At 69.7% G+C, this 108,371-nt stretch carries 122 protein-coding genes, 4 tRNA genes and 1 pseudogene (2 of these 127 running past the window's edge); 41 read left to right on the top strand and 86 right to left on the bottom strand.

The features are described from left to right. Nucleotides 1–131, top strand: partial view of an MOSC domain-containing protein gene (locus tag ACFY8U_RS11745; protein WP_389568794.1) — the end only. It extends 547 nt beyond the left edge of the window; only the last 131 of its 678 coding nucleotides appear in the window; its start codon lies beyond the left edge, outside the window; its stop codon occupies nucleotides 129–131. 38 nt (nucleotides 132–169) lie between these two features. After that, nucleotides 170–943 (top strand): SDR family oxidoreductase, encoded by a 774-nt coding sequence (locus tag ACFY8U_RS11740; protein WP_361442562.1) that lies wholly within the window; start codon nucleotides 170–172, stop codon nucleotides 941–943. A gap of 13 nt (nucleotides 944–956) precedes the next feature. Here the strand turns inward: ACFY8U_RS11740 and ACFY8U_RS11735 are convergent, their stop codons facing one another. Further along, nucleotides 957–2,873 (bottom strand): DUF2264 domain-containing protein, encoded by a 1,917-nt coding sequence (locus ACFY8U_RS11735; protein ID WP_389568791.1) that lies wholly within the window; start codon nucleotides 2,871–2,873, stop codon nucleotides 957–959. Between the two features lie 170 nt (nucleotides 2,874–3,043). On the opposite strand from ACFY8U_RS11735, the gene ACFY8U_RS11730 reads away from it, so the two are divergent. Continuing rightward, on the top strand, nucleotides 3,044–4,171 hold the full coding sequence (locus ACFY8U_RS11730) for a substrate-binding domain-containing protein (RefSeq protein ID WP_389568789.1): 1,128 nt from the start codon (nucleotides 3,044–3,046) through the stop codon (nucleotides 4,169–4,171). A gap of 164 nt (nucleotides 4,172–4,335) precedes the next feature. After that, entirely contained in the window at nucleotides 4,336–5,040 is a 705-nt protein-coding gene (locus tag ACFY8U_RS11725; protein ID WP_361442553.1) for an ester cyclase, read from the top strand. Nucleotides 5,041–5,156: 116 nt separating this feature from the next. Here the strand turns inward: ACFY8U_RS11725 and groL are convergent, their stop codons facing one another. The 4 genes and pseudogenes from groL to ACFY8U_RS11705 form a co-directional block, all read right to left on the bottom strand. Further along, on the bottom strand, nucleotides 5,157–6,785 hold the full coding sequence (gene groL, locus ACFY8U_RS11720; protein ID WP_361596338.1) for a chaperonin GroEL: 1,629 nt from the start codon (nucleotides 6,783–6,785) through the stop codon (nucleotides 5,157–5,159). A 117-nt stretch (nucleotides 6,786–6,902) separates the two neighbouring features. Further along, entirely contained in the window at nucleotides 6,903–7,211 is a 309-nt protein-coding gene (gene groES, locus ACFY8U_RS11715; protein ID WP_057584642.1) for a co-chaperone GroES, read from the bottom strand. Nucleotides 7,212–7,596: 385 nt separating this feature from the next. Then, nucleotides 7,597–7,719: pseudogene (locus ACFY8U_RS11710) on the bottom strand (polysaccharide deacetylase family protein); the annotation flags it as partial. Next, complete coding sequence (locus tag ACFY8U_RS11705; RefSeq protein ID WP_389568784.1) at nucleotides 7,716–8,633, bottom strand: polysaccharide deacetylase family protein; 918 nt, start codon at nucleotides 8,631–8,633, stop codon at nucleotides 7,716–7,718. The pseudogene ACFY8U_RS11710 and the gene ACFY8U_RS11705, both read right to left, overlap by 4 nt. A gap of 109 nt (nucleotides 8,634–8,742) precedes the next feature. On the opposite strand from ACFY8U_RS11705, the gene ACFY8U_RS11700 reads away from it, so the two are divergent. Continuing rightward, the gene (locus ACFY8U_RS11700; protein ID WP_389569706.1) at nucleotides 8,743–9,921 is read left to right on the top strand and encodes an SAM-dependent methyltransferase; all 1,179 of its coding nucleotides are present in this window, start codon (nucleotides 8,743–8,745) and stop codon (nucleotides 9,919–9,921) included. 20 nt (nucleotides 9,922–9,941) lie between these two features. Here the strand turns inward: ACFY8U_RS11700 and ACFY8U_RS11695 are convergent, their stop codons facing one another. The 8 genes from ACFY8U_RS11695 to tsaB form a co-directional block, all read right to left on the bottom strand. Next, nucleotides 9,942–10,559 carry a hypothetical protein gene (locus ACFY8U_RS11695; RefSeq protein WP_389568781.1) on the bottom strand — a complete coding sequence of 206 codons (618 nt, stop codon included), beginning with the start codon at nucleotides 10,557–10,559 and terminating at the stop codon, nucleotides 9,942–9,944. A gap of 10 nt (nucleotides 10,560–10,569) precedes the next feature. Further along, nucleotides 10,570–11,943 (bottom strand): RNA polymerase sigma factor, encoded by a 1,374-nt coding sequence (locus ACFY8U_RS11690; RefSeq protein ID WP_389568778.1) that lies wholly within the window; start codon nucleotides 11,941–11,943, stop codon nucleotides 10,570–10,572. 35 nt (nucleotides 11,944–11,978) lie between these two features. Further along, a complete protein-coding gene (locus ACFY8U_RS11685; protein ID WP_389568776.1) occupies nucleotides 11,979–12,335 on the bottom strand; it encodes a YciI family protein in 357 nt (118 codons plus the stop codon). Nucleotides 12,336–12,432: 97 nt separating this feature from the next. After that, nucleotides 12,433–13,308, bottom strand: coding sequence for a polysaccharide deacetylase family protein (locus ACFY8U_RS11680; protein WP_389568773.1), 876 nt, complete (start codon nucleotides 13,306–13,308; stop codon nucleotides 12,433–12,435). A 36-nt stretch (nucleotides 13,309–13,344) separates the two neighbouring features. After that, nucleotides 13,345–13,599 (bottom strand): hypothetical protein, encoded by a 255-nt coding sequence (locus ACFY8U_RS11675; RefSeq protein WP_352188417.1) that lies wholly within the window; start codon nucleotides 13,597–13,599, stop codon nucleotides 13,345–13,347. Next, a complete protein-coding gene (gene tsaD, locus ACFY8U_RS11670; RefSeq protein ID WP_389568770.1) occupies nucleotides 13,596–14,717 on the bottom strand; it encodes a tRNA (adenosine(37)-N6)-threonylcarbamoyltransferase complex transferase subunit TsaD in 1,122 nt (373 codons plus the stop codon). Before tsaD ends, ACFY8U_RS11675 begins: the two co-directional genes overlap by 4 nt. Further along, nucleotides 14,707–15,174, bottom strand: a complete 468-nt coding sequence (gene rimI, locus ACFY8U_RS11665; RefSeq protein WP_361597269.1) for a ribosomal protein S18-alanine N-acetyltransferase — start codon at nucleotides 15,172–15,174, stop codon at nucleotides 14,707–14,709. The genes tsaD and rimI overlap by 11 nt, the downstream gene beginning before the upstream one ends. Before the next feature lie 29 nt (nucleotides 15,175–15,203). After that, complete coding sequence (gene tsaB, locus ACFY8U_RS11660; RefSeq protein ID WP_389568767.1) at nucleotides 15,204–15,857, bottom strand: tRNA (adenosine(37)-N6)-threonylcarbamoyltransferase complex dimerization subunit type 1 TsaB; 654 nt, start codon at nucleotides 15,855–15,857, stop codon at nucleotides 15,204–15,206. Nucleotides 15,858–15,991: 134 nt separating this feature from the next. On the opposite strand from tsaB, the gene ACFY8U_RS11655 reads away from it, so the two are divergent. Then, nucleotides 15,992–16,552, top strand: coding sequence for a hypothetical protein (locus ACFY8U_RS11655; RefSeq protein WP_389568764.1), 561 nt, complete (start codon nucleotides 15,992–15,994; stop codon nucleotides 16,550–16,552). A gap of 253 nt (nucleotides 16,553–16,805) precedes the next feature. Here ACFY8U_RS11655 and ACFY8U_RS11650 read toward each other — a convergent pair whose 3' ends face one another. From ACFY8U_RS11650 to ACFY8U_RS11610, 9 genes are all read right to left on the bottom strand, one after another. Beyond that, nucleotides 16,806–16,973 (bottom strand): hypothetical protein, encoded by a 168-nt coding sequence (locus ACFY8U_RS11650; RefSeq protein WP_361442523.1) that lies wholly within the window; start codon nucleotides 16,971–16,973, stop codon nucleotides 16,806–16,808. A gap of 110 nt (nucleotides 16,974–17,083) precedes the next feature. Continuing rightward, nucleotides 17,084–17,575, bottom strand: a complete 492-nt coding sequence (tsaE, locus tag ACFY8U_RS11645) for a tRNA (adenosine(37)-N6)-threonylcarbamoyltransferase complex ATPase subunit type 1 TsaE (protein ID WP_389568760.1) — start codon at nucleotides 17,573–17,575, stop codon at nucleotides 17,084–17,086. A 10-nt stretch (nucleotides 17,576–17,585) separates the two neighbouring features. Continuing rightward, complete coding sequence (locus ACFY8U_RS11640; RefSeq protein ID WP_389568758.1) at nucleotides 17,586–18,758, bottom strand: alpha/beta fold hydrolase; 1,173 nt, start codon at nucleotides 18,756–18,758, stop codon at nucleotides 17,586–17,588. A 37-nt stretch (nucleotides 18,759–18,795) separates the two neighbouring features. Next, nucleotides 18,796–19,944, bottom strand: a complete 1,149-nt coding sequence (alr, locus tag ACFY8U_RS11635; RefSeq protein ID WP_389568755.1) for an alanine racemase — start codon at nucleotides 19,942–19,944, stop codon at nucleotides 18,796–18,798. Between the two features lie 361 nt (nucleotides 19,945–20,305). Next, nucleotides 20,306–21,733, bottom strand: coding sequence for an NAD(P)H-hydrate dehydratase (locus ACFY8U_RS11630; protein ID WP_361761289.1), 1,428 nt, complete (start codon nucleotides 21,731–21,733; stop codon nucleotides 20,306–20,308). A gap of 344 nt (nucleotides 21,734–22,077) precedes the next feature. After that, nucleotides 22,078–22,446 carry a holo-ACP synthase gene (locus ACFY8U_RS11625; protein WP_361442509.1) on the bottom strand — a complete coding sequence of 123 codons (369 nt, stop codon included), beginning with the start codon at nucleotides 22,444–22,446 and terminating at the stop codon, nucleotides 22,078–22,080. A gap of 4 nt (nucleotides 22,447–22,450) precedes the next feature. Next, the gene (gene glmS / locus ACFY8U_RS11620) at nucleotides 22,451–24,298 is read right to left on the bottom strand and encodes a glutamine--fructose-6-phosphate transaminase (isomerizing) (RefSeq protein ID WP_389568751.1); all 1,848 of its coding nucleotides are present in this window, start codon (nucleotides 24,296–24,298) and stop codon (nucleotides 22,451–22,453) included. Between the two features lie 39 nt (nucleotides 24,299–24,337). Beyond that, nucleotides 24,338–25,057: a hypothetical protein gene (locus ACFY8U_RS11615; protein ID WP_389568748.1), complete on the bottom strand. Its 720-nt coding sequence runs from the start codon at nucleotides 25,055–25,057 to the stop codon at nucleotides 24,338–24,340. 106 nt (nucleotides 25,058–25,163) lie between these two features. Continuing rightward, nucleotides 25,164–25,925, bottom strand: coding sequence for a hypothetical protein (locus ACFY8U_RS11610; RefSeq protein ID WP_389568746.1), 762 nt, complete (start codon nucleotides 25,923–25,925; stop codon nucleotides 25,164–25,166). Between the two features lie 688 nt (nucleotides 25,926–26,613). On the opposite strand from ACFY8U_RS11610, the gene ACFY8U_RS11605 reads away from it, so the two are divergent. The 4 genes from ACFY8U_RS11605 to ACFY8U_RS11590 all read left to right on the top strand — a co-directional run bounded on the left by ACFY8U_RS11605 (nucleotide 26,614) and on the right by ACFY8U_RS11590 (nucleotide 31,130). After that, nucleotides 26,614–28,599, top strand: a complete 1,986-nt coding sequence (locus ACFY8U_RS11605) for a polymorphic toxin-type HINT domain-containing protein (protein WP_389568743.1) — start codon at nucleotides 26,614–26,616, stop codon at nucleotides 28,597–28,599. Then, nucleotides 28,593–29,051, top strand: coding sequence for an SUKH-3 domain-containing protein (locus ACFY8U_RS11600; protein ID WP_389568740.1), 459 nt, complete (start codon nucleotides 28,593–28,595; stop codon nucleotides 29,049–29,051). The genes ACFY8U_RS11605 and ACFY8U_RS11600 overlap by 7 nt, the downstream gene beginning before the upstream one ends. A gap of 142 nt (nucleotides 29,052–29,193) precedes the next feature. Next, nucleotides 29,194–30,168, top strand: a complete 975-nt coding sequence (gene coaA, locus ACFY8U_RS11595; RefSeq protein ID WP_389568737.1) for a type I pantothenate kinase — start codon at nucleotides 29,194–29,196, stop codon at nucleotides 30,166–30,168. A gap of 2 nt (nucleotides 30,169–30,170) precedes the next feature. Next, the gene (locus tag ACFY8U_RS11590; protein ID WP_389568735.1) at nucleotides 30,171–31,130 is read left to right on the top strand and encodes a DUF389 domain-containing protein; all 960 of its coding nucleotides are present in this window, start codon (nucleotides 30,171–30,173) and stop codon (nucleotides 31,128–31,130) included. A 12-nt stretch (nucleotides 31,131–31,142) separates the two neighbouring features. Here the strand turns inward: ACFY8U_RS11590 and glmM are convergent, their stop codons facing one another. From glmM to ACFY8U_RS11570, 4 genes are all read right to left on the bottom strand, one after another. Further along, a complete protein-coding gene (gene glmM, locus ACFY8U_RS11585) occupies nucleotides 31,143–32,501 on the bottom strand; it encodes a phosphoglucosamine mutase (RefSeq protein ID WP_389568732.1) in 1,359 nt (452 codons plus the stop codon). A gap of 164 nt (nucleotides 32,502–32,665) precedes the next feature. Further along, on the bottom strand, nucleotides 32,666–33,184 hold the full coding sequence (gene rpsI / locus ACFY8U_RS11580; RefSeq protein ID WP_352188402.1) for a 30S ribosomal protein S9: 519 nt from the start codon (nucleotides 33,182–33,184) through the stop codon (nucleotides 32,666–32,668). Nucleotides 33,185–33,228: 44 nt separating this feature from the next. Further along, entirely contained in the window at nucleotides 33,229–33,672 is a 444-nt protein-coding gene (gene rplM, locus ACFY8U_RS11575; RefSeq protein WP_015035600.1) for a 50S ribosomal protein L13, read from the bottom strand. A gap of 227 nt (nucleotides 33,673–33,899) precedes the next feature. Then, nucleotides 33,900–35,522: an ABC-F family ATP-binding cassette domain-containing protein gene (locus ACFY8U_RS11570; RefSeq protein ID WP_389568728.1), complete on the bottom strand. Its 1,623-nt coding sequence runs from the start codon at nucleotides 35,520–35,522 to the stop codon at nucleotides 33,900–33,902. A 56-nt stretch (nucleotides 35,523–35,578) separates the two neighbouring features. Between ACFY8U_RS11570 and ACFY8U_RS11565 the strand changes: the two genes are divergently transcribed. Next, on the top strand, nucleotides 35,579–36,604 hold the full coding sequence (locus tag ACFY8U_RS11565; RefSeq protein ID WP_389568726.1) for a hypothetical protein: 1,026 nt from the start codon (nucleotides 35,579–35,581) through the stop codon (nucleotides 36,602–36,604). A gap of 131 nt (nucleotides 36,605–36,735) precedes the next feature. On the opposite strand, the gene truA is transcribed toward ACFY8U_RS11565, so the two are convergent. The 31 genes from truA to rpsJ all read right to left on the bottom strand — a co-directional run bounded on the left by truA (nucleotide 36,736) and on the right by rpsJ (nucleotide 54,050). After that, nucleotides 36,736–37,590 (bottom strand): tRNA pseudouridine(38-40) synthase TruA, encoded by an 855-nt coding sequence (gene truA, locus ACFY8U_RS11560; RefSeq protein ID WP_389568723.1) that lies wholly within the window; start codon nucleotides 37,588–37,590, stop codon nucleotides 36,736–36,738. Between the two features lie 79 nt (nucleotides 37,591–37,669). Next, entirely contained in the window at nucleotides 37,670–38,167 is a 498-nt protein-coding gene (gene rplQ, locus ACFY8U_RS11555) for a 50S ribosomal protein L17 (protein ID WP_361442477.1), read from the bottom strand. A 178-nt stretch (nucleotides 38,168–38,345) separates the two neighbouring features. After that, nucleotides 38,346–39,368: a DNA-directed RNA polymerase subunit alpha gene (locus ACFY8U_RS11550; protein ID WP_003966937.1), complete on the bottom strand. Its 1,023-nt coding sequence runs from the start codon at nucleotides 39,366–39,368 to the stop codon at nucleotides 38,346–38,348. 149 nt (nucleotides 39,369–39,517) lie between these two features. After that, nucleotides 39,518–39,922 carry a 30S ribosomal protein S11 gene (gene rpsK, locus ACFY8U_RS11545; RefSeq protein WP_003956432.1) on the bottom strand — a complete coding sequence of 135 codons (405 nt, stop codon included), beginning with the start codon at nucleotides 39,920–39,922 and terminating at the stop codon, nucleotides 39,518–39,520. A gap of 66 nt (nucleotides 39,923–39,988) precedes the next feature. Continuing rightward, nucleotides 39,989–40,369 (bottom strand): 30S ribosomal protein S13, encoded by a 381-nt coding sequence (rpsM, locus tag ACFY8U_RS11540; protein WP_005313488.1) that lies wholly within the window; start codon nucleotides 40,367–40,369, stop codon nucleotides 39,989–39,991. A gap of 185 nt (nucleotides 40,370–40,554) precedes the next feature. Beyond that, the gene (gene rpmJ, locus ACFY8U_RS11535) at nucleotides 40,555–40,668 is read right to left on the bottom strand and encodes a 50S ribosomal protein L36 (RefSeq protein WP_003956441.1); all 114 of its coding nucleotides are present in this window, start codon (nucleotides 40,666–40,668) and stop codon (nucleotides 40,555–40,557) included. Between the two features lie 62 nt (nucleotides 40,669–40,730). Then, nucleotides 40,731–40,952, bottom strand: coding sequence for a translation initiation factor IF-1 (infA, locus tag ACFY8U_RS11530; protein WP_003956442.1), 222 nt, complete (start codon nucleotides 40,950–40,952; stop codon nucleotides 40,731–40,733). Nucleotides 40,953–41,294: 342 nt separating this feature from the next. Continuing rightward, nucleotides 41,295–42,131: a type I methionyl aminopeptidase gene (gene map / locus ACFY8U_RS11525; RefSeq protein WP_361606829.1), complete on the bottom strand. Its 837-nt coding sequence runs from the start codon at nucleotides 42,129–42,131 to the stop codon at nucleotides 41,295–41,297. Between the two features lie 96 nt (nucleotides 42,132–42,227). After that, complete coding sequence (locus ACFY8U_RS11520; RefSeq protein WP_361606832.1) at nucleotides 42,228–42,875, bottom strand: adenylate kinase; 648 nt, start codon at nucleotides 42,873–42,875, stop codon at nucleotides 42,228–42,230. Beyond that, on the bottom strand, nucleotides 42,875–44,194 hold the full coding sequence (gene secY / locus ACFY8U_RS11515; RefSeq protein ID WP_361445403.1) for a preprotein translocase subunit SecY: 1,320 nt from the start codon (nucleotides 44,192–44,194) through the stop codon (nucleotides 42,875–42,877). Before secY ends, ACFY8U_RS11520 begins: the two co-directional genes overlap by 1 nt. Before the next feature lie 213 nt (nucleotides 44,195–44,407). Continuing rightward, nucleotides 44,408–44,863, bottom strand: coding sequence for a 50S ribosomal protein L15 (gene rplO, locus ACFY8U_RS11510; RefSeq protein ID WP_361445400.1), 456 nt, complete (start codon nucleotides 44,861–44,863; stop codon nucleotides 44,408–44,410). 1 nt (nucleotide 44,864) lies between these two features. Further along, complete coding sequence (gene rpmD / locus ACFY8U_RS11505) at nucleotides 44,865–45,047, bottom strand: 50S ribosomal protein L30 (protein WP_005313525.1); 183 nt, start codon at nucleotides 45,045–45,047, stop codon at nucleotides 44,865–44,867. After that, nucleotides 45,047–45,649: a 30S ribosomal protein S5 gene (gene rpsE, locus ACFY8U_RS11500; protein ID WP_015035588.1), complete on the bottom strand. Its 603-nt coding sequence runs from the start codon at nucleotides 45,647–45,649 to the stop codon at nucleotides 45,047–45,049. Before rpsE ends, rpmD begins: the two co-directional genes overlap by 1 nt. 46 nt (nucleotides 45,650–45,695) lie before the next feature. Continuing rightward, nucleotides 45,696–46,079: a 50S ribosomal protein L18 gene (gene rplR / locus ACFY8U_RS11495; RefSeq protein ID WP_352188391.1), complete on the bottom strand. Its 384-nt coding sequence runs from the start codon at nucleotides 46,077–46,079 to the stop codon at nucleotides 45,696–45,698. 3 nt (nucleotides 46,080–46,082) lie between these two features. Beyond that, nucleotides 46,083–46,622 (bottom strand): 50S ribosomal protein L6, encoded by a 540-nt coding sequence (gene rplF, locus ACFY8U_RS11490; RefSeq protein WP_361445395.1) that lies wholly within the window; start codon nucleotides 46,620–46,622, stop codon nucleotides 46,083–46,085. Between the two features lie 21 nt (nucleotides 46,623–46,643). Next, nucleotides 46,644–47,042: a 30S ribosomal protein S8 gene (rpsH, locus tag ACFY8U_RS11485; RefSeq protein ID WP_158989430.1), complete on the bottom strand. Its 399-nt coding sequence runs from the start codon at nucleotides 47,040–47,042 to the stop codon at nucleotides 46,644–46,646. Between the two features lie 209 nt (nucleotides 47,043–47,251). After that, the gene (locus tag ACFY8U_RS11480; protein ID WP_003948630.1) at nucleotides 47,252–47,437 is read right to left on the bottom strand and encodes a type Z 30S ribosomal protein S14; all 186 of its coding nucleotides are present in this window, start codon (nucleotides 47,435–47,437) and stop codon (nucleotides 47,252–47,254) included. 5 nt (nucleotides 47,438–47,442) lie between these two features. Then, complete coding sequence (rplE, locus tag ACFY8U_RS11475) at nucleotides 47,443–48,000, bottom strand: 50S ribosomal protein L5 (RefSeq protein WP_260229393.1); 558 nt, start codon at nucleotides 47,998–48,000, stop codon at nucleotides 47,443–47,445. Further along, entirely contained in the window at nucleotides 48,000–48,311 is a 312-nt protein-coding gene (rplX, locus tag ACFY8U_RS11470; protein ID WP_015035583.1) for a 50S ribosomal protein L24, read from the bottom strand. Before rplX ends, rplE begins: the two co-directional genes overlap by 1 nt. Nucleotides 48,312–48,313: 2 nt before the next feature. Continuing rightward, nucleotides 48,314–48,682 (bottom strand): 50S ribosomal protein L14, encoded by a 369-nt coding sequence (rplN, locus tag ACFY8U_RS11465; RefSeq protein WP_003956455.1) that lies wholly within the window; start codon nucleotides 48,680–48,682, stop codon nucleotides 48,314–48,316. Nucleotides 48,683–48,779: 97 nt separating this feature from the next. Beyond that, the gene (gene rpsQ / locus ACFY8U_RS11460; protein ID WP_260229394.1) at nucleotides 48,780–49,061 is read right to left on the bottom strand and encodes a 30S ribosomal protein S17; all 282 of its coding nucleotides are present in this window, start codon (nucleotides 49,059–49,061) and stop codon (nucleotides 48,780–48,782) included. Next, nucleotides 49,061–49,285, bottom strand: a complete 225-nt coding sequence (rpmC, locus tag ACFY8U_RS11455) for a 50S ribosomal protein L29 (protein ID WP_361445390.1) — start codon at nucleotides 49,283–49,285, stop codon at nucleotides 49,061–49,063. The genes rpsQ and rpmC overlap by 1 nt, the downstream gene beginning before the upstream one ends. Continuing rightward, nucleotides 49,285–49,704, bottom strand: a complete 420-nt coding sequence (gene rplP, locus ACFY8U_RS11450; RefSeq protein ID WP_015035580.1) for a 50S ribosomal protein L16 — start codon at nucleotides 49,702–49,704, stop codon at nucleotides 49,285–49,287. Before rplP ends, rpmC begins: the two co-directional genes overlap by 1 nt. A gap of 5 nt (nucleotides 49,705–49,709) precedes the next feature. Next, nucleotides 49,710–50,546 (bottom strand): 30S ribosomal protein S3, encoded by an 837-nt coding sequence (rpsC, locus tag ACFY8U_RS11445; RefSeq protein ID WP_260229395.1) that lies wholly within the window; start codon nucleotides 50,544–50,546, stop codon nucleotides 49,710–49,712. Continuing rightward, nucleotides 50,546–50,893: a 50S ribosomal protein L22 gene (gene rplV, locus ACFY8U_RS11440; RefSeq protein WP_041662774.1), complete on the bottom strand. Its 348-nt coding sequence runs from the start codon at nucleotides 50,891–50,893 to the stop codon at nucleotides 50,546–50,548. The genes rpsC and rplV overlap by 1 nt, the downstream gene beginning before the upstream one ends. A gap of 42 nt (nucleotides 50,894–50,935) precedes the next feature. Continuing rightward, on the bottom strand, nucleotides 50,936–51,217 hold the full coding sequence (gene rpsS, locus ACFY8U_RS11435) for a 30S ribosomal protein S19 (RefSeq protein ID WP_019888752.1): 282 nt from the start codon (nucleotides 51,215–51,217) through the stop codon (nucleotides 50,936–50,938). A gap of 12 nt (nucleotides 51,218–51,229) precedes the next feature. Next, nucleotides 51,230–52,066, bottom strand: a complete 837-nt coding sequence (gene rplB / locus ACFY8U_RS11430; protein WP_361445385.1) for a 50S ribosomal protein L2 — start codon at nucleotides 52,064–52,066, stop codon at nucleotides 51,230–51,232. A gap of 39 nt (nucleotides 52,067–52,105) precedes the next feature. Next, on the bottom strand, nucleotides 52,106–52,429 hold the full coding sequence (rplW, locus tag ACFY8U_RS11425) for a 50S ribosomal protein L23 (protein WP_352188385.1): 324 nt from the start codon (nucleotides 52,427–52,429) through the stop codon (nucleotides 52,106–52,108). Beyond that, entirely contained in the window at nucleotides 52,429–53,079 is a 651-nt protein-coding gene (gene rplD / locus ACFY8U_RS11420) for a 50S ribosomal protein L4 (protein WP_361667568.1), read from the bottom strand. The genes rplW and rplD overlap by 1 nt, the downstream gene beginning before the upstream one ends. 4 nt (nucleotides 53,080–53,083) lie before the next feature. After that, complete coding sequence (rplC, locus tag ACFY8U_RS11415; RefSeq protein ID WP_260229398.1) at nucleotides 53,084–53,728, bottom strand: 50S ribosomal protein L3; 645 nt, start codon at nucleotides 53,726–53,728, stop codon at nucleotides 53,084–53,086. A gap of 13 nt (nucleotides 53,729–53,741) precedes the next feature. Continuing rightward, nucleotides 53,742–54,050 (bottom strand): 30S ribosomal protein S10, encoded by a 309-nt coding sequence (gene rpsJ, locus ACFY8U_RS11410; protein WP_003948644.1) that lies wholly within the window; start codon nucleotides 54,048–54,050, stop codon nucleotides 53,742–53,744. An 814-nt stretch (nucleotides 54,051–54,864) separates the two neighbouring features. Here rpsJ and ACFY8U_RS11405 point away from each other — a divergent pair. Together ACFY8U_RS11405 and ACFY8U_RS11400 are read left to right on the top strand one after the other, a co-directional pair. After that, nucleotides 54,865–55,698, top strand: a complete 834-nt coding sequence (locus tag ACFY8U_RS11405; protein ID WP_389568712.1) for an RNA repair domain-containing protein — start codon at nucleotides 54,865–54,867, stop codon at nucleotides 55,696–55,698. Between the two features lie 252 nt (nucleotides 55,699–55,950). Next, nucleotides 55,951–57,972: a PIG-L family deacetylase gene (locus ACFY8U_RS11400; protein ID WP_389569702.1), complete on the top strand. Its 2,022-nt coding sequence runs from the start codon at nucleotides 55,951–55,953 to the stop codon at nucleotides 57,970–57,972. Between the two features lie 129 nt (nucleotides 57,973–58,101). On the opposite strand, the gene tuf is transcribed toward ACFY8U_RS11400, so the two are convergent. The 5 genes from tuf to ACFY8U_RS11375 form a co-directional block, all read right to left on the bottom strand. Next, nucleotides 58,102–59,295, bottom strand: coding sequence for an elongation factor Tu (tuf, locus tag ACFY8U_RS11395; RefSeq protein ID WP_361445373.1), 1,194 nt, complete (start codon nucleotides 59,293–59,295; stop codon nucleotides 58,102–58,104). A gap of 149 nt (nucleotides 59,296–59,444) precedes the next feature. Further along, complete coding sequence (fusA, locus tag ACFY8U_RS11390; protein ID WP_355105089.1) at nucleotides 59,445–61,574, bottom strand: elongation factor G; 2,130 nt, start codon at nucleotides 61,572–61,574, stop codon at nucleotides 59,445–59,447. Nucleotides 61,575–61,613: 39 nt separating this feature from the next. Next, on the bottom strand, nucleotides 61,614–62,084 hold the full coding sequence (rpsG, locus tag ACFY8U_RS11385; RefSeq protein WP_003966970.1) for a 30S ribosomal protein S7: 471 nt from the start codon (nucleotides 62,082–62,084) through the stop codon (nucleotides 61,614–61,616). 2 nt (nucleotides 62,085–62,086) lie between these two features. Further along, nucleotides 62,087–62,458 carry a 30S ribosomal protein S12 gene (gene rpsL, locus ACFY8U_RS11380; protein ID WP_003948652.1) on the bottom strand — a complete coding sequence of 124 codons (372 nt, stop codon included), beginning with the start codon at nucleotides 62,456–62,458 and terminating at the stop codon, nucleotides 62,087–62,089. 466 nt (nucleotides 62,459–62,924) lie between these two features. Next, nucleotides 62,925–63,374, bottom strand: coding sequence for a helix-turn-helix transcriptional regulator (locus ACFY8U_RS11375; RefSeq protein WP_361667559.1), 450 nt, complete (start codon nucleotides 63,372–63,374; stop codon nucleotides 62,925–62,927). A 238-nt stretch (nucleotides 63,375–63,612) separates the two neighbouring features. Here ACFY8U_RS11375 and ACFY8U_RS11370 point away from each other — a divergent pair, with 238 nt between their 5' ends. From ACFY8U_RS11370 to ACFY8U_RS11335, 8 genes are all read left to right on the top strand, one after another. Continuing rightward, a complete protein-coding gene (locus tag ACFY8U_RS11370; RefSeq protein ID WP_389568707.1) occupies nucleotides 63,613–63,891 on the top strand; it encodes a WhiB family transcriptional regulator in 279 nt (92 codons plus the stop codon). Further along, nucleotides 63,884–64,669 (top strand): hypothetical protein, encoded by a 786-nt coding sequence (locus ACFY8U_RS11365; protein ID WP_389568704.1) that lies wholly within the window; start codon nucleotides 63,884–63,886, stop codon nucleotides 64,667–64,669. Before ACFY8U_RS11370 ends, ACFY8U_RS11365 begins: the two co-directional genes overlap by 8 nt. Continuing rightward, entirely contained in the window at nucleotides 64,663–64,866 is a 204-nt protein-coding gene (locus ACFY8U_RS11360) for a hypothetical protein (protein WP_361667550.1), read from the top strand. The genes ACFY8U_RS11365 and ACFY8U_RS11360 overlap by 7 nt, the downstream gene beginning before the upstream one ends. A gap of 157 nt (nucleotides 64,867–65,023) precedes the next feature. Next, nucleotides 65,024–65,368: a hypothetical protein gene (locus ACFY8U_RS11355; RefSeq protein ID WP_389568701.1), complete on the top strand. Its 345-nt coding sequence runs from the start codon at nucleotides 65,024–65,026 to the stop codon at nucleotides 65,366–65,368. Between the two features lie 300 nt (nucleotides 65,369–65,668). Further along, nucleotides 65,669–66,076, top strand: coding sequence for a hypothetical protein (locus ACFY8U_RS11350; protein ID WP_389568698.1), 408 nt, complete (start codon nucleotides 65,669–65,671; stop codon nucleotides 66,074–66,076). 127 nt (nucleotides 66,077–66,203) lie between these two features. After that, nucleotides 66,204–66,815, top strand: a complete 612-nt coding sequence (locus ACFY8U_RS11345) for a phage tail protein (RefSeq protein ID WP_361667542.1) — start codon at nucleotides 66,204–66,206, stop codon at nucleotides 66,813–66,815. A gap of 89 nt (nucleotides 66,816–66,904) precedes the next feature. Continuing rightward, complete coding sequence (locus ACFY8U_RS11340) at nucleotides 66,905–67,195, top strand: hypothetical protein (protein WP_361667539.1); 291 nt, start codon at nucleotides 66,905–66,907, stop codon at nucleotides 67,193–67,195. A gap of 113 nt (nucleotides 67,196–67,308) precedes the next feature. After that, nucleotides 67,309–67,605 carry a hypothetical protein gene (locus tag ACFY8U_RS11335; RefSeq protein WP_389568695.1) on the top strand — a complete coding sequence of 99 codons (297 nt, stop codon included), beginning with the start codon at nucleotides 67,309–67,311 and terminating at the stop codon, nucleotides 67,603–67,605. A 34-nt stretch (nucleotides 67,606–67,639) separates the two neighbouring features. Here the strand turns inward: ACFY8U_RS11335 and ACFY8U_RS11330 are convergent, their stop codons facing one another. Next, nucleotides 67,640–68,458 (bottom strand): hypothetical protein, encoded by an 819-nt coding sequence (locus ACFY8U_RS11330; RefSeq protein ID WP_389568692.1) that lies wholly within the window; start codon nucleotides 68,456–68,458, stop codon nucleotides 67,640–67,642. A gap of 298 nt (nucleotides 68,459–68,756) precedes the next feature. Here ACFY8U_RS11330 and ACFY8U_RS11325 point away from each other — a divergent pair, with 298 nt between their 5' ends. From ACFY8U_RS11325 to ACFY8U_RS11260, 14 genes are all read left to right on the top strand, one after another. Next, nucleotides 68,757–68,969, top strand: coding sequence for a hypothetical protein (locus tag ACFY8U_RS11325; protein WP_361667532.1), 213 nt, complete (start codon nucleotides 68,757–68,759; stop codon nucleotides 68,967–68,969). A 98-nt stretch (nucleotides 68,970–69,067) separates the two neighbouring features. Beyond that, nucleotides 69,068–70,138 carry a hypothetical protein gene (locus ACFY8U_RS11320; protein WP_389568687.1) on the top strand — a complete coding sequence of 357 codons (1,071 nt, stop codon included), beginning with the start codon at nucleotides 69,068–69,070 and terminating at the stop codon, nucleotides 70,136–70,138. Nucleotides 70,139–70,167: 29 nt separating this feature from the next. Beyond that, nucleotides 70,168–71,370 (top strand): phage tail protein, encoded by a 1,203-nt coding sequence (locus ACFY8U_RS11315; protein ID WP_389568684.1) that lies wholly within the window; start codon nucleotides 70,168–70,170, stop codon nucleotides 71,368–71,370. Beyond that, nucleotides 71,367–72,620 carry a tape-measure protein gene (locus ACFY8U_RS11310; protein ID WP_389568681.1) on the top strand — a complete coding sequence of 418 codons (1,254 nt, stop codon included), beginning with the start codon at nucleotides 71,367–71,369 and terminating at the stop codon, nucleotides 72,618–72,620. Before ACFY8U_RS11315 ends, ACFY8U_RS11310 begins: the two co-directional genes overlap by 4 nt. A 56-nt stretch (nucleotides 72,621–72,676) precedes the next feature. Next, complete coding sequence (locus ACFY8U_RS11305) at nucleotides 72,677–73,603, top strand: phage distal tail protein (RefSeq protein ID WP_361667524.1); 927 nt, start codon at nucleotides 72,677–72,679, stop codon at nucleotides 73,601–73,603. Nucleotides 73,604–73,659: 56 nt separating this feature from the next. Then, entirely contained in the window at nucleotides 73,660–74,859 is a 1,200-nt protein-coding gene (locus ACFY8U_RS11300) for a hypothetical protein (protein ID WP_389568678.1), read from the top strand. Between the two features lie 61 nt (nucleotides 74,860–74,920). Beyond that, nucleotides 74,921–76,108 (top strand): hypothetical protein, encoded by a 1,188-nt coding sequence (locus tag ACFY8U_RS11295; protein ID WP_389568675.1) that lies wholly within the window; start codon nucleotides 74,921–74,923, stop codon nucleotides 76,106–76,108. Nucleotides 76,109–76,158: 50 nt separating this feature from the next. Continuing rightward, entirely contained in the window at nucleotides 76,159–77,298 is a 1,140-nt protein-coding gene (locus ACFY8U_RS11290; RefSeq protein ID WP_389568672.1) for a hypothetical protein, read from the top strand. Between the two features lie 10 nt (nucleotides 77,299–77,308). Next, entirely contained in the window at nucleotides 77,309–78,439 is a 1,131-nt protein-coding gene (locus ACFY8U_RS11285) for a hypothetical protein (protein ID WP_389568669.1), read from the top strand. Then, the gene (locus tag ACFY8U_RS11280) at nucleotides 78,439–79,011 is read left to right on the top strand and encodes a hypothetical protein (protein ID WP_361667513.1); all 573 of its coding nucleotides are present in this window, start codon (nucleotides 78,439–78,441) and stop codon (nucleotides 79,009–79,011) included. The genes ACFY8U_RS11285 and ACFY8U_RS11280 overlap by 1 nt, the downstream gene beginning before the upstream one ends. Nucleotides 79,012–79,042: 31 nt before the next feature. Beyond that, nucleotides 79,043–79,426, top strand: coding sequence for an ATP-binding protein (locus ACFY8U_RS11275; RefSeq protein ID WP_389568666.1), 384 nt, complete (start codon nucleotides 79,043–79,045; stop codon nucleotides 79,424–79,426). Nucleotides 79,427–79,546: 120 nt separating this feature from the next. Then, on the top strand, nucleotides 79,547–80,458 hold the full coding sequence (locus ACFY8U_RS11270) for a peptidoglycan-binding protein (RefSeq protein WP_389568664.1): 912 nt from the start codon (nucleotides 79,547–79,549) through the stop codon (nucleotides 80,456–80,458). 63 nt (nucleotides 80,459–80,521) lie between these two features. Further along, nucleotides 80,522–80,755 carry a hypothetical protein gene (locus ACFY8U_RS11265; RefSeq protein WP_361761385.1) on the top strand — a complete coding sequence of 78 codons (234 nt, stop codon included), beginning with the start codon at nucleotides 80,522–80,524 and terminating at the stop codon, nucleotides 80,753–80,755. Further along, entirely contained in the window at nucleotides 80,742–81,005 is a 264-nt protein-coding gene (locus tag ACFY8U_RS11260; protein WP_361445304.1) for a hypothetical protein, read from the top strand. The genes ACFY8U_RS11265 and ACFY8U_RS11260 overlap by 14 nt, the downstream gene beginning before the upstream one ends. A gap of 73 nt (nucleotides 81,006–81,078) precedes the next feature. Here ACFY8U_RS11260 and ACFY8U_RS11255 read toward each other — a convergent pair whose 3' ends face one another. The 10 genes from ACFY8U_RS11255 to ACFY8U_RS11210 all read right to left on the bottom strand — a co-directional run bounded on the left by ACFY8U_RS11255 (nucleotide 81,079) and on the right by ACFY8U_RS11210 (nucleotide 94,306). Then, a complete protein-coding gene (locus ACFY8U_RS11255) occupies nucleotides 81,079–84,978 on the bottom strand; it encodes a DNA-directed RNA polymerase subunit beta' (protein ID WP_361761388.1) in 3,900 nt (1,299 codons plus the stop codon). 107 nt (nucleotides 84,979–85,085) lie between these two features. After that, a complete protein-coding gene (rpoB, locus tag ACFY8U_RS11250) occupies nucleotides 85,086–88,568 on the bottom strand; it encodes a DNA-directed RNA polymerase subunit beta (RefSeq protein WP_361606912.1) in 3,483 nt (1,160 codons plus the stop codon). 543 nt (nucleotides 88,569–89,111) lie between these two features. Then, nucleotides 89,112–89,495 (bottom strand): 50S ribosomal protein L7/L12, encoded by a 384-nt coding sequence (gene rplL / locus ACFY8U_RS11245; RefSeq protein ID WP_093874561.1) that lies wholly within the window; start codon nucleotides 89,493–89,495, stop codon nucleotides 89,112–89,114. 111 nt (nucleotides 89,496–89,606) lie between these two features. Next, nucleotides 89,607–90,137: a 50S ribosomal protein L10 gene (rplJ, locus tag ACFY8U_RS11240; RefSeq protein ID WP_137993973.1), complete on the bottom strand. Its 531-nt coding sequence runs from the start codon at nucleotides 90,135–90,137 to the stop codon at nucleotides 89,607–89,609. A gap of 268 nt (nucleotides 90,138–90,405) precedes the next feature. Then, nucleotides 90,406–91,320 carry a hypothetical protein gene (locus ACFY8U_RS11235; RefSeq protein ID WP_389568659.1) on the bottom strand — a complete coding sequence of 305 codons (915 nt, stop codon included), beginning with the start codon at nucleotides 91,318–91,320 and terminating at the stop codon, nucleotides 90,406–90,408. 143 nt (nucleotides 91,321–91,463) lie between these two features. After that, nucleotides 91,464–92,192, bottom strand: coding sequence for a 50S ribosomal protein L1 (rplA, locus tag ACFY8U_RS11230; RefSeq protein WP_361445285.1), 729 nt, complete (start codon nucleotides 92,190–92,192; stop codon nucleotides 91,464–91,466). Nucleotides 92,193–92,273: 81 nt separating this feature from the next. Next, a complete protein-coding gene (gene rplK / locus ACFY8U_RS11225; RefSeq protein WP_030318720.1) occupies nucleotides 92,274–92,708 on the bottom strand; it encodes a 50S ribosomal protein L11 in 435 nt (144 codons plus the stop codon). A 185-nt stretch (nucleotides 92,709–92,893) separates the two neighbouring features. After that, entirely contained in the window at nucleotides 92,894–93,799 is a 906-nt protein-coding gene (gene nusG / locus ACFY8U_RS11220; protein WP_389568656.1) for a transcription termination/antitermination protein NusG, read from the bottom strand. Nucleotides 93,800–93,842: 43 nt separating this feature from the next. Continuing rightward, nucleotides 93,843–94,130, bottom strand: a complete 288-nt coding sequence (secE, locus tag ACFY8U_RS11215) for a preprotein translocase subunit SecE (RefSeq protein ID WP_137993978.1) — start codon at nucleotides 94,128–94,130, stop codon at nucleotides 93,843–93,845. A 103-nt stretch (nucleotides 94,131–94,233) separates the two neighbouring features. Then, nucleotides 94,234–94,306, bottom strand: a tRNA-Trp gene (locus ACFY8U_RS11210). A 202-nt stretch (nucleotides 94,307–94,508) separates the two neighbouring features. Here ACFY8U_RS11210 and ACFY8U_RS11205 point away from each other — a divergent pair. Beyond that, a complete protein-coding gene (locus ACFY8U_RS11205; protein WP_361606923.1) occupies nucleotides 94,509–95,735 on the top strand; it encodes a pyridoxal phosphate-dependent aminotransferase in 1,227 nt (408 codons plus the stop codon). A gap of 121 nt (nucleotides 95,736–95,856) precedes the next feature. Further along, nucleotides 95,857–96,912, top strand: a complete 1,056-nt coding sequence (locus ACFY8U_RS11200; protein WP_389568652.1) for an adenosine deaminase — start codon at nucleotides 95,857–95,859, stop codon at nucleotides 96,910–96,912. On the opposite strand, the gene ACFY8U_RS11195 is transcribed toward ACFY8U_RS11200, so the two are convergent. Next, nucleotides 96,857–97,576 (bottom strand): hypothetical protein, encoded by a 720-nt coding sequence (locus tag ACFY8U_RS11195; protein WP_389568649.1) that lies wholly within the window; start codon nucleotides 97,574–97,576, stop codon nucleotides 96,857–96,859. The two genes, ACFY8U_RS11200 and ACFY8U_RS11195, sit on opposite strands and share 56 nt — an antisense overlap. A 42-nt stretch (nucleotides 97,577–97,618) precedes the next feature. Beyond that, nucleotides 97,619–98,221 (bottom strand): TetR/AcrR family transcriptional regulator, encoded by a 603-nt coding sequence (locus tag ACFY8U_RS11190; protein ID WP_389568646.1) that lies wholly within the window; start codon nucleotides 98,219–98,221, stop codon nucleotides 97,619–97,621. A gap of 87 nt (nucleotides 98,222–98,308) precedes the next feature. Here ACFY8U_RS11190 and ACFY8U_RS11185 point away from each other — a divergent pair, with 87 nt between their 5' ends. Further along, entirely contained in the window at nucleotides 98,309–98,941 is a 633-nt protein-coding gene (locus ACFY8U_RS11185; protein WP_389568644.1) for an NAD(P)-dependent oxidoreductase, read from the top strand. Here the strand turns inward: ACFY8U_RS11185 and ACFY8U_RS11180 are convergent. From ACFY8U_RS11180 to ACFY8U_RS11135, 10 genes are all read right to left on the bottom strand, one after another. Continuing rightward, on the bottom strand, nucleotides 98,935–99,942 hold the full coding sequence (locus tag ACFY8U_RS11180; RefSeq protein ID WP_389568641.1) for a hypothetical protein: 1,008 nt from the start codon (nucleotides 99,940–99,942) through the stop codon (nucleotides 98,935–98,937). The genes ACFY8U_RS11185 and ACFY8U_RS11180 overlap by 7 nt on opposite strands. Continuing rightward, complete coding sequence (locus ACFY8U_RS11175) at nucleotides 99,942–100,460, bottom strand: SigE family RNA polymerase sigma factor (protein WP_361445261.1); 519 nt, start codon at nucleotides 100,458–100,460, stop codon at nucleotides 99,942–99,944. Before ACFY8U_RS11175 ends, ACFY8U_RS11180 begins: the two co-directional genes overlap by 1 nt. Before the next feature lie 91 nt (nucleotides 100,461–100,551). Continuing rightward, the gene (locus tag ACFY8U_RS11170; RefSeq protein WP_389568637.1) at nucleotides 100,552–101,610 is read right to left on the bottom strand and encodes a UDP-N-acetylmuramate dehydrogenase; all 1,059 of its coding nucleotides are present in this window, start codon (nucleotides 101,608–101,610) and stop codon (nucleotides 100,552–100,554) included. Between the two features lie 382 nt (nucleotides 101,611–101,992). Then, nucleotides 101,993–103,432 carry an MFS transporter gene (locus tag ACFY8U_RS11165; protein WP_389568634.1) on the bottom strand — a complete coding sequence of 480 codons (1,440 nt, stop codon included), beginning with the start codon at nucleotides 103,430–103,432 and terminating at the stop codon, nucleotides 101,993–101,995. A 117-nt stretch (nucleotides 103,433–103,549) separates the two neighbouring features. Then, nucleotides 103,550–104,119, bottom strand: a complete 570-nt coding sequence (locus ACFY8U_RS11160) for a helix-turn-helix domain-containing protein (protein WP_361606949.1) — start codon at nucleotides 104,117–104,119, stop codon at nucleotides 103,550–103,552. 117 nt (nucleotides 104,120–104,236) lie between these two features. Continuing rightward, complete coding sequence (locus ACFY8U_RS11155) at nucleotides 104,237–104,665, bottom strand: MaoC family dehydratase (RefSeq protein ID WP_389568631.1); 429 nt, start codon at nucleotides 104,663–104,665, stop codon at nucleotides 104,237–104,239. 3 nt (nucleotides 104,666–104,668) lie between these two features. Next, a complete protein-coding gene (locus tag ACFY8U_RS11150) occupies nucleotides 104,669–105,121 on the bottom strand; it encodes a MaoC family dehydratase N-terminal domain-containing protein (RefSeq protein WP_361606955.1) in 453 nt (150 codons plus the stop codon). Nucleotides 105,122–105,203: 82 nt separating this feature from the next. Further along, the gene (gene rpmG, locus ACFY8U_RS11145) at nucleotides 105,204–105,368 is read right to left on the bottom strand and encodes a 50S ribosomal protein L33 (protein ID WP_007265873.1); all 165 of its coding nucleotides are present in this window, start codon (nucleotides 105,366–105,368) and stop codon (nucleotides 105,204–105,206) included. Nucleotides 105,369–105,457: 89 nt separating this feature from the next. Beyond that, nucleotides 105,458–105,530: transfer RNA gene (locus ACFY8U_RS11140), tRNA-Met, on the bottom strand. Between the two features lie 44 nt (nucleotides 105,531–105,574). Continuing rightward, nucleotides 105,575–105,647: transfer RNA gene (locus ACFY8U_RS11135), tRNA-Thr, on the bottom strand. A 252-nt stretch (nucleotides 105,648–105,899) separates the two neighbouring features. Between ACFY8U_RS11135 and ACFY8U_RS11130 the strand changes: the two genes are divergently transcribed. Both ACFY8U_RS11130 and ACFY8U_RS11125 read left to right on the top strand, forming a co-directional pair. After that, nucleotides 105,900–107,177 (top strand): amidohydrolase family protein, encoded by a 1,278-nt coding sequence (locus ACFY8U_RS11130; RefSeq protein ID WP_389568628.1) that lies wholly within the window; start codon nucleotides 105,900–105,902, stop codon nucleotides 107,175–107,177. A 2-nt stretch (nucleotides 107,178–107,179) separates the two neighbouring features. Beyond that, nucleotides 107,180–107,836, top strand: coding sequence for an NAD(P)H-binding protein (locus ACFY8U_RS11125; protein WP_389568625.1), 657 nt, complete (start codon nucleotides 107,180–107,182; stop codon nucleotides 107,834–107,836). Between the two features lie 61 nt (nucleotides 107,837–107,897). On the opposite strand, the gene ACFY8U_RS11120 is transcribed toward ACFY8U_RS11125, so the two are convergent. Then, nucleotides 107,898–107,979, bottom strand: a tRNA-Tyr gene (locus ACFY8U_RS11120). A gap of 181 nt (nucleotides 107,980–108,160) precedes the next feature. On the opposite strand from ACFY8U_RS11120, the gene ACFY8U_RS11115 reads away from it, so the two are divergent. After that, nucleotides 108,161–108,371, top strand: the 5' end (the start) of a protein-coding gene (locus tag ACFY8U_RS11115) for a YajQ family cyclic di-GMP-binding protein (protein WP_362016956.1). Its footprint extends 281 nt past the window's final position; the window shows 211 of its 492 coding nt (coding positions 1–211); it begins with the start codon at nucleotides 108,161–108,163; its stop codon lies off the right edge, out of view.

Here is a 108,371-nt window from a genome sequence, read left to right as displayed (position 1 = left end):
CGCTGCTGCACCGGGCCGTGACCACCGAGCGCTCGCTGCTGCCGAGCACCCTGGCCGCCGCCGCGTGGATGGACGCCGAACTGCTCGAACTGGCCCGTACCCACACGGAGAAGTACGGCAGCGGCTCCTGATCGCCGGGGCCGCGGCCCGGGGCACTAACGTGCCGCGTATGACGACTGCACTGATTACGGGCGCGACGGCGGGTATCGGGGCCGCCTTCGCGCGGAAGCTGGCGGCGGACGGACACGATGTCGTGCTCGTGGCCCGCGATGTGACGCGGCTGCGGGAGCAGGCGACCGAACTGCACGACCGGCACGGCGTCGAGGCCGAGGTCCTGGCGGCGGACCTGTCCGAGGAGAAGGGGATCGCGGCCGTGGAGGCCCGGCTCTCCGACCCGAAGCAGCCGGTGGACCTGCTGGTGAACAACGCGGGCTTCGGCAACAAGGGCCGGTTCCTGGAAGTGTCCATGGCCGACGAGTTGAAGATGCTGACGGTGCACTGCGAGGCGGTGCTCCGGCTGACGTCGGCGGCGGCGGAGTCCATGCGTGCCCGCGGCCGGGGCGGGGTCGTCAACGTGGCCTCGGTGGCGGCGTTCGTGCCGCGGGGCACGTACGGGGCGTCGAAGGCGTGGGTCGTGCAGTTCACCCAGGGCGCGGCGCGCGACCTGGCGGACAGCGGCGTACGGCTCATGGCGCTCTGCCCGGGCTTCGTACGGACGGAGTTCCACGAGCGGGCCGGGATGGGGACGGACAACATCCCGGGCTGGATGTGGCTCGACGCGGACAAGCTGGTGGCCACGGCGCTGACCGATCTGTCGCGCGGGAAGACGCTGTCCATCCCCGACCCCCGGTACAAGGCGCTGATGGGCGTGGTGAAGCTGACGCCGCGCGGCCTGCTCGGCGGGGTCTCCTCCAGGGCGGGGCGCACGTACGGCCCCAAGTAGGGCGCTTCAGGCGCTACTCGACCGTACGCGCCGCCGGTTCGAGAGAGTCGAGCGCGAGTCGTGCGGTGGTGCCGTTCTGCCAGGTCACGTGGATCGTGCGGCCGGTGACCCGGACGGCCGCGAGGGTGGAGACGGGGGCCGGGTCCGGTTCGGCGGTGAGGGACGCGAGGGCGACGAAGAGGGACTCGGGTCCGCCCGTGGTGCCGTGCAGGGCGGCGGTGCGGGTGTGCGGGCCGCCCTGGGGTGCGGCGCTGGGGTGCGGGCCGCCCTGGGGCGTGACGCCGGGGTGCGTGGCGCTCTGGAGCGTGGCGCCGGTGGCGAGTTCGACGGTTCCGGCGGCGCGCGGGTAGCCGTGGACGGCGTGGAGCTGCGCCGTCGGTCCGTCCGGAGTGGTGGCCCAGCCGGTCTGGCGGACGGGGGTTCCGTCGGGGGCGCCGAGGACGAGATGGGCGCGGACCTCGGCACGGCCGTGGGCCAGGGTCGCGGAGAGGACCCGGACCCCGGGGAGCGGGGTGTGGAGCGAGGCGGCCCAACCGGGGCCGGTGCCGGCCGGGGTCGCCGGGCCGCGCCGGGTGACCCGGCCGTCGACGACCAGGGCGAAGTGGTTGTCGGCGTGGTCGGTCGGGGCCGTGGGGCCGGTGCGGGTGGAGTACGCGAAGCGGGCGTAGCCGGAGTCGTCCTCGCCGGCCGGATCACTGGCGACGTGATTGCTGCCGTGGTTGTGCAGGCGTACGAGTCCGTCGGCGGCGGTGGTCTGGATGAGCAGCGCCGCCGGGGCGACGGGGCGCACGGTGTCGGTGTGCTCGGCGGGCAGGGGCTCTTCGGGGTCGGTCCACGCCGGGTGGTCGGCGGGCAGCAGGAGGCCGAGGAACCCCTTGGAAGCCCAGTAGGGCGAGGCGGGTCCCGAGTAGCTCTGGACGATCGGCGCGTACGGGCCGTGCCAGCCGAGCGTGAGCAGCCCGCGCTCGTCGCACGCGCCCCGGTCGAGGAAGTACCGCAGCGTGCCGGAGGCGAGGCGGCGGGTGGCGCCGGGGGTGAGCGGGGTGTGCCCGGTGAGGGCGCCGAGCCAGGGGGCGGCGGCCGCGGCGAAGCGGTAGGTGAGGGAGCGTCCGTACGGGACGGGGGCGCCGTTCGCGTCGAAGAGGTGGACGTAGTCGTCGAGATGGGCGCGCAGGCGGGGGCCGTAGCGGGCGAGGAGGTCCTGGTCGCCGGAGAGGTGGGCGTGCAGGACGGGGTAGAGGTGCAGGGCCCAGGCGTTGTAGTGGTCGAAGGCGCGGTTGTCGCCGTCGCTGTACCAGCCGTCGCCGACGTACCACGGCTCGATGCGGTCGAGGGAGCGGTGGACGGCGGCGGATGCGCGCTCGATCGTCCCGGCCGCGCGGTCCGTCTCGATGCCGGCGTCCTGGAGGAAGCCGGCGACGGTGAGGCCGAAGAGCCACCAGTTGTTGTCGACCGGGGAGGGTTCCAGGGCGGGAAGCAGCCAGTCGACGACCTGTTGGCGGGTGCGGTCGTCGAGGGTGTCCCAGAGCCAGGGACGGGTCAGCCGCAGCGAGAGGGCGACGGAGGCGGATTCGACGACGGCCTGGCGCACGTCGGTGACGAGCGGCCAGGATTCGGGCTCCTCCCCGCCGGGTGCCTCCGTACCGGCCGCGAGGCCCTCGGCGTAGCGGGCCAGGTGGCCGTGCGGGTCCGCGCCCCGGGCACCCGCGACGCGGAGGGCGGCGAGCAGGAACGTACGGGCATGCCCTTCGAGGCCGTCGGAGCGGGCGCCGGACCAGCTGGGGCGGGGTCCCGGCAGGTCGACGAGGCCGTGGCGGGGTGAGGCGTACGGCCGTACGGCGAGGAGGAGGCGGTCGGCGGCGTCCTCCCAGTGAGCACGGGTCCAGCCGGTGAACGGACTGAGCTCCCGGTTCTCGGGTGGCGTGGGCATGATGCTCCCTGAGGCGGACGTCGTCGTCGCCGGAATCATGGACAGGCTTCGATCGAACGTCAATGAGATCGGAGCGAATGATCGAAACTCCTGCCGTTCGATCATTCTGGCGTAGGCTCCGATACGGGTCCGACGGCCCGCCGGACCAACCGACCGCGAGGGGATGCACCGTGCGCGAGAGTGCCGCCGAACGACACGACCGACTCCTGGCCCTGGTGCGCGAGAGCGGCGCCGCCCGGGTCGCCGAACTCGCCGACCGGCTCGGCGTCTCCCCGGTGACCGCCCGCCGCGACGTCGAGGCGCTGGCCGCCAAGGGGCTGCTGGACCGGGTGCACGGGCAGGTCTCCTGGCCCGAGCGGCACGCGGCCCCGGGCGGCGCGGGTGCCCGGCGTCCGGGCGAGGGCCTGGTCCTGGGGCTGCTCGCGCCCTCGGCCACGTACTACTTCGCCGAGGTCATCCGGGGTGCGCACGAGGCGGCGGCGAAGGCCGGGGCCCGGCTGATCCTGCGGATCTCCGACTACCGCCCCGAGGAGGACCGCGCACGCGCCGAAGGCCTGCTCGCGGCCGGCGCCGAGGGCGTGCTGGTCGCGCCGGGCTGGCGGGTGCCGGAGGACCGGTCGGCGTACGGGAACTGGCTCACCGAACTCCCCGTGCCCGCCGTGCTCCTGGAGCGCCGGGCCGACCCCGGCAGCCCCCTGGACGCCCTGGACCGGGTGGTGTCCGACCACGGCCACGGCGTCCTGCTCGCCCTGCGCCATCTGCTCGGCCTCGGCCACGGCACCCCGCTGCTCGTCGCCCGCGGCGACAGCCCGACCGCGCTCGCGGTGCGCGCCGGTTACACGGAGGCGCTGGCCACGCTGGGCCTGCCGGCGCCCGGCCCGGTGATCGACTCCGTACCGGCCGACCAGGATCCGGCCGGTTTCGAGCGCGCGGTGCGGGCCCTGTACGAGGCGGTGAGCTCGGGCCGGGTCAGCGCTGCCCTGGTCCACAACGACGTGGACGCGATCGAGATCGTCCAGCGCCTGGCGGAGCTGGGCGTGAAGGTGCCGGAGGACCTGGCCCTGATCGCGTACGACGACGAGGTCGCGGCTCTCGCCGACACCCCGCTCACGGCGGTCGCCCCGCCCAAGCGCCAGGTGGGCAGGCACGCCACGGAGCTGCTGGTGGAGCGGCTGACGGAGGGGCGGGGGGCCCCGGAGGGCCCGGCCGAGGAGCCCGCGCGACGCCATCTGAGCCTGCTGCCGCGACTGCGGGTGCGCTCCTCCTGCGGGGCGGCACCGGAGGCCCGCACCTACTGATCGATCCGATCTTTTTTCGATCAATCGATCTTCCGGTACGGCCGACAGACCTCCGGCGCTCGGCGCAGCCGCTCCGGGCCTGACCGGAGGTACCTCGGCGCGGTCCCGTGCTGCCCGGGTCCCGGACCTAGACTGGACGTGTCCCACCCGGTCCGGGAGGTGTCATGACTTTCGTACAGATCATCGATTGCAAGACCAGCCGGTTCGACGATCTGAACCGGCTCATGGACAAGTGGGTCGAACAGACCCAGGGCAAGCGGACGGCCAGTCACAGCGTCATCGGCAAGGACCGCTCCGACTCGGAGCACCTCGTGGAGATCGTGGAGTTCCCCTCCTACGAGGTGGCGATGACCAACTCGCAACTCCCCGAGACGGACCGCATCTTCCGGGAGATGGTGGCGCTCTGCGACGAGATGCCGACGTTCACGGACCTCGACATCGTGCGGGACGTCCAGCTGTACAAGTCCAACGCCCGCCGGTTCTTCGAGCTCGTCTCCACCGAGGGCGAGCTTCCGCCGCTCGACGAGGTCCTCGCGGAAGGCTGCCACGATCACGATCCGACCAATGTCCAGGACACCATCGGGATGGACGCGATCCGCCACCAGGTGGAGATGTGGCGGGGCGGGTTCGACTTCGACTTCACCGTGAACGACCAGATCGCCGAGGGCGACCGGGTGTGCACCCGGTGGACCTGGGTGGGGACGCACACGGGCGAGTTCCTGGGGCTCAAGCCCGCCGGCCCCGGCATGAAGGTCTCCATGACCGGCACGACCATCCACCAGTTCCGGCCGGACGGGAAGATCGCCGAGACCTGGTGGCAGTACGACCTGCTCGGGCTGATGGGGCAGCTCGGCGCCGTGGAGGGCTAGGGCCCGCCGTCGGAAGACCGTCCGACTCCCGCCGTCGCCGGAGAACACCGCGGAAAACACCGAGGCCCGGTGCCCCCTCCTCAGGGGCACCGGACCTCAGTGATCAGTTACGCGCGTCAGTGCGAGTGGCCGTGACCGTGGCCGTGGCCCGCGTCCGCCGGCTCCTCTTCCTTCTTCTCCACCACGAGCGTCTCGGTGGTGAGGAGGAGGGAGGCGATCGAGGCGGCGTTCTCCAGCGCGGAGCGCGTCACCTTCACCGGGTCGATGACGCCGGCCTTGACCAGGTCGCCGTACTCACCGGTCGCGGCGTTGAAGCCCTGACCCTTGTCGAGCTCCGCCACCTTCGAGGTGATGACGTAGCCCTCGAGGCCGGCGTTCTCGGCGATCCAGCGCAGCGGCTCGACGGCGGCGCGGCGGACGACCGCGACACCCGTGGCCTCGTCGCCGGTCTTGCCGAGGTTGCCCTCGAGGACCTTGACGGCGTGGACCAGAGCGGAGCCACCACCGGAGACGATGCCCTCCTCGACCGCGGCGCGGGTCGCGGAGATGGCGTCCTCCAGACGGTGCTTCTTCTCCTTCAGCTCCACCTCGGTGGCGGCGCCGACCTTGATCACGCACACGCCGCCGGCCAGCTTCGCGAGGCGCTCCTGGAGCTTCTCGCGGTCCCAGTCGGAGTCGGTGGACTCGATCTCGGCCTTGATCTGGTTGACGCGGCCCGCGACGTCCTCGGAGTTGCCGCCACCGTCGACGATGGTGGTGTCGTCCTTGGTGATGGTCACGCGGCGGGCGGTGCCCAGCACGTCCAGACCGGCCTGGTCGAGCTTGAGGCCGACCTCCTCGGCGATGACGGTGGCACCGGTGAGGGTGGCCATGTCGCCGAGCATCGCCTTGCGGCGGTCGCCGAAGCCCGGGGCCTTGACGGCCACGGCGTTGAACGTGCCACGGATCTTGTTGACGACCAGGGTCGACAGGGCCTCGCCCTCGACGTCCTCGGCGATGATCAGCAGCGGCTTGGAGGAGCCGGCCTGGATGACCTTCTCGAGGAGCGGCAGGAGGTCCTGGATCGAGGAGATCTTGCCCTGGTGGATCAGGATGTACGGGTCGTCGAGGACGGCCTCCATACGCTCCTGGTCGGTGACCATGTACGGGGACAGGTAGCCCTTGTCGAAGGCCATGCCCTCGGTGAAGTCGAGCTCCAGACCGAAGGTGTTGGACTCCTCGACGGTGATGACACCGTCCTTGCCGACCTTGTCCATGGCCTCGGCGATGAGCTCGCCGACCTGCTGGTCCTGCGCGGAGAGCGCGGCGACGGCGGCGATGTCCGACTTGTCCTCGATCGGACGGGCGGTCGCGAGCAGCTCGTCGGAGACGGCCTTGACCGCGGCGTCGATGCCCTTCTTCAGGGCGGCCGGGGAAGCACCGGCGGCGACGTTCTTCAGGCCCTCGCGGACCAGCGCCTGGGCGAGCACGGTGGCGGTGGTGGTGCCGTCACCCGCGATGTCGTTGGTCTTGGTCGCCACCTCCTTCACCAGCTGGGCGCCGAGGTTCTCGTACGGGTCCTCGATCTCGACCTCACGGGCGATCGTGACACCGTCGTTGGTGATGGTGGGAGCGCCGAACTTCTTGTCGATGACGACGTTGCGACCCTTCGGGCCGATCGTCACCTTCACCGTGTCGGCAAGCTTGTTGACGCCGCGCTCAAGGGCGCGACGGGCGTCCTCGTCGAACTTCAGGATCTTCGCCATGGGAGCGATTCAGCCCTCTCGGATGTCGAAAAACTGGTGAAACCGAACTGCGCCCCGGACGCCCGGTGCGGGGTCAGGGGCGCAGCTCAAAGCATGTGCTTCAGGTACTTCGGTGAATTACTTCTCGATGATCGCGAGCACGTCGCGAGCCGAGAGGACGAGGAACTCCTCGCCGTTGTACTTCACCTCGGTGCCGCCGTACTTGCTGTACAGCACGACATCGCCGACCTTGACGTCGAGCGGCAGGCGCTCGCCGTTCTCGAAGCGGCCCGGACCGACGGCGAGGACAGCACCCTCCTGGGGCTTCTCCTTCGCGGTGTCCGGGATGACCAGGCCAGAGGCGGTGGTCTGCTCGGCGTCGAGCGGCTGGACCACAATGCGGTCCTCGAGCGGCTTGATGGCAACCTTGGAGCTGGTGGTCGTCACGATCCGACCTCCCCCTTCGGAGATCTCACGGGGCTAACTGTCTGAGGTGGCGACCAGGTGGATCCGTCGTCGCGGGTGCCGGACCTGCCCGTCGCTGTGTTGGCACTCTCCAGTGGGGAGTGCCAGAGCCGAGACTATGACTGCGGTTAGCACTCGGTCAAGCGGAGTGCCAATACAGTGCGCGTGGCGATTCGGTCTCGGTACCGGCAACGGCGCGACGGAGCCGATGGTTCCGCACAAAGGTGCGGTTATGGCGGCATCGAGGCCCTCAGGGCCCTGGCCCCCCTCAGCCGGTGAGCCGGCCCCCGTCGTCGAGCCCGGCCAGCGTGTGGAAGACGCGGACCGCCGTCTGCGAGAGCGTCCCGTCCCCCGCCCCCACCTCCCCCACCCGCACGGCCGCCTTGCGGCCCAGGCGCTCGATCGGGTCCACGGACGAGGCGCACCCCGTCACCCCCAGGAGCGCGCCGGCCAGCACGAGGGCGGCCACCGGCCGGCGCGCGCGCCTCACACGTAGTCCTCGAGCTTCGCGACCGCGTACCCCTTGGCCGTGATCGTCTTCATCACCCGGCGGATCATGTCGGGCATCGAGCCCTTCCAGTCCGCCTTGCCCCGGAAGTGCGTGAGCACGATGTCACCGGGGTGCAGGTCCCGGTCCCACTCGCGCCACTCCATCCGGTCCGGGAACGCCTCCGAGGCCCAGAGCGGGACCGCCTTCACCCCGCACGTCTGCGCCGCGCGCAGCGTGTCCTCGTTGTAGTTGCCGTAGGGCGGGCGGAAGAGCGGCGGCCGTGTGCCGAACTGCTTCTCGATGACGTCCTGCATCCCGCAGATCTCCCGCTTCTGCGCCTTGTACGAAAGCCCGGGCAGATAGCGGTGGTTGAGGGTGTGGTTGTGCAGCGCGACACCGGAGTCCCGCATCTTCCTGAAGTACCCGTAGTCGTCCTTGACGACGTAGTCGCTGAGGAAGGCGCTGTAAGGGATCTGCAGCTCGCTCATCATCCGCAGCAGCTCGGGATCCTTCTCCGCGCCGTCGTCGATCGTCAGGAAGACGACCTTCTGCTTGGTCGGCACGGTGGTGAAGACCGGCGGCAAACCCTCGCCGTCGGTCTCGAAGCCCTTGCGCGTGGTGATCTTCGGCTTCACCGCGGGCGGCGCCGGGGCCTCCAGGGGCGGCCGTTCGAGGCCCCACTTCTTGGCTGCGAGCACCCTGGCGGCGCGCCGCTCGCGGACCTTCTCGACGTACGAGTCGAGTGCCGCGGCCGCACCCTCGGGCTGCTGCTGACCGGCGGCGGGGCGCGGGGGCGCCTTGCGTCCGCTGTCGGAGCTCTCGCCCGCGGGGCCCGCGCAGGCCGATCCGAGCGCGGCGACGACCAGCGCCGCACCCACCGACCGGCGAAGACGCAGGGATCGCTTTGCTCGCATCTGTTCTTTTTGTCTTACTAGCTGCATGGCGCCGCATCCTGTCAGCGCCGAGACCGCCAGGGCCGCCGACACCGCCGCCCGGCGCCCACCATCCCCCGGCTGGCCCACAATGGGACGGGTGACCGACCTCGCCGCCTTCACCGCACTGCTCTCCCCCGAGGGCCAGACGCTGCTCTCCGCCCTGCGCGACTACGACCCCGCCCAGGAACTGGCCGTCGCCTCCCGGCTGCGCCGCGAGCACCCCGCCGAGCTGGTCTCGGCCGCGCTGGGTCAGGCCCGGCTCCGTCAGCGCGCGGTGGCGAAGTTCGGCGCCGAGGACGCGTACCGGATGTACTTCACGCCCCACGGCGTCGAGCAGTCCACGCGGGCGACCGTCGGGGCGTACCGCGCGAAGCGGCTCCACGGGCTCGGGGTGCGCGGCGTGGCCGATCTGTGCGGCGGGATCGGCGGGGACGCCCTCGCGTTCGCCCGGGCCGGGATCGCGGTCCTGGCCGTGGACCGCGACCCGCTGACGGCCGAGGTCGCCCGCGCCAACGCAGCCGCGCTCGGTCTCGCCGACCTGATCGAGGTGCGGTGCGCGGACGTGACCGAGATCGACACGAGCCCGTACGACGCCGTCTTCGTGGACCCCGCACGGCGCGGCGGAAGGGGCCGGATCTTCGACCCCGAGGCGTACTCACCGCCCCTCTCCTGGGCGGTCGAGGCCGCCCGTACGGCCCCGCACGCCGCGCTGAAGATCGCGCCCGGCATCCCGCACGAGGCGGTGCCGGAGGAGGCCGAGGCCGAGTGGATCTCTGACGGCGGGGACGTGAAGGAGGCCGTCCTGTGGTTCGGCACCTCCCCCGGCACCCGCCGCGCCACCCTCCTGCCCTCCGGCGCGAGCCTGACCGGCCGCGGCCTGCCCGATCCGGCGGTCCGCCCGGTCGGCCGCTACCTCTACGAGCCGGACGGCGCGGTCATCCGCGCGCATCTGGTCGCCGAGGTGGCCGAGGAGCTGGACGGGGGGCTGATCGACGAGACGATCGCGTACGTCACCGCCGACGCCCTCACCCCCACCCCGTACGCCACGGCGTACGAGATCACCGACGAACTGCCCTTCAACCTCAAGAAGTTGAAGGCGCTGCTGCGCGAGCGGGAGGTCGGCACGCTCACGGTGAAGAAGCGCGGCTCGGCGGTCGAACCCGAGGAGATCCGCCGCCGCGTCAAGCCGAAGGGCCCCAACGCCGCCACGGTCGTCCTGACCCGGGTCGCGGGAGCCCCGACGATGCTGATCGGCCACCCAGCGTAAGCCTGAGGCCACGCCCAGGGCTAGGCCACCAGCCGTACCGCCAGCCGGTAGTGGTCGATCGCCTTCGTCGCGCCGATCAGGCCGTTGATCCACAGGCCGAGCGCCGCCCCCATGAGGTAGGTCACCGTCCCGTATCCGCCGCGCCCCGGGCCGACCGCCTCCGCGGGCGCGGCCAGGGAGAGCCAGAGGCCGACGGCGCACATCGCGAGCGAGACCAGCATCCAGACCACGCTCAGCACGGGCTCGCGCAGCCGCGCGTCGGCCGCGCGGTCGCCGTCGAGGGCGGCCCACAGGACCAGCCGCTCCCGCGCCTGGCGGTCCCGGCGGACGCCCCGGGCGAGGAAGAAGACGGCGGGGACCACGGCAGGAAGCCCCAAGGCCACGAAGAAGCAGGCGAACAGGGCCGAGAACGGGTCGCTGGACTGGTCCAGCATGATGAACCCGGTGCCGCAGATCCCCCAGCCGAGCTGAAGGGTGGCCGCCCACGCCAGGAAGACCGCCAGCCGCGCTCCGCCCAGCAGAAGGCGGTTGAGCTCGGCCATCGCCCGCGCCCGGTCGGCCAGTCGGGCCTCACGATCGGGCCAGCTCCGTATCTCGGCGGGCGGCGGAGGCGGAGGCAGGGGTGCGCGTGAGGACATGCCGCCGACCCTACCGAGCCTCCGACGCGCCCCGCCCGTCCGCCCGTTCGACCCGATCCGCCGGCCTCTCCGGATCCGCCTGTTCGACCCGATCCGCCGACCTCTTCGCATCCGCCCGTGCGACCCGATCCGCCGGACCCTGCGGCTCCGCCCGTTCCGCCCGCTCCCGCAGCAGCTCCCGCTCCCGTTCGTTTCGGGTCAGCGAGGCCGCCCGCTCGAACTCCGCACGCGCTTCCTCCGGCCGCCCCAGCCGCTCCAGCAGATCCCCGCGGACGCTCGGCAGCAAGTGGTACCCCACCAAGGCGCGTTCCTCCGCCAGCGCGTCGACGAGGGCGAGGCCGGCCTCCGGGCCCTCGGCCATCGAAACGGCGACCGCGCGGTTCAACTCGACCACCGGCGAGGGAGCGACGGCCGTGAGCCGCTCGTACAGCGCGGCGATCGTCCGCCAGTCCGTCTCCTCGTACGCCGGCGCCTTCGCGTGGCAGGCGGCGATCGCGGCCTGGAGGGCGTACGGACCGTACGTACCGCCCTCGCCCGCCCGCCCGAGCGCCTCGAAGCCGCGCAGGATCAGCCGCCGGTCCCAGCGGCTCCGGTTCTGGTCGGCGAGGAGGACCGGCCGTCCGTCCGGCCCGGTCCTGGCCGCGGTCCGTGATGCCTGGATCTCCAACAGGGCTGCCAGGCCATGGACTTCGCCCTCCTTCGGCATCAGCCCCGCGAGGACCCTGGCCAGCCGCAGCGCGTCCTCGCAGAGCGCCGGCCGCAGCAGGTCGTCGCCGGCGGTCGCCGCGTAACCCTCGTTGAAGATGAGGTAGATGACGTCCAGGACGGAGCCGAGCCGGGCCGCCCGCTCCTCCCCGTACGGCACCTCGAACTCCACGCCCGCCGTCGCCAGCGTCCGTTTCGCCCGCACGATCCGCTGCGCGACCGTCGCCTCCGGTACGAGGAAGGCACGGGCGATCTCGTCCGTGCGCAGTCCGCCGACCAGCCGCAGGGTCAGCGCGGTCCGCGCCTCGGCGGAGAGCACCGGGTGGCAGGCGGTGAAGATCAGCCGCAGCAGGTCGTCGTCGATGTCGCCGGGCCCGGACGGCTCGGGGTCGTACGACTCCTCGGTCAGCTCCCGCCCGACCTCGGCCAGCTTGCGCGCGTACGTCTCCCGGCGGCGTACGAGATCGACGGCGCGGTTCTTGGCGGCGGCCGTCAGCCACGCCGCCGGCCGCTCGGGGACGCCCGTCCGCGGCCACTGCTCCAGGGCGGCGACCAGCGCGTCCTGGGCGATCTCCTCGGCGATGCCGACGTCGCGCACGATCCGCGCCACGGCGGCGATGATCCGCGGCGACTCCATCCGGAAGACCGTCTCGACGGCGGCGGGGGCGGGTGCGGTCATGGGTCCACCATGACAGCACCCGCCCCGGTGGTCGCCTACATCTCCTCGATCTCGCGGACCTCGCAGGTCACCTTCCACTGCGGCGGGTGAATCTCCAGGAACCGCCTGGACCACTCGATGGCCTCGGCCTTGTCCCGGCACTGGCTGATCGAGTAGCCGCCGACGACCTCCTTGGTCTCGGTGAACGGGCCGTCGGTCGTGCCGATCTTCCCGTTCTCCCAGATGACGCGGGTGGCCTCGGAGGTCGGCTTGAGCCCGGCCGTCTCCAGCATCACGCCCGCCTTCGTGATCTCCTCGAACAGCGCGGACATGCGCTCGTCGAAGCCGGGGTCGGCGTCCTCCATCTGGAACGCGCCCTCTTCGATACGGATCATGGTCAGATAGCGGGGCATGGTCTGTCTCCTTGCGTGGCGGGCGGGGCCGTTCCCCGCCTTCCACTCATACGTCGAACGGGCCGGGCCCGCATCGACACCGGGAGCCGGAAACTTTCTAGACGTAATCCTCCAGGCGGGCCACCGTGAAGCCCTGCTCCTGGATGTGGCGGAGCATGTTGGCCGTCATCCGGGTCATCGTCGTGCCCTTGAGCTCGGCCGGACCGCGGAAGTGGGCCAGGATGATGTCGCCCGGGTGGAGCTTCCTGTCCGCGCGCTGGTACTGCATGTTCTTGATCTGCATGGACTCGCGCCACAGCACGATCGCGTCCACGCCGCACTCCCCCGCCGCCGCGCGGGTGTCCTCGTTCCAGTTGCCGAACGGCGGGCGGAAGAGCCGCGGCTTCGTGCCGTACTCCTTCTCCAGCTTCGTCTGCTGGCCGCATATCTCCCGGCTCTGGGCGGCCCGGCCGAGGGTGCGCAGGTTCGGATGGGTGAGGGTGTGGTTGGCGAAGCCGTTGCCGAGGGCGCCCAGCCGGGCGAAGTACGAGTAGTCGGTGCGTATCGCGGAGTCGGTGAGGAACATCGTCACCGGGACCTTGAGCTCCTCCATCATCGTCACGAACTCCGGGTCCTTCTCGGCCCCGTCGTCGATCGTGATGAAGACGATCCTGTCCTTCGTCGGTATCTCGCTGATGACGGGGACGGGACCGCCCGCCCGCCGCTGCACCGGCTTGACCTTCGGCGGCGCGGGCGGGGCGGCGAAGGGCTTCAGACCCCACTTCCGGTACGCGGCCGAGGCCTCGGCGGCCCGGTCGGGAGCCTTGGCCCCGCCCTCGGCGGGCCCCTTGTCCCCGGCGGAGGCCGTCGCCGGCGCGGACGGTCTCGCGGCGGAGGGCTCCGCCCCCGCCGAGCCGCCGCAGCCCGACACGAGCAGCGCGGCGGCGGTCAGCGCCGCCCAGGTCACGATCTTCTTGTCCACGCCGTGAGTCACGCCGTGGATGATGTCGAAACCGTGCGGGAGGTTGCCTCAGTCCACGGACTCGAAGCGCCAGCGGTGCACCGGCCGGGTGATCAGATCGGCCGCCGGCTCCGGCAGCTCGGGCAGCTCGGCGTCCGGCGCCGGGGCGTCCCACCAGGTCAGCACGAGCACACGGTCCTGCGGGGCCCGGAAGGTCTCGCGCCGGAGCGGCTCGTACGGAAGCTCCCGCGACCGCGCCCATTCCAGGAGTTCGGCGCCCCGGCCCTGGACCGCCCGGGCCTCCCACATGAGCGTGAGGATCACGAGTAGAGGTTCTCCTTGCTGATCTCGTGCACATGGTCGTGGTCGTGGGTGTGACCGTGACCGTGGCCGTCGGCGCCCGGCACGTGCGGGTCCGTCACCGGGAGCGACGAGTCCGCCGACAGCTCCAGGTCTGAGGACGGCCGGTTCCTGGCGACCATCTCCGCGCCCAGGGCGGCCACCATCGCGCCGTTGTCCGTGCACAGCCCGGGCCGCGGCACCCGCAGCCGGACCCCGGCCCGCTCGCACCGCTCCTGGGCCAGCGCCCGCAGCCGCGAGTTGGCCGCGACTCCGCCGCCGATCATCAGGTGGTCGACACCCTCGTCCTTGCAGGCGCGTACGGCCTTCCGGGTCAGCACGTCGACGACGGCCTCCTGGAAGGACGCCGCCACGTCCCGTACCGGCACCTCCTCGCCGGCGGCCCGCTTGGCCTCGATCCAGCGGGCCACGGCGGTCTTGAGACCGGAGAAGGAGAAGTCGTACGCGGGGTCCTTCGAGCCCGTCAGTCCGCGCGGGAACGCGATCGCGTTCGGGTCGCCCTCCCTCGCGAGCCGGTCGATGACCGGGCCGCCGGGGAAGCCGAGGTCGAGGACGCGCGCGATCTTGTCGAAGGCCTCACCCGCCGCGTCGTCGATGGTGGCACCCATCGGCCGGACGTCGGCGGTGATGTCGGGGGCGAGCAGCAGCGAGGAGTGCCCGCCGGAGACGAGAAGGGCCATCGTGGGCTCGGGCAGCGGGCCGTGCTCCAGCTGGTCGACACAGATGTGCGAGGCCAGGTGGTTCACGCCGTACAGCGGCTTGCCCAGCGCGTAGGCGTACGCCTTGGCCGCCGAGACGCCGACGAGCAGCGCTCCGGCGAGGCCGGGGCCCGCCGTCACGGCGATGCCGTCGAGGTCGCGGGCGGAGACCCCGGCGTCCTTCAGGGCGCGCTCGATGGTCGGGACCATCGCCTCCAGGTGCGCGCGGGAGGCGATCTCGGGCACGACGCCGCCGAAGCGGGCGTGGGTGTCGACGCTGGAGGCGATTGCGTCGGCGAGGAGCGTCGTGCCCCGGACGATGCCGACGCCGGTCTCGTCGCAGGAGGTCTCGATGCCGAGTACGAGGGGTTCGTCAGCAGCCATCAGAATCAGTCTCTGTTCCTTGAACGGTCAGTCGCATCACGAGCGCGTCGACATTGCCCGGCTGGTAGTAGCCGCGCCGGAAGCCGATGGGCTCGAAGCCGAAGCGCTCGTACAGCTTCTGGGCCCGGGTGTTGTCCACCCGCACCTCCAGCAGCACCTCTTCGCACTCGAAGGCGGTGGCGTGGTGGAGCAGATCGGTGAGCAGCCGGGCGCCGAGCCCGGTCCCCCACTGGTCGCGGGCGACGGCGATCGTCTGGACGTCGCCGAGGCCGCCGGCGGCGGCGAGCCCGGCATAGCCGACGATCTTCCCCTCGGCCTCCGCGACGAGGTAGCGGCGGGTCGCCCGCGGCCCGCGGGCGTGGGCCAGCTCGGACCAGAACATCCCCTCGGACCAGGCGTCCTCGGGAAACAGCTCGTGTTCGAGCACAAGCACCGGCTCTATGTCCCACCAGCGCATCTCGCGCAGCGTCGCGGACGTCACGGCGGTCACTTGGGCGTGACCACCTTGTAGTTCTTCGGCACCTGCGCGTCGGGGCGGCGCAGGTACAACGGCAGCGGGTCGAGGAAGTCGGCGCCCGCCGCGAGCCGCTCCGCCGCGAGCGCGGCCAGCGCGCCCGCCGACTGGTGCTCGGGGTCGCGGGCGTCCGGGAAGACCTCGGGGTAGAGGCGCGCGCCCGCACCGACGACCGGCAGCCCGGCGACCTGCTCGGCGATCTCGGCGGGCCGGTCGACGGCCGCGTCGGTGGCGCGCGTACGGGAGTTCTCGTACCGCGCCCAGTAGACCTCCTTGCGGCGCGCGTCCGTCGCGACGACGAACGGCTCCTCGATCCCCGAGGCGTACGCGAGCCCGTCCAGGGTGCACAGGCCGTGCACGGGCACGCCGAGGACGGAGGCGAAGGTCGAGGCGGTGACGAGACCGACGCGCAGTCCGGTGTACGGCCCCGGTCCGACGCCGACCACGAGACCGGTGACCGCGTCGAGCTTCAGCCCGGCCTCTTTCAGGACCCGGTCGACGGCGGGCAGCAGCAGCTCCCCGTGGCGGCGGGCGTCGACCTGCCGCGACTCGGCGACGACGGAGTCGCCGTCGTGGAGGGCGACGGTGACGGCGGGCGTGGCGGTATCCATGGCGAGCAAGAGCACGCAAACAGCCTACGGCTCCCGGGCGGTCCGCACGGCGCCCCGTCCCGGTCGCCCGCGGCTGCTACCGTCACGTCGAACAGGTATAGGGGTACCTCCCGGGCCGAAGGCGCCGGGGGCGGAAGGTGGGCAGCAGGGTGGCACGGAGCAGCTCGGGATTCGTGGCCGGGCTCACGGCGGCGGCGGTCGCCGCGGTCGCCTTCCTCGCCTACCAGGCGTCGGCGAACGCGCCGGCGGACGTCTCGGCCAAGCCGAGGACCACCGCGGCCCCTTCCTCCGCCGCGACCGGTGGCCCTGAGAAGCCCGTCAAGGACCCGCTCGCCGTGCCGGCGAACTCGGGGACCGGGACGCGCGTCGTGTACGCGCTGGCCGAGCGGCGGGTGTGGCTCGTGGACGCGAAGGGCCAGGCCACGCACACCTTCTCGGTCATGCCGAGCACGGTGCACCCGGCACCGGGGTCGTACAAGGTGACCTCGCGCTCGGGCGCGGTGACCGGCTCGGACGGCGTGAAGATCGAGCATGTGGTGCGGTTCGCGAGCGTGCAGGACGTGGCGGTCGGCTTCAGCGCGGCGGTCGACGGCTCGCTCCCGACGCCGGACCCGTCGCGGAAGACGGGCGGCATCCGGATGAAGCGCGCGGACGGCGCCGCGATGTGGACGTTCGCGTCGATCGGCGCGAAGGTCGTGGTCGTCGCGTAGCGACGCGACGCGACGGCAGGACGCCCGCGGGTTCGGCCCGCCGTGATCGGCCCGCCGTGGGCCGACGCGCACGCAGCGGCCTCCCCGGCAGGCGCAACGGCCTCCACACCGGCCTGTCCAGCAGACGGATCGGGCCGACACACGCGCGCGTCCGGCGCACTGTGCGTGCTTCCGCCGGGTCTTCGTGTGCGCCGTGCGCGCCCTACGCGCACGGCTCACGCCCCGGGCAACGCCACACCGTCACTCGTACGGGTTATGCCGCCTCGCGCTCGATGTCCCGCTCGACGTCGTCCGGTCGAACGGTCTCCGCGCGGTCCGACTCTCTCGGCGGTGTCGACACCACGTTCGCCGCGGCACAGGACGCCAGCAGCTCACTCATCGAGATCCGCGCTTCCGCGCGGTCGCGCTCTGGCGTCGCCATGCATGCCTCCCGTAGGTTAGGTACACCTAACCAGCTCGTGCATCCATGTCACCACGGCTCGTACGGTCGCCGCAACATCTTCCCGACACCTTGTCGGAACCTACGTACGTTCAGCTCAGCGCGAGGTCCTCGTCCGCCCACCGCGCGCCGATCCCGCGCAGCGCGACCGTGCGCCGGTCGTCGTCCGTGTCGCCCACCACGCGGTGGATCAGGATGTGCAGCCGGTCGTCCGTGAGGTCCTCGACCTTGCCGTCGCCCCACTCCACGACGACCACCGACTCGGGCAGCGAGACGTCCAGGTCGAGGTCCTCCATCTCGTCGAGCCCGCCGCCGAGGCGGTACGCGTCGACGTGGACCAGGGCCGGACCGCCGACCAGCGACGGATGGACGCGGGCGATGACGAAGGTCGGGGAGGTGACGGCGCCGCGCACGCCGAGGCCCTCGCCCAGGCCACGGGTCAGCGTCGTCTTTCCGGCGCCGAGCTCGCCGGTGAGCATCACGAGGTCGCCAGGGCGCAGCAGCTTCGCCAGACGACGGCCGATCTCCTGCATCTCCTCCGGGGAGTCGATGTCCAGGGTGGCAGCGGAGTGCGGTTCTTCCATACGGCCCAACCTAACTGCTGCCGGCGCCCGCCCTGGCCGCCGTCGCGGGGACCGCTCCGACCTTCGCCAGCAGGTCGGCGAGCCGGTCCGTCACCGCCTCGGGGTGCTCCAGCATCACCAGGTGCCCGGCGTCGGGCACGATGACCAGCTCCGCGCCCGGCAGCAGATCGGCGATCGCCTCGGTGTGCGAGCTGGGGGTGACCAGGTCACGGTCGCCGGCGAGCGCGAGCACGGGTACGTCGAGGAAGGCCGCGAGCGCCGCCGCCTTGTCGTGCTCGGCGAAGGCCGGATAGAACTCCGCCACCACGTCGATCGGGGTGGACTCGATCATCCGCTCGGCGAACCGGGCGACGGCCGGGTCCACGTCCCTGGACGAGAAGGAGTACTTCTTGATCAGTCCGGCGAACAGGTCAGCCGTGGCTCTGCGGCCCCGCTCGACGAGCTCGGCCTGCGCGCCGAGCGCCTTCAGAACGCCCGGAAGGACCCGCCGCACCACGTTGACCCCGGCCGTGGGCAGCCCGTAGTTGACCTCGCCCAGCTTCCCCGCCGACGTCCCGACGAAGGCGACGCCGACGACCCGCTCGCGGACGAGGTCCGGGTAGCGGTCGGCGAGGGCCATGATCGTCATGCCGCCCATCGAGTGCCCGACCAGGACCAGCGGCCCCTCGGGCGCGGCGGCGTCGATGACGGCCCTGAGGTCGCGGCCGAGCTGGTCGATGGAGACGGGCACGCCGTCGGGGCCGGACTGGGCGACGCCCCGGCCGGAGCGGCCGTGGCTGCGCTGGTCCCAGTAGACGGTACGGACGAGTCCGCGCAGGGCGTCCCGCTGGAAGTGCCAGGAGTCCTGGCCGAGGCAGTAGCCGTGGCTGAAGACCACGGTGACGGGCGCGGGGGCCTTGCGGCCGAAGAGCCTGCGGCGGCGGGGCGCCGGCGCGTCCGGGGCGACCGCGTCCGTCTCGTAGTACAGCTCGGTGCCGTCGTCGGCGGACGCCTTGCCGGGGGTGCCGCGCAGGGAGCCGTACGGCGCGGAGGTGTCGAGGGCGAGCCGTGCCTTCTGCCGCATGCCGCGCCCGACCGTGAGCCGCTCGACCGCGACGCCGGCCGCCGCGCCGGCGGCGAGGACGCCTATCGCGGCACCGGCGAGACCGGCACGCCGCCAGTTGTCGGTGCTGGACTCGCTCACTGCCGCTCCCTGTTCGGTAGGTGCCTTGCCTGTTCGCTCAGCCGTTCACATAGACGCGCGGGACGCGCGCGCCGATGCGGGTGACGATCTCGTACGCGATGGTGTCGGCGGCCTCGGCCCAGTCCTGGGCGGTCGGCTCGCCGCGGTCGCCGGGGCCGAAGAGCACGGCCTCGGTGCCGGGTTCGACGTCGTCCCCGTCGAGGTCCACGACGAACTGGTCCATGGCGACCCGCCCGGCGACCCGGCGCACCCGGTCGCCGACCAGGACGGGGCCGCGGCCGGAGGCGTGGCGCGGGATGCCGTCGGCGTACCCGACCGGCACGAGGCCGAGCCGGGTCTCGCCCTCGGTGACGTAGTGGTGTCCGTAGCTGACGCCGTGGCCGGCCGGGACCTGCTTCACCAGTGCGACGCTCGCCTTGAGCGTCATGACCGGCCGCAGGCCGAAGTCGGCGGGGGCGCCGAGCTCGGGGCTGGGCGAGACGCCGTACATGGCGATGCCGGGCCGGACCAGGTCGAAGTGGGTCTCGGGGAGGGTGAGCGTCGCCGGGGAGTTGGCGATGTGCCGGACCTCGGGCTGCACGCCGGCCTTCTCGGCGTAGTCGAGCATCGAGCGGAAGGTGTCGAGCTGGGAGGCGATCGAGGGGTGGCCCGGCTCGTCGGCGCACGCGAAGTGCGACCAGAGGCCGGTGACCGTGACCAGTCCGTCCTTCTCCGCCTTGAGGGCCTCGCCGACGAGCTCGGGCCAGTCGGCGGGCTGGCAGCCGTTACGGCCCAGGCCGGTGTCGGCCTTGAGCTGGACGCGGGCCCGCCGCCCGGTGTCCCGCGCCGCCTGGACGACCTCGCGCAGGGCCCACATCCCGCTGACGGTCATGTCGAGACCGGCCTCGATACCCTCGGCCCAGGGGTCGCCGGGGGTCCAGAGCCAGCAGAGGATCGGGGCGTCCGTGATCCCGGCGGCGCGCAGGGCGAGCGCCTCGTGCGGGGTGGCGGTGCCGAGCCAGTCGGCACCGGCGTCGAGCGCGGCGCGGGCGCAGCGGACGGCGCCGTGTCCGTACGCGTCCGCCTTGACCACGGCCATGAGCTGGACGTGGGGCGCGACACGGGCACGCAGCGTGCGAACGTTCGCACGCAGCGCACCGAGGTCGATCTCGGCGCGGGCTCGGCGGGGCGGCGGTGTCTCAGTCATCGCGCCCAGTCTCTCAGGTGTCGGCCCCCGCACCGCTTTCCCAGGCTGTAGCCCCGATCACCCTCACACGCGAAGCCCCGCCGCGGGGGCGGCCGGCACAGGCCCCAGCGGGGCCCGGGGCCCCGCCACCTGACCGCCGACCACGCGCGGCCTCGACGCCCGCCCGGGCGCGGTCGGCGGCGCACTCGGCCCGAGGCCGGACGCGTAACGGGCCCCAGGGCCCCACCGCGCCAGACCCCAACGGCCCGCCACCCCTACCTGACCGCCGACGGCCTCGGCGTCCGCCCGGGCGCGGCCTGCCGCCCACTCGGCCCCGGGCCGGATGTCGTAGCGCCCACGTGGGCCCCGGGGCCCTACCGTCCTACGCCACCACGTCCCGCCACGCGTCCGGCAGAGCCGTGGCCACGTCGCTCGCCGCGATCGGGGCTCCGTTCGAGGCGCGGCGGGCCGCCAAGCCGTGGAGGTACGCGGCCGCCGAGGCCGCGTCCCGTGCCCGCAGGCCCGCCGCGAGCAGGGACCCCGCGAGGCCGGACAGCACGTCCCCGCTGCCCGCAGTCGCCAACCACGACGTGCCGGTCGGGTTCACCCGTACCGGACCGGAACCCTCCGCCACCAGCGTCGTCGAGCCCTTCAGCAGCACCGTCGCCCCGAAGCGCGCCGCCAACTCCCGTACGGCCGAAAGCCGTTCCGCCTCCACAGACTCCCGCGACGCGCCGAGCAGCGCCGCCGCCTCCCCGGCGTGCGGGGTGAGCAGGGTCGGCGCCCTGCGCGCCCGTACCGCCTCCGCGTCGAGCTCGCGCAGCCCGTCCGCGTCCACGAGGACCGGTACGTCCGAGGCGAGGACGTCCGCGACCCCCGGCCCGTCGCCGAGGCCCGGTCCGACCACCCACGCCTGCACCCGCCCCGCCTTCCCCGGCGGCCCCACGTGCACCAGCGTCTCCGGGTGGCTCGCGATCACCGCGTCCCCGGCCGGCCCCACGTACCGCACCGCGCCCGCACCGCCCCGCAGCGCGCCCGTGACGGCGAGCACCGCCGCGCCCGGATAGCGCGCGGAGCCGGCGACGACGCCCACCACACCCCGCCGGTACTTGTCGCTCTCCGCGCCCGGCACCGGCAACAGCCCGGCCACGTCCTCGTGTTGCAGCGCCTCCACGTCCGGCACGGACGGCAGGTGGTCCGCGAGACCGATGTCCACCAGCCGCAGCGCCCCCGCGTACTCGCGCGCCGGATCGATCAGCAGCCCCGGCTTGTACGCCCCGAACGTCACCGTCGCGTCCGCCCGCAGCGCCTCCCCCGCGACCTGCCCCGAGTCCGCGTCCACCCCGCTCGGCAGGTCGACGGCGACCACGGCCGCGTCCGATCCGCGCGCCGCCCGCGCGACCGGGACCGCGTCCGGCCGCAGGCCGCCCTGCCCGCCGATCCCGGTGATGCCGTCGAGGACGAGGTCGGCCACGGCGAGCGCCTCGAACGGGTCCTCCGCCACCCGCCCCCCGGCCGCGAGCAGCGCGGCGAGGCCGGCCTCGTGGGCCCGCGAGCCGAGCAGCACGGCCGTCACCCCCGCCCCGCGCCGGGCGAGCCGCACCCCCGCGTAGAGGGCGTCGCCCCCGTTGTCCCCGCTGCCGACGAGCAGCACGACCCTCGCCCCGTACACATGGCCGCGGCCGAGCAGCGAGAAGCACGCGGCGGCGAGCCCCGCCGCCGCCCGTTGCATGAGCGTGCCCTCGGGCAGCATCGCCATCAGCTCGGCCTCGGCGGCCCGTACGGTCTCCACGCGGTAAGCGATACGCATGCCCCGCAGTCTGCCGCACCCTCCAAGCCCCCGCCCGGAAGCGTGGGTTGACGCGGACGGCCGAGCCGGCCTCAACGCCGCCCGTGCCGCCGCCCGTCGGCGTGGCGGGCGGCGCGGTGGGCGGCCGTGAGCCGGCAGGAGCAGCCCCGTACCGGTGACTCAGGCCTCCCGCGGCTTGGCCGGCCTGGTGGTGCGGACCAGGCGGAGCAGGATTACTCCCCCGAGCAGGGCGAGGACGGCGGCCGCGCGGAGCACCCACTCGATCGCCGGGCCGTCGGAGGCTGGCGCGCGAGGCCGAACCGCTGAGGGCCTCAAGGACGCTCGACGCCAGCTCGTACGACTGCCTACCCCTCCGCGATCACCACCGCCGAGGCCACGCCCGCGTCGTGGCTCAGTGAGACGTGCCAGTGGCGGACGCCCAGTTCCGCCGCCCGGGCCGCCACCGTGCCGCGTACGCGCAGCCGGGGCTGGCCGCTGGCCTCCAGGTAGACCTCCGCGTCCGTCCAGTGCAGGCCCGCGGGCGCGCCCAGGGCCTTGGCCACCGCCTCCTTGGCGGCGAAGCGGACGGCCAGGGAGGCCGGGCCCCGGCGCTCGCCGCTCGGGAGCAGCAGCTCGCCCTCGACGAAGAGCCGCTGGAGCAGTCCGGGAGTCCGCTCCACGGAGGCCGCGAAGCGGTCCACCTCGGCCACGTCGATCCCCACCCCGATGATCATTCACTCACTCCACGGTCACAGATTTCGCCAGGTTCCGCGGCTGGTCGACCTCGTTGCCCCGTGCCGTCGCGAGTTCGCAGGCGAAGACCTGGAGGGGCACGGTGGAGACCAGCGGCTGAAGCAGCGTAGGCGTTGCCGGGATGCGGATCAGATGGTCGGCGTACGGGACGACGGTCTCGTCGCCCTCCTCCGCGATCACGATCGTCCGCGCCCCGCGCGCCCGGATCTCCTGGATGTTGGAGACGATCTTGTCGTGCAGGACGGACCGCCCGCGCGGCGACGGCACGACCACGACCACCGGAAGGTCCTCCTCGATGAGCGCGATCGGACCGTGCTTCAGCTCGCCGGCCGCGAAGCCCTCGGCGTGCATGTACGCCAGTTCCTTCAGCTTCAGCGCGCCCTCCAGGGCGACCGGGTAGCCGACGTGCCGGCCGAGGAAGAGGACGGTGTCCTTGTCGGCGAGGGAGCGGGCCAGGGCGCGCACCGGCTCCATCGTCTCCAGGACGCGCTCGACCTCGTCGGCGATCCGGGAGAGCTCGCGTACGACGGCGTGGATCTCGTCGCCCCACTTGGTCCCGCGCACCTGTCCCAGGTACAGCGCGAGCAGATAGCAGGCCACCAGCTGCGTCAGAAAGGCCTTGGTGGACGCGACGGCGACTTCGGGCCCGGCGTGCGTGTAGAGAACGGCGTCGGACTCGCGCGGAATGGTCGAACCGTTCGTGTTGCACACGGCCAGCACCTTGGCGCCCTGCTCGCGCGCGTGGCGCAGCGCCATGAGGGTGTCCATCGTCTCGCCGGACTGCGAGATCGCGATGACGAGCGTCCGCTGGCCGAGGATCGGATCGCGGTAGCGGAACTCGCTGGCGAGCTCCACCTCGCAGGGGATCCGGGTCCAGTGCTCGATGGCGTACTTCGCGATCATGCCGGCGTGGAAGGCGGTGCCGCACGCGATGATCACGACCTTGTCGGCCTCGCGCAGGACGGCGTCGGGGATACGCACCTCGTCGAGCCTGAGCCGGCCGTCGCCGTCGATCCGGCCGAGGAGGGTGTCGGCCACGGCCTTCGGCTGCTCGGCGATCTCCTTGAGCATGAAGTAGTCGTAGCCGCCCTTCTCGGCGGCCGAGGCGTCCCAGTCCACGTGGTACGCCCGGACGTCGGCGGGGGTGCCGGCGAAGTCGGTGACCTCGACGCCCTCGCGGGACAGCTTCACGACCTGGTCCTGGCCGAGCTCGATCGCGGCGCGGGTGTGCGCGATGAAGGCGGCGACGTCGGAGGCGAGGAAGTACTCGCCCTCGCCGACGCCCACCACCAGGGGCGAGTTGCGGCGCGCTCCGACGACGACGTCGGGCTCGTCGGCGTGCACGGCGACGAGGGTGAACGCCCCGTCGAGCCGCCGGCACACGAGCCGCATCGCCTCTGCCAGGTCGCCGCAGGAGGAGAACTCCTCGGCGAGGAGGTGGGCCACGACCTCGGTGTCCGTCTCGGACGCCAGGTCGTGCCCGCGCTCCTCCAGCTCCGCGCGCAGGGCGGCGAAGTTCTCGATGATCCCGTTGTGGACGACGGCCACGCGCCCCGCGTTGTCCAGATGCGGGTGCGCGTTGGCATCGGTCGGCCCGCCGTGGGTGGCCCAGCGGGTGTGTCCGATCCCGGTGGAGCCGCTCGGCAGCGGCCGGTCCACCAGCTCCTTGTCCAGGTTGACGAGCTTGCCCGCCTTCTTCGCCGCGGCCAGTCCCCCGTCGGAGAGCACCGCGACGCCGGCTGAGTCGTAGCCCCGGTACTCGAGCCGCTTGAGGCCCGCGATCACCACATCAAGCGCCGACTGCCCGCCGACGTAACCCACGATTCCGCACATGTCGGCAGCCTACGACCGAACCCGCCCGGAGGCCCGGAGTCAGCCGAGCTTGGCCGCCTGCGCGTCGATGAGGGGCTTCGGCTGCTTCTTGACATCCCCGACGAGGCCGACGGTGGGGAAGACCGCCATGACGTTGTCCTTGCGGACCACCGCGAGCCGAGTGACCACCGGCGCTCCCTTCACGTCCGCGGTGATGCTCCACGCGAGCGCCTCGTCGCCGGCGGCCAGGCTCTCCGGTACGACCTTCGAAACCCTCGTCTTCTCGGTCGCCTCGGTCGCCGTGAACCCGTTCCCGCACGCGGCCCCGGCCGCCTTGAGCGAGCCGAACCACTCCTGCGCTCCGCGACCGTCGTACGACCCGAGCGCGACCGCCGTGGCAGTCCCGCCCTTCGCCTCGGTCACCACCATCCGCCGCCAGGTGACCGTCGCACCGCTCGGGGCGGCGGACATCGCATCGGCGATCGGCTTGCACGCGGGGTTGTCGGTGCTGATGGCGGTCGCCGTCAGCAAATCCAGGTCCACGTCCCCCTGGGTCCGGTACCCCGTGCCCTTGAGGTCGCCCTCTTCCACGAGCAGATGGCTGAGCTCTTCGGCGCTCAGCGCCTTGGCCTCAGGCAGAGCCGAGGCGGTCGCAGGGGCCTTGGCCTTGCCTTCCGTACCGCCCTTCTCCTCCTCGGCGCCCCCGCAGGCGGTGACGAGTGCCGCCAGGGTGAGGGTGGTGGCGGCGAGGGCGGTGCGGCGAACGGCGGTGGCTCTCATGTTCAACTCTCTGCTGACTGCACACGAATTCGCCGCACCTTACGCACACGATCACTGCACCGATCAGGCCCTTTGCCGATCGGTACGTGATCGCAACTCACCCCGCTCAGCCGAGCTTGGCCGCCTGCGCGTCGATGACGGGCTGCGGGAGCTCCTTGACCGTGCCCCCGAGGCTGATGACGGAGAACGACGCCAGCGTGTTGCCCTTCCGGAAGGCCACCAGCTTGCTGACCCACGCCTCCCCCTCCACGTCGGTGGTGACGGTGAAGGCGAGCGACTCCTCACCTGCGGTCACGGTCTCCGGGGCGACCTTGGTGATCTTCGTCTTCTCGCCGCCGCCGATGAGCGTGAAGCCGCCCGCGCACTCCGTGCCCGCCGTCTTCAGCGAGGCCAGCGCCTCCTGGGCGCCGCCGCCGTCGTACGAGCCGAGCGTCACGGACGTCACCGGCGCGCTGAGCATGCCCAGGGCCTCCTCGGGCGAGGCGGTCGCCCCCTCCGGCTTCGGCATCTCGATGGCCTTGCGGTGCACGCTGGCGCCCGGGGCGCCGGTCGCGATGAAGGACATGGCCTCGGCGAGCGGCTTGCAGGCGGGCTTGTCCGTGCTGATGTCACCGGGCTTCGCGGCGTCCGCGGCCTCGCCCTTCTGCACCTGGTAGCCCTTGAGGTCGGCCTGCTCGACGATCAGCTTCTCCAGCTCGGCGGCGGACAGCGCCTTCGCGTCGGGGGCGGCGGAAGCGGATGCGGACCCCTTGGGCGCGTCCTTCCCCTTGTCCTCGCCCTCCCCACCCCCGCCACAGGCGGCGACGCCGAAGACGAGCGAAACGGCGGAGACGGCGACGGCGGTACGGCGAAGGGCGGTGGTTCTCATGTCCAACTCTCTGCTGAAGAACGGCGATTCCGTGCGCACCCTATGCGAGCCCGACCCAGCGCCGACACCGGATTACCAGCCGGTACGCGATCGCGCAGCACCCCCGCCCGCGAGCACCGCATCGAACGCCGACTGACAGTCGGCTGCAGCGGCTGACGCCGGATCAAACGGAACACATGCGAAGGGCCGCACCCCTCAAAGGGATGCGGCCCTCGTTCTCAGGTCAACGCGTCAATGCGTCACTCACGCACGTCACCAGGTTCCCGCCCGGGCGTACCACGTGGGTGCCGGCTTGTCGACGGTCCCGCTCTCATTGCCGTACAAGCTGAAGACACGCGTGGTGCCTACCGCGTAGTTGTAGAAGCCCGGCGCCACCGGGCCCGGATCGGCCCCGAAGGTCGGCGGTCCGGACGCGTACTGGCATTCGTACACCTTCGATGCGGCCGGCAACCGTCTCAGCGAGACGAAGCACGATCCGCTCGGCGACACGGCGAAGGACGTCAAGCGCACGTACGCCTACGCGACCGGCCTTCCGACGAAGAGCAGGCTCACCGAGGTCACCACGAAGGGTCCGCAGGGCGAGCGCCACGAGCTCTTCGGCTACGACGAGGTCGGCAACACCACCTCGCGGACCGTCCAGGGCAACACCCAGTCCCTCTCATGGGACCTGGAGGGCCACCTGGAGAAGGTGACGGCGGGGACGCAGGAGACCTCCTTCGTCTACGACGCGGGCGGCAACCGCCTCATCAAGCGGGATCCGACGGGCACGACCCTGTACCTGCCCGGCACCGAGCTCCAGCTCGATGCCAACGGCAACGTCGCCAAGACGACCCGGTACTACGCCCACCCGGCCGGACCGGTGATGGTCAAGGTCGCGGTGCCCGGTGTCGCGATCAAGAAGTCGTACCTGCTCGCCGACCGCAACGGCACCGCGACGACCTCGGTCGACACGGCGACGAAGGCGGTGACGCGCCGCAAGTTCACGCCGTTCGGCGAGGAGCGCGGCACGGCCCCGTCGATGTGGCCCGACGACAAGGGCTACCTGGGCGGCACGAAGGACGTGTCCACGGGCCTCACCCACCTGGGCGCCCGCGAGTACGACCCGACGCTGGGCCGCTTCATCTCGGTCGACCCGAAGATGGACGTCGCCGAGTCGCAGACGATGAACCCGTACGCGTACGGGAACAACAGCCCGATCACGTTCTCGGACCCGTCGGGCGAGGCGTTCTGCATCGACGAGGGGTGCACGAAGACATACACGCCCAAGCCCAGCACGACGCCGACCACCGGCGGCGGCGACGCCAGTGATGGCAGTCCCGCTCCCACCACGGTTCCCCCACCGCCGACGAAGCCGACGACGACCCTCAGCGAGGACGACGTCAAGAAGGCTACGAACATCAAGCAGAAGTCCAAGGCGGACGTGGTCCTCGAAATCGCTGTGGAGGTCGCCAAGGGCATCATCGGCGTCGACGACATCCAGGCCTGCATCGGCGGCGACGGCTGGGCCTGTGCGTCGCTGGCCTTCGACGCGGCGATGCCGTTCGCCGGACGCGCCAAGCGGGTTCTCAAGGCGCTCGAAACCGCCTGGACCATGTACAACCGCTGGGAGGACGAGGTCCGCTGGGCCACGAACATGCTCAGGCGGGCGGACGACGAAGCCGCGGCCCTGGCGAAGTACACCGAGGACTACGCAGGCTGGAAGAAGCAGGCGGACGCTGCGAAGGCGGCGGCGAAGAAGGCCGACGAGGCGGCCGCGGACGCCGCGAAGAAGGCCGACGGAGACGGCGGCAGCCCGGGCGGTTCCTGCCCCATCAGGAACAGCTTCACCCCCGACACGAAGGTCCTCCTCGCCGACGGCTCCGCCAAGGCGATCAAGGACCTGAAGCCGGGCGACAAGGTCCTCGCGACGGACGAGAAGACCGGTGAGACGGCCGGCAAGGACGTTGCCGCGACGATCGTCGGCGAGGGCGAGAAGCACCTGGTCCGCGTCACGATCGACACGGACGGCGCCAAGGGCACCGAGACGGCCCCGATCACGGCCACGGACGGCCACCCCTTCTGGGTCCTGTCCCTCCGCAAGTGGGTCGACGCGAAGGACCTGAAGCCGGGCCAGTGGCTCCGCACGAGCGCGGGCACCCACGTCCAGGTCTCGGCGGTCCAGGCCTGGACCCAGACGGCGAGCGTCCGCAACCTGACGGTCGCCGACTTCCACACGTACTACGTGCTGGCGGGGACCACGTCGGTCCTGGTTCACAACACCGATTGTGGTCCTGCCACCGAAGCCGCGAGGGCGAAGGCCGTCGAGTACGGGGAAATGTCTGGAAGGCAGAGGCCGGGAGGCGCAGTCGAGGCCCTGGTGATCAAGGGACACAAGCCCATCGTGCGGACCAGTGACGGAGGGAAGGGCGGAAGCGGGCGTACGCTCCACGCGACAGTCCAGAATATTCTCGACTCGGTTCCCAGTGCCCAGCGATCCGATAATCATGGCGGGTGTGGTTTGCCCGTCTGCCTCACAGACGCTCTCAACCAAGGGCTGGATCCGACAGGGGCATCCGCCGCCTCGTTCATGATCAGATCACCCTCGAACAAGAACTACCTCCAAGAGATGGGGCCGTGCGACAGTTGCGCGTTTCTCGTCTCCCACTTCAAAATCAATTTCGAAACCAAATGGTGACAGAATCACGATTCTCAGATGAAACCCAGTCGGCGCTGCGGAGCGCCGGCTGGTTCCCTGGCCGCGAGGTCGACGTCACGTCCTGGCGGACTTCCCTCCAGGGGTTCCACATGCACGCCGCAGCCGAGCGATTCCTCCGGGAATTCGGAGGCCTGCACGTCCGGGTTTCCGGCCCTGGGGAGAATCACCGACGGACCCCGTTCGAGATCGACCCGGAGCTGGCAATCGGAGAGGAAGACAGATGGATGCACCTTTCAGAGATGTTCGGCCGGTCTTTCTTCCCGATCGGCGGTGAGGACTTCGGCGAGTTCCTCTTGGGGATCGACGAAAGAGGAGAGATCCACTTCCTCATGAACTGGGCAATTTCACTCGGCCGAGGCGACTACGCGCTGGAAAACCTCATCAGAGGACTGTCACGGGAACGCCTGACCGTCTCCGGTCAGGAGGACTGACACTCTCCGCGCCGAGCAGAAGGCGGGGCCCCTGGCGGATCACACCGTCAGGGGCCCCTTCGGCATCAGCATTCAGCATGCCGGTCCGCCACGTGACCGAGCCCACGACCCACAACCGCCCCGCAGCCGAGACAATGGCCGTGTGATCACTTCGCCGCCACGAAGCCAGCGCCGGCCCGAGGCCACGCCCTACGTCGACCTCACCAGGGACGAGTGGAGCGCGCTGCGTGACAAGACGCCCCTGCCGCTCTCCGCCGAGGAGGTCGAGCGGCTGCGGGGGCTCGGCGATGTCATCGACCTCGACGAGGTCCGGGACGTCTATCTGCCGCTCTCCCGGCTGCTCAATCTGTACGTCCAGGCCACCAGCGGGCTGCGCGGCGCGCTCAACACGTTCCTCGGCGAGCGCGCCGAGCAGCGCGGCACCCCGTTCGTCATAGGGGTCGCCGGCTCCGTCGCCGTCGGCAAGTCCACCGTCGCCCGTCTCCTCCAGGCGCTCCTCGCCCGCTGGCCGGAGCACCCGCGCGTGGAGCTGGTCACCACCGACGGCTTCCTCTATCCGATGGAGGAGCTGAAGGAGCGCGGGCTGATGTCCCGCAAGGGTTTCCCCGAGTCGTACGACCGCCGCGCCCTGACCCGCTTCGTCGCCGACATCAAGGCAGGGAAGGAGGAGGTCACCGCCCCGGTCTACTCCCACCTCATCTACGACATCGTGCCGGGCGAGCGGCTCGTGGTCCGCCGCCCCGACATCCTGATCGTCGAGGGGCTCAACGTCCTCCAGCCGGCGCTGCCCGGCAAAGACGGCCGGACACGGGTCGGTCTCGCCGACTACTTCGACTTCTCGGTCTACGTGGACGCCCGGCCCGAGGACATCGAACGCTGGTACCTCAACCGCTTCCGCCGGCTCCGGGAGACCGCGTTCCAGAACCCCTTCTCGTACTTCCAGAAGTACACCCAGGTCTCCGAGGACGAGGCCATGGAGTACGCCCGCACGATGTGGCGGACCATCAACAAGGTGAACCTGCTGGAGAACGTGGCTCCGACGCGCGGCCGCGCGACTCTCGTCGTGCGCAAGGGTCCGGATCACAAGGTGCAGAGGCTGAGTCTCCGTAAGCTCTGAGGATGCTGCATCTGCGCATCATCACTCCGCCCGCCCGCACGGACGCCGTCCTCGACCTGATCGGGACGACCGTGGGCACCACGCATGTCGCTGTGCTCAAGGGTGTCGCCCGCGAACCCGAGGGTGATGTCGTGATGTGCGACGTCGCGCGCGAGGCGGGGGACGAACTCCTGCACGGGCTGCGCGAGTTGGGCATCCACAAGGTCGGTTCGGTCGCCGTCGAGAACATCGACCTCTCGCTCTCCGACCGCGCCGAGAAGGCGGAGGAGGAGGCGCCCGGCGAGGCCGCGGACGCGGTCATCTGGGAGCAGCTCACGGGCACCGCCCAGGAGGAGTCCACGCTCACGATCACCTACGCCGCCCTGATGATCGTGGCGACGATGATCGCGGCCTGCGGTGTGGTCCTGGACAACGCGATCCTGATCGTGGGGGCCATGGCGGTCGGCCCGGAGTTCGGCCCGCTCGCCGGGATCAGTACGGGGCTGGTGCGGCGCGCGCCGAAGGCCGTCTGGCGCTCCACGGTCGCCCTGGTCGTCGGCTTCGCCTCGGCGATCATCGCGACGACCTTGTTCAGCCTGGTGATGGACGCCCTCGGCCAGTTCGAGGAGGGCATGCTCGACGCGCCGCGCCCGAACACGGGCTTCATCTTCCAGCCCGACCCGTTCTCGTTCGTCGTGGCGCTGCTGGCGGGCGTGGCCGGTGTGGTCTCGCTGACCTCGTCGAAGGCGGGCGTCCTTGTCGGCGTGGCGATCTCGGTGACGACCGTCCCGGCGGCCGCGAACGCCGCCGTGGCCCTCAGCTACGGCGATCTGCCCCAGATGTGGGGCTCCGCCGAGCAGTTGCTGCTGAACCTGACCGGCATCATCGTCGCCGGGGTGCTCACGCTCGTCGGCTGGAAACTGGTGTGGCGCACCCAGCGGGGTCGGATGACCCGACCGCCGGGTGCGCCACGAGGCAAGTAACGCGCAAGCGTCCTAGCCGAGCGCCGACTTCACGACGTCGGCCAGCCTGCCGGCCACGGCCCGCGCCTGCTCGATGTCGGCGGCCTCGACCATCACCCGTACGAGCGGCTCGGTGCCCGAGGGGCGGAGCAGCACGCGGCCGGTGGAGCCCAGTTCGCGCTCGGCGTCGCCGACCGCGGCGGCCAGCTCGCCGGAGGTCTTCACCCGCGACTTGTCGACGTCGGGCACGTTGACCAGGACCTGCGGCAGCCGCTCCATGACGCCGGCCAGTTCCGCGAGGGACTTGCCGGTGGCCGCGACCCGCGCCGCCAGCATCAGGCCGGTCAGGGTGCCGTCGCCGGTGGTGGCGTGGTCGAGCACGATGACGTGCCCGGACTGCTCGCCGCCGAGGGCGTAACCGTGCTCCTTCATGGACTCCAGGACGTAACGGTCGCCGACCGCCGTCTGCACCAGCTGGAGGCCTTCGCGCTCCATGGCCAGCTTGAAGCCGAGGTTGGACATCACGGTCGCGACGACGGTGTCGCCGCGCAGCGTCCCGGCCTCGCGCATGGCGAGCGCGAGGACGGCGAGGATCTGGTCGCCGTCGATCTCGTTGCCCGCCGCGTCGACGGCCAGGCAGCGGTCCGCGTCACCGTCGTGGGCGATGCCGAAGTGGGCGCCGTGCTCGACGACGGCTTCCTTGAGCAGGCCGAGGTGGGTGGAGCCGCAGCCGTCGTTGATGTTGAGGCCGTCGGGCTCCGCGCCGATCGTGATGACCTCGGCACCGGCCCGGGCGAACGCCTCGGGCGACACACGGGCGGCCGCGCCGTGCGCCTCGTCGAGGACGACCTTGAGCCCGTCGAGACGGTTGGGCAGTACGGCGATGAGGTGGGCGACGTACTTGTCGAAGCCCTCGTCGTAGTCACGGACCCGGCCGACACCCGCGCCGGTCGGCCGCTCCCACGGGGCGCCGGTGCGGTGCTCCTCGTAGACGGACTCGATCCGGTCCTCCAGCTCGTCGGCGAGCTTGTGGCCACCGCGGGCGAAGAACTTGATGCCGTTGTCGGGCATCGCGTTGTGGCTGGCGGAGAGCATCACGCCGAGGTCGGCGCCGAGCGCTCCGGTGAGGTACGCCACGGCGGGGGTGGGCAGGACGCCGACGCGCAGCACGTCGACGCCCGCGCTCGCGAGGCCCGCCACGACGGCCGCCTCCAGGAACTCTCCCGATGCACGGGGGTCACGCCCGACCACCGCGGTCGGCCGATGGCCCTCGAAGGTCCCCGCCTCGGCGAGCACGTGCGCCGCCGCGACCGACAGGCCGAGCGCGAGCTCCGCCGTCAGATCCGCGTTCGCCACACCGCGCACACCATCCGTGCCGAAGAGTCGTCCCACAGCTGTCCTCCGAAACTGCTCCGAAAAGTGCGATCCCCTGAACGCGTGATGCCCGTTTTCGCATCAAAGCTGCCCGAAAGGGCCCAGGGGGAGGAAAAGACGTACGCCCCGGCAGCACGGGCAGTGCCGCCGGGGCGTACGTGCAAAGCAGACCGAGCAGGCGATTAACGCTTGCTGTACTGCGGGGCCTTACGGGCCTTCTTGAGACCGGCCTTCTTGCGCTCGACCGCACGGTCGTCGCGGGAGAGGAAGCCGGCCTTCTTCAGCGGACCGCGGTTGTTCTCCACGTCCGCCTCGTTCAGGGCGCGGGCCACACCGAGGCGCAGGGCGCCGGCCTGGCCGGAGACGCCGCCACCCGAGATGCGGGCGATGACGTCGTAGCGGTTGTCGAGCTCGAGCACCTTGAAGGGCTCGTTGACTTCCTGCTGGTGCACCTTGTTCGGGAAGTAGTCCTCGAGCGTACGCCCGTTGATCTTCCACTTGCCGGTGCCCGGGACGATCCGGACGCGGGCGATGGCGTTCTTGCGACGACCCAGGCCGGCGGCCGGCTGCGGGTCACCGAAGCGCGACGCCAGGGACTCCGAGGTGTACTCACCCTCGACGGGGACCTCGGACTCGAAGGTGGTGACCTCGGCGTAGGTCTCCTCGCCCTCGATGGGGTTCTCAACAGTGGTCTCGGCCACGATGCTCCTCAGATTTCTTTCGTTCTTAGGGGGTGTGGCCGGTACTACTGCGCGACCTGGGTGATCTCGAACGGGACCGGCTGCTGAGCAGCGTGCGGGTGGTTCTCGCCCGCGTAGACCTTCAGCTTCGAGAGCATCTGACGGCCCAGGGTGTTCTTGGGGATCATGCCCTTGATGGCCTTCTCGACGGCCTTCTCGGGGTTCTTGTCCAGCAGCTCGTCGTAACGGACGGAGCGCAGACCACCCGGGAAGCCGGAGTGGCGGTACGCCAGCTTCTGGGTCTTCTTGTTGCCGGACAGGTGGACCTTGTCAGCGTTGATGATGATGACGAAGTCGCCCATGTCCATGTGGGGGGCGTAGACGGGCTTGTGCTTGCCTCGCAGGAGGTTCGCAGCCGTCGTCGCCAGACGGCCCAGGACAACGTCCTGCGCGTCGATGATGTGCCACTGGCGAGTGACATCGCCGGGCTTGGGGCTGTACGTACGCACTTCGTAGCCTTCGCTTCTTCAGTGGATGGAGTCCAGACACACCTGAAGCGATCATGCAGCTGGGGCCTGCACTGCCGGGAACACCGCCCGTATGCGAGCCACTGGTAACTGCTCCAGGGAACCTGCGTAAGGGTTCTTCGCGTGAAAACGACGAAGCCAATACGCATAACAAACCGCAACAGTACCCGCGCCGCCCCCGACGGGTCAAAACGCCGCGGGGCCCCCGGTCAGCGCGCGCGCTCGACCCGGCGCTCGTCCCACACCGGCTCCGGCGTCTCCCGGACGACACCGTCCGAGCCGAAGACCAGATACCGGTCGAAGCTCTTCGCGAACCAGCGGTCGTGCGTGACGGCCAGCACCGTGCCGTCGTACGACTCCAGGCCGTCCTGGAGCGCCTCCGCCGACTCCAGGTCCAGGTTGTCCGTCGGCTCGTCGAGGAGCAGCGCAGTGGTGCCCGAGAGCTCCAGGAGCAGGATCTGGAAGCGGGCCTGCTGCCCGCCGGAGAGCTTCTCGAAGGGCTGGTCGCCCTGCCCCTCCAGCTCGTACCGCCGCAGGACCGACATCGCCCCGCCCCGGTCCTTCGCGTGCTCCGACCAGAGAATGTCCACGAGGGAGCGGCCCAGGAGCTCCGGGTGGGCGTGGGTCTGCGCGAAGTGGCCCGGCACGACCCGCGCGCCCAGCTTCCACTCGCCCGTGTGGGACACGGACGGGTCCCCGGCGAGCAGGCGCAGGAAGTGTGACTTGCCCGACCCGTTCGAGCCGAGGACGGCGACCCGCTCGCCGTAGAAGATCTCCAGCGAGAACGGCTTCATCAGACCGGTCAGCTCAAGGTTCTCGCAGGTCACGGCGCGTACACCGGTACGGCCGCCGCGCAGCCGCATCCGGATGTCCTGCTCGCGCGGCGGCTCCGGCGGCGGGCCGGCCTCCTCGAACTTCCTCAGCCGGGTCTGCGCCGCCGCGTACCGCGACGCCATCTCATGGCTGACCGCCGCCGCCTGCCGCAGGTTGATCACCAGCTTCTTCAGCTGCGCGTGCTTCTCCTCCCAGCGCCGCTTCAGCTCCTCGAAGCGGGCGAACCGCTCCCGCCGCGCGTCGTGGAAGGTCTCGAAGCCACCGCCGTGCACCCAGACGTCCGACCCGGCCGGGCCCGGCTCGACCGCGATGATCTTCTGCGCGGACCGGGCGAGCAGCTCCCGGTCGTGGGAGATGAAGAGCACGGTCTTACGGGTCTCCCGCAGCCGCTCCTCCAGCCACCGCTTGCCGGGGACGTCCAGATAGTTGTCCGGCTCGTCGAGGAGCAGCACCTCGTCCGTGCCGCGCAGCAGCGACTCCAGGACAAGGCGCTTCTGCTCGCCGCCGCTGAGCGTGCGCACCTCGCGGAACTGCGCCTTCTCGTACGGGACGCCCAGCGCCGCCATCGTGCACATGTCCCAGACGGTCTCGGCCTCGTACCCCTGGACCTCGGCCCAGTCGCTGAGCGCCTGCGCGTACGCCATCTGCGCGGCCTCGTCGTCGACCGTCATGATCAGGTGTTCGGCCGCGTCGACCGCCTTCGCCGCCTCGCGGATGCGCGGCTGGGCGACGGAGACGAGCAGGTCACGGACCGTACGGTCGTCCCGTACCGATCCGACGAACTGCGGCATCACACCGAGCCCGCCGCTCACGGTGACCGAGCCGCCGTGCGGCTGGAGCTCCCCGGCGATCATCCGGAGCAGTGTGGTCTTCCCGGCGCCGTTGGCCCCGACCAGGGCGACGACCGCGCCCTCCCCGACCCGGAAGGAGGCGTCCGCGAGCAGGACCCTCCCGTCGGGAAGGTAGTACTCCAGATGCGCGGCCTCGACATGTCCCATGGGGGGCATTGTCGCCGCCCGCACCGCTCAGGCCCAACCGGTTTAGGATGCGCGGCATGAGCTTTGGGGGACCCCAGTGGCCGCAGGAGCCGCAGCAGCCGGGGCAGCAGCCGTTCGGACAGCAGCCAGGACAGCCGGGACAAGAGCAGTACGGACAGCAGCACGGGCCGTACGAGCAGCAGCACGGGCAGCAGTACGGGAACCAGTTCGGGATGGGGGTACCGCCCGGGCCGCAGGGCCCAGGGGGACAGCCGAACCCGTTCCCGGGTGCGGAGGCCGGCCCCACACCCGACTGGGGTGCCCTCGCCGACGCCTCCGCGGCCGGCCGGCGCCGTAAGCGCTGGCTGGTGATCGGCGGTGGTGTGCTCGCGGCCCTCGTGGTCGGCGCGATCGTCGCCACGGCGGTCGTGAACAGCAACAAGGGCACCGGCACGGCCAAGAACGGCACGGTCACCCCGACCGGCTCGGCCGCCCCCAGCGACTCCCCCACGCCCGGCCCGACGTTCTCCTCCGTCGCGCCGCCGCCCCCGCCGAACCCCAAGGACTACATCTCGGACGAGAAGAAGGACAAGGCGCCGCTGAGCGCCGAGGGCCTCTTCCCGGGCAAGAAGCTGACGATGAGCGGCCGGGCCTACAAGAAGGGCGCGACCTCCTCGACGACCGACTGCGCGAGCGTCACGCAGGGCGGTCTGGGGGCGGTCCTGAAGAAGAACGGCTGCGACCGGGTGATCCGCGCCACGTACGAGAAGGACGGGGTGGCCATCACCGTCGGTGTGGCCGTGTTCCCGACCGAGGCGGCGGCGCTGAAGGCGAAGAACCAGGCCAGCGGCGGTATCGCCCCGCTCGCCGGGGCGGGTGTGAAGGACTTCTGCCGTGCGACGGTCTGTCTGCGCCGGGCGAACTCGATCGGCCGGTACGCGTACTTCACGCAGGCCGGCTTCACCGACGGCAAGAAGGTGACCACCTCCGACAAGGGCGTCTTCCAGGCCAGCGACGACCTGGGCACCTTCGCCTTCAACCAGATCTACGCCCGTGGCAAGTCGCAGGCCGCCGCGGCGGCGGCGGGCGCCCCCCAGGAGTAGGCGGGCGCCGCCCGTGCGGGCCATGGGCGCCTCTGGGCGCCGCCCGCGCGAGCCCTGGCACGTCGCTTCGTGCCCCGTCGGGTACGAAGCGACGTGCGTACCCGCCGAAACTCCCCAGAGGGAGGATCGGATCAGCAGCAGCCGGCGCCCGGCAGGGTGCGCTTGTTCCTGGCCTCCCGGTTGCGGGCGCCCAGCAGCTCGTCGGCCGGGTAGCCGACCTCTTCCAGGGTGAGGCCGTGCGGCCGGACCACATGCACGGCGGAGTCCCGTACACCCGCCGCCAGGACCTTCCCGGGCCACTCCACCGGACGGTGTCCGTCGCCGACGAAGAGCAGCGCGCCGACGAGCGAGCGGACCATGTTGTGGCAGAACGCGTCCGCCTTCACGGTCGCTTCCAGGACGCCCCCGGGCCGCCGCTCCCAGCGCAGCTCCTGGAGCGTACGGATGGTCGTCGCGCCCTCGCGCTTCTTGCAGTACGCGGCGAAGTCGTGTTCGCCGACGAGCCGCTCGGCGGCGGCGTTCATGGCGTCCATGTCGAGCGTCCAGTCGTGCCACAGGACATGGCCGCGCAGGAGCGGGTCGACACCGCCGGGGTTGTCGGTGACGCGGTAGGCGTAGCGGCGCCAGATCGCGGAGAAGCGCGCGTTGAACCCCTCGGGGGCCTCGGTGAGCCGCCAGACCCGTACGTCGTGCGAGAGCCGCCCGGCGAGCCGCCTGAGCAGCTTGTCCTGGTGCTCGGCCCACAGCTCGACGGGCAGATCGACGTGGGCGACCTGACCGCGGGCGTGCACACCGGCGTCGGTACGGCCGGCGACGGTCAGCTCGTACGTCTCCTTGGAGCGGGTGACGGTCTTCAGGGCATCCTCGATCTCGCCCTGGACGGTCCGCTGCCCCTGGGCCTGCTTCGCCCAGCCGGAGAAGTCCTTGCCGTCGTACGAAAGGTCGAGCCGAACCCGTACGAAGCCGTCCTGCACGTCGTCGCTCACGCGATCAATCCTCTCAACATCACGGGAACGGGCCCGTACCCCTAGGGGTACGGGCCCGCACACAAGATCGTCGGAACGCTTACGCGTCCTTCGACTCCTCGGCCGGGGCCTCGGCGGCGTCCTCGACCTTGGTGTCCTCGACCTTGGCGGCCTCGTCGGCCTCCTTGACGGCGCGCTTGGTGGCGGCCTCGGCCTCGGCGACGGTCGCCTTCTTGGCGATCTCGCCCTCGACCAGCTCGATCACAGCCATCGGGGCGTTGTCGCCACGACGGTTGCCGATCTTGGTGATACGGGTGTAGCCACCCGGGCGCTCGGAGTAGCGCGGGGCGATCTCGGTGAAGAGCGTGTGGACGACGCCCTTGTCCGTGATCGTCTGCAGCACCAGGCGACGGTTGTGGATGTCGCCCTTCTTCGCCTTGGTGATCAGGCGCTCGGCGACCGGACGCAGGCGGCGGGCCTTGGCCTCGGTCGTGGTGATGCGGCCGTGCTCGAAGAGGGACTTCGCCAGGTTGGCGAGCAGCAGACGCTCGTGAGCGGCGCTGCCACCGAGGCGGGCACCCTTGGCGGGACGCGGCATGGTGTTTCTCCTTGTGATCTGCACCGGCCGTATGAGGTACCGGTGTCAGTGTCCGAGCGGGCGGTCGCCCGTCGGAGATCCGGGCTGCCCCCGTAGGGGCGCCCGGAAGGGGCGCGGGGAACTGCGCGATCAAGCACAGCGCACCCGCACCCGAGTACGGACCGGAAGGCCCGAGCTCTTAGTACTGCTCGGTCTCGACGAAGCCCGCGTCCGCGTCGTCGTCGGCGCCGAAGGCGTCCGCGGCGGCGGTCGGGTCGAATCCGGGCGGGCTGTCCTTCAGGGCCAGGCCCATGCCGGCCAGCTTCGCCTTGACCTCGTCGATCGACTTCGCACCGAAGTTGCGGATGTCGAGCAGGTCGGCCTCGGAGCGCGCCACGAGCTCACCCACGGAGTGGATGCCCTCACGCTTGAGGCAGTTGTACGAACGAACGGTGAGCTCGAGCTCCTCGATCGGCAGCGCCAGGTCGGCGGCGAGGGCGGCGTCCGTGGGGGACGGGCCCATGTCGATGCCCTCGGCGTCGATGTTGAGCTCGCGCGCCAGACCGAACAGCTCGACCAGCGTCTTACCGGCGGACGCCATGGCGTCGCGCGGCCGCATGGCCTGCTTGGTCTCGACGTCGACGATCAGCTTGTCGAAGTCGGTGCGCTGCTCGACACGGGTCGCCTCGACCTTGTACGTGACCTTGAGCACCGGCGAGTAGATGGAGTCGACCGGAATGCGGCCGATCTCCTGGCCCACCTGCTTGTTCTGCACGGCGGAGACGTAGCCGCGACCGCGCTCGACGGTCAGCTCCATCTCCAGCTTGCCCTTGCCGTTCAGCGTGGCGAGCACCAGGTCGGGGTTGTGCACCTCGACACCGGCCGGCGGGGCGATGTCAGCAGCGGTGACCAGGCCGGGACCCTGCTTGCGCAGGTACATCACGACCGGCTCGTCGTGCTCCGAGGAGACGACCAGCTGCTTGATGTTCAGGATGAGGTCGGTGACGTCCTCCTTGACGCCCGGCACGGTGGTGAACTCGTGCAGGACACCGTCGATACGGATGGACGTGACCGCCGCACCCGGGATCGAGGAGAGGAGCGTACGGCGGAGGCTGTTGCCGAGCGTGTAGCCGAAGCCCGGCTCCAGGGGCTCGATGACGAACCGCGAGCGGAATTCGTCGACGACCTCTTCGGTCAGCGAGGGACGCTGAGCGATCAGCATGGTGTGTGTTCCTTCAGTCGTGGACGCCCACTATTTGACGCCCGACGGGTACTGCTCGTACTGCAAGGGTACGGGCGGCACGCCTCCGAAGAGCCGTACCGCCCATCCCTCAGAACAACCGTTGCCGGTCGTGCGTCAGACGCAGAGCGTCAGACGCGACGACGCTTCGGCGGACGGCAGCCGTTGTGCGGCGTGGGGGTGACGTCCTGGATCGAACCGACCTCGAGGCCCGTGGCCTGGAGGGAGCGGATCGCGGTCTCACGGCCGGAGCCGGGACCCTTGACGAAGACGTCGACCTTGCGCATGCCGTGCTCCTGCGCGCGGCGAGCGGCCGACTCGGCGGCCATCTGCGCGGCGAACGGGGTGGACTTGCGCGAGCCCTTGAAGCCGACGTGGCCGGCGGAGGCCCAGGAGATCACGTTGCCCGAGGGGTCCGTGATCGAGACGATCGTGTTGTTGAACGTGCTCTTGATGTGCGCGTGGCCGTGAGCGACGTTCTTCTTTTCCTTGCGGCGCACCTTCTTGGCAGCGCCCTGACGACCCTTGGGGGGCATCTATTACTCCTACGGGAGGTGGTCGGTCCTACAGCGAAGACCGCTTGGTCAAGCGTCCGCTGAGGACTACTTCTTGCCCGGCTTCTTCTTACCGGCGATGGCGCGACGCGGGCCCTTGCGGGTACGGGCGTTCGTGCTGGTGCGCTGACCGTGCACGGGCAGGCCACGACGGTGACGGATGCCCTGGTAGCACTGGATCTCGATCTTGCGGCGGATGTCGCCCTGGATCTCGCGGCGGAGGTCACCCTCGGTCTGGAGGTTGGCGTCCACGTACTCGCGGATCTTGACCAGGTCCTCTTCGGCCAGGTCACGAACGCGGGTGTTGGGGTTCACGCCGGTGGAGGCGAGAATCTCCTTGGACCGGGTACGCCCGATACCGAAGACGTAGGTGAGTGCGATCTCCACACGCTTTTCGCGCGGGATGTCAACACCGGAAACGCGTGCCATTCAATGGCTCCTGTGTGTTCGGGGGTCTTCCGCAAAGCCGCTCCTGAGTCGCCGTATGAGGTACGAATCAGGTCCCCGGCCCCCGCCGGAGGTGCCGCCGACCCTTGCGGGCTGGGCGGGCTCTGCGTATGTACGAATTGCTTGCGTCGCGCGAAGAACTGCGGGTGCAGGTCGGTCGGCGTGCGTCAGCCCTGGCGCTGCTTGTGGCGCAGGTTGTCGCAGATGACCATGACCCGGCCGTGACGGCGGATCACCTTGCACTTGTCGCAGATCTTCTTGACGCTCGGCTTGACCTTCATGGGATGTGAGGTTCTCCGGGTCAGTGCCACCACCCGCGGCGGAGCCGGGGTGCGGGCAAGATCTACTTGTACCGGTAGACGATCCGGCCACGCGTCAGGTCGTACGGAGAGAGCTCCACGACGACCCGGTCGTCCGGAAGGATTCGGATGTAGTGCATCCGCATCTTGCCGGAGATGTGCGCGAGGACCTTGTGACCGTTCTGGAGCTCCACCTTGAACATGGCGTTCGGGAGGGACTCGATCACGGTGCCCTCGATTTCGATGGCACCTTGCTTCTTGGCCACGCTTCGCCTTTCGAATCGGCTACCTTGATCGACTCTCGATCCGTGTGCGGGCACACGGGTACACGAGAGCCGACGCATCAGTCTACGTCAGGGCCCTGGAAAAGACGAATCCGGGAAGTCTGCCCACCGGAGAAGATCCTTACGCAAGCAGCCACGCCGCGGTCCAGCCCGGCTACGCCAGCGGATCCGGCGCCGCCACCACGCCCAGCTCGGCCGGCTTCGCCTTGCCGCCGACCCACTTCCCGACGCAGCCCTCGCGGGCTCGGCGCCCCGGGGGCGCCTCACAGGCTTCGGACCGCTGCGGCGGACTCCGTCCGCCGGCCGGAGACGGACGCCCGCCGACTACGCCAGCGGATCCGGCGCCGCCACCACGCCCAGCTCGGCCAGCTTCGCCTTGCCGCCGTCGGGGGCCGTCAGGACCAGGGGGCCTTCCTCCGTCAGGGCCACCGAGTGCTCCCAGTGGGAGGACCAGGTGCCGTCCGTGGAGACGACCGTCCAGTCGTCCTTCAGGACCTCCGTGCGCGGCGTGCCGAGCGAGACCATGGGCTCGATCGCCAGGCAGAAGCCGGGCACCAGCTTCGGGCCCTTGCCGCGCTTGCGGGAGACGTAGTTCAGCAGGTGCGGGTCCATGTGCATCTCGGTGCCGATGCCGTGACCGCCGTAGTCCTCGACGATGCCGTACTTGCCGCCGCCCGGCTTCGGCTGGCGGCGGATGTACGTCTCGATCGCCCGCGAGACGTCCACGAGCCGGTTGCCGTTCTTCATCGCGGCGATGCCGGCCCACATCGACTCCTCGGTCACCCGCGAGAGCTCGATCAGCTCCGGGGCGTGGCCCGAGCCCACGAACGCCGTGTACGCCGCGTCGCCGTGCCAGCCGTCGACGATCGCGCCCGCGTCGATGGAGATGATGTCGCCGTCCTTGAGGACGGTCTTCTCGTCCGGGATGCCGTGGACGACGACCTCGTTCACCGAGGTGCAGATGGTCGCGGGGAACCCGCCGTACCCGAGGAAGTTCGACTTCGCCCCGTGGTCCGCGATCACCTTCCGCGCGACCTCGTCCAGGTCCTTCGTCGTGGCACCCGGCACGGCGGCCTCACGCGTGGCCGCGTGGATGGCGGCTACGACCAGCCCGGCCTCGCGCATCTTCGCGATCTGCTCGGGGGTCTTGATCTGCACCATCGTGACGGGGGCCTTCCTTGCGAGTACACGGGACAGAACAACGATACGGCCGCGGCGCCCCCGAGGGGCACCGCGGCCGTGTCGAACGAACCAGGGTTACTTCTTGAGCGCGGCCATCGCCTTCGCGGTGACCTCGTCCACCTTGCCGAGCGCCGAGATCGTCACGACCAGGTTCTGCGCCCGGTAGTAGTCGATGATCGGCTCGGTCTGCGTGTGGTAGACCTCCAGGCGCCGGCGGACGGTCTCCTCGGAGTCGTCGTCGCGCTGGTAGAGCTCACCGCCGCACACGTCGCACACGCCCTCGCTCTTCGGCGGGGTGTACGTGACGTGGAAGACGTGCGCGCTGTCGTTACGGCAGATGCGGCGACCCGCGATCCGCTTCACGACCTCGTCCTCGGGGACCTCCAGGTCCAGGACCGCGTCCAGCTGCATGTCCTCGGCCTTGAGCACCACATCGAGCGCCTCGGCCTGGGCCACGTTCCGCGGGAACCCGTCGAGCAGGAAGCCGTTGGCGGCGTCGGCCTGCTCCATGCGGTCCTTGGCCATCCCGATGGTCACCTCGTCGGGCACGAGGTCGCCGGCGTCCATGTACGCCTTGGCCTTCATGCCCAGCTCCGTGCCCTGCGAAATGTTGGCACGGAACAGGTCACCGGTGGAGATGTGCGGAATGTCCAGGTTCTTGGCAAGGAACGCAGCCTGCGTACCCTTGCCGGCCCCGGGCGGTCCGACGAGGACGATTCGCATCAGCGGAGGAACCCTTCGTAATTGCGCTGCTGGAGCTGGCTCTCGATCTGCTTCACGGTCTCCAGCCCCACACCCACGATGATGAGGATGCTCGTCCCACCGAAGGGGAAGTTGGCATTGGCACCGCCGAAGCCTGCCAACGCCATCGTCGGCACAAGAGCGATCAGACCCAGATACAGCGAGCCCGGCCAAGTGATCCGGTTGAGCACGTAGCTCAGATACTCGGCAGTAGGTCGACCAGCCCGGATACCCGGGATGAAGCCACCATACTTCTTCATGTTGTCCGCGACTTCCTCGGGGTTGAACGAGATCGCCACGTAGAAGAAGGCGAAGAACACGATCAGGAGGAAGTACGTAGCGATGTAGTAGGGGTGGTCACCCTTGACGAAGTGGGCTTCGATCCAGGTCTTCCACCCTGCGGTGGAGCTCGAGAACTGAGCGATCAAGGCCGGGATGTAGAGCAGCGACGAGGCGAAGATGACAGGAATCACACCTGCCTGGTTCACCTTGAGAGGGATATAAGTGGACGTTCCGCCGTAGGACCTGCGGCCGATCATCCGCTTCGCGTACTGCACCGGGATGCGACGCTGGGCCTGCTCGACGAAGACGACCAGGGCCACCATCACGAAGCCGATCAGGATGACGGTGCCGAACTCGATCCAGCCCTTGGCGAGCTTGCCGCTCTCCTTGATGGCCCACAGGGCGCCCGGGAAGCCGGCGGCGATCGAGATGAACATCAGGATCGACATGCCGTTGCCGATGCCGCGGTCGGTGATGAGCTCACCGAGCCACATGACGACGGCGGTACCGGCGGTCATCGTGATGACCATGGTGGCGGTCACGAAGATCGACTGGTCGGGGACGACCTGGTTGGCCACCGTGCAGCCGCTGAAGAGCGCGCCGGTGCGGGCCGTCGCGACGAGACCGGTGCCCTGGAGGATGGCGAGCGCGATCGTCAGATAACGCGTGTACTGCGTGATCTTGGCCGTGCCCGACTGACCCTCCTTCTTGAGGGCCTCGAGGCGCGGAATCACGACGGTCAGCAGCTGCAGGATGATGCTCGCCGTGATGTACGGCATGATGCCGAGCGCGAAGATGGTGATCTGCAGCAGCGCTCCGCCACTGAACATGTTCACCAGGCCGAACAGGGAGTTGTTGCCCTGGCTCGCCTGGTCCACACACTGCTGTACGGCCTGGTAACTGACACCGGGCACGGGGATGTGTGCCCCGAGCCGGTACAGCACGATGATGCCGAGCGTGAAGAGCAGCTTCTTGCGCAGGTCGGGCGTCTTGAACGCCCGGGCGAACGCGGTGAGCACGGTGCCTCCTGCGACCCCCGCGCCATGCGCATGAGGTGACGGTCTTGAGGTTCGACGAATAGGTAACAGTCGTGAAATCCGTGTGGGCATACCGCACGGAGCCTAGACAGTGCACGCCACCTTACCGGCGACCATGCCCCCCTAGGAACGACCAACCGGGGATGCCCCTTATGAGAGGCATCCCCGGTCGGATGTTCAAGCCATCGAGTCGTCTCAGACGAGCTCGGTGACGGTGCCGCCGGCGGCGGCGATCTTCTCCTTGGCGGAGCCGGAGACGGCGTCGACCGTCACCTGCAGCGCCACGGAGACCTCGCCGGCGCCGAGCACCTTGACGAGCTGGTTCTTACGAACCGCACCCTTGGCGACCAGATCGGCCACCGTGACCTCGCCACCCTGCGGGTAGAGCGCGGCCAGCTTGTCCAGGTTCACGACCTGGTACTCGGTGCGGAACGGGTTCTTGAAGCCCTTGAGCTTCGGGAGACGCATGTGGAGGGGCATCTGCCCACCCTCGAAGCGCTCCGGAACCTGGTAACGGGCCTTGGTGCCCTTCGTACCACGACCGGCCGTCTTACCCTTCGACGCCTCACCACGACCCACACGGGTCTTGGCGGTCTTGGCGCCCGGGGCGGGACGGAGGTTGTGGACCTTCAGCGGGTTGTTCTCCGCCATGTCAGTCGACCTCCTCGACCGTCACGAGGTGGCGGACGGTGTGAACCATTCCGCGGAACTCGGGGCGGTCCTCCTTGACGACCACGTCGTTCAGGCGCTTGAGCCCGAGCGAACGCAGGGTGTCGCGGTGGTTCTGCTTGCTGCCGATGTACGACTTCGTCTGCGTGATCTTGAGGCGAGCCATTACGCACCCGCTCCCGCACGCGCACGAAGCAGAGCCGCGGGGGCGACGTCCTCGAGGGGCAGACCACGGCGAGCCGCGATCTCCTCGGGGCGCTGCAGGCCCTTCAGGGCCTCCACGGTCGCGTGCACGATGTTGATCGCGTTGTCGGAGCCGAGCGACTTCGACAGGATGTCGTGAACGCCGGCGCACTCGAGCACGGCACGCACCGGGCCACCGGCGATAACACCGGTACCGGGGGAAGCCGGCTTGAGCAGGACGACGCCCGCGGCCTTCTCGCCCTGGATCGGGTGAGGGATGGTGCCCTGGATGCGCGGAACCTTGAAGAAGTTCTTCTTGGCTTCCTCGACGCCCTTGGCGATGGCCGCGGGAACTTCCTTGGCCTTGCCGTAACCGACACCTACGGTGCCGTCACCGTCACCCACCACGACGAGCGCGGTGAAGGAGAAACGACGACCACCCTTGACAACCTTGGCGACGCGGTTGATCGCGACAACGCGCTCAACGTACGCGGTCTTCTCGGCGGCAGCGCCACCGTCGCGGCCCTTCCGGTCCCGCCGCTCGCCGCCACCGGCACCGCTTCCGCGGCGCTGGGGTCCAGCCATTGGATTTACCTCTCTCTGTTACGTCCGTTAGTCCCGGAACCGGGGCTTAGAACTTCAGCCCGGCTTCGCGGGCGGCGTCAGCCAGAGCGGCAATGCGCCCGGCGTACCTGTTGCCACCACGGTCGAACACGACAGCCTCGACACCCGCGGCCTTGGCGCGCTCGGCGACAAGCGCGCCGACCTGCTTGGCCTGCGAGGACTTGTCACCCTCGCCACCACGGATCGACGCGTCCAGGTTCGACGCGGACGCAAGGGTGTGACCCTTGAGGTCGTCGATGACCTGAGCGGTGATACCGCGGTTCGAACGCGTCACGACGAGGCGCGGACGCTCCGCCGTACCCGACACGTTCTTGCGGATGCGGATGTGACGGCGGGCCTTGGCCGCACGCTTGTAAGCGTCGCCCTTGGCGATCTTCACACCGTATGCCATGGCTTACTTACCAGCCTTTCCGACCTTGCGGCGGATGACCTCGCCGGCGTACTTGACGCCCTTGGCCTTGTACGGGTCGGGCTTCCGCAGCTTGCGGATGTTCGCCGCGACCTCGCCGACCTTCTGCTTGTCGATGCCCTCGACCGAGAACTTGGTCGGCGACTCGACCTTGAAGGAGATGCCCTCGGGCGCCTCCACCAGGATCGGGTGGCTGTAGCCGAGCTGGAACTCCAGGTTGGAGCCCTTCGCGGCAACGCGGTAACCGACACCGCTGATCTCGAGCGCCTTCACGTAACCCTGGGTCACACCGGTGATCATGTTGGCCACCAGCGTGCGGGACAGGCCGTGGAGGGCCTTGTTCTGACGCTCGTCGTTCGGACGGGTGACGTTGAGAACGCCGTCCTCGCCCTTAACGACCTCGATCGGCGCGGCAACGGTGTGGGTCAGGGTGCCCTTGGAACCCTTGACCGTGACCGAGCGACCCTCGATGGTGACGTCCACGCCGGCGGGAACCTGGATAGGCAGCTTGCCAATACGCGACATTAGCTATTCCTCCGTTCCCGACTACCAGACGTAGGCGAGGACTTCCCCACCTACGCCCTTCTTGCCTGCCTGCTGGCCGGTCAGGAGGCCGTGGGACGTGGAGATGATCGCCACGCCCAGGCCGCCGAGAACCTTCGGCAGGTTGGTGGACTTCGCGTAAACCCGGAGGCCCGGCTTCGAGATCCGCTTGATGCCCGCGATGGAGCGCTCACGGTTCGGACCGAACTTGAGCTCGAGGACGAGGTTCTTGCCGACCTCGGCGTCCTCGACCTTCCAGCCCGTGATGAAGCCCTCCTGCTGGAGGATTTCCGCGATGTGAGACTTGATCTTGCTGTGCGGCATCGACACGGAGTCGTGGTACGCCGAGTTCGCGTTACGCAGACGCGTGAGCATGTCTGCGATGGGATCAGTCATGGTCATGAATTGGCCTTCGGCCTCTCTCGCCGGGGTTTCCTGTATGCGCCATCCCTCTCCCCACACAGGGGCGGGACGGGTGCGGCGCGGGGACCTACGGCGTAGTAAGTCGTACGGGCGGCGGACGCCCAACCCCACAAGCCTACGGCATGCGGGGGTGGGCCTCCGCCGACCCAGTGCTTACCGAGAGACTCCGGAATCCCTTAAGTGGGGGATTACCAGGAGCTCTTGGTCACGCCCGGCAGCTCGCCACGGTGAGCCATCTCACGAAGGCACACGCGGCACAGGCCGAACTTGCGGTACACGGAGTGGGGACGACCACAGCGCTGGCAGCGCGTGTAGCCGCGCACGCCGAACTTGGGCTTGCGGGCAGCCTTCGCGATGAGAGCCTTCTTCGCCATCTCGCTTACGCCTCCTTGAACGGGAAGCCGAGGTGACGGAGAAGGGCACGGCCCTCAGCGTCGTTGGTCGCCGTGGTCACCACGGTGATGTCCATACCCCGGACACGGTCGATCTTGTCCTGGTCGATCTCGTGGAACATGACCTGCTCCGTGAGACCGAAGGTGTAGTTGCCACGCCCGTCGAACTGCTTGGGGGACAGACCACGGAAGTCGCGGATGCGCGGAAGCGCGAGCGACAGGGTGCGGTCCAGGAACTCCCACATGCGGTCGCCACGGAGGGTGACGTGCGCACCGATCGGCTGGCCCTCACGCAGCTTGAACTGCGCGATGGACTTGCGAGCCTTGGTGACGGCCGGCTTCTGACCGGTGATCGTGGTGAGGTCGCGGATGGCGCCCTCGATCAGCTTGGAGTCGCGGGCGGCGTCGCCCACACCCATGTTGACCACGACCTTGACGAGGCCGGGGATCTGCATGACGTTCTCGTAGGAGAACTCCTCACGCAGCTTGCCCGCGATCTCCTCGCGGTACTTCGTCTTGAGACGCGGAGTGGTGGTGGTAGCCATCAGATGTCCTCACCCGTCCGCTTGGCAACGCGGATCTTGTTGCCCTCGTCGTCGAAGCGGTAACCGACGCGCGTGACGACCTTCTTGCCGTCCTTCTCAACGACCAGCTGGACGTTGGAGACGTGGACCGGCGCCTCGGTCGTGACGATGCCACCGGCCTGCGACGGGCCGGCCTTGGTGTGCTTCTTGACCCGGTTGACACCCTCGACGAGGACGCGGTTCTCGCGGGGGAAGGCCGTGATGACCTTGCCCTGCTTGCCCTTGTCCTTACCGGTGATGACCTGGACCAGGTCGCCCTTCTTGATCTTCATGCTTACAGCACCTCCGGCGCGAGCGAGATGATCTTCATGAACTTCTTCTCGCGCAGCTCACGGCCCACCGGGCCGAAGATACGGGTGCCGCGAGGGTCGCCGTCGTTCTTGAGAATGACAGCGGCGTTCTCGTCGAAGCGGATGTACGAGCCGTCCTGGCGGCGGCGCTCCTTGACGGTGCGAACGATGACCGCCTTGACGACGTCACCCTTCTTCACGTTGCCACCGGGGATCGCGTCCTTGACGGTGGCGACGATGACGTCACCGATGCCCGCGTAGCGGCGACCGGAACCACCGAGAACACGGATGCAAAGGATCTCCTTGGCACCAGTGTTGTCGGCGACACGCAGTCGCGACTCCTGCTGGATCACGTCTATCTCCTGATTGTCTGCCGGTTCCCGGCAGGGGCACCGAGGTGCCCCTGCCGAGCCTGGCGGAACGAACTCGAAGGGTTACCCCTTCAAGTGATTACTTGGCCTTCTCGAGGATCTCGATGACGCGCCAGTGCTTCGTCGACGAAAGCTTCCGGGTCTCCATCAGGAGGACGCGGTCGCCGACGCCGGCAGCGTTCTGCTCGTCGTGAGCTTTGAGCTTGTTCGTACGGCGGATGACCTTGCCGTACAGCGCGTGCTTGACGCGGTCCTCGACGGCGACGACGACGGTCTTGTCCATCTTGTCGCTGACGACCAGGCCCTCGCGGACCTTACGAGCGTTGCGCTCGGTCTTCTCAGTCACATTGCTCTCGCTCATCAGGCGTTCTCCACCGTCTCGATGCCCAGCTCGCGCTCACGCATCAGGGTGTAGATCCGGGCGATGTCCTTACGGACGGACTTGAGCCGACCGTGGTTCTCGAGCTGACCGGTCGCCGCCTGGAAGCGGAGGTTGAACAGCTCTTCCTTGGCCTCGCGGAGCTTGGCGACAAGCTCCTCGTTGCCCAGCTCGCGCAGCTCGGACGCCTTGGTACCGGCGGTCATCACAGCTCACCTGCTTCGCGCTTAACGATCTTGCACTTCATCGGCAGCTTGTGGGCCGCACGGGTCAGGGCCTCGCGCGCGATCTTCTCGTTCGGGTAGGACAGCTCGAACATCACCCGACCGGGCTTGACGTTCGCGATCCACCACTCCGGCGAACCCTTACCGGAACCCATGCGGGTCTCGGCAGGCTTCTTGGTCAGCGGGCGGTCCGGGTAGATGTTGATCCAGACCTTGCCGCCACGCTTGATGTGGCGGGTCATCGCGATACGAGCCGCCTCGATCTGGCGGTTGGTCACGTACGCCGGAGTGAGGGCCTGAATGCCGTACTCGCCGAACGCAACCTGCGTACCACCCTTGGACATACCGCTGCGCTTCGGGTGGTGCTGCTTGCGGTGCTTGACCCTACGGGGGATCAGCATTTCGGTCAGGCCTCCGTTCCGGTGCTCTCAGCAGCCGGAGCGGCGGCGGGAGCGTCGGCCTTGGGGGCCTCGGCAGCCTGAGCCTGCTGCGGCTTGCGACCGCGACCGCCACGCTCGCCACCGCGACCACCACGGCCACCGGCCGGACGGTCACCGGCGCCACGGGCCGGGCGGTTACCCGCACGGGCCGCTGCGTTCTCGGCGCGGACCTCGGCGATGTTCTTGACATCGCCCTTGTAGATCCAGACCTTCACGCCGATGCGGCCGAAGGTCGTCTTGGCCTCGAAGAAGCCGTAGTCGACGTTCGCGCGGAGCGTGTGCAGGGGCACACGGCCCTCGCGGTAGAACTCCGAGCGGGACATCTCGGCGCCGCCGAGGCGACCGCCGCACTGGATCTTGATGCCCTTGGCGCCGGCCTTCATCGTGCCCTGCATGCTCTTACGCATGGCGCGACGGAAGGAGACGCGGGAGGAGAGCTGCTCGGCAACGGCCTGAGCAACCAGCTGAGCGTCCATCTCGGGGTTCTTGACCTCGAGGATGTTCAGCTGGACCTGCTTGCCCGTGAGCTTCTCGAGGTCGCCGCGGATGCGGTCGGCCTCGGCGCCACGGCGGCCGATGACGATGCCGGGACGCGCGGTGTGGATGTCCACCCGCACGCGGTCACGGGTGCGCTCGATCTCAACCTTCGAGATGCCGGCGCGCTCCATGCCGGACGTCATCATCCGACGGATGGCGACGTCTTCCTTGACGTAGTCCTTGTACAGCTTGTCGGCGTACCAGCGGGACTTGAAGTCCGTGGTGATGCCGAGCCGGAACCCATGCGGGTTAACCTTCTGGCCCATTACCGGGTTCCTTCCTTGCTGCTGACGACCACGGTGATGTGGCTGGTCCGCTTACGGATCCGGTAGGCACGGCCCTGAGCACGCGGACGGAACCGCTTCAGGGTCGGGCCCTCATCCACGAACGCCTCGCTGATGTACAGCGAAGAGGCGTCACTGTGGTCGTAGTTGTGCGCGGCGTTGGCGATGGCGCTGTCAAGCACCTTGCCGACCGGCACGCTCGCGGCCTGCGGGGCGAAACGCAGGACCGCCTGAGCCTCCGTGGCATCCATGCCACGGATAAGGTCCACCACACGGCGGGCCTTCATGGGCGTAACGCGGATGTACCGCGCCTGGGCCCTGGCTTCCATGGTTGTCCTTCCAGTGTCTGTCATGGTCATTCCACCCCGCTACTAGCGGCGCTTCGACTTCCGGTCGTCCTTCACGTGACCCCGGAAGGTGCGCGTCGGCGAGAACTCGCCGAGCTTGTGGCCGACCATCGACTCGGTGACAAACACCGGAATGTGGGTCTTGCCGTTGTGCACCGCGATCGTGTGGCCGAGCATGGCCGGGATGATCATCGAGCGACGGGACCAGGTCTTGATGACGTTCTTGGTGCCGGCTTCGTTCTGGGCGTCCACCTTCTTTACGAGGTGGTCGTCGACGAAGGGCCCCTTCTTGAGACTGCGCGGCATCTAAACCCGCTCCTAGCGCTTCTTGTTCGTCTTGCGGCGGCGGACGATGTACTTGCTCGAAGCCTTCTTCGGCGAGCGAGTACGACCCTCCTTCTGACCCCACGGGGAGACCGGGTGGCGACCACCGGAGGTCTTGCCCTCACCACCACCGTGCGGGTGGTCGACCGGGTTCATCGCCACACCGCGAACGGTCGGGCGAACGCCCAGCCAGCGCTTGCGGCCGGCCTTACCCCAGTTGATGTTCGACTGCTCGGCGTTGCCGACCTCGCCAATGGTGGCGCGGCAGCGGGCATCGACCAGACGGATCTCACCGGAAGGCATACGAAGGTGGGCCATCGTGCCCTCCTTCGCCAGCAGCTGCACGGAGGCACCCGCGGAACGGGCGAACTTGGCGCCACCGCCGGGACGGAGCTCGATCGCGTGGATCGTGGTACCGACCGGGATGTTGCGGAGGGCCAGGTTGTTGCCGGGCTTGATGTCGGCCGTGGGGCCGTTCTCAACCCGGTCGCCCTGCGAGAGACCGCGCGGGGCAATGATGTAGCGCTTCTCGCCGTCCGCGTAGTGGAGCAGCGCGATGCGAGCGGTGCGGTTCGGGTCGTACTCGATGTGAGCGACCTTGGCCGGCACGCCGTCCTTGTCGTGACGACGGAAGTCGATCACGCGGTAGGCGCGCTTGTGGCCACCGCCCTGGTGACGGACGGTCACACGACCGGTGTTGTTACGGCCACCCTTGCTGTGCAGCGGGCGGACCAGCGACTTCTCCGGCGTGGACCGCGTGATCTCGACGAAGTCGGCTACGGAGGAGCCACGGCGGCCCGGCGTAGTCGGCTTGTACTTGCGGATTCCCATTTCTCAGTCCTCGTCCGATTCCGGACGACTCGACCGCCGTCAGGCGGTCGGGCCGCCGAAGATGTCGATACGGTTGCCCTCGGCAAGGGTCACGATGGCGCGCTTGGTGTTGGCGCGCTTGCCGAAACCGGTGCGGGTGCGCTTGCGCTTGCCCTGACGGTTGATCGTGTTGACCCCGGTGACCTTGACCGAGAAGACCGCCTCGACGGCCTGCTTGATCTGGGTCTTGTTGGCGCCGGGCGCAACGATGAACGTGTACTTGTTCTCGTCGAGCAGCGCGTAGCTCTTCTCGGAAACAACCGGCTTGACGAGGATGTCACGCGGGTCCGTGAAGGTCTTGCTGGTGATCGTGGCCTCGGACATCAGGCCTCGCTCCCTTCGTTGTCAGCGGCCTTGGGGCCAGACACGAAGGACTCGAGGGCGGCCTGGGTGAAGACCACGTCGTCGGATCGCATCACGTCGTACGTGTTCAGCTGGCCCGGCTCCAGGATGTGGACCTGGGGCAGGTTGCGGGCGGACAGCCACGCGGCCTCGTCGGAGCGCTCGGCGATCAGGAGCAGGTTCTTGCGCTCCGAGATCTTGCCGAACAGCGACTTCGCGGCCTTGGTGGAGATGCCACCCTCGACCACGCCGGAGACGACGTGGATGCGGGAGTGGGTCGCCCGGTCGGAGAGGGCACCGCGGAGGGCGGCGGCCTTCATCTTCTTCGGGGTCCGCTGCGAGTAGTCACGCGGCACGGGACCGTGCACGACGCCACCACCGGCGAACTGCGGGGCGCGGGTCGAACCCTGACGGGCGCGGCCGGTGCCCTTCTGGCGGTACGGCTTCTTGCCACCACCGCGGACCTCGCCACGCGTCTTGACCTTGTGCGTGCCCTGACGGGCGGCGGCCAGCTGCGCGACGACGACCTGGTGGATCAGCGGGATGCTGACCTTGGCCTCGAAGATCTCGGCCGGGAGCTCGACGGTCCCGGTCTTGTCGCCGGAGGGCGACAGAATGTCAATGGTGCTCATATCCTCAGGCCCCCTTGGCCGCGGTGCGGACCAGGACGAGGCCGCCGTTCGGACCAGGAACCGCACCCTTGATCAGGAGCAGGCCCTTCTCCGCGTCAACGGCGTGAACGGTCAGGTTCTGGGTGGTCACGCGCTCGTTGCCCATGCGGCCGGCCATGCGCATGCCCTTGAAGACACGGCCCGGGGTGGCGCAGCCACCGATCGAACCGGGCTTACGGTGCACGCGGTGGGCACCGTGGGAGGCCTTGCCACCACGGAAGTTGTGGCGCTTCATGACACCGGCGAAGCCCTTGCCCTTGCTCTTACCGGTGACGTCGACCTTCACGCCGGCCTCGAAGAGCTCGGCGGTGATCTCCTGGCCGAGCGTGTACTCGGAGGCGTCAGCGGTGCGGAGCTCCACAAGGTGACGGCGCGGGGTGACGTCGGCCTTGGCGAAGTGGCCCTTGAGGGGCTTGTTCACCTTGCGCGGGTCGATCTCGCCGAAGGCGATCTGGACCGACTCGTAGCCGTCGATGTCGTTCGTACGCACCTGGGTCACGACATTGGGGCCGGCCTTGACGACGGTCACCGGGACGACCCGGTTGTTCTCGTCCCAGACCTGCGTCATGCCGAGCTTCTCGCCCAGGATGCCCTTGATGTTCTTAGCCATCTCGCGCGTCACCTCAGAGCTTGATCTCGATGTCGACGCCCGCCGGCAGGTCGAGACGCATCAGCGAGTCAACCGTCTTCGGCGTGGGGTCGAGGATGTCGATGAGGCGCTTGTGCGTGCGCATCTCGAAGTGCTCGCGCGAGTCCTTGTACTTGTGCGGCGACTTGATGACGCAGTACACGTTCTTCTCAGTGGGCAGCGGCACCGGGCCCGCGACCGACGCACCAGTGCGCGTCACCGTCTCGACGATCTTCTTCGCCGAGGAGTCGATGACCTCGTGGTCGTAGGCCTTGAGCCGGATGCGGATCTTCTGTCCCGCCATGGCTACTCAGTAGTCCTGTCTCGTAGTAACGCTCTGGACTCGGGGGCTCTCATGACTCCGCCTCCGACCCACGCGGTCGGGCGTGTCGCACTCCCTCTACGCAGAAATCCCGAAGGATTTCCCAACCAAGGGGGTGCGGTCACCGTGACCGCGAGTCGGGGGCAGAACACCCACCGAGTGCCTGGTCGGTACCCCGCTGACACTTCCCGGAAGATTCCCGTACGTCCGCTCCTGAGAAGGGGCGACGAGTACTGTGGGACTCGCTTCCGGTCCTCCCGACGGGAGGCGTGCAGCATCGGCACTCAACCGAGCAACCCCGACAGTCTGCCATACGTGGGCATCCGGCCGCCAATCGGGGCGCAAGACTGTACCCCACGTCACGTGGGGGTACACGTAGGGGCGCGGCCACGGTTCGATCGGCCGGTGCGAAGATCAACGGTCTGGACACGTGGGTGGGGTGCGGCCGCGCTGATGCACGCCCCTGGGAGGGCGTCTGCCGTACGTCCCCGGGCACCCGCCTCGCGATCGCCGGCCTGTACGCGGCGGTCGCGGCCTCGCTGGTCCCGGCCCTGAGTCGCGGCCTCGCTGGTCCCGGCCCTGACGGGGACGGCCTGGCACCTCCTCGGCTATCTGCCGCCCGCCCTGACGGCGCCCGCCGCCGTCGTGACGGCCGTCCTGGTGACGCGTGCCTGGCGCAGCACCCTGGCGCTTCCCGGCTGGGAGCGGGTGACGCGTCGGGATCCACGCGTGCGGCAGGGCGGCACGCCGCCCGGTACCGGCGAGTGGGACACCGTCCCTTGGGCAGTCGCCCGGTGTGCATACGAGCGACGAGATCTACCACCGAGTGCTGTGGGACTCGCGCCTCGACCCGGAACGCTTCGTCATGGGCATCGCCGAGCGCGGCGCCGACCCGGCGCGAGTCGCTCTGTCCGACTTCGTGCCGGGCGGCGAGATCCCCTGGCACCGGGTGATCTTCTTCGAAGCCGACGGGGAGCTGGTCTGGGACCGGGCGACGGGCGTGGACCGGCTCGGCGAGACGGTGCCGGCCGAGGAGGACGTACCGCCAGAGGAGATCCTCGCCGTGCCCGCGACGAGCCGGACCGCCGTGGCCTGGATCCCGCCCCGGCGGCTCTGGCCCCCGATCCAGCACATCCGCCGCGTGAACGACCGCCAGATCCACCGCTGGCCCCCTCACGTCAACATGCTCTTCGGCTTCGTACCGGAGTCCGAGTTCGAGCGGGCCACCCCGCTCGTCGCCGCCGCGGCCCGGACCTCGCATCCGTTCCGGGCACAGCTGGAGGGCGTCCACTGGTTCGGCCACCGCGAGGACGCCACCGTCTGGCTCGACCCCTGCGCAGGCGGCGACCGGCCCTGGATCCGCCTGCGGGAGGCCCTCGAAGCCCGGTTCCCCCTGTGCGGCGGGCAGGCCAAGGGCTTCACCCCGCACCTCTCCCTCGGCCGCAGCCACGACCCCCACACCCTGGCCACCACCTCCCAGGCCCTGCTCGGCTCCATGACGGCCCGGGTCGCCGAACTGGTCCTGCTCTCCCGCCGCGAGGACGGCCCGATGCGTGTCCGGGCGACGGTGAGCCTGGGGACGGGCGAGGTAGGGCGACCCGAGGAGTCCGGCGCCGAGAGAGCCGCGTAAGGGATCAGGGGTTCCCTCAGGGCGCACGGGCCCCGCAGGCCTCGCAGCCCCTGTCGACCCCCCGCGGGCTCCCGTGCGCGAAGTCCGTACGCCCGTGCAGCAACCCACGTCGCCGAAATCCCGTCTAGCCAGACGCGGAATCGGCCCCTACCAGGCCATCCGTCGTTTCAGGGGTGGTCAGGGACCGGTGCAGACCGGTGCGGTACGGGGGAAGCAGCAGTGGACGACATATCCAGGCGCGGGGTCTTCGGCATGCCCGGACGCCGGGGGGTTCTCGCGACCGCCGCCGCCCTCGGCGCGACCGTGCTCGCCGGGTGTTCCGTACCCGCCCCGCGCCGTACCGGGCCCACCGCCGACCCCGCGCCCGGGGTGCCGATCGCCAGTACGCGGCGCGCGCAGCTCATGCAGTTCGCCGCGCACCCGGACGACGACCTGTACTTCATGAACCCCGACACCCAGCGCATGCTCGACGCCGGCGTCCCCCTCGTCTCCGTCTACATCACCGCCGGCGAGCACACGGGCGTGAACCGGATCAAGGGCATGCCCGAGACCCCGCCGGACCGGGCCGCCTACTCCTCCGCCCGCCACCAGGGCCTGCGCCAGACGTACGCGACGCTCCTCGGGCTCGACAAGTTCACCCCCTGGCAGAAGGGCGTCGCCACCCTCCACGGCGGGCGCAGCGCCGAGATCAACACGCTCGTGCACGGCGGACGCCGCGTGGAGCTGATCTTCCTCAACCTGCCCATGCACGCCCCCCGTCGCTTCATGGCCCTGCCCGCCCTCTGGAACGACCGCGCGCTCGAACTCCGTACGCACCTCTCCGCCGGCTCCCCCGTCGAGCGGTCCGACCCGTACGACCACGACCAGTTGATCGACGTCCTCGTCGGCCTCCTGGACCGCTACCGGCCGACCGTCGTGCAGACCCTCGACCCGGACCCGGACATCCAGGTCAGCGACGAGGCCACCCGCAAGCGGGACAGCGAGCAGCCCGGCTACTCCGACCACGGCGACCACACCGCCGCCGCCTGCTTCACCTGGGCCGCGCTCATCCGCTGGGTCGCCGAGGCCCAGAAGGGCCCGGGGGCGATACCGGCGTTCGTCGCCACCGCGTTCCGTGGCTATTACAACCGCCACTGGCCCAAGAACCTCCCGCCCCAGGTCCTCGAGGAGAAGGCCGGCCACCTCGTCCCGTACGGCGGTGATCCGGCCTGGGAGTGCGGCAACCCTGCCGGGTGCGGCGACTACAGCGTCGGTGGCGACCGGCCCCTCGCCAACCGCAAGGGGTGGGTCAGGTCCACCCACCACCGCTGGCCGGGCACCGGCCCGGCCGTCGTCGCGCGGCCCGACGGGCGGCTCGACGCCTTCGGGGTGCTCGGACTGCGGGCCGTCCGCTGGCGGGAGACGGAGAAGGGCTCGGGTCTCTGGGGCGAGCCGGAGGACCTCGGCGGCGGTCCGCTCGCGCCCGCGCTCGGCTCGGCCACGCTCCCCGACGGCCGGACCCTGCTCTTCGGCGTTCGGTTCGTCGCGTTCGGCGGCCACGGCGCCCCCAACAAGCGGGAGGTCGTCCTCTTGGAGCAGCGCTCCCCCGGCGGTCCGTTCCTCGCCTGGCGGGGCCTCGGCAATCCGGAGCGGAACGACGACCGGGGCCGCCGGATCGGCGTGCCGGTGGCCGTGTCCGGCCGCGACGGCCGGATCCATCTCTTCGTACGGAACGCGGACAAGGGCGTGTCGACGCGGGTACGGAGCACGGCCGGGGTCTGGTCCCCGTGGCGGTCCCTGACCGGTACCGAGGAGGTGCAGGACGGCCTGGATGCCGTGGTCGACGCGACCGGCCGCGTCCACGTCCTCGCCGCTGCCCGGGAGTCCGTCCTGCACTGGATCGACGGCGTGCCCGCGGCCCCGCTCCCGGTCGCGGGCGACCCCGTCGCCGCCGTTCCGGCCCGGGGCTCCGACGGGGTCGAGGTGTACTACCGCGGGCCGGCGGCGAAGGAGCTGCTGTTGTCGGGGCGGGGGAACGCGTCCTTCGACGGGTACGGCTCGGTGGCCGCGGCGGCCGGGACCGGCGGAACCGTTCTGCTCGGCCGGGACCTGCGCGGCCGGATCCAGCTGCGCCGGGGCGGCCGGCTCTGGACCCGTACGCAGGGAACGGCGGCCGTCCAGGCGGCGGCCCTGCGGCTGCTCCCGGGCGGCCCGGCCGCGGTCGGTCTGGGCGCGGACGCCCACCCGTGGGTCTGGCGGCCGACGGAGCGGTCCGTGCTCGCCGAGGGCGAGTAGGAGCGCGGGACCGCACCGGAGAAGAACAGGGAAGAAGCAAGAAAAGGGCCCCCGCCCCGCCGCGAACGGCGGGCCGGGGGCCCTTTCATGACGCTCCGTCAGGAGCGGCACAGATCAAGCGATCGACAATTACTTGTTGATCTTGACGACCTGGCCGGCGCCCACGGTCCGGCCACCCTCACGGATGGCGAACTTCAGGCCCTCCTCCATGGCGACGGGCTGGATCAGCTCGACGGTCATGGCGGTGTTGTCGCCCGGCATGACCATCTCGGTGCCCTCGGGGAGGGTCACGACGCCGGTCACGTCCGTGGTACGGAAGTAGAACTGCGGGCGGTAGTTGTTGAAGAACGGGGTGTGACGGCCACCCTCGTCCTTCGACAGGATGTAGGCCTGGGCCTCGAACTCGGTGTGCGGCGTGACCGAACCGGGCTTGATGATGACCTGGCCGCGCTCGACATCCTCGCGCTTGATGCCACGGAGGAGCAGACCGACGTTCTCACCGGCCTGGCCCTCGTCGAGCAGCTTGCGGAACATCTCGATGCCGGTGACCGTGGTGGTGACCTTCTCGGTCTTGATACCGACGATGTCGACGGTCTCGTTGACCTTGAGGACACCACGCTCGATACGACCGGTGACGACGGTGCCACGACCGGTGATCGTGAAGACGTCCTCGATCGGCATCAGGAACGGCTTGTCGACGTCACGCTCGGGCTGCGGGATCGCCTCGTCGACGGCGGCCATCAGGTTCAGGACCGACTGGCCCCACTCCTTGTCGCCCTCGAGCGCCTTGAGCGCCGAGACCTTGACGACCGGCAGGTCGTCGCCCGGGAACTCGTACTCGGAGAGGAGCTCACGGACCTCGAGCTCGACGAGCTCCAGGATCTCCTCGTCGTCCACCATGTCGGCCTTGTTCAGGGCGACGACGATGTACGGAACGCCGACCTGGCGGGCCAGGAGCACGTGCTCCTTGGTCTGCGGCATCGGGCCGTCGGTGGCGGCGACCACGAGGATGGCGCCGTCCATCTGCGCCGCACCCGTGATCATGTTCTTGATGTAGTCCGCGTGACCGGGGCAGTCGACGTGGGCGTAGTGACGCGACTCGGTCTGGTACTCGACGTGCGCGATGGAGATGGTGATACCGCGCTGGCGCTCCTCAGGAGCCTTGTCGATCTGGTCGAAGGCCGAGGCCTCGTTCAGGTCCGGGTACGCGTCGTGCAGCACCTTGGTAATGGCGGCCGTGAGGGTCGTCTTACCGTGGTCAATGTGACCGATGGTGCCGATGTTGACGTGCGGCTTAGTCCGCTCGAACTTCGCCTTCGCCACTGGGGTCCTCCTGGAGTGGTTCTGAACGCCTTGCTTCATCGGCGCCAGGTGATCTTTGCTGGGATGCCAGGCGCCGGGACCCGATCCTCGGGTTTCGGGGGCTGAGCCCCGGCGACTGGTGTCAAGCCTAAAGCGTGAACTTGGGAGAGTTACTCGCCCTTGGCCTTCGCGATGATCTCCTCGGCGACGTTCCGGGGAACCTCGGCGTAGGAGTCGAACTGCATCGAGTAGCTTGCGCGACCCGAGGTCTTGCTGCGGAGGTCTCCGACGTAGCCGAACATCTCCGAGAGGGGCACGAGGCCCTTCACGACGCGAGCGCCGCTGCGCTCCTCCATGGCCTGGATCTGACCACGGCGGGAGTTGATGTCGCCGATGACCTCACCCATGTAGTCCTCGGGCGTGACGACCTCAACGGCCATCATCGGCTCAAGGATGACGGGGGAAGCCTTGCGCGCGGCCTCCTTGAAGGCCTGCGAACCGGCGATCTTGAAGGCGAGCTCGGAGGAGTCGACCTCGTGGTAGGCACCGTCGAGAAGGATGACGCGGACGCCAGTCATCTCGTAGCCGGCCAGGATGCCGAACTGCATGGCCTCCTGCGCACCGGCGTCGACCGAAGGGATGTACTCCTTCGGGATGCGGCCACCGGTGACCTTGTTCACGAACTCGTACGAGGCGTCGCCGCCCTCGATGGGCTCGATCGCGATCTGCACCTTGGCGAACTGACCGGTACCACCGGTCTGCTTCTTGTGGGTGAAGTCCACGCGCTCGACGGCCTTGCGGATCGTCTCGCGGTACGCGACCTGCGGCTTGCCGACGTTCGCCTCGACCTTGAACTCGCGACGCATACGGTCGACGAGGATGTCGAGGTGAAGCTCGCCCATACCACCGATGATGGTCTGGCCGGTCTCCTCGTCCGAGTGGACCTGGAAGGAGGGGTCCTCCTCCGCGAGACGCTGGATGGCGACACCCAGCTTCTCCTGGTCACCCTTGGACTTGGGCTCGATCGCGACCTGAATGACCGGCGCCGGGAAGTCCATGGACTCCAGGATGACCGGGTTCTTCTCGTCGCACAGCGTCTCACCGGTGGTGGTCTGCTTCAGGCCCATGACGGCGACGATGTCGCCGGCGCCCACCGAGTCGATCTCCTCACGCTTGTTCGCGTGCATGCGGTAGATCTTGCCGATGCGCTCCTTCTTGCCCTTGACGGAGTTCAGCACCGAGGTGCCGGCCTCCAGGCGACCGGAGTAGATCCGGACGAAGGTGAGCTTACCGAGGTGCGGGTCGCTCGCGATCTTGAAGGCGAGCGCGGAGAGCGGCTCGTCCTCGGAAGGCTTGCGCTTCACGACGACCTCGGCGTCCTTGACGTCGTGGCCCTCGATGGCCTCGACGTCCAGGGGGGAGGGGAGGTAGCGGACGACCGCGTCGAGCAGGGGCTGAACACCCTTGTTCTTGAACGCGGTGCCACAGAAGACGGGGGTGATCGTCTTCTCGCCGCCACCCTTGCCGGAGGCAATGGTGATACGACGGATCGCGGCGTACAGCTGCTCCTCGGTGGGCTCCTGGCCCTCGAGGAAGAGCTCCATGATCTCTTCGTCGTTCTCGGCGACGGTCTCGACCAGCTTGCCGCGCCACTCTTCAGCGGCCTCGGTGTGCGTGGCCGGGATGTCGACGACGTCGTACATCTCGCCCTTGGTCGCTTCCGCGGACCAGACCAGGGCCTTCATGCGGACGAGGTCCACAACACCCTGGAAGTCCATCTCGGAACCGATGGGGAGCTGCATGACGATCGGGACGGCGCCGAGGCGGTCCACGATCATGTCGACACAGCGGTGGAACTCGGCACCGGTGCGGTCGAGCTTGTTCACGAAGCAGATGCGGGGCACGCCGTAACGGTCGGCCTGACGCCACACCGTCTCCGACTGCGGCTCCACACCGGCAACGCCGTCGAACACCGTCACGGCGCCGTCGAGGACGCGGAGCGAACGCTCCACCTCGACGGTGAAGTCGACGTGACCCGGGGTGTCGATGATGTTGATGGTGTGGTCGACGTCCTCGAGCGGCCAGTGGCAGGTCGTCGCGGCGGACGTGATCGTGATGCCGCGCTCCTGCTCCTGCTCCATCCAGTCCATCGTGGCAGCGCCGTCGTGGACTTCACCGATCTTGTACGAAACACCGGTGTAGAACAGGATTCGCTCGGTGGTGGTCGTCTTGCCCGCGTCGATGTGGGCCATGATGCCGATGTTGCGCACCTTGGCCAGGTCAAGCGAAGTGGTAGCCATATCGGCTCAGTCTTCTCTCGGTCTCGATGTGGGGTGCGACTACCAGCGGTAGTGCGCGAAGGCCTTGTTGGACTCGGCCATCTTGTGCGTGTCCTCGCGCTTCTTGACCGAAGCACCGAGGCCGTTGGAGGCGTCGAGGAGCTCGTTCATGAGGCGCTCGGTCATGGTCTTCTCGCGACGGGCGCGGGAGTAACCCACGAGCCAGCGCAGAGCCAGGGTGGAGGCGCGACCGGGCTTGACCTCGATCGGCACCTGGTAGGTGGCGCCACCGACACGGCGGGACTTGACCTCGAGGGACGGCTTCACGTTCTCGAGGGCGCGCTTCAGCGTGATGACCGGGTCGTTGCCGGTCTTCTCGCGGAGGCCTTCCATGGCGCCGTAGACGATGCGCTCGGCGGTGGAGCGCTTGCCGTCCAGCAGGATCTTGTTGATCAGCGAGGTGACAAGAGGAGAGCTGTAGACCGGGTCGATGATGACCGGGCGCTTCGGGGCGGGGCCCTTACGAGGCATTCTTACTTCTCCTTCTTGGCGCCGTAGCGGCTGCGAGCCTGCTTACGGTTCTTGACGCCCTGCGTGTCGAGGGAACCGCGGATGATCTTGTAACGAACACCCGGCAGGTCCTTCACACGGCCACCACGCACGAGCACGATGGAGTGCTCCTGCAGGTTGTGACCCTCACCCGGGATGTAGGCCGTGACCTCGATGCCCGAGGTCAGACGCACACGCGCGACCTTACGGAGGGCCGAGTTCGGCTTCTTCGGGGTGGTCGTGAACACACGCGTGCAGACGCCGCGACGCTGAGGGGAACCCTCGAGTGCGGGCGTCTTGTTCTTCTCGACCTTGTCCTGCCGGCCCTTCCGGACCAGCTGCTGGATCGTAGGCACTACTTCTCCGGTTTCTGTGTGCCGTCGTAAAACTAACCTGGAACACTGTCCGACCCACGCGGTCGGGTGTGTCGAATACTGCGGACCTCCGCCGAGGGCGGAAAAAGCGCAGATTGCGGTGGCCGTTGACGAACTCGCCATGCGGTTGAGGACACGCACACGAGCCCAGGCACACCCCAGGCACAAGGTCTGAGCGTACCTATCGCATGGACTCCGGTCAAAACAAATGCCCACGCGTACGAGGGTCCGGCGGACATGGGAGAACGAATCCCGGAACCGTCGGTGCGCCGGCCGTCACGAAGAGCCTGTGGACCCGGCGGGATCTTCCCCCCGACGGGCGTCACGAAGAGCCTGTGGACCCGGCGGGATCTTCCCCCCGACGGACGCCACGGGGAGTCTGCCGCCCCGGCGGACTCCCCCTTCCGGCGGGGCTGCGGCGCGGGCGTGAGCTCCGGTCGCGCGGGGCTCACTCCCGGCTGGCGCGGCGCGGCTCGCCGGGGGTTCGCGGCTCGACCTCCTCCTCGCCGGGCTCCAGGAACTGGTTGACGACCTTGACGAACACGCCCATCCGCTCGTCGGGTACGCCGAGCCAGCGGGCGAAGTCCTCCATGGTGGGCTGCCAGTCGCCGGGCGGCAGCAGGTCCGCCGCCAGGGGCAGCTCGTCGGGCGTGACCCGACCCGACCTGATCAGCATGTCGCGGACGGAGACCCCGAGCAGGGGGGCGATCCTGCGCATGGTCTCCAGGTCGGGCATGCTCTGCCGCTGCAGCAGCCGGGTCACGGCAGCCCGGTGCACGCCGGCCTCGTCCGCGATCCGGGACTTTCCTCCACCGCGCGGACTGTCGATGTCGTAGCCGCGCGCTCTCATCAGACCTTCCACCCAGCCTGCGAACTCGTCGAGCCCTTGAGTGCTCATGTACCGCTCCCTAACTCCCCACCCTCCGGGGACCACACTCTAGCGTGCTTGCGCGCAAAGAATTACGTGCTTTTGAGCGCGCAATCGTGTCGAATCGGTGAAGGGGGCTCCACAAACTTGTTGCGCGCCCGCACGCAACATGTCACTCTCTCACTCGCCGTCGCACTCGTCGGCCTCATGAGTCCCAGGAGTCGCACCGGCCCCAGGGGTTCGGTGGCCCGGACCGTGGAGAAGAACCTTGCTCCTGCCCGACTCGTCCTCATGGCAGGCCGCCGCCGCGTGCGTCGGCCTCTCCCCGTCCGTCGTCTTCGCCCGCCGCGCCCAGCAGGCGGCTCCGGCGCTGCGCGCCTGCGCCGCCTGTCTCGTCCGCCGCGAGTGCGAGGCGGCGGTGGCCCCGGCGGAGAGCTTCTTCGACGGCGTCTGCGCGGGCCGTCTCTGGCGCAACGGCCGCCCCGTACCCGAGTCGCGTACGGCCAAGGTCATGGGACCGATCACCGCCGGAGGCGTCCGTGGCTGAGCCCGCCGTCGAACGGATCCTCACCGACATCACCCTGTGGACCGCCTCCCTCGCCCGGCAGTTCCCCGAGCTCGCCGAGGAGCTCGCGCCCGGACGCCGCTCCCCCACCGGCGCCGCGCCCACCGCCCCGCACCCCGGCCGTGACGAGCTCATCCGCGAGGAGCGCCGCGAGGCGCTGCTGCTCCGGCAGCGGCACGGACTGGTGGTCCCGGGCCACGGCGCCGCGCCGATCCGGCTGCACGTGTCCGACGCGATCCGCGACATCACGGACGGCGTGGTGGAGCTGGAGGAGGCCGTACGCACCCGGCTCGGCCTCTCCCGTCCCGGCCGCGCCACGGTCGTGGAGCGGCTGCGGCGGACCACCGCACTGCTCGACGAGATCGCGGGCCACCCCGACCTGGCCCGGCACGTGCGCGACGAGCTGCGCCGGATGGCACGGCGCTGTGCGCGCACGCTCGGGGACACGGAGACGGTCGTCCGGGTCTCCGGCCGCTGCCCGTGGTGCGACTCGGTGTCGCTGCGGGTGTTCCCGGACCGGCGGGCGGTGCTCTGCGTGAACCCCGCGTGCGTCTGCACGGACGAGGTGTGCGGGTGCCAGGACGATCCGGCGTACCGGCACCTCTGGCCGGAGGAGCGGTGGGGCGAGCTCGCCGACGCGTCGGGCGCCCGTATGCAGGAGATCGAAGCGGCGATGGACACCGCCGCGAGCACCGCGAGCACCGCAGCCACCGCGGCCAGCACACCCGATTCCGAGGAAACCGAGGAGAGCCCGTGCTGAAGTCCCTGCCCCTGCCGGCCCTGATCCCCGGCCCGCTGGCCGCCGAGGAGGCCGGGGTCGCCCCGGCGACGATCCGTAAGTGGGTCCAGCTGGGCCACCTGCGGGCGGCCGGCAAGGCGGGCAGGGCCCAGCTGTTCCGCCTTGAGGACGTCTTCGCCGCGGAACGGATCGCCCGCCGCCGTCCTCGTACCGCATAGCCCGTAGCCCGTAGCCCGTAAGCACCGCATGACGAAGCGCCCCGTGTCTCATGGAGAGACACGGGGCGCTTCGTCATGCGCCGGGGTTGACCCCTACAGTCCGGTGCAGCGTCGGACAGCCGGATACGCGCACACGGAACCCAGGGGGTACGGGGTCATGAGCTGGTACGTGCTGGTGGAGGCCAACGATTCGTACAGCGACAGCAGATGGGAACTGGTGGCGAAGATCCCCGTCGAAGGCGACAGGGAAGCGGCCGTCGCCCGGGCCGAGGAGATGAGCCGGACCGATACGCGCGGCGCCTTCCCTGATCAGCAGGGCCGCCTCGTGTTCCGTACATCCCCGACGAGCTGGCTCGTGGAGCAGTCCCGCTTGATGCAGCTCGAGCGCTCCGGCGCCCCGGAGACGATCACCGAGCACATGCGCGTCTGCGTCGCCGAGCTCGTGATGGCGAAGGAGCCGGCCCCCCTCGATCCCCCCAGGAAGGGCCGGCTGCGGAGGTAGCCGCCGTCTGTGGCCCGATCGAGCCGGTGAGGGGCCTCGGCAGCCGTCACCGGCTCTCCCGGCCGGGAAAGCCCAGCAGATCGACGAACTAGTTGCGTGCGCGCACGCTCTCTGTCACAGTTGGTGCAGCGGCGGAGCTGTGCCCGCGAGACGGGCCGCAGCTCCGCCGTTCGCCGTCCGGGAGCGCTCCGCGCCCCCGCCCCCTTCCCCGCGTCGAGCGCCCCGGACGGCCCCGGACGGCCCCCGCACCGCCCACGCACCGCCCCCGTCCCGCCTCCCCTTCCACCGAGGAGAACCGTCATGACCACTCCCCCGAGTGCGTTCCCGGACGTCGAGAAGCTGGTCGTCGACGTCCTCAAGGCCGACCCGGCCCTGGCCGGCGTCACGGTCGCCGTTCAGGCGCCGGCCGGCTTCGACGGCACGCAGAGCGCCGTCCTGGTGAACCGCCGCGGCGGCGCCTGGATCGGCGACCTGCACGTCGACAAGCCGCTGATCGAGTTCGAGGTGTACGGGCCGACCAAGAACGCGGCCCACATCCTCGCCAACGCGGCCCGGCGCGCGCTGCTCGCCACGATGGGCAAGCAGATCGGCGTCAACCTCGTCCACGACGTGGAGGAGATGGACGGGCCGCGCTGGCTGCCCGACTACCTCTACCGGGGCGCCAACCGCTACCTCTGCGTGATCCAGCTCTCCCTGAGCGTCTTCTGAGCCCTCCCGGCTCCCTGACGGACGCTCACCCCACAGACCAGGCCTCGCCATCCGGCGGGGCCTTTGCCGTACCCGGGCCCGATGCCCGGGAACGGTGCGCTCCCTCAACCCAAGGAGAAACCCCACCATGGCAGGAAACAACTCGGCCGAGATCCGCGTCGCAGGCACCGGCAAGCTCTACGTGGCCGACGCCGGCACCTCCGCCCCGGCCACCTTCGGCACCGACTCCGCGGCCGACTGGTCCGGCGCGGGCTGGAAGGACCTGGGCTTCACGTCCGGCGACGGCGTCACCTTCTCGAAGAAGGACAAGCTGGAGGCCATCGACTCGTGGCAGTCGGTCTCCCCGATCCACTACATCTACTCGGCCCGTGACCTCTCGCTGAAGTTCTCGCTGCTCCAGTTCAACGAGGACACCTTCCCGTTCTTCATGGGCGGCGACGCGGTCAAGGCCGAGCCGACCCCGGCGGTCGACACCTACCGCTACGAGATCGCCGAGCGTCCGTTCGCCGACGTCCGCGCCCTCGGCCTGGAGTTCACCGACGTCAAGGCCGGCGGCACGACCGCGGTTCGGTACCGCTTCATCATCCCGCGCGGCCAGGTCACCGCGACCGACGACATCAAGCTGGCCCGCAAGGCCGCGGCCCAGCTCGGCATCACCTTCTCGGCGATGTCGAAGGGCGACGGCAAGCCGCTGGCGACCTTCCTCATGAAGGACAGCCAGTACTCCGCGACCGTCTGATCCTTTCCCCACCCGGGGCGGGACGGCCGACCGCCGTCCCGCCCCACCCCTCTCCTCTTCACTCACTCGAACAAGGAGTACGCATCACCATGGCCCGTTTCGACGTCAACGCCGCCCGCGCCCAGCGCCTGGAGGCCCACGGCCGCACCTGGTCCTTCGAGCTGGACGGCGAGTCCTTCACCCTGCCCACCGAGCTCTCCCGCGCGACCGCCAAGGGACTGCGCAAGCTCGACGACAACGACGTGGACGGCCTGCTCGCGCTCCTGATGGGTGAGAAGCAGTTCGCTCAGTTCGAGCAGCACGACATCACCATGCAGGACATCGCCGCCATCCTGGAGGCCTACGGCAAGGAGACCGGGCTCGGCCTGGGGGAAGACTGAGCCTCGTCGAGTTCGTCGAAGAACACGCCGAGGCCCTTGAGGCGGATCTCCTCCGCTACTACGGTGCCGATCTCCTCGACTGGCACCGGGGGGAGTTCTCCAGCCGGCGCCTGATGATCCTGATCAAGAACCTGCCGCAGGACAGCGCCATACAGCGCGAGATCCACGGCGAGGCGGCGGAGTGGTCGATCTCCGACCATCTCCTCGCGGCGACGGTGGACCATCTGGCCGTCGCCAACTGGATGTTCCAGGCCGTCAACTCCAGCGAGGACGACGACACGCCCGAACCGCCGAAGCCCGTGCCGCGTCCAGGCGTCAAGGACGAGGACGGCGAGGATCCGGAGGAGGGCTCCACGGAGGAGGGCGCTGAGGCGATCTCCCCCGGAGCCCTCGCCCGGTTCTTCGGCTGAGCCACATCCTCACGGCCCCCGGAGCCCGTTCCCGTCAGGGAGCGGGCTCCGGGGGCGCTTCCTGTGCTCGCTCGGCGACCAGTTCCTCCTCCAGGGCCCTGGCCCGCTCCGACAGCCGACGCTGTTTGCGCGCGCCCGCGTCCGGTTCGCCGGCCTCGGGGCCGCGACGCTCGGTGCCCGATCCGGACTGACCAGGCACACCGGCGAGCGGCGGCACGATCGGGCGACCGCCCTTGCCGCGGACGACCTTCCGTACGGACTGGGCGTTCCTGCGGGTGCGGCTCTCCTGCGCGGTCAGCAGGACGTCGGGATCGGTGACGGGTTCCTCGGCGCGGGGGCGAGAGACCTCCTCGTCCTGGTGCGGGGAAGCCGCGGTGGCGTGCTGGGGCTCGTCCGACGGAAGCTCGTGCTCCGGCCTTCGGTCGAGGAGTTCGCGCTCCTTGCGCATCCGATCCTCGGCCTGGACGACTGCGATGGGAGGCGTGAGGAGCCGCGCGAACGGCAGAGGAATGACGCGGGCACCGTCGCCTTCGCCGGCGTCCACGCGCCGCTGGGGACGGCGGACTCCACGCGCGTCACCCTGGCCCTGGGCGTAGGCGTCGGCCACACGCTTCTCGTACTCGCGTCGTATGCGCGGGAGTTCCTCCGACATCGCCTCGGCCCAGCCGGCGGTGAAGGCTGAGGCTTCACGCCGGTCGACCTCGGCACGCGGTATCACGAGGAGGTCCTCGGGCGCGTATCCGTACACGTGGACCAGTTCGGAGAGCCGTGCGAAGAGATGAGGCAGATCCGGGTGGGATTCGAGCCAGTCGACGGCTCGCTCCCGCCGGTCAGCACCCGGCTCCGTGTCCATGCGTCAGCACTCCAAACCCCCTGGGGTCCCCACGCGCCCCTCGCGTCCCCCGCCCCCCGACTGTGTCAGGTCCAGGGAACGCGCCATCCAGAGTACCCCGGTCGAACAGACGCTCCGATCCGGGACCAACCCTCCCCAGGAGCCCGCAGGAAGACACACCGTCAGGCGTTTCGCGCTCGACAAACACCGAACAAGTGTTCCACAATCTGTTCGCACAGTAGTTCGAACATGTGGTGCCCCCGCCTCACTCCGCGGCGCCGCCACGCACGCACGGGCAAGCAACGGAAGGCAGGCGTCCATGACTGAGCAGGCCGAGGCATCGCGACCGCACATCCCGCTTCAGGACCGCCTCCGCCAGCTCCTCGACGGACCCGCCGCCCTCGACAAGAGAGCGTTGCTCGGCACGCTGTACGCCGAGGTCAACCGCCGCGAGGCCGTCGCCTACGCGGCGGGCTGGAACGACGCCCTCTCGACGGTGCGGCGCGGCTCCCGCCGGGACGAAGACGCCTAGCCGCCAGCTGCCCCACCTACGCACGAGCCCCTGCCGAAGTTCCTTGCGGCAGGGGCTTTTCGGCGATTGGCCGTCACCGGCCGGAAGCGGAGCAACCGATGGGAAAAACGATCGACGATGTCGCCAGTGACATCGAAGGCCTCAGGAAGGCACTCCTCGAGTCCAACGTGCCCGTCAAGGTGCAGTATCAGGGCGATTACGCGTCGAAGGACAAGAAGAAGCAGGAGCCGGAGCCGGTGGACTCCATGGTCTCTGCGCTCAAGAAGGCTCTCACCGAGGGGCAGCCGAAGCTCGTCACGGACGCCATGCTGCCGTTCGACTTCGTCGGCCGGTTCAACGAGATGCACCAGGAGCTCAAGAAGGAGCTGTCCACCGAGCTCTGGGAGGCCGCCGGCTTCGACACGATCGGCGCCGCTGTGGAGAAGGTCGCCGAGGGCAACAAGGATGCGTGGAGGTACTGGGTGGCGGCCCTCTCCAGCCTCCTCATCCCCGCGATCCTCGCTGGGATCGGCCTGGTGCTGCTGACCAGGTTCACCGCCATCCAGCAGGGCTTTCAGGCGTGGTTCTTCAACCTCTTCAAGGGGCTGACCGGCAAGCAGGACCACATCTGGGCCAAGAACGCCAACGGTGACGGCTGGGGGTTCCAGCCCAAGGACGAGGTCCAGAAGCGCGCGAACCCGACCGCCACCGCCATCGCCGACATTCCCCCGGACGCGATCCGCGCCCTCCGTGAGCAGCTCGAAAAGATCAACCCCGAACTGCTCAAGTTCAACAACCGCGCCCCCTCGTTCATCAGGGAGTTCCGCAAGCTGCCGAGCGAGAGCAAGGCAAAGAAGGCGGCGGAGGCGATCAAGAAGATCGCCGAAGCCGTCACGGGCGTCGACCACTCGCGGATGCAGCCCGTCGCCGAGGGCGTGAACAAGATCAACAACGCCATGCGGAACGCCGACCCCCGCAAGGTCACGAAGGTCGCCAAGGCCACCGAGAAGCTCAAGACCGCCATGGTCGGCTTCGACGCGACCAAGCTTCCCAAGTCGACCGACCTGGGGGCCGCGGCCACCAAGATGAGCGACCTCGCCCAGGCGACCGGCACCCTGCGCACGAAGATGCAGGAGTTCGCGAGGACGGTCCAGAGCCTCGACCAGGTCATCGGCGCGGCGACCGGCTGACCCCACCCCACCAAGAAAGGAGGTAACCCATGTCTCTCGTCAGATCCCTGAAGACCGCGTCGACCGCCCTCGGTAGCCTCAAGACCCAGGCATCCGGTACCGGCGGCTCGATCAAGAAGGTCGGTGACGCCGGCAGGTCGGCTTCCGGGCAGCTCAAGACCCTCAAGACCAACGCCCAGGGCTCCACCACCCAGCTCAGGAACCTCAAGACGGCCTCGGACCAGGCCGAGAAGTCCATGGCGAACGCCGGCCGGACCGCCGAGACCGCCGGCAAGAAGCTGGGCAAGTACGAGTCCGGCGCCGGCAAGGCCGCCAAGGGCCAGGACAAGCTCAACCGGTCCATGAAGGGCAACATCCTCGCCCGTCTGATCGAGCTGTTCATGCCGCTTATCGAGAAGATCGTCGAGATGGCGATGCGCTCGAAGACCATGCAGACGATCATGAAGAAGGCCTTCAGTGCCATCAAGACCGTGATCAGCTCGGTCATGAAGGCCATCGGCCCGATCATGAAGACGGCCGGTCAGCTGATCAAGACGGTGTGGAACGGCATCAAGAAGGCCATCTCCACCGTCGTCAAGGCCGTCGCGACCGTCATCAAGACCTACGTGAAGATCTGGAAGACGGTCATCACCACGGTCATGAAGGCGATCAAGACGGTCATCAGCACCGTCTGGAACGGCATCAAGGCCGTCATCACCCCGGTGGTGAACTGGATCAAGACCGCGATCCCGAAGGCCTTCAGCGCCGTCAAGGACAAGATGTCGTCCATCTGGAACGGCCTCAAGGACATCGCGTCCCGGGCGTTCGAGGGCATCAAGAGCGGCGTCAAGGGCCCGATCAACGCGGTCATCGGCCTGATCAACAGCATGATCAGAGCCGTCAACGGGGTCAAGGTCAGCGTCCCCGGCTGGGTGCCGATCGTCGGCGGCAAGACCTTCGGCGTCAACATCCCGACCATCCCCATGCTCGCCACCGGCGGTGTCGTCATGCCCCGCACCGGCGGCGTCCCGGCGATCCTCGCCGAGGCCGGCGAGGCCGAGGCCGTCCTCCCGCTCTCCAAGCTGGACCGACTGCTCGCCCTCACCGCCCGCCGCGCCCGCATGGCGGCGAACCCCCAGGGCGCCGGCGGCGCGGGTGCCGGGCTGCACATCGAGCACTACCACGCGGCCCGTGGCAGTGACCCGCAGTCGACGGCGGACGCGCTGATGTACCTGGCGAAGGCGCGCGGATGAGTACCGCGGTCGTCGCCATGCCGCGGTTCGGGGCGGTCACTCCGGTGATGACCTCGCTGCGGCGGGGTGCCGAGGGAGCCGGCGGCACCCTCAAGCGGCTCAAGGAGGACGTCCAGCGGGCGGCCGGCAACGTCTCCAGGTTCGCGGGTGAGGCGCGTACCGCCGGCTCCTCCGTCCGTACGCTCGGAACCGGCGCCTCCGGTGCCGCGACCTCCGTCGGCCGGATCCAGCGGTCCAAGGCGGCCACCGGCATCCAGAAGTTCGGCGCCGCGGCCGCCAGGGCGAGGACCGCCGCCGGCAGGCTCGGTCCCGCCGTCGGCGGCATCCTCGCCATCCTGGCGCCGCTGGTCCCGATCACCGACGTCATCGGCAAGCTGATGGAGACCTACGGCACGGTCATGACGATCGCCTCGATCGCCATGACCGGCATCAACGTCGCCATGAGGGCCAACCCGCTCGGCTTCGTCGTCGGCATCATCGTGCCCATCGCCGCGTACCTCATCGAGCTCGCGGTGAACTCCGAGACCGGCCAGAAGATCATCAGGCAGGTCTTCCAGCAGGCCCTCAAGGGCTTCCAGGCGGTCTGGAAGTTCCTCCAGCCGATCATGAAGGTGCTCGGCCAGGCGGTCGGGACCTACGTCAAGGCGTATCTGACCCTGTTCAAGACCGCCCTGAAGCTCATCGGTTCCGGTATCAGCGGGATCACCAAGGTCCGGACCGCCGTCTCCTCGGCGTCCAACGCTCTGCGCGGGATCGCCTCCCGCACCATGGGCGCGATCAAGGACGCCGTCAAGCCCGTCCTGTCCTTCATCACCGACAAGATCCCCGGCTTCTTCCGCACCGTCAAGGACGCGGTGAGCAAGGCTCTGCGCGGCATCGGCGACCTCATCAAGGGGGCTCTGAGCGCCGTCATCGGCGTCGTCAAGGGGCCGATCAACGGACTCATCGCCTTCGCCAACTGGATCATCGACGGGCTCAACGAGCTCAGCTTCGAGATCCCTCTCACCGACAAGAAGTTCGGCGTCGAGCTCGACAAGATCCCGATGCTCGCCGAGGGCGGCATCGTCATGCCCGGCACGGCGGACGACTACCGCATCGACTCGCTCTCCCAGTTGGAGAACCGCCGCGTCCCGGCCATCACCGAGCCGCCCCGACCGCCGCACCGCGTACGGGACTTCTACGAGCAGCCCGGCGCCGGGCCCCGGTCGACCGCCGAGGACCTGCTCTTCCTCGCAGCCTCCCACCGCTGACCACCCAGCGCCGACCGTCCATCTGACAGCCTCTCAGAAGTGAGGTGACGGCCCCCATGGCCGAGACCACAACCGCATACGCCACCGGAAACGGCTACACCGCCGACGTCGCGCCCGGCTCGCTGATCACCCAGGACGGGCAGATCCAGTGGGCCGGGCTTCTCATCGGCCCCGGCACCCCGTTCGCCGTCGACCGCTCCGGGCTCACCGGCTGGGAGGACCTGCCCGAGTACGACTCCTCCGACGCCGAACGCCCCACCTCGCACGGCGCCTGGCCGGGCTCCCGGTACGCCAAGCCGCGCAAGGTCGGCGGCACGATCGTGCTGATGCCGGAGTACAGCGCGGCGCCCGAGGCCATTCGCGCCCTGCGCCAGGCACTCGCCCTGCTCGACGAGGAGCGCTGGCTGACCGTACAGCTGCATGGAGAGCGGCTCGCCGTGCGGGCCCGCATCGCCCAGCGCGTGGTCCCCGCCGACCAGGGCTTCGCCACCCAGGGCACGTCCAAGATGTCCATCCAGTGGCTGGCGGCCGACCCGCGGCGCTACGTCGTCAACGAGCAGGTCGCCGGCACCACGGCCCCGCAGCCCGAGTCCGGCCTCACCTGGCCGCTGACCTGGCCGCTCGACTGGGGTCAGGCGACGAGCACCGGCGACGCCATCGCCGAGAACACCGGCTCCGCCGCCACCCACCCGGTGATCACCTTCCGCGGCCCGTGCTCCATGCCGACCGTCACCGAGCGGGTCAGCAAGCGCCGGCTGCGGTACGCGATCGACCTGGCCTCCGGCGACGAACTGGTCGTCGACACCGCCAACGGCACGGTCATGCTCAACAACTCCGCCTCCCGCCGCCACACCGCCATGGCGGACTCCAGCCCGGAGGAGCTGTTCCTGCTCGAACCGGGCCGTACGGAGCTGTCGTTCCGGCCCGACGAGGCAACCCCGGAGGCACTCATGACGGTCCGCTGGCGCAGCGCCGAGTGGTGACCGAGGCCCCCTTCCGCTCCTGACGGATCCGCTCCTCCCAACGAAGAGGTGAACCCATGACCGTACGGGCCGCCTGGCTCCAGTCCCTCGGCCAGACCCGCGAGGACACCCGCCTCACCCTCGCCGCCCTGCTCACCCCCAGTGGACAGAGCCCCGAGGAGACCCCCCTCCGTTCCCGGCCGGGCGTCGTGCCGGGCGGCCTGCTCCTGACCGGCTCGGGCCCCATGCAGTGCACGATCGGCACGGGCCGGGCGATCGTGCAGGGCAACGACACCGCCCAGGGTGCCTACCTGGTCGCCGTCACGACCCCGACGAACCTCACCGTCACCGACGGCGATCCGCAGTACGACCGGATCGACCTGGTCGAACTGGCCGTCGTCGACGACCTCTACGACCGTACGGGCGAAACCGAGGCCGTCGTACGGCTCGTCAAAGGCACCCCGCACGCCACCCCCGTGACGCCGGCGAGCGGCAAGGGCAGCACCATCCCGCTGTACACGATCCGCGTGCCGAAGGGCACCTCCGCCGGCACCGGCGGCATCGCCTGGACCACCACCGGAGTCACCCAGCAGCACTGGCCGGTGGTGGCGCTCGGCGGCATCCTGCCGACCAGCGGTTTCAAGGGCGCGTACGTCGGCCAGTACCGGGACGCGGCCGGAATGCTCCAGCGCTGGGACGGCACGACCTGGGTCTCGTACCCCAAGGCGATGGGCGGGATCGCCCCCGGCTCCCTGGTCTCGAACGGCAGCTACACCGGCCAGTACCGGGACAACAACGGGATCCTGCAGCGCTGGGACGGCGCGGCCTGGCAGTACGCGGAAGGCAGGTCGTCCCTGCTCTTCAGCGCCTCGCAGACCCTGGCGGCCCAGCAGCAGAGCGTCGCGCCCAACACCTGGACCGTGATCACCCTGCCCACCGTCGACGCCGACGACGCCGCCGGCTGGAACGGGAGCGACACCTTCGTCGTGCCGCGCACGGGCTGGTGGCGGATCGCCGCGCACGCCGTCTGGCAGAACGACGCCCAGACCGGCGCCCGGGGCGCCCGCGTCCTGGTCAACGGGGCCGGTGTGCAGCGCATGACCTGGCTGACCCCCGCGGCCAACAGCGCCATCACCGTCGGCGGCCAGGGGCTGATCAAACTCACCGCCGGCAACACGCTCCAGCTGGCCGGCTACCAGAGCCACACCGCCGCGGTCAAAACGCTCGGCGGCTCCGGCTACGCCTGCACCCTGACCGCCGAGTGGATCAAGTCCTGACCCTCGGCGGTCCACGCCCTGCCCCCTCATCCGTCCACCGACCATTCGAACGGAGAACCCCATGAACCTGCGCAGCAGCTGGGTCGCCGAGACCGGCCAGACCCGCGAGGACACCCGGCTCACCCAGATCGGCGCCACCAACCCGCTCAACCCCGTCCAGGTCCGCTCCGGCATCCTGCCCGGCTCCTACGACGGCAAGTACCGACTGTCCGGCTTCTGGATGAACAACGCCTCCGCCATGTCGGCGACGGTCTCCGAGGGTCGGGCCGTCATCCAGGGGGACATCTCCCAGGGCGCCTACCCGGTGACGCTGCCGGCCTCCGAGGTCGTCACCTTCGCCCCGGGAAACGCCCAGTACAACCGGGTCGACCTCGTCGTCCTGAAGATCTACGACAAGCTGTACGAGGGCACCAGCAACGAGGCCGTCATCGAGATCCTCCAGGGTGTTCCGGAGCAGTCGCCGAAGGCCCCGCCGGTTCCGGCGCGCAGCCTGCCGTTGTACCAGGTGACCGTCCCGGCCGGCGCCAGCGCGGGCAACGGCGGCATCCCGTGGGCCACCGCCCTCAAGGACCTGCGCACGACCGTCTCCTCCGTCGGCGGCATTCTCCCGGTCGAGGGTCCGATCCAGCCGGGCGCCTACCCCGGCCAGTACCAGGACACCCCGGACGCCCAGCTGCAGCGCTGGGACGGCGGCAAGTGGGTGGCATACCCGCAGGCCATCGGCGGCGTCGTCCCGAACTCCGTCAGCGCCTCCACCCAGGGCACGTACACCGGCCAGTACCGGGACGGTGCGGGCGGTCGCCTCGAGCGCTGGACCGGCTCGGCGTGGGCCCCGGCCTTCCCGGGTCCGTACTTCAACGACACGGTGGACGACGGCTACACCACCTCGACGGCCTGGGTGGACACGCTGACCAACCGGACCGGTTCGCTGTCCCTCACCTTCGTCGCCCCGGCCTCACGGCAGGCCATCCTCACCTTCGGCTCGCGGATCCAGCTGGTCGGCACGGGTTCCGGAGTCGGCTTCATGAGCGTGAAGGTCATGCAGGGCACGACCGTCCACCGCGACAACGGCGACGGGTGGGGGGTGGTCTGCCAGTCCCCCGGCAACGTCTCGGTCTCCACCACCCAGCGTCTGCACACCCTGACGGCGGGCGCCACCTACACGGTCACCGCCTACTACCGGACCACCAACACCGCCCTGCAGGCCTGGTTCAACAACACGTTCCTCCACGTCGTTCCGCAGCACTGAGCCACGCTCGTCCACCGGCTGCCCGAACGATCCTTCCCCCAGGAGATCCCATGCCCGTACGCTCCGGCTGGCTGCTGCCCAACGGCCAGACCCGCCAGAACACCCGTATCACCAACATCGGCGCGACCACACCCGTCAACCCGCTCGGCGTCCGGTCCGGCATCCTGCCCGGAACGTACAACGGCGACTTTCGCGTCGGCGGCCTGTGGCTGAGCCAGGCCGGCCCGATGACGGCCACCGTCTACCACGGCAAGGCCGTCATCCAGGGCGGCAACTCCGACGGCGCCTACCCCGTCGCCCTCGACCAGGACATGACCATCACCTTCGGCGACGGCGACCCGCTCAACCCACGCATCGACCTCGTCGTCCTGCGCGTGCACGACAACGACGCCGACCTCCAGGGCAGGTACGAAGCCGTCGTGGAGATCGTGAAGGGCGAACCGAAGGCCGCTCCGGTACCGCCCGACGCCCCGGCCCGCTCGCTGGCGCTGTTCACCGTACGGGTGCAGGCCGGGGCCTCCGCGGGCACCGGCGGCATCGCCTGGGGCACTCCGGGCACCGTCACCGACAAGCGCACCACGACCGTCGCGGCCGGCGGCATCCTGCCCACCTACAACAACGCCACGGTGAAAGGCTCCTACCCGGGCCAGTACCAGGACAACGACGATTCGCACTACCTCCAGCGCTGGAGCGGCTCCACCTGGATCGCCTACCCCAAGGAGATCGGCGGCATCGCCCCCAGCGGCACGTTGTCCACCGGCAGCTACCCGGGCCAGTTCCGGGAGACCGGCGGGGTGCTCCAGCGCTGGAACGGCACCGCCTGGGTGAACTACCAGCCGCCGGTCGAGGTGGAGACCCTCAACAGCGGCGTCACGATGCTGCCCGGCTGGTCTCTGGTGTCCTTCAACGCGCGCCGCACCCGCGGCATCGTCACGCTGCTCCTGTCCGTCACCCGCAGCGGCGCCACCATCACCGCCAACAGCGCCGGAAACATCGACGACGAGCAGCTGTGCACCCTGCCCGCGGGCTGGCGGCCGGCCTTCGACGTCGAGGTCTCCGCCTGCGACGGCTTCGCCAACGGCGGCGCCAACATCTGGGCCAACGGGCAGGTCAACCTGCGGACCTGGGCCCCCACCGCCGTGCTCATGACCGGCCGCAACGTCCGCGTCTCCGCCACCTACGTCCTCTGAGGGGAGCCCGATGAGCCTCGACACGCCCTACCGGGCGATCTTCTGCGATCTGCTCACCGACCAGACGCTGGACATCCTGCCTCTGCGGGACGTCTCCTTCGACGACTACATCGGCAAGGCCGGCTCCCTCTCCGGAACCATCCCCATCCCCAACCAGGACATCGCCGAGCGGGTCAAGCAGGTCCGGGAAGGCCGCACCGCGGTCTATCTGGAGCGCGGCGGGGATCTGTGGTGGGGCGGCATCATCTGGACCACCACCCTGCAGTCCAGCGGCCGCGGGGTGCTGACCCTCGGCATCCAGGCCGCCACGTTCGACTCGTACGCGGGCCGCAGGCGCATCCGCACGGACATCACGTACGACACCCCGACGTATCAGCTGGAGATCGCGCGCCGACTCTGGCAGGAGCTGGACCTCCAGACCTACCCCGGCCTCCCCCCGGAGCAGGACCCCAAGCGCCTCGGGATCACGTACGGGGACGAGCCGGCCAAGATCAAGCGGACCGTCTCCTGGCGGAAAGGCGACGAGACCGTCTACCTGGACGCGCTCAACCAGATCGCCGGCATGCAGGACGGCTTCGAGCACCAGATCCTGGTCTACCGCGACCCGATCTCCGGGCAGCGGGTCCGCCAGCTCCGGCTCGGCGAACCCAAGATCATCAATGGCGCCACCGACCTGCTCTTCGACCGGCCCGGCGTCATCCTGTCGTACTCCTTCCCGTACGACGCGACCCGCGGCGGCACCACCGCCGTCGCCCGTGGCGCGTCGGTGAACTCCAACGCGGCCGCCGAGTCGCGGCCGCTGTACGGCAAGGAGCAGTACGACACCTCGCTGCTCGTCGACGGCTGGCCGCTGATCGACCTGTCCACGGACCACAACGAGATCACCGACGACCTCACCCTGGAGTCGCTGGCCGCCGCGGAACTCGCCCAGGCCCGCGGTGCCGTGGTCATCCCGGCGATCACCATCCACCTCGGTGGGATGGTCCCGCCGGCCCTCATCGGGCGTACCGCCCGTATCCGGATCCACGACGAGTGGTTCGCGCGGGGCCTGGACGCCCGTTACCGCATCATCGGCGTCAAGGTCACTCCCCCGGAGCGCGGCCGTCCCGACACCGCCGAGCTCTACCTTGAGGAGGCCTGATGCCCCAGCTGCCCGAGGACATCATCGACCGGCTCAACCAGATGGAACGCCGGCTGAAGACCCTGTCGACGGCCGTCAACACCCGTCCTCCGGTCAACGAGTTCCGCCCGGCCACGCAGTCCGGCAGCGTCACCGTCACGCGGCCGCTGTTCCGGATCTTCGACGGCTACAACCACGAGATCTTCGCGGACGACATCCTGACCGGGGGTCTCGCCCGGCCCTGGCTGCAGCTGATGCCACCGCTGCCGACCGATCCGGCCAAGTGGCCCTCCACCACCGCCGCCGCCTTCACGACCATCGCCAGGTCCTCCAACCCCATCTGGCAGCCGAAGTTGCGGCTCGCGGTCAACACGGCGGCGTCGTCGGGCGCCACCGGCCAGGTGCGGGTGCTCGTCGACAACGTCCAGTTCGGTCCCACGGTCACCGCGGGCACCACCTACGACCACCTCGGCCTGCTGCCCGGCGACATGAAGACCAGGTTCGGCCAGACCATGACCATCGAGATCCAGGCCATGGCCAGCGGCGGCACGGTCTACGCCCAGCCCGTCCTCATCCACGGCGCCCAGACCTGATCCGTCCCCCGAGCAGTACGAGGAGCACCCCATGAACATCGACCCCACCCAGCCGTGGGGCGTGGCCATCGACTACGCCGGCCGCGCCGTCGTCACCGAGAACGGCCATACCCTCAACATCCGTGTCCACGACAACAACCTCGGCTACACCCTGGAGATCGACCCGGTCACCGGGCAGTACCCGTCGGTGTACGTCACCGCCGAGCTCACCGAGAAAGGCACGGACGACACCGCCCTGCGCGGCTCCGGCCTGATCATCGTCCACGCCAAGGACGGGCTCCCCGTCGTCCCCGACCCGACCGCCGCCCAGCAGGCCGTCGCCGCGGCCCTCGCCGACTTCGAGAACCGCCGGGCCGCTTACGCCGCGCTCTGCGCGACCTGGGCGCCGGCCCCGGCCCCGGCCCCGGCCCCGTAAGAGCTAGCCCCAGCCCCGCAGAGCCGGCCCCGGCTCCGTGAGGCCAAGAGACTCCGCCCCACCCGTACGCCCGCCCTCGCGCGGGCTTTTTTCATGCCCCCGCAAGCCTGGAGGTCACCCATGGCCACTCCCCTCTCCGCGGACCGGCTCGTCGCCGCGCTCCGCGCCGAAGGCGTCAAGGTCGTCGAGCACGACGGCTGGCGCACCCACCACCGCAACCGGGCGGGAGCCTGGGGCCCGGTGGCCGGCGTGATGATCCACCACACCGTCTCCAGCGGTACGGCCTCGTCCGTCGAGCTCTGCTACAACGGCTACACCGGCCTGCCGGGCCCGCTCTGCCACGGCGTCATCGCCAAGGACGGCACGGTCCATCTCGTCGCCAACGGCCGCGCCAACCACGCGGGCGGCGGCGATCCCTCCGTCCTCCAGGCCGTGATCACCGAGACGTACGGGGCCCGGCCGCCCGCCCCCCGCGAGCACCAGGGCAGCGCCGGCGCCGTCGACGGCAACTCCCGCTTCTACGGCTTCGAGTGCATCAACCTCGGCAACGGCAGCGACCCCTGGCCCGCCGCCCAGCTCGACGCCATCGAGCGGACCTCCGCCGCGCTCTGCCGGGCCCACGGCTGGGGCGCCAAGTCCGTCATCGGGCACCTGGAGTGGTCGGACTGGAAGAGCGACCCGCGCGGCTTCGCGATGCCGGGCATGCGCGACCGGGTGCAGAAGCGGCTCGCCGCGGCCCCCGTGAAGCAGCCCCCGGCCCCGCAGAAGCCGGCCGCCCCGCGCTACCAGCCCTTCCCCGGCACGTCGTTCTTCAAGAACAACCCCAGCTCGCCGATCGTCACCGCGATGGGCCGCCGGCTGGTCGCCGAGGGCTGCTCCGCGTACGCCGTCGGCCCGTCCCCCCGCTGGGGGGAGGCGGACCGGCGCAGTTACGCCAAGTGGCAGCGCAAGCTCGGCTTCAGCGGCTCCGACGCCGACGGCTGGCCGGGCGTCATGTCCTGGAACGCGCTCAAGGTCCCGTACTCGAAGTAGTCCCACCCCACGGAGTAGTCCCGCCCCACCAAGCAGTCCCGCCCCCTCACGCAAGGAGCCCCCATGTCCGACGAGGCCAAGCGGACGGCCCGTACCGTCCTCCAGACCGCCGTCGCCCTCGCCGTGGTCCTGCCCGCGATCGTCGACGCCTCCGGCATCCCCGCGACACTCCCCTGGGTCGCCGGAGCGCTCGCCGCCGCCGGCGCCCTGACCCGGGTGATGGCGGTACCGGCCGTGCAGCACCTGCTGCCCTCCTGGCTGCGCACCTCCCCGGGAGCGGCCGATGACCGAGTCTGAGCAGCACGACCCGGTCACCGTCGCCATCGAGCTGGAGCGGATGCGCGGCACGCTGGAGGCCGGGTTCGCCCGCGTCGACGGCTCGCTCGCCCTGCTCGTCCAGCGCAGCGACCAGACCGACAAACAGCTCGCCGACATGGAGACCCGGCTCGACGCCCTGGAGCGCGCCCGCTGGCCCCTGGCCAGCATCGCCGCGCTGACGGCGAGCGCCGGCCTGATGCTCGCGGTCTGGGAGCTGGCCGGCCGGTAGTACCGACAACGCCGCAGGGCGGCCACCCCCGGTGAAAGGGGGTGACCGCCCTGCGGTACTTCAAGCGACTCGCTTACTGGTTGTACGGACCGTAGTCGTAGTCCTCCAGCGGAACGGCCTGGCCGGAGCCCGTGCCGAACGGCGAGTAGTCGATGTCGTCGTAGCCGACGGCCGAGTACATCGCGGCCTTGGCCTCCTCGGTCGGCTCGACCCGGATGTTGCGGTAGCGGGACAGACCCGTACCGGCCGGGATGAGCTTACCGATGATGACGTTCTCCTTGAGGCCGATGAGGCTGTCGGACTTGGCGTTGATCGCCGCATCCGTCAGGACTCGGGTCGTCTCCTGGAAGGAGGCGGCCGACAGCCAGGACTCCGTCGCCAGCGAGGCCTTGGTGATACCCATCAGCTGCGGACGGCCGGAGGCGGGGTGACCGCCCTCGGTGACCACACGACGGTTCTCGGTCTCGAACTTCGAGCGCTCGACGAGCTCGCCCGGCAGCAGCTCCGCGTCGCCGGACTCGATGATCGTCACGCGGCGCAGCATCTGCCGGATGATGATCTCGATGTGCTTGTCGTGGATCGACACACCCTGCGAGTTGTAGACCTTCTGGACTTCGCCGACCAGGTGGACCTGGACCGCGCGCTGACCGAGGATCCGCAGCACGTCGTGCGGGTTGGTGGCACCCACGGTGAGCTTCTGGCCCACCTCGACGTGGTCGCCCTCGCCCACCAGCAGACGGGCACGCTTCGAGATCGGGAACGCCGTCTCGTCGCTGCCGTCGTCCGGGGTGACGACGATCTTCTTGGTCTTCTCGGTCTCCTCGATACGGACGCGGCCGGCCGCCTCCGAGATCGGGGCGACACCCTTGGGCTGACGAGCCTCGAAGAGCTCGACGACACGGGGCAGACCCTGGGTGATGTCGTCACCGGCCACACCACCGGTGTGGAAGGTACGCATCGTCAGCTGGGTACCGGGCTCACCGATGGACTGGGCGGCGATGATGCCGACGGCCTCACCGATGTCGACCAGCTTGCCGGTGGCCAGCGAACGGCCGTAGCAGAAGGCACAGGTACCGACGGCGGACTCACAGGTCAGGACCGAGCGGGTCTTGACCTCCTCCACGCCGGCGCCCACGAGGGCGTCGATGAGCACGTCACCCAGGTCGACGTTGGCCGGCGCGATGACCTTGCCGTCCACGACGACGTCCTCGGCGAGCATCCGCGCGTACACGGAGGTCTCGACGTCGTCCGTCTTCCGCAGGATGCCGTCGGCACCCTTCTCGGCGATCTTCAGCTTCAGACCGCGCTCGGTGCCACAGTCCTCCTCGCGGATGATCACGTCCTGCGAGACGTCCACCAGACGACGGGTCAGGTAACCCGAGTCGGCGGTACGCAGGGCGGTGTCGGCGAGACCCTTACGGGCACCGTGCGTCGAGATGAAGTACTCGAGGACGGTGAGGCCCTCACGGAAGGACGCCTTGATGGGACGCGGGATCGTCTCGTTCTTGGCGTTCGACACCAGACCACGCATACCGGCGATCTGACGCATCTGCATCATGTTTCCTCGGGCACCCGAGTCAACCATCATGAAGATGGGGTTCGTCTTGGGGAAGTTCTCGTTCATGGCCTCGGCAACCTCGTTGGTCGCCTTGGTCCAGATCGCGATGAGCTCCTGAGTGCGCTCTTCCTTGGTGATGAGACCGCGCTCGTACTGCTTCTGGACCTTCTCGTCCTGAGCCTCGTAGCCCGCGACGATGGCCTTCTTCGCCTCGGGAACGACGACGTCGGAGATGGCCACGGTGACGCCGGAACGGGTCGCCCAGTAGAAGCCCGCCGCCTTCAGGTTGTCGAGCGTCGCCGCCACGATGACCTTGGGGTAGCGCTCGGCGAGGTCGTTGACGATCTCGGAGAGCTGCTTCTTGCCGACCGAGTAGTCGACGAAGGGGTAGTCCTCGGGCAGCAGCTCGTTGAAGAGCGCGCGGCCCAGCGACGTACGCAGACGGAACGAGTCACCCTGCTGCCACTCCGGCTCGCCCTCCTCGGCGACCGGGGGAACCCAGCCGCGCGGCGGAACGGTGCCGATCGGGAAGCGGATGTCGACCGAGGACTGCAGCGCGAGCTCGCCGGCGTCGAAGGCCATGGTGGCCTCCGCGGTGGAGCCGAACGCGCGGCCCTCGCCCTTGGTGTCACGCAGCTCGCCGTCGGTGGTCAGGAAGAACAGACCGAGGACCATGTCCTGGGTCGGCATCGTGACCGGACGGCCGTCGGCCGGCTTGAGGATGTTGTTCGAGGACAGCATCAGGATGCGGGCCTCGGCCTGCGCCTCCGCGGAGAGCGGCAGGTGGACGGCCATCTGGTCACCGTCGAAGTCCGCGTTGAACGCGGTGCAGACGAGCGGGTGGATCTGGATGGCCTTGCCCTCGACCAGCTGAGGCTCGAAGGCCTGGATGCCGAGGCGGTGCAGCGTGGGCGCACGGTTCAGCAGAACCGGGTGCTCGGCGATGACCTCTTCGAGGACGTCGTACACGACCGTGCGGCCGCGCTCGACCATCCGCTTGGCGCTCTTGATGTTCTGCGCGTGGTTCAGGTCGACCAGGCGCTTCATCACGAACGGCTTGAAGAGCTCCAGCGCCATGGCCTTCGGCAGACCACACTGGTGCAGCTTCAGCTGCGGACCGACGACGATGACGGAACGCGCGGAGTAGTCCACACGCTTACCGAGCAGGTTCTGACGGAATCGACCCTGCTTGCCCTTCAGCATGTCGCTGAGGGACTTCAGCGGACGGTTGCCGGGGCCCGTGACCGGGCGACCACGACGGCCGTTGTCGAAGAGGGCGTCGACCGCCTCCTGGAGCATCCGCTTCTCGTTGTTCACGATGATCTCGGGGGCACCGAGGTCGAGCAGACGCTTCAGACGGTTGTTGCGGTTGATCACACGGCGGTACAGGTCGTTCAGGTCGGAGGTCGCGAAGCGGCCACCGTCCAGCTGCACCATCGGACGCAGGTCCGGCGGGATCACCGGCACGCAGTCGAGAACCATGCCCTTGGGGCTGTTCGCGGTCTGCAGGAACGCGGAGACGACCTTGAGGCGCTTGAGCGCACGAGTCTTCTTCTGGCCCTTGCCGGTACGGATGATCTCGCGGAGGCGCTCGGCCTCCTCGTCCAGGTCGAAGGACTCCAGGCGCTTCTGCAGCGCCGCGGCACCCATCGAACCGTCGAAGTACGTGCCGAAGCGGTCACGCAGCTCGCGGTAGAGGAGCTCGTCGCCCTCCAGGTCCTGGACCTTGAGGTTCTTGAAGCGGTTCCAGACCTCGTCGAGACGGTCGATCTCGCGCTGCGCACGGTCGCGCAGCTGCTTCATCTCACGCTCGGCGCCCTCGCGCACCTTGCGGCGCACGTCGGCCTTGGCACCCTCGGCCTCGAGCTCGGCCAGGTCGGTCTCGAGCTTCTTGGCGCGGGCCTCGAGGTCGGCGTCGCGACGGTTCTCGATCTGCTGACGCTCGACGGAGACGTGCGCCTCCAGCGAGGGCAGGTCACGCGTACGACGCTCGTCGTCCACGAACGTGATCATGTACGCGGCGAAGTAGATGACCTTCTCGAGGTCCTTCGGCGCGAGGTCGAGCAGGTATCCGAGGCGCGACGGGACGCCCTTGAAGTACCAGATGTGGGTGACGGGAGCGGCGAGCTCGATGTGGCCCATCCGCTCACGGCGCACCTTGGCGCGGGTGACCTCGACGCCACACCGCTCACAGATGATGCCCTTGAAGCGGACACGCTTGTACTTGCCGCAGTAGCACTCCCAGTCCCGGGTCGGACCGAAGATCTTCTCGCAGAAGAGTCCGTCCTTCTCGGGCTTGAGCGTGCGGTAGTTGATGGTCTCAGGCTTCTTGACCTCGCCGTGGCTCCACTGACGGATGTCGTCAGCGGTGGCCAGACCGATCCGGAGCTCATCGAAGAAGTTGACGTCGAGCACTATGCGTCAATCCCTCTCAGGGTTGTAAGTCTTGGGGTCTGAAACGGGGGTCCTGGGGCCGGCCGGGGACTCAGTGGGTTGCACCGAGTCCCCGTACCGGACTCCCGTCAGACCTCTTCGACGCTGCTCGGCTCGCGCCGGGACAGGTCGATACCGAGCTCCTCCGCTGCGCGGAAGACGTCCTCGTCGGTGTCGCGCATCTCGATGGACATGCCGTCCGAGGACAGCACCTCCACGTTGAGGCACAGGGACTGCATCTCCTTGATGAGCACCTTGAAGGACTCAGGGATGCCGGGCTCAGGGATGTTCTCGCCCTTGACGATGGCCTCGTAGACCTTCACGCGGCCGGTCACGTCGTCGGACTTGATCGTCAGCAGCTCCTGGAGGGCGTACGCGGCGCCGTAAGCCTCCAGCGCCCACACCTCCATCTCACCGAAGCGCTGGCCACCGAACTGGGCCTTACCACCCAGCGGCTGCTGGGTGATCATCGAGTACGGACCGGTCGACCGGGCGTGCAGCTTGTCGTCGACCAGGTGGTGGAGCTTGAGGATGTACATGTACCCGACCGAGATCGGGTCCGGGAACGGCTCGCCGGAGCGGCCGTCGAACAGACGCGCCTTGCCGGAGGGGAGCACCATGCGCTCGCCGTCGCGGTTCGGGATCGTGTGCTGGAGCAGACCCGCGAGCTCGTCCTCACGCGCACCGTCGAAGACGGGGGTGGCGACGTTGGTGCCCGGGGCGACCTGGTCGGCACCGATGGCCTGCAGGCGCTTCGCCCAGTCGTCCGCGAGGCCGGAGACGTCCCAGCCGCGGCTGGCGAGCCAGCCGAGGTGGATCTCCAGGACCTGTCCCGGGTTCATTCGGGACGGGACACCCAGCGGGTTCAGGATGATGTCGACCGGGGTGCCGTCCTCGAGGAACGGCATGTCCTCGATCGGAAGGATCTTGGAGATGACACCCTTGTTGCCGTGACGGCCGGCGAGCTTGTCACCATCGGTGATCTTGCGCTTCTGGGCGACGTAGACGCGGACCAGCTGGTTCACGCCCGGAGGAAGCTCGTCGCCCTCCTCGCGGTCGAAGACGCGGACGCCGATGACCTTGCCGGTCTCGCCGTGCGGCACCTTCAGCGAGGTGTCACGGACCTCACGCGCCTTCTCACCGAAGATCGCGCGGAGCAGACGCTCCTCCGGGGTCAGCTCGGTCTCACCCTTGGGCGTGACCTTGCCGACGAGGATGTCGCCGGCGACGACCTCGGCACCGATACGGATGATGCCGCGCTCGTCGAGGTCGGCGAGGACCTCCTCGGAGACGTTCGGGATGTCCCGGGTGATCTCCTCCGGGCCGAGCTTGGTGTCACGGGCGTCGACCTCGTGCTCCTCGATGTGGATCGAGGAGAGGACGTCGTCCTGCACGAGGCGCTGCGACAGGATGATCGCGTCCTCGTAGTTGTGACCCTCCCACGGCATGAACGCCACGAGCAGGTTCTTGCCGAGCGCCATCTCACCGTTCTCGGTGGCCGGACCGTCGGCGAGGACCTGGCCCTCGATGACCCGGTCGCCCTCGGAGACGACGACCTTCTGGTTGACCGAGGTGCCCTGGTTCGAGCGGGAGAACTTGGCCATCCGGTACGTGGTGTACGTGCCGTCGTCGTTGGCGACGGTGATGTAGTCGGCCGAGACCTCCTGGACGACACCGTCCTTGTCGGCCTTCGGCACGTCACCGGCGTCGGTGGCACAGCGGTACTCCATGCCGGTACCGACGAGCGGGGCCTCGGACTTAATCAGCGGCACCGCCTGACGCATCATGTTCGCGCCCATGAGGGCACGGTTGGCGTCGTCGTGCTCGAGGAAGGGGATCATGGCCGTCGCGACCGACACCATCTGGCGCGGCGAGACGTCCATGTAGTCGACCTCGGTCGGCGGGACGTAGTCGACCTCGCCGCCACGGCGGCGGACCAGAACACGCGGCTCGGTGAAGCGGAGCTCGTCGTTCAGGGTCGCGTTCGCCTGGGCGATGACGTAGCGGTCCTCTTCGTCGGCCGTGATGTAGTCGACCTCGTCGGTGACCTGGCCGTCGACGACCTTGCGGTACGGCGTCTCGATGAAGCCGAACGCGTTGACGCGGCCGTACGAGGCGAGCGAACCGATCAGACCGATGTTCGGGCCTTCGGGGGTCTCGATCGGGCACATACGTCCGTAGTGGGACGGGTGCACGTCTCGGACCTCGAAGCCGGCCCGCTCACGGGACAGACCACCAGGACCCAGCGCCGAGAGACGACGCTTGTGCGTCAGACCCGACAGCGGGTTGTTCTGGTCCATGAACTGCGACAGCTGGCTGGTGCCGAAGAACTCCTTGATGGAGGCGACGACCGGCCGGATGTTGATCAGGGTCTGCGGCGTGATCGCCTCGACGTCCTGCGTGGTCATGCGCTCACGCACGACGCGCTCCATACGAGCCAGACCCGTACGGACCTGGTTCTGGATGAGCTCGCCGACGTTACGCAGACGACGGTTGCCGAAGTGGTCGATGTCGTCGGTCTCGACGACGATGTCCCGGCCCGACTCGCCGATCGTCTCGGTCTCGCCCGCGTGGAGCTTCACGAGGTACTTGATCGTGGCGATGATGTCGTCGGTGGTCAGGACACCGGCGTCCAGCGGCTCGTCCGCGCCGAGCTTCTTGTTCACCTTGTAGCGGCCGACCTTCGCGAGGTCGTAGCGCTTCGGGTTGAAGTAGAGGTTCTCGAGCAGCGTCTGAGCGGCCTCACGGGTCGGCGGCTCGCCCGGACGGAGCTTGCGGTAGATGTCGAGCAGCGCGTCGTCCTGGCCCTGGGTGTGGTCCTTCTCCAGGGTGGCGCGCATGGACTCGTACTCGCCGAACTCCTGCAGGATCTGCTCGGTGGTCCAGCCGAGCGCCTTCAGGAGGACGGTCACGGACTGCTTGCGCTTGCGGTCGATGCGGACACCGACCATGTCGCGCTTGTCGATCTCCATCTCCAGCCAGGCACCCCGGGACGGGATGATCTTGGCCGAGAAGATGTCCTTGTCGGACGTCTTGTCGATCGAGGAGTCGAAGTAGACGCCCGGCGAACGGACCAGCTGCGAGACCACGACACGCTCGGTGCCGTTGATGACGAAGGTGCCCTTGTTCGTCATGAGCGGGAAGTCGCCCATGAAGACCGTCTGGGACTTGATCTCGCCGGTCTCGTTGTTGGTGAACTCGGCCGTGACGAAGAGCGGGGCGCCGTACGTGAAGTCACGGTCCTTGCACTCGTCGATCGAGTTCTTCGGGGGCTCGAAGCGGTGGTCGCGGAAGGTCAGCGACATCGACCCGGAGAAGTCCTCGATCGGAGAGATCTCCTCGAAGATCTCTTCCAGACCCGACTTCCTGGGGACGTCCTGTCCCGACTCGAGAGCTGCCTCGACGCGAGCCTTCCAGGCGGCGTTGCCGAGCAGCCAGTCAAAGCTCTCGGTCTGCAGCGCGAGGAGGTTCGGAACCTCGAGGGGCTCCTTGATCTTTGCAAAGGAGATGCGCAGCGGGGCGGTGCTGGCGCCGTTGTTCGTATTGGTCGAGGCGTTGCGCGAGGCGGCCAAGAGGGGGTCCTTCCGAGGGCTCGGACTCACTACGCGCGTACCGGTCCCCAGCGACGCAGAGGGACAGACGATTCCTGATGTGGCCAAAGGCCCAGGTCAGGTCAGGTCTGCCGACAATGCTCTCGCGAGGGTATGCCCCAGGTGACGGGCAGGGGGCAGCTAACAGGCAGCGCAAAGGGTCAGTGTAGCCACTTGGCCCACTGATGTCCAGGGCGAGTTTTTCGCGACCCTCGTTGCTCTCAACTCCGCGGTACCTCGCGCCGTGCGGCGCACCTCGATACTGCCCGTTCCGCCGTCGATCCATGCCTCGGATACGGATCGTTGTGACGACGCGTCCTGAGAATTGCGCGCTGCGTGCGGTTCGTCAAGGCCCCCCGGTCAGCGGGGGCGCACGGCGAAGATCACCATACTCCGCCAGGGACGGCTCTCACACCCGTCGCCACGCCCGTCCCGGGGTACGCCGAAGGGCGACCACCCGGATGGGTGATCGCCCTTCGAAGGCGCCTGAGAGGCGCCTGAGCGAGTCAGGAGACTCGCAGGGTCTTACTTGACCGTGACGGAGGCGCCGGCGGCCTTGAGGGACTCGGCAGCCTTCTCCGCGGCCTCCTTGGCGACCTTCTCGAGGACCGGCTTCGGGGTGCCGTCGACGAGGTCCTTGGCCTCCTTCAGGCCCAGGGAGGTGAGCTCACGCACGACCTTGATGACCTGGATCTTCTTGTCGCCCGCACCCTCGAGGATGACGTCGAACTCGTCCTGCTCGGCCTCGGCCTCGGCCGGGGCACCGGCGGCGGCCGGGCCGGCAACGGCGACGGCAGCGGCGGCGGTGACGTCGAACTTCTCCTCGAAGGCCTTCACGAACTCGGAGAGCTCGATGAGGGTCATCTCCTCGAACTGCGCGAGCAGGTCGTCCTGGGACAGCTTCGCCATGATGGCGTCCTTCCACTAATTCGGCAGGTGCCGGATGTACATGTAGGCGGGCGTACGTTCGGCCCGCTGCGACCGTCGCCCTAGCGGGCGGCGATCATTGCGCGAGCCGAGTTACTCGGCACCGCCCTGCTCGGCGAGCTTGACGCGAAGCGCCTCCGCGGTGCGGACGAACTTCGACGGCAGCGCCTGGAGGAGCGAGGCAGTCTGGGACTGCTTGCCCTTGAACGCGCCGGCCAGCTTGCTGAGCAGAACCTCGCGGGACTCGAGGTCCGCAAGCTTCTTGAACTCGTCGGCGGACAGCGCCTTGCCGTCAAGGACACCGCCCTTGATGACGAGGTTCGGGTTCTCCTTGGCGAAGTCACGCAGAGCCTTCGCCGACTCCACCGGGTCACCGGTGACGAAGGCGGCCGCGGTCGAACCAGCAAGCTGGTCGTCCAGCGCGGCGATCCCGGCCTGGTTGGCCGCAATCTTGGTCAGCGTGTTCTTCACCACGGCGTACTGGGCGTTCTCACCGAGCGAACGACGCAGCGTCTTGAGCTGCGCCACGGTGAGCCCCGTGTACGAGGTCAGCACGACGGCGTTCGAGCTGCGGAACTTGTCCTCCAGCTCGGCTACCGCGGCAGCCTTGTCGGGCCTTGCCATAGAGCGTCGGCCTCCTTCCGGGTGATGAGGACCGCTCAGAAGGGGCTGAGCAAAAGAAAACGCCCCGGCGCAGGCGCACGGGGCTCAGCTCGACCGAATCGAGAACGATCCGGGAACTCTTCCACGATCACCTGCGCGGGCCGTTCGCATCTCAGCGAACCTTCGGCCACCGGACCCTCTTTCGAGAGCACGGCAACGACCAGCGGTCTTTGGCTTCTGTGGAAGAGTACGCGACGTGTGCGGCGGGGAGCAAATCCGCCCGTACGGCTCAGCTCTCGCCGAGGCCGGCGAGCGCCTCCGCCAGGTCGTAGGTGTCCTTCGCCGGCGGGGCCTCGACGGCGGCCTTCGGGCCGTAGTCGGTGTAGTCGGCCTTCATGTGCATCGTGCCGACCCCCGTCTCCATGCCGACGACCATGCGGACCGGGTAGCCGGCGGCGTCGACCCAGACCTCGGTGTCGTAGCCCTTCAGACCGACCTTCTCGACGTTGGCGACGAGCTTCTCGCGCTCCTCCTCCGAGAGCAGCGCGGACTTCTCCTTGTTGGAGTCCAGCATCTGCTCGAAGCTGAGCGTGCCCTTGTAGTGCTGGGCCTGGACGCCGTTGACCTTCTCGGCGCCGACGTGCTTGAGGTCCGGGGACTCCAGGAGCAGGGCGAGCTGCTGGGCCGGGTCCTGGTTCAGGCTGTTCTCCAGACCGCCGGTCAGTTCCTTCTGGGCCTGCCCGCCCTTGAGGTCCAGCTTCATCCAGCGCTTGCCGTCCAGCTCGGCGGTCTTCTCGGCGCCCATGTCCACATACATGACGTCGTCGACCATGATCATGCGCATCTGCTCGGGGGCGTCCGGGTCGCCCGCCGTCATCATGGAGCCCTTCATGGTGATGTCCATGGCACCGGGGTTCCACCCCTGCACGCCGGTCAGCTCCATGGTGCCGCCGCCGTCGACGGCCTCCGGCATCGTCATGGTCATCCGCACCCACGCGGACTTGGCGGCCGACGTCTTCTCGTACGCGGCCCGGATCACCTTCGTGACGGCCGCGTGCGTCTGGATCCGCGGCTCGGCCGTAGCCTTCGCCGGGGCGTCCGCGGCCTTCCTGCCCCCGCCGCCGTCCTGACAGCCCGCGACACCGGCGATGACGGCCACGGCCGTCAGCGAGACGCCCGCGCGCTTCCATGCGGTCATGCCCATGAGTCCCCACCCCTTGATGTTGCCGTTCCCCGATCGGCTGAACGGTATCCCAGGGCTCCGACAGCCCCGTACGAGAAAACCGGCCCCCGGCCCCTCCGAAGAGGGGCTGGGGGCCGGCTGACCACTCAGTGAGCCGTGTGGGCTCAGACCGCGGCCGGGTCCTCCTCGACGAGGAGGTTGCGGGTGCGGTTGGAGTCCAGCGGGATGCCGGGGCCCATCGTCGTCGTCAGGGTCGCCTTCTTGATGTAGCGGCCCTTGGCGGCGGACGGCTTCAGACGGAGGATCTCCTCCAGAGCCGCGGCGTAGTTCTCGACCAGCTTCGTCTCGTCGAAGGAGACCTTGCCGATGATGAAGTGCAGGTTCGAGTGCTTGTCGACGCGGAACTCGATCTTGCCGCCCTTGATGTCGTTGACAGCCTTCGCGACATCGGGGGTGACGGTGCCGGTCTTCGGGTTCGGCATGAGACCACGCGGGCCGAGGACGCGGCCGAGGCGGCCGACCTTGCCCATGAGGTCCGGGGTGGCCACAACGGCGTCGAACTCGTTCAGGCGCTGGCCCTTGGAGATCTCGTCGATGAGCTCGTCGGAACCGACGATGTCGGCGCCAGCGGCGATCGCGGCCTCGGCACGGTCACCGGTCGCGAAGACCAGGACCCGGGCGGTCTTACCGGTGCCGTGCGGGAGGTTCACGGTGCCACGGACCATCTGGTCGGCCTTGCGCGGGTCGACGCCCAGGCGGAAGGCGACCTCGACGGTGCCGTCGAACTTGGTGGCGGCGGTGTCCTTGGCCAGACGGACGGCCTCGAGGGGGGCGTAGTTACGCTCCCGGTCGATCTTGGCGTCCGCGGCGCGGAGTGCCTTGCTGCGCTTCACTGCTTCTCCTGTTGGTTCAGGTGTGTGGAGTCGTGGTGCGGGCCGGCGCTGGCCCTACCACTGAGGTCACAAGGGGGCTGATCAGCCCTCGACCGTGATGCCCATGGAACGGGCGGTGCCGGCGATGATCTTCGACGCGGCGTCCAGGTCGTTGGCGTTCAGGTCGGGGAGCTTGACCGTGGCGATCTCGCGGACCTGGGCGGCCGTGAGCTTGGCGACCTTGGTCTTGTGCGGCTCGCCGGAGCCCTTGTCCACACCCGCGGCCTTGAGGATCAGCTTGGCGGCCGGCGGAGTCTTGGTGATGAAGGTGAAGGAACGGTCCTCGTAGACCGTGATCTCCACCGGCACGACCATGCCACGCTGCGACTCGGTCGCGGCGTTGTAGGCCTTGCAGAACTCCATGATGTTGACGCCGTGCTGGCCCAGCGCGGGACCGACCGGCGGGGCCGGGTTGGCCGCGCCGGCGTTGATCTGGAGCTTGATAAGCCCCGTGACCTTCTTCTTCTTGGGAGGCATTGCTCTCTCCGGGTCCTAGTGAGAGTGTTCAGCCGCCTTCCGGTCATCCGGATGGAGGCATACCGCACAACGATAACGGGTATAGACGTGCGGCTAAAAACCGAGCAGGTCAGAGCGGCTGTGAGAGCCACTCTGACCTGGGTCGGAAACCGGTGAACCCTGTGACCTGTGAGGGTCCGGGAGGGTCAGTTCTTCTGGATCTGGTCGAAGCTGAGCTCGACCGGAGTCTCGCGGCCGAAGATCTCGACGAGGCCCTTGACCTTCTTCGAGTCGGCGTTGATCTCGTTGATCGTGGCCTGGAGGGTGGCGAAGGGGCCGTCGGTGACGGTGACCGAGTCGCCGACCTCGAAGTCCAGGACCTGGACCTCGACCTTGCGGGCCGGAGCCGGCTTGCCCTCGGCCTCGGCGGCCTCGCGGGCGGCCTTCTCCTCGGCCTCGGGGGCGAGCATCTTGACGATCTCGTCCAGGGTCAGCGGGTACGGGTCGTAGGCGTTGCCCACGAAGCCGGTGACGCCGGGGGTATTGCGGACGACGCCCCAGGACTCGTTCGTCAGATCCATGCGGACGAGAACGTAGCCGGGCAGCTTGTTCTGCCGGACGTTCTTGCGCTCGCCGTTCTTGATCTGGACGATCTCTTCCTCGGGCACCTCGGCCTGGTAGATGAACTCCTCGACGTTCAGCGAGACGGCACGCTGCTCGAGGTTGGCCTTCACGCGCTTCTCGTAGCCCGCGTAGGTGTGGATGACGTACCACTCGCCGGGCAGACCGCGGAGCTCGTCACGGAGGGCCTGGATCGGGTCGACGGGAGCGGCGGGCTCCTCCTCGGCCTCCTCGGCCTCTTCCAGCTCGGCCTCGACGTCGGTGTCCTCGTCGGACTCGTCCTCATCGGACTCGTCTTCGCCGGACTCGACGTCGGTGTCGTCCTCGACGTCCTCGTCCGACTCCTCGGAGTCGTCCTCGACGGAGAGGGCGGCCTCTTCGGCAGCCTCGCCCGCAGCGGCGTCAGCAGCCTCAGCCTGGTCCTCGTCGGCCGCCTCGAGGATGTCGAGCTCGTCCTCGGAAACAGACTCGTTCAGGTTCGGGTCAGACACGGTGGCTGCTTCTTCCTGGATACAGATGGGGTGGAACAAGAAGTCAGCCGAAGACGTACTTGACTGCTTCCTGGAAGCCATAGTCAATCACGGTCACAAGGCCGATCATGATGACAACGAAGACAATCACTACCGTGGTGTACGTCGTCAGCTGGCTGCGAGTGGGCCAGACGACCTTGCGAAGCTCCGCGACGATCTGGCGGTAGAAGAGCGCGAGACGGCCCAGGGGGCCCTTCTTGCCGCGCTTGCCGCCCTTGCGGGCCTTCTTCTTCGAGTCCGGAGCCTCGTCCTCGGCATCAGGCATGTCGATGGAGCCCACGGCGTCCGTCACGCTTCTCACCTGATCCCGGGTCATGGCAGTGCCGTGCCGGGTGGATCCGCACGGCGGTGCATTGAAGTACGTACATGCGCACACATCCTGGCGGTGTGTGTAGCAGGGCCGGAGGGACTTGAACCCCCAACCGCCGGTTTTGGAGACCGGTGCTCTACCAATTGAGCTACGACCCTTTGTGGCTCCCCCAACCTACCGCATCGTGAGATGTGGTCGGTGAGGGCCAACGAGCAGTGAGTGTACGTGTTCATGAGCGCCGCGTCGAACAGAAAGCACGTCGGAGGCCCCGCGGACCCTCGTACGACCGAGAATGACCGGTCCTGTCCGCACCCTGAAACCTGTGTGCCGGTCGGAAAGGCGGTCTGGGAGCATGGCCGTATGAGCGCTGCTACCCCTCCGACCGAGCGCCGGGTCTCCGCCCGCGTCGGTGCGATCTCCGAGTCCGCGACCCTCGCCGTCGACGCCAAGGCCAAGGCCCTCAAGGCCGCCGGGCGCCCGGTGATCGGGTTCGGCGCGGGTGAGCCCGACTTCCCGACGCCGGACTACATCGTCGAAGCCGCCGTCGAGGCGTGCAAGAACCCGAAGTACCACCGCTACACGCCGGCCGGCGGTCTGCCGGAGCTGAAGGCCGCGATCGCCGCCAAGACCCTGCGCGACTCCGGCTACGAGGTCGACGCCTCCCAGGTCCTGGTGACCAACGGCGGCAAGCAGGCCATCTACGAGGCGTTCGCCGCGATCCTCGACCCGGGCGACGAGGTCATCGTCCCGGCCCCGTACTGGACGACGTACCCGGAGTCGATCCGGCTCGCCGGCGGTGTCCCGGTCGACGTCGTCGCCGACGAGACCACCGGCTACCGCGTCTCGGTGGAGCAGCTGGAGGCGGCTCGCACGGAGAAGACCAAGGTCGTCCTCTTCGTCTCCCCGTCGAACCCGACCGGCGCCGTGTACAGCGAGGCCGAGACCGAGGCGATCGGCCGCTGGGCCGTCGAGCACGGCCTGTGGGTGCTGACGGACGAGATCTACGAGCACCTCGTGTACGGCGACGCGTCCGCCGTCTCCCTGCCGTCGGTCATGCCCGAGCTGCGCGACAAGTGCATCGTCGTCAACGGTGTCGCCAAGACGTACGCGATGACCGGCTGGCGCGTGGGGTGGATCATCGGCCCGAAGGACGTCGTGAAGGCCGCGACGAACCTGCAGTCGCACGCCACGTCCAACGTGAGCAACGTGGCGCAGGCCGCCGCGCTCGCCGCCGTCTCGGGCAACCTGGACGCGGTCGAGGAGATGGGGCGCGCCTTCGACCGGCGCCGCCAGACCATCGTGCGGATGCTCAACGAGATCGAGGGCGTGCTCTGCCCGACCCCGGAGGGCGCGTTCTACGTGTACCCGTCGGTGAAGGCGCTGCTCGGCAAGGAGATCCGCGGCAAGCGCCCGCAGAACTCGGTCGAGCTGGCGGCCCTGATCCTGGACGAGGCCGAGGTCGCGGTCGTCCCGGGCGAGGCCTTCGGCACGCCGGGCTACCTGCGGCTCTCGTACGCGCTGGGTGACGAGGACCTGGTGGAGGGCGTGTCCCGGATCCAGAAGCTGCTGGCGGAGGCGCGCGACTAGTCCCGCGGTCCCGCACGGGCCCCCGGTTCTTCGGAACCGGGGGCCCGTTTTTACGTTCTAGCAAGGTCCCGATCGGGGAAAGGGGCTGTGTTCGGCCATTCGGGTGCGGCAAGATCCTTCAATGGAGCACGTTTCCGAGCACGTTTCCGAACAGGTTTTCCGCGACATCAGCCTGCTGCCCAAGGCGCATCTGCATCTGCACTTCACCGGTTCGATGCGGCCCACGACGCTCATCGAGCTGGCGGACAAGTACGGCGTCCATCTCCCGGAGGCGCTGAGCAGCGGCACACCGCCCAAGCTGCGGGCCACCGACGAGCGCGGCTGGTTCCGCTTCCAGCGGCTGTACGACATCGCCCGGTCCTGCCTGCGGGAGCCCGAGGACATCCAGCGCCTGGTCCGCGAGGCGGCACAGGAGGACGTGCGGGACGGCTCGGGGTGGCTGGAGATCCAGGTCGACCCGACCTCGTACGCCCCGCTGCTCGGCGGTCTGATCCCGGCGATGGAGATCATCCTCGACGCGGTCGACTCGGCCGCGCGCGAGACGGGCCTCGGGATGCGGGTCCTGGTGGCGGCGAACCGGATGAAGCACCCGCTGGAGGCCCGTACGCTCGCGCGGCTCGCGGTGCGGTACGCGGACCGGGGCGTGGTCGGCTTCGGGCTCTCCAACGACGAGCGCCGTGGCATGGCCCGCGACTTCGACCGCGCGTTCGCCATCGCCCGCGAGGGCGGTCTGCTCGCGGCCCCGCACGGTGGTGAGCTGACGGGTCCCTCGTCGGTACGGGACTGCCTGGACGACCTCCGGGCGGCGCGGATCGGCCACGGGGTGCGGGCGGCGGAGGACTCCCGGGTGCTGCGCAAGCTCGCCGAGAGGGGCGTGACCTGCGAGGTCTGCCCGGCGTCGAACGTGGCGCTGGGGGTCTACGAGAAGCACGAGGACGTCCCGCTGCGCACGCTCTTCGAGGCGGGTGTCCCGATGGCCCTGGGCGCGGACGACCCGCTGCTCTTCGGGGCGCGGCTGGCGGCCCAGTACGAGATCGCCCGCCGCCACCACGGCTTCACGGACGCGGAACTGGCCTCCCTGGCCCGCCAGTCGATCCACGGCTCGGCGGCGCCGGAGGACGTCAGGCGGAAGCTGCTCGCGGGCGTCGACGACTGGCTGGCCGCCCCGGCGGCGTGAAGCGGTGCAGGGGCGGGTGGGCCTGGAAGCCGATGTCGATCTCGGGCCGGTCCCATCGGTGGTCGGGCTCCAGGTAGGGGGTGAGCGAGGCGACGAGGGCGTCGTGCCCCTGCCGTGCGCGCCTCTCCAGCGGCCCGAAGCCGGCCGCCGTCCCGACGGCCGTGGCCGCGGCGGCGAAGACGTCCCGGCCGCCGAAGAGGAAGAGCGTGCGGGCGTGCACGTCGGGCCGGAGCCATTCCGTCGCGCGCCGGTGGCGCCGCTCCCACTCCGCGTGCCAGTCGGCCGCGTGGGCGGCGGTGCGCTCCTCGTGCGTACGGACGGTCAGCGGGCGGCCGTCCCGGAGGCGGGCCCTGAGCCCTGGCCACGCGGAGGGACGCAGCCCTGCCGAGGGGTTGGCGAGGACGAGATCGACCGGCACCCCGGGGGCGAAGGTGCGCGGAAGGCTCTCGCGCAGCGGCACGTGGACGATCGTGTGCCGGGAGAAGGCCGCGAAGGAGAACAGGGCGGCGAGCCGGGAGAGCCCGTCGTGATCTCCGAGGAGATAGCCCCAGCGCTCTCCGAGCGGGTCGTTGAGCGTGGTGTGCCGCAGCGGGTGCCAGGGCTGTACGACCCTGTGCTCCAACGGGCCGGTACGGGGCCGGAATTCACGGACTCGTAGACGCATGGGCGTCAGCGTGGCCCGGCGGATCCCCGCGCGGCAACGTCGTTACGGTGCGGCGATGCCGGCCAGCAGGGTGCGGGCGAGGGCGCTCGCGAAGGTGTCGAGGTCCTGCGGAGGCTCCTTGCCGACCTTCGCGTCGTAGGCGAACGCCCGCTGCGAGCACGCACCCAGCAGCAGCGACGCCGCCGCGAACGTGTCGGCGCCGGGGTCGAGACGCCCCGCCGCCTGCTCGGCGCGCAGATACGCGTCGAGGCTCTCCAGCGGCCGGTGCGGCCCGGTGCCGAGCCGCAGCATCGCCGCGTCGTGACGGGCCTTGAGCCGGGTCTCGGCGTACAGGGACGCGCCGATCGGGAAGCTCTCCGCGTAGAAGAGGGTGGCGCGGCGGGCGATCTCGGTGAGGTTCTCCTCCACCGACCGCCGCCCCGGTTCGGCGGCCAGCGATTCGAGCAGCGGTGCCAGCTTGGGGAGCCGTTCGGACAGGACGGCGACGAAGAGTTCCTCCTTGCCCGCGAAGTACTTGTAGAGCGCCGCCTCCGAGCAGCCGGCTCCCCGCGCGATCTCCTTGGTCGTCGTACGGGCGAGGCCCACGGTGGTCCACAGCTCGTGCGCCGCGTCGAGGATCCGTTCCCGCGTGGGCTTCTTCTCCATGGGTTCTCCAACCGGCTTGACGGAGGGGTGAGTACACACTCACTCTAGGGGTGAGTGAACACTTACCCACCCCTAGGAGGGTGCGACATGAAGCTCACCGTCTTCGGTGCGACCGGCGGAATCGGCCAGGAGATCGTCCGCCAGGCGCTGGCCGGCGGCCACTCCGTGACGGCCGTCGTCCGTGACCCGGCACGGTTCACGGTCACCGGCGAACGCCTGGAGGTCCACCGCGCGGACCTCACCGACCCGCACACGCTGCGCGGCGCGGTCGCCGGCCGGGACGCCGTGCTCTCGGGCCTCGGCGCCCGCAACCGCGCGGACGCGGGGGTCGCCGCCAAGCTGACCCGCTCGGTTCTCGCCGCGATGCACGCCGAGGGCGTCCGCCGACTGCTGGTGGTCAGCGCCGCCCCGCTCGGCCCCACCCCGGACGGGCAGTCCGTCGTCGACAAGGCCGTGCTCGGGATCGTCAACGCGGTCCTGAAGGACATCTACGCCGACCTGCGCGTGATGGAGCGCGACCTGGCGGCGAGCGCCACGGACTGGACCTCCGTACGCCCGCCCAAGCTCACGAACGCCCCGGTCACCGGCCGCTACCGCACGGTCGTCGGCGGGAACCCGCGCCGTGGCCGCTCCCTCTCCCGGGCCGACGTCGCCCACGCCATGCTGGCGATGGTCGACGACCCGGCGACGGTGAAGCAGGGCGTCGGGGTCGCCTACTGACCGGCGTCGGGACAGTCGTCGCCGCGCGCCTCCACCGGCCGGAACGTGGTCGTCCGCGGGCCGCCCGCCGCACCACCCGGCGCAGCACCCGACGCACCACCCGGCCACTCCAGGACCGCGGTCCGCTCCGAGGTCAGCGTCATGAAGCCCGCCAGCGGTAGGTCGTTCGCCCAGTCGACGATCGTCTGCGTCCGCCCGTCGCCCTCGTCCTCCGCCCGCCACAGACGGCCCGCGAAGACCGCGTAGCGCGTCGCGCACTCCTTGGTCATGTCGTACGGGTACCGGACGCCCCGTTCCGGGCGCTCGGGGCCGAGGGTGGCGGCGGGCGCCTCCCCGTACCGCCGCTCCGGCTCCTGGCCGAGGCACTCCGGCGCGGGTCCGGCCAGCGGGCGGAACCGGAGCGTGGGCAGGGTGGCGGGCGACTCCGTCTCGAAGACGGCCGTGTCGGGCTCGGAGCGGGAGCGGACGCCGTCCGTCCAGCTCATGAAGCCGCGCATACGGTCGGCCGCCCAACGCACCGTGACCGACGAGCCGCCGTCGGTCCGCTCCCAGACCCGGCCGCCGAAGACGGCGTAGCGCAGGTCGCAGACGGCGGAGAGGTCGTAGCGGTAGCGGACGTTCTCGACCGGCCGCCCGGGCCCGGTGTCCAGGGGGTCGTGGAGTCCGGACGGGGGCTGGGGCCCGTACTTCCCCTCGTACGGATAGGTGGGGGTGACCGGTCCGGGGGTCGGGCCCGAGGGCGGGGCCTGACGGTCCTTCCCGCTCACGCCGAGGACGGAGCCGCCGGCGACCACGAGCGTGGCTGCTCCCGCCGCGAGCGATCGCCGTACGTGCCGGATGCGCCGCCCGCGTGCCACGACGGCCGCGACAGGGGCGACGGGCGCGGGCCCGGGCTCCCGCGCGAGCCCGGACTCCCGCCCGGGCCCGGGCTCCCGTACCGGATCATCGGCGAGATCGCGCAGGCCGCGCCGCAGCCCCAGGAAGTCCTCGGAGTCGTCCATCACGCGCCCCTTCCCGCGTATCCGGCGAGCGCGCCCTCGGCGCGCAGCCGTGCCAGGGCCCTGTTGGTCCGGCTCTTGACCGTCCCGGGCGAGCAGCCGAGCAGCTCGGCAGTCTGTTCGACGGACAGGTCCTCGTAGAAGCGGAGCACCACGACCGCGCGCTGGACGCGGGGCAGCGCGGCGAGCGCGCGGGCCAGTTCGAGGCGGGCTTCGGCGCCGCCGGCCATGTCGTGGGTGTCGGGCGCGGGCGCGCCGTCGTGCGCGGGGCGCACGACCTCGGTGTGCCAGCGGCGGCGGCGCCAGGTCGCATAGAGGTTGACGACGACCTTGCGGGCGTACGCCTGGGGCGAGTCCCAGCCGGCCGAGCCGCCCCAGCGCAGATAGACCTTGACCAGCGCGGCCTGGACGAGGTCCTCGGCGGCGTGCGGGTCACCGGTCAGGAGCCGGGCGGTGCGCAGGAGCGAGGCGTACGCCGACTCCGCGAACGCGGCGAACTCCGGTGGGCCCGTCCCCTCCACGGCTCCCCCTCGACGAGCGTGCGGCCCCGCTTCCCGGGAGCCTGTCACCCACTCGACAACCTGGGGAACCCGGAGGGTTCCACGGACATGCTCAGATGCTGACGCCGACCGTCACCGGCTCGTTGACGAGCGTGATCCCGAAGGCGTCCCGTACGCCGGCGACGACCTCGCGGGCCAGTGCCAGGAGGTCCTCGGTGGTGGCCTCGCCACGGTTGGTGAGGGCGAGGGTGTGCTTGGTGGAGATACGGGCGGGGCCGGAGCCGTATCCCTTGGTGAAACCGGCCTTGTCGATGAGCCAGGCCGCCGAGGTCTTCACGGAGCCGTCCGCGCCGCCGGGGAAGGCCGGCGGGGTCACGCCGTCACCGAGCCGCTCGGCGACGCGGGCGAGGAAGGTCTCGTACTCCGCCGCCGTGAGGATCGGGTTGGTGAAGAAGGAGCCGGCCGACCAGGTGTCGTGGTCCTCGGGGTCCAGGACCATGCCCTTCCCGGCCCGCAGCTTCAGGACGGTCTCCCTGGCGTGCGCGAGCGGGACGCGGTCACCGGCCTCGACGCCGAGGGCGCGGGCGGTCTCGGCGTACTTGATCGGCGCGGAGAGGCCCGCCGCGTCCTCCAGCTCGAAGCGGACGCGCAGCACGATGTAGCGATCCGGGTCGGCCTTGAAGCGGCTGTGGCGGTAGGAGAAGTCACACGCGGCGTTGGAGAGGGTGACGGTCTCGTCGGCCCGGCGGTCGTAGGCGACGACCTCGGTGATGGTGGCCGAGACCTCCTGGCCGTACGCGCCGACGTTCTGGATCGGGGTCGCGCCGGCCGATCCGGGGATCCCGGCGAGACACTCGATCCCGGCGAGCCCGGCCTCCACGGTCCGCGCCACGGCGTCCGTCCAGACCTCACCGGCGGCGAGCTCGAGCGTGGTCCCGTCGAGCACGAAGCCCTTGGTCGCGATCCTCAGGGCGGTCCCGTCGAACCCCTTGTCACCGATGACCAGATTGGACCCACCGCCGACGACGAGCAGCGGCGTCCCGGCGGCATCCGCCTCACGGACGACGGCGATCACCTCGTCATCGGTACCGGCCGTGACAAGCCGCCCGGCGGGGCCGCCGAGCCGGAAGGTGGTGAGGGGAGCGAGGGGAGCGTCGTGGAGTTCCTGCACGCGCCCAAGAGTACGGGCTCCTCCCCCACCCACCCCACCCCCAGCCACCTGCGGCCCCCACGCCCTGACCCTTGCACCGGGTGCCGCCAGGCCACCCAGCCCACACGCGGACAGCCCGCCCACGCGAAGGCGGGAGCCCCCGCCGGGCGGACTTGGGGGAAGCCGCGGGACCCGGCGAAGCCGAGGCCCCCGGACCCGCCGGGCCCTGCGCCGCCGGGGGCGGGCCCGGCAGCGGGTCGTCCAGGCCGCGAGGCATGGGTGGCCCGGGGGCCTGGGCCCCGGCCCACCCACGCGAGGCGGGAGCCCGGGGGCCCGGGCCGCCCGCCCACCCACGCGAGGCGGGAGCCCGGGGGCCCGGGGTGGCCGGGCCTCCGCCCAGCCGTCACACCGTCGCCAAGGGGCGGTCCTCCGGGGTCTTCTCCGGAGCGTCCGTCGGCGGCCGCGCCGACCCGCGCCCCGGGATGAACAGGGACGCCGCCGCACCCAGGGCCACCATCCCCGCGCCCACCCACAGCGCCGGTTCCAGGCCGTTCACGAACTGCTGGGGCGAGCCGTAGCCGCCCTGGGCGGCGAAGATCGAGGCCATCACCGCGACGCCGAGCGCCCCGCCCACCTCCCGCAGGGCGTTGTTCGCGCCGGACGCGATGCCCTGTTCGGACGGGCGGACGCTCGACATGACGAGGTTGGCCGCCGGCGCGAAGTACAGCGCCATGCCGACGCCGCTCACGATCAGCGCGGGCAGCTGGACCGCGTACGAGACGTCCGGCGTGACGACGACCGCGAACCACGCCAGGCCGATCGCCTGGAGCGCCAGGCCCGCCGCCACGACCGGGCGGCCGCCGATCCGGTCCGAGAGCAGGCCCGCGAGCGGCGCGACGAGCATGGGCATACCGGTCCAGGGAAGCATCCGCAGCCCCGCCTCCGTCGGCGAGTACCCCAACACCCCCTGCATGTACTGGCTGAGCAGGAAGATCGAGCCGAACATCCCCAGGAACATCAGCAGACTCGCCGCGTTGATCCCGGAGAACGCCCGGTCACGGAAGAGCCGCATCGGCAGCATCGGCGCCTTGCCGCGGATGCCGTGGCGGACGAACCCGCCGATGAGCGCGCCGCCCGCGATCAGTCCGGTGAGCACGGTGGCCGAGGTCCAGCCGTCGATCGGGCCGCGGATCAGCCCGTACACGATGCCGAAGAGGCCACCGCTGGCGAGCAGCGTGCCGACGGCGTCGAGGCGGGCACCGGTGCCGTACGACTCCGAGAGCCGCAGCCGCGCGAGCGGCAGCAGCGCGAGGCCGAGCGGAACGTTCAGCCAGAAGATCCACTGCCAGGAGATGTGTTCCGTGAGGGTGCCGCCGATGAGGGGCCCGGCCGCGACGGCGAGGCCGTTGACGGCGCCCCAGATCCCGAACGCCATCCCCCGCTTGGCGGCCGGGACCGCCGCCGTGAGCAGGGTCAGGGTGAGCGGCATCATGATCGCCGCGCCGACGCCCTGGACCGCGCGGGCGACGATCAGCGCGTCGATGCCGGGCGCGAGCGCGGCCGCGGCGGACGCGGCGGTGAAGACGGCGAGTCCTATGCCGAAGAGCCGGCGGCGGCCGAAGCGGTCACCGAGTGCGGCTCCGAACATCAGCAGGACCGCGAACGTCAGCGTGTACGCGCTCACGGTCCATTCGAGGTCGTGCAGCGCTCCCCCTAGGTCCTCGCGGATCGAGGGCAGAGCAGTGGTGACGACGAGGTTGTCGAGGGCCGCCATGAAGCCGGCGACGCTGGTGATGACGAGTGCCCAGGCGGCGGAACCGCGGCGGGCTGCTGGCTGGTTCATGACGGCGTCCCTTTCGAACGAGTCCGCGTGATCGGTTTCTGATGGTCAGGGATGGTTAGTTATTGATAACTAACTTTCATGGGCGTGAGAAATCCGGGAGCCCGTGGTGATGTGGCGTTACTTCTCCAGCCGCCCGAGACGGCGGGCCGAGGGGTAGAACCCCTCCCAGACCCGGTGCTCGGGCGGGAAGCCCATGGCGACGAGGGAGTTGATGAGCATCCCGTACGCCAGGAAGGTCGTGGTCTCGTCGGCGTCCGCCCCGAGCGCCAGATGGACGGCTTCCCAGAGCCTCATCCAGCCGGCCCGCACGGTCTCGCCGAACTCGTGGTCGCCCGCTGCCTCGGCGGCTGCGACCGTCACGTACACCTGCATCTGCATCAGGAGGCGGTCCGGATCCTCCGTGATGATCCTGGTGTACGCATTGGCCATGGCATGCAGGGCCTCCTGGCCCGACAGCCCCTCCGCAGCCTCCTCGAAGACACGGACGGTGTCACCGATGCAGCGCTCGGAGGCGGCGAGGAAGATCGCCTTCTTTCCGGGGAAGAGCCGGAAGAGGTACGGCTGCGAGACGCCGACACGCTTGGCGATCGCCTCGGTGGACGTGCCGTAGTACCCGCCGCGACTGAACTCCCGCATCGCGGCGCGGATGACGCTCTCGCGCCGCTCCTCCGCACTCATCCTGGCCATGAAACCAAGTTAGTACTCAATCACTAACTTCGCAAACGGAGGCCGGGCAGCCGCTCCCAGCGGCCACCCACCCCCACGCGATCAGCGATCAGCGATCAGCGATCAGCGATCGTGACGCTACGCAAGCCTGACCACGGCCCGCGACACACCCAGGACCTTCTGACCCGCCGACTTCGCGAGCAGATCCACCCGGACCAGACCGTCGTCCAGCTTCGCCGCGACCTTGGCGCCGACCTCGATCACCGCGCCCTCGTCGTCGTTCGGCACGACCACCGGCTTGGTGAAACGCACGCCGTACTCGACGACGGCGGCCGGGTCGCCGACCCAGTCCGTCACGACCCGGATCGCCTCGGCCATGGTGAACATGCCGTGCGCGATGACGTCCGGCAGACCGACCTCACGGGCGAACTTCTCGTTCCAGTGGATCGGGTTGAAGTCCCCGGAGGCGCCCGCGTACCGCACCAGCGTGGCGCGCGTCACAGGGAAGGACTGCGTCGGCAGCTCCGTGCCGACCTCGACCTCGTCGTAAGCGATCTTCGCTGCCATGACTCAGGCCTCCTCGGGCGCGCGCGAGACGAGCTTGGTCCAGGCGGTCACGACGTGCTCGCCGGTCTCGTCGTGGACCTCTCCGCGGATGTCCAGGATGTCGTTGCCGGCCATCGTCTTGATCGCCTCGATGGTCGAGGTGACCGAGAGCCGGTCGCCCGCCCGCACCGGCCGGGTGTACGTGAACTTCTGGTCACCGTGCACGACACGGCTGTAGTCCAGGCCCAGCTGCGGGTCCTCGACGACCTGCCCGGCCGCCTTGAACGTGATCGCGAACACAAAGGTCGGCGGGGCGATCACATCGGGGTGGCCGAGCGCCTTCGCCGCTTCCTGATCGGCATAGGCGGGATTCGCGTCGCCGATCGCCTCGGCGAACTCGCGGATCTTTTCGCGTCCGACCTCGTAGGGCGCGGTGGGCGGATAGGTCCGGCCCACGAAGGACTGGTCGAGCGCCATGGACTCGATACCTCCTGGATTTGTTACCGACAAACGACACGAGGCCGCCCCCTGGTGGGGACGGCCTCGTGTACGAGCCTGATTAGCGCGTCTCGCGGTGCGCCGTGTGCGAGTTGCAGCGAGGGCAGTGCTTCTTCATCTCCATGCGATCCGGGTTGTTACGCCGGTTCTTCTTGGTGATGTAGTTCCGCTCCTTGCACTCCACGCAGGCCAGCGTGATCTTCGGGCGGACGTCGGTGGCAGCCACGTGAGTGCTCCTTGGACGGACGGATGGACGGATGAACGCATAAAAGAGTAGCCGATCGAAGGACCGACCCCACAATCGGCTACCGTGTGTAGCGGTGACCGGACTTGAACCGGTGACACAGCGATTATGAGCCGCTTGCTCTACCGACTGAGCTACACCGCTTTGATGATCCGGATCCCGCCCGAAGGCGGGTTCCCTCTCACCAGAGCCCCAATACGGAATCGAACCGTAGACCTTCTCCTTACCATGGAGACGCTCTACCGACTGAGCTATTGGGGCGAGCGATGAAGACATTACACGGTCCTCCACCGATCGCCCAAATCCGTTTCGCCGCCCGCTCGGGCGGGCACGCGCGCGGGCCCGTCACCCCCGTCCCGTGCGCCACTCGTACGCCACAGGTACGCCACACGTGGCCTCATCAGTACGACTATTGCGCTCCTCCTCGAAGGGTGGGCCGACCGCCCCTAGGCTCGGCCCCACGCTGCGTGATCTTGATCTTGAGCTTGAACTTGAGGAGCCTTGAGGAGCCCGATGTCAGCCGACAGCAAGCAGCCCCAGCCGCCCGACGACCGGTCCGCTGCCACCGCCGACTCCACCTCGCTCCTGCTCTCCAACGCCCGCCTCACCGACGGCCGGACGGTGGACGTCCGGCTCGTCGGCAGCCGGATCGAGGCAGTCGGAACGGCGGGCAGCCTGACGGCCGTCGGCGCCCGCGTCGATCTCGCCGGCTATCTGCTGCTCCCCGCGCCCGCCGAGCCGCACGCCCACGCCGACACCGCCCTCAGCGCCGACACCCCGGGCCCCGTCTCGTACGCCCCCGAGGAGGTGCAGCGGCGGGCCACCGAGGCCGCGCTGCTCCAGCTCGGCCACGGCGCCACCGCGCAGCGCGCGCACGTCAGGATCGGCGACGTCCACGGTCTCGGCCCGCTCGAGGCCGTGCTCCAGGCCCGGCGTTCGCTGCGCGGCCTGGTGGACCTGACCACGGTCGCGGTGCCCCGGCTGCTCACCGGCGCGGCGGGCGCGGACGGGCTCGCGATGCTGCGGGACGCGGTGAAGATGGGCGCGAGCGTGGTGGGCGGCTGCCCGGACCTGGACCCCGACCCGACCGGGTACGTGGAGGCGGTCCTGGAGGTGGCGGCCGAGCAGGGCTGTCCGGTGGACCTGCACACGGACGCGGACGACCCGGCGCGGCTCGCCCGGTTCGCGGCCATGGCGGGCGGGCTGCGGCCCGGTGTGACGATCGGCCCGTGCGCGGGGCTCGCGCGGCTCCCCTCGGACGTGGCGCGGCGGGCCGCGGACCAGCTGGCGGCGGCCGGCGTGACGGTGGTCTGCCTGCCGCAGGGCGGCTGCGAGGCGACGGAGCAGCGCGGCGCCGCGCCCGTCCGGCTGCTGCGCGCGGCGGGGGTGCGGCTCGCGGCCGGCAGCGGAGCGCTGCGGGACGTGGCCAACCCGGTGGGGCGCGGGGACCCGCTGGAGGCCGCGTATCTGCTGGCGTCGCTCGGCGGGCTGCCGGCGGAGGAGGCGTACGGGGCGGTGAGCGCGGCGGCGCGTACGGCGATGGGGCTGACCGAGGTACGGGTCGAGGCCGGGTTCCCCGCCGAACTGCTCGCCGTGCGCGGCGAACGCCTCTCGGGCGTGCTGTCCCTCGCGTACAGCCGGATCGTCGTGCACCGGGGGCGGGTGGTGGCCCGGACGAGCGCGGTCCGCGAGTACTGCGACTCGGCGGCGGCGCTCGATCTGCCGCGCCAGGCCCGGCCGGAACGCCCCGATCCGGGAAGCCCTCCGGCCGGTCCCGTCGTACGGTCGTGAGTATGCGCATTGTCATCGCTGGAGGACACGGTCAGATCGCCCTGCGTCTGGAGCGCCTGCTCTCGGCGGCGGGGCACGAGCCGGCGGGGCTCATCCGCAGACCGGAACAGGCAGACGACCTGCGCGCGGCGGGCGCGGAACCGGTCGTCCTGGACCTGGAGTCGGCCACGGTGGAGGAGGTCGCCGCGGCCCTGCAGGGCGCCGACGCGGCGGTCTTCGCGGCCGGCGCGGGCCCGGGCAGCGGCGCGGACCGCAAGGACTCGGTGGATCGCGCGGCGGCGGTCCTCTTCGCCGACGCGGCGGAACGGGCGGGCGTACGCCGGTACATCGTCGTCTCCTCGATGGGCGCGGACTCCGCCCACCGGGGCGACGAGGTCTTCGACGCCTACCTGCGCGCCAAGGGCGCGGCGGACGACGCCGTACGCGCCCGTACGTCCCTGGACTGGACGATCCTGCGCCCCGGCATGCTCACGAACGACGCGGGCAAGGGCCTGGTCCGCCTGGAGGCCTCGACGGGCCGTGGCCCGATCCCCCGCGACGACGTGGCGGCGGTCCTGGCCGAACTCCTGGACACCCCGGGCACGGCGGGCCTGACCCTGGAAGTGATCAGCGGCTCGACACCGGTGACGGTGGCGGTGAAGGCGGTGGCGGGCGAGTAGCCCCCACCCCCGGAAACGAAGAAGGTCCCCGGTGCGAACACCGGGGACCTTCTCTATCGCGTGGCGGCGCCAGGATTCGAACCTGGGTAGGCTAAGCCGACGGATTTACAGTCCGCTCCCATTGGCCACTCGGGCACACCGCCATGGGATGTCGCTGCTCGGAGCCGCTTTTCGGCGGTGCTCCGTGGCAACGACGTAAACGATACCTGATCCCCCGGGGTGCTTCGCCACCGGATTGATCAGCGGTCCGGGCACGATCGGATGACTAGGCTTGGCGCCGTACGCCACGCAACCGCATCGCATCCGAGCAAGGAGCCACACGTCATGGCCGACTCCAGTTTCGACATCGTCTCCAAGGTCGAGCGGCAGGAGGTCGACAACGCCCTCAACCAGGCCGTCAAGGAGATCTCCCAGCGCTACGACTTCAAGGGCACCAACGCCTCGATCTCCTGGTCGGGCGAGAAGATCCTGATGCAGGCGAACGGCGAGGAGCGCGTGATGGCGATCCTCGACATCTTCCAGTCCAAGCTGATCA

The organism is Streptomyces sp. NPDC012508, assembly GCF_042902595.1.
Classification (GTDB): domain Bacteria; phylum Actinomycetota; class Actinomycetes; order Streptomycetales; family Streptomycetaceae; genus Streptomyces.
Note: the sequence above shows the minus strand (reverse complement) of the source record. Positions and strands in the feature narration are given on the sequence as shown.

Excerpts from the sequence above, each read along its gene's own strand:
- ACFY8U_RS11740 (WP_361442562.1), top strand. The coding sequence starts at position 170 with ATGACGACTGCACTGATTACGGGCGCGACGGCGGGTATCGGGGCCGCC.
- ACFY8U_RS11735 (WP_389568791.1), bottom strand. The coding sequence starts at position 2,873 with ATGCCCACGCCACCCGAGAACCGGGAGCTCAGTCCGTTCACCGGCTGG.
- ACFY8U_RS11725 (WP_361442553.1), top strand. The coding sequence starts at position 4,336 with ATGACTTTCGTACAGATCATCGATTGCAAGACCAGCCGGTTCGACGAT.
- groL (WP_361596338.1), bottom strand. The coding sequence starts at position 6,785 with ATGGCGAAGATCCTGAAGTTCGACGAGGACGCCCGTCGCGCCCTTGAG.
- ACFY8U_RS11705 (WP_389568784.1), bottom strand. The coding sequence starts at position 8,633 with ATGCGAGCAAAGCGATCCCTGCGTCTTCGCCGGTCGGTGGGTGCGGCG.
- ACFY8U_RS11700 (WP_389569706.1), top strand. The coding sequence starts at position 8,743 with ATGGGACGGGTGACCGACCTCGCCGCCTTCACCGCACTGCTCTCCCCC.
- ACFY8U_RS11695 (WP_389568781.1), bottom strand. The coding sequence starts at position 10,559 with ATGTCCTCACGCGCACCCCTGCCTCCGCCTCCGCCGCCCGCCGAGATA.
- ACFY8U_RS11690 (WP_389568778.1), bottom strand. The coding sequence starts at position 11,943 with ATGACCGCACCCGCCCCCGCCGCCGTCGAGACGGTCTTCCGGATGGAG.
- ACFY8U_RS11685 (WP_389568776.1), bottom strand. The coding sequence starts at position 12,335 with ATGCCCCGCTATCTGACCATGATCCGTATCGAAGAGGGCGCGTTCCAG.
- tsaD (WP_389568770.1), bottom strand. The coding sequence starts at position 14,717 with ATGGCTGCTGACGAACCCCTCGTACTCGGCATCGAGACCTCCTGCGAC.
- rimI (WP_361597269.1), bottom strand. The coding sequence starts at position 15,174 with ATGCGCTGGTGGGACATAGAGCCGGTGCTTGTGCTCGAACACGAGCTG.
- ACFY8U_RS11650 (WP_361442523.1), bottom strand. The coding sequence starts at position 16,973 with ATGGCGACGCCAGAGCGCGACCGCGCGGAAGCGCGGATCTCGATGAGT.
- tsaE (WP_389568760.1), bottom strand. The coding sequence starts at position 17,575 with ATGGAAGAACCGCACTCCGCTGCCACCCTGGACATCGACTCCCCGGAG.
- alr (WP_389568755.1), bottom strand. The coding sequence starts at position 19,944 with ATGACTGAGACACCGCCGCCCCGCCGAGCCCGCGCCGAGATCGACCTC.
- ACFY8U_RS11630 (WP_361761289.1), bottom strand. The coding sequence starts at position 21,733 with ATGCGTATCGCTTACCGCGTGGAGACCGTACGGGCCGCCGAGGCCGAG.
- ACFY8U_RS11625 (WP_361442509.1), bottom strand. The coding sequence starts at position 22,446 with ATGATCATCGGGGTGGGGATCGACGTGGCCGAGGTGGACCGCTTCGCG.
- glmS (WP_389568751.1), bottom strand. The coding sequence starts at position 24,298 with ATGTGCGGAATCGTGGGTTACGTCGGCGGGCAGTCGGCGCTTGATGTG.
- ACFY8U_RS11615 (WP_389568748.1), bottom strand. The coding sequence starts at position 25,057 with ATGAGAGCCACCGCCGTTCGCCGCACCGCCCTCGCCGCCACCACCCTC.
- ACFY8U_RS11610 (WP_389568746.1), bottom strand. The coding sequence starts at position 25,925 with ATGAGAACCACCGCCCTTCGCCGTACCGCCGTCGCCGTCTCCGCCGTT.
- ACFY8U_RS11600 (WP_389568740.1), top strand. The coding sequence starts at position 28,593 with ATGGTGACAGAATCACGATTCTCAGATGAAACCCAGTCGGCGCTGCGG.
- ACFY8U_RS11590 (WP_389568735.1), top strand. The coding sequence starts at position 30,171 with ATGCTGCATCTGCGCATCATCACTCCGCCCGCCCGCACGGACGCCGTC.
- ACFY8U_RS11570 (WP_389568728.1), bottom strand. The coding sequence starts at position 35,522 with ATGGGACATGTCGAGGCCGCGCATCTGGAGTACTACCTTCCCGACGGG.
- ACFY8U_RS11565 (WP_389568726.1), top strand. The coding sequence starts at position 35,579 with ATGAGCTTTGGGGGACCCCAGTGGCCGCAGGAGCCGCAGCAGCCGGGG.
- rplQ (WP_361442477.1), bottom strand. The coding sequence starts at position 38,167 with ATGCCGCGTCCCGCCAAGGGTGCCCGCCTCGGTGGCAGCGCCGCTCAC.
- ACFY8U_RS11550 (WP_003966937.1), bottom strand. The coding sequence starts at position 39,368 with ATGCTGATCGCTCAGCGTCCCTCGCTGACCGAAGAGGTCGTCGACGAA.
- rpsK (WP_003956432.1), bottom strand. The coding sequence starts at position 39,922 with ATGCCCCCCAAGGGTCGTCAGGGCGCTGCCAAGAAGGTGCGCCGCAAG.
- rpsM (WP_005313488.1), bottom strand. The coding sequence starts at position 40,369 with ATGGCACGCGTTTCCGGTGTTGACATCCCGCGCGAAAAGCGTGTGGAG.
- rpmJ (WP_003956441.1), bottom strand. The coding sequence starts at position 40,668 with ATGAAGGTCAAGCCGAGCGTCAAGAAGATCTGCGACAAGTGCAAGGTG.
- map (WP_361606829.1), bottom strand. The coding sequence starts at position 42,131 with ATGGTGCAGATCAAGACCCCCGAGCAGATCGCGAAGATGCGCGAGGCC.
- ACFY8U_RS11520 (WP_361606832.1), bottom strand. The coding sequence starts at position 42,875 with ATGCGAATCGTCCTCGTCGGACCGCCCGGGGCCGGCAAGGGTACGCAG.
- rplO (WP_361445400.1), bottom strand. The coding sequence starts at position 44,863 with ATGGCGGAGAACAACCCGCTGAAGGTCCACAACCTCCGTCCCGCCCCG.
- rpmD (WP_005313525.1), bottom strand. The coding sequence starts at position 45,047 with ATGGCTCGCCTCAAGATCACGCAGACGAAGTCGTACATCGGCAGCAAG.
- rpsE (WP_015035588.1), bottom strand. The coding sequence starts at position 45,649 with ATGGCTGGACCCCAGCGCCGCGGAAGCGGTGCCGGTGGCGGCGAGCGG.
- rplR (WP_352188391.1), bottom strand. The coding sequence starts at position 46,079 with ATGGCATACGGTGTGAAGATCGCCAAGGGCGACGCTTACAAGCGTGCG.
- rplF (WP_361445395.1), bottom strand. The coding sequence starts at position 46,622 with ATGTCGCGTATTGGCAAGCTGCCTATCCAGGTTCCCGCCGGCGTGGAC.
- rpsH (WP_158989430.1), bottom strand. The coding sequence starts at position 47,042 with ATGACCATGACTGATCCCATCGCAGACATGCTCACGCGTCTGCGTAAC.
- ACFY8U_RS11480 (WP_003948630.1), bottom strand. The coding sequence starts at position 47,437 with ATGGCGAAGAAGGCTCTCATCGCGAAGGCTGCCCGCAAGCCCAAGTTC.
- rplE (WP_260229393.1), bottom strand. The coding sequence starts at position 48,000 with ATGGCTACCACCACCACTCCGCGTCTCAAGACGAAGTACCGCGAGGAG.
- rplX (WP_015035583.1), bottom strand. The coding sequence starts at position 48,311 with ATGAAGATCAAGAAGGGCGACCTGGTCCAGGTCATCACCGGTAAGGAC.
- rpsQ (WP_260229394.1), bottom strand. The coding sequence starts at position 49,061 with ATGAGCGAGAGCAATGTGACTGAGAAGACCGAGCGCAACGCTCGTAAG.
- rpmC (WP_361445390.1), bottom strand. The coding sequence starts at position 49,285 with ATGACCGCCGGTACCAAGGCGTCCGAGCTGCGCGAGCTGGGCAACGAG.
- rplP (WP_015035580.1), bottom strand. The coding sequence starts at position 49,704 with ATGCTGATCCCCCGTAGGGTCAAGCACCGCAAGCAGCACCACCCGAAG.
- rpsC (WP_260229395.1), bottom strand. The coding sequence starts at position 50,546 with ATGGGCCAGAAGGTTAACCCGCATGGGTTCCGGCTCGGCATCACCACG.
- rplV (WP_041662774.1), bottom strand. The coding sequence starts at position 50,893 with ATGGAAGCCAGGGCCCAGGCGCGGTACATCCGCGTTACGCCCATGAAG.
- rpsS (WP_019888752.1), bottom strand. The coding sequence starts at position 51,217 with ATGCCGCGCAGTCTCAAGAAGGGGCCCTTCGTCGACGACCACCTCGTA.
- rplB (WP_361445385.1), bottom strand. The coding sequence starts at position 52,066 with ATGGGAATCCGCAAGTACAAGCCGACTACGCCGGGCCGCCGTGGCTCC.
- rplW (WP_352188385.1), bottom strand. The coding sequence starts at position 52,429 with ATGTCCGAGGCCACGATCACCAGCAAGACCTTCACGGACCCGCGTGAC.
- rplD (WP_361667568.1), bottom strand. The coding sequence starts at position 53,079 with ATGAGCACCATTGACATTCTGTCGCCCTCCGGCGACAAGACCGGGACC.
- rplC (WP_260229398.1), bottom strand. The coding sequence starts at position 53,728 with ATGGCTAAGAACATCAAGGGCATCCTGGGCGAGAAGCTCGGCATGACG.
- rpsJ (WP_003948644.1), bottom strand. The coding sequence starts at position 54,050 with ATGGCGGGACAGAAGATCCGCATCCGGCTCAAGGCCTACGACCACGAG.
- ACFY8U_RS11400 (WP_389569702.1), top strand. The coding sequence starts at position 55,951 with ATGCCCGGACGCCGGGGGGTTCTCGCGACCGCCGCCGCCCTCGGCGCG.
- fusA (WP_355105089.1), bottom strand. The coding sequence starts at position 61,574 with ATGGCTACCACTTCGCTTGACCTGGCCAAGGTGCGCAACATCGGCATC.
- rpsG (WP_003966970.1), bottom strand. The coding sequence starts at position 62,084 with ATGCCTCGTAAGGGCCCCGCCCCGAAGCGCCCGGTCATCATCGACCCG.
- ACFY8U_RS11375 (WP_361667559.1), bottom strand. The coding sequence starts at position 63,374 with ATGAGCACTCAAGGGCTCGACGAGTTCGCAGGCTGGGTGGAAGGTCTG.
- ACFY8U_RS11355 (WP_389568701.1), top strand. The coding sequence starts at position 65,024 with ATGAGCTGGTACGTGCTGGTGGAGGCCAACGATTCGTACAGCGACAGC.
- ACFY8U_RS11350 (WP_389568698.1), top strand. The coding sequence starts at position 65,669 with ATGACCACTCCCCCGAGTGCGTTCCCGGACGTCGAGAAGCTGGTCGTC.
- ACFY8U_RS11345 (WP_361667542.1), top strand. The coding sequence starts at position 66,204 with ATGGCAGGAAACAACTCGGCCGAGATCCGCGTCGCAGGCACCGGCAAG.
- ACFY8U_RS11340 (WP_361667539.1), top strand. The coding sequence starts at position 66,905 with ATGGCCCGTTTCGACGTCAACGCCGCCCGCGCCCAGCGCCTGGAGGCC.
- ACFY8U_RS11335 (WP_389568695.1), top strand. The coding sequence starts at position 67,309 with ATGATCCTGATCAAGAACCTGCCGCAGGACAGCGCCATACAGCGCGAG.
- ACFY8U_RS11330 (WP_389568692.1), bottom strand. The coding sequence starts at position 68,458 with ATGGACACGGAGCCGGGTGCTGACCGGCGGGAGCGAGCCGTCGACTGG.
- ACFY8U_RS11325 (WP_361667532.1), top strand. The coding sequence starts at position 68,757 with ATGACTGAGCAGGCCGAGGCATCGCGACCGCACATCCCGCTTCAGGAC.
- ACFY8U_RS11320 (WP_389568687.1), top strand. The coding sequence starts at position 69,068 with ATGGGAAAAACGATCGACGATGTCGCCAGTGACATCGAAGGCCTCAGG.
- ACFY8U_RS11315 (WP_389568684.1), top strand. The coding sequence starts at position 70,168 with ATGTCTCTCGTCAGATCCCTGAAGACCGCGTCGACCGCCCTCGGTAGC.
- ACFY8U_RS11310 (WP_389568681.1), top strand. The coding sequence starts at position 71,367 with ATGAGTACCGCGGTCGTCGCCATGCCGCGGTTCGGGGCGGTCACTCCG.
- ACFY8U_RS11305 (WP_361667524.1), top strand. The coding sequence starts at position 72,677 with ATGGCCGAGACCACAACCGCATACGCCACCGGAAACGGCTACACCGCC.
- ACFY8U_RS11300 (WP_389568678.1), top strand. The coding sequence starts at position 73,660 with ATGACCGTACGGGCCGCCTGGCTCCAGTCCCTCGGCCAGACCCGCGAG.
- ACFY8U_RS11295 (WP_389568675.1), top strand. The coding sequence starts at position 74,921 with ATGAACCTGCGCAGCAGCTGGGTCGCCGAGACCGGCCAGACCCGCGAG.
- ACFY8U_RS11290 (WP_389568672.1), top strand. The coding sequence starts at position 76,159 with ATGCCCGTACGCTCCGGCTGGCTGCTGCCCAACGGCCAGACCCGCCAG.
- ACFY8U_RS11285 (WP_389568669.1), top strand. The coding sequence starts at position 77,309 with ATGAGCCTCGACACGCCCTACCGGGCGATCTTCTGCGATCTGCTCACC.
- ACFY8U_RS11280 (WP_361667513.1), top strand. The coding sequence starts at position 78,439 with ATGCCCCAGCTGCCCGAGGACATCATCGACCGGCTCAACCAGATGGAA.
- ACFY8U_RS11275 (WP_389568666.1), top strand. The coding sequence starts at position 79,043 with ATGAACATCGACCCCACCCAGCCGTGGGGCGTGGCCATCGACTACGCC.
- ACFY8U_RS11270 (WP_389568664.1), top strand. The coding sequence starts at position 79,547 with ATGGCCACTCCCCTCTCCGCGGACCGGCTCGTCGCCGCGCTCCGCGCC.
- ACFY8U_RS11265 (WP_361761385.1), top strand. The coding sequence starts at position 80,522 with ATGTCCGACGAGGCCAAGCGGACGGCCCGTACCGTCCTCCAGACCGCC.
- ACFY8U_RS11260 (WP_361445304.1), top strand. The coding sequence starts at position 80,742 with ATGACCGAGTCTGAGCAGCACGACCCGGTCACCGTCGCCATCGAGCTG.
- rplL (WP_093874561.1), bottom strand. The coding sequence starts at position 89,495 with ATGGCGAAGCTGTCCCAGGACGACCTGCTCGCGCAGTTCGAGGAGATG.
- rplJ (WP_137993973.1), bottom strand. The coding sequence starts at position 90,137 with ATGGCAAGGCCCGACAAGGCTGCCGCGGTAGCCGAGCTGGAGGACAAG.
- ACFY8U_RS11235 (WP_389568659.1), bottom strand. The coding sequence starts at position 91,320 with ATGGGCATGACCGCATGGAAGCGCGCGGGCGTCTCGCTGACGGCCGTG.
- rplK (WP_030318720.1), bottom strand. The coding sequence starts at position 92,708 with ATGCCTCCCAAGAAGAAGAAGGTCACGGGGCTTATCAAGCTCCAGATC.
- ACFY8U_RS11205 (WP_361606923.1), top strand. The coding sequence starts at position 94,509 with ATGAGCGCTGCTACCCCTCCGACCGAGCGCCGGGTCTCCGCCCGCGTC.
- ACFY8U_RS11200 (WP_389568652.1), top strand. The coding sequence starts at position 95,857 with ATGGAGCACGTTTCCGAGCACGTTTCCGAACAGGTTTTCCGCGACATC.
- ACFY8U_RS11195 (WP_389568649.1), bottom strand. The coding sequence starts at position 97,576 with ATGCGTCTACGAGTCCGTGAATTCCGGCCCCGTACCGGCCCGTTGGAG.
- ACFY8U_RS11190 (WP_389568646.1), bottom strand. The coding sequence starts at position 98,221 with ATGGAGAAGAAGCCCACGCGGGAACGGATCCTCGACGCGGCGCACGAG.
- ACFY8U_RS11185 (WP_389568644.1), top strand. The coding sequence starts at position 98,309 with ATGAAGCTCACCGTCTTCGGTGCGACCGGCGGAATCGGCCAGGAGATC.
- ACFY8U_RS11180 (WP_389568641.1), bottom strand. The coding sequence starts at position 99,942 with ATGGACGACTCCGAGGACTTCCTGGGGCTGCGGCGCGGCCTGCGCGAT.
- ACFY8U_RS11165 (WP_389568634.1), bottom strand. The coding sequence starts at position 103,432 with ATGAACCAGCCAGCAGCCCGCCGCGGTTCCGCCGCCTGGGCACTCGTC.
- ACFY8U_RS11160 (WP_361606949.1), bottom strand. The coding sequence starts at position 104,119 with ATGGCCAGGATGAGTGCGGAGGAGCGGCGCGAGAGCGTCATCCGCGCC.
- ACFY8U_RS11155 (WP_389568631.1), bottom strand. The coding sequence starts at position 104,665 with ATGGCAGCGAAGATCGCTTACGACGAGGTCGAGGTCGGCACGGAGCTG.
- ACFY8U_RS11150 (WP_361606955.1), bottom strand. The coding sequence starts at position 105,121 with ATGGCGCTCGACCAGTCCTTCGTGGGCCGGACCTATCCGCCCACCGCG.
- ACFY8U_RS11130 (WP_389568628.1), top strand. The coding sequence starts at position 105,900 with ATGTCAGCCGACAGCAAGCAGCCCCAGCCGCCCGACGACCGGTCCGCT.
- ACFY8U_RS11125 (WP_389568625.1), top strand. The coding sequence starts at position 107,180 with ATGCGCATTGTCATCGCTGGAGGACACGGTCAGATCGCCCTGCGTCTG.